Origin of the sequence: Nostoc piscinale CENA21 (assembly GCF_001298445.1) — a bacterium.
In the GTDB taxonomy this organism is placed as follows: domain Bacteria; phylum Cyanobacteriota; class Cyanobacteriia; order Cyanobacteriales; family Nostocaceae; genus Nostoc_B; species Nostoc_B piscinale_A.
This window is the reverse complement of the sequence record NZ_CP012036.1, coordinates 3,285,050-3,400,392: the sequence shown is the minus strand read 5'-3', so window position 1 is coordinate 3,400,392 and position 115,343 is coordinate 3,285,050. Positions and strand designations below refer to the sequence as shown.

General features: G+C 40.4%; 71 protein-coding genes, 1 tRNA gene and 5 pseudogenes (1 of these 77 cut by a window edge). 42 read left to right on the top strand and 35 right to left on the bottom strand.

Annotated elements, in window-relative coordinates:
- Positions 1-41: 41 nt before the first annotated feature.
- The 15 genes and pseudogenes from ACX27_RS14555 to ACX27_RS14485 form a co-directional block, all read right to left on the bottom strand.
- Positions 42-1,421 carry a cytochrome P450 gene (locus tag ACX27_RS14555; protein WP_062293699.1) on the bottom strand — a complete coding sequence of 460 codons (1,380 nt, stop codon included), beginning with the start codon at positions 1,419-1,421 and terminating at the stop codon, positions 42-44.
- Between the two features lie 9 nt (positions 1,422-1,430).
- The gene (locus ACX27_RS14550; protein ID WP_062293696.1) at positions 1,431-5,537 is read right to left on the bottom strand and encodes a non-ribosomal peptide synthetase; all 4,107 of its coding nucleotides are present in this window, start codon (positions 5,535-5,537) and stop codon (positions 1,431-1,433) included.
- Between the two features lie 243 nt (positions 5,538-5,780).
- Positions 5,781-10,344 (bottom strand): annotated as a pseudogene (locus ACX27_RS14545) (type I polyketide synthase).
- Between the two features lie 275 nt (positions 10,345-10,619).
- Positions 10,620-12,263: a pyridoxal-dependent aspartate 1-decarboxylase PanP gene (gene panP, locus ACX27_RS14540; RefSeq protein ID WP_062293693.1), complete on the bottom strand. Its 1,644-nt coding sequence runs from the start codon at positions 12,261-12,263 to the stop codon at positions 10,620-10,622.
- A gap of 261 nt (positions 12,264-12,524) precedes the next feature.
- Positions 12,525-19,076: a non-ribosomal peptide synthetase gene (locus ACX27_RS14530; protein WP_062293687.1), complete on the bottom strand. Its 6,552-nt coding sequence runs from the start codon at positions 19,074-19,076 to the stop codon at positions 12,525-12,527.
- A 16-nt stretch (positions 19,077-19,092) separates the two neighbouring features.
- Entirely contained in the window at positions 19,093-23,607 is a 4,515-nt protein-coding gene (locus ACX27_RS14525; RefSeq protein ID WP_062298344.1) for a type I polyketide synthase, read from the bottom strand.
- A gap of 149 nt (positions 23,608-23,756) precedes the next feature.
- Positions 23,757-27,005: a non-ribosomal peptide synthetase gene (locus ACX27_RS14520; protein ID WP_062293684.1), complete on the bottom strand. Its 3,249-nt coding sequence runs from the start codon at positions 27,003-27,005 to the stop codon at positions 23,757-23,759.
- A gap of 1 nt (position 27,006) precedes the next feature.
- Positions 27,007-31,398, bottom strand: a complete 4,392-nt coding sequence (locus ACX27_RS14515) for an amino acid adenylation domain-containing protein (protein WP_335337834.1) — start codon at positions 31,396-31,398, stop codon at positions 27,007-27,009.
- A 46-nt stretch (positions 31,399-31,444) separates the two neighbouring features.
- Positions 31,445-31,546, bottom strand: a complete 102-nt coding sequence (locus ACX27_RS35315; RefSeq protein ID WP_335337833.1) for a hypothetical protein — start codon at positions 31,544-31,546, stop codon at positions 31,445-31,447.
- Between the two features lie 194 nt (positions 31,547-31,740).
- Positions 31,741-32,811 carry an HAD-IIIC family phosphatase gene (locus tag ACX27_RS14510; RefSeq protein WP_062293678.1) on the bottom strand — a complete coding sequence of 357 codons (1,071 nt, stop codon included), beginning with the start codon at positions 32,809-32,811 and terminating at the stop codon, positions 31,741-31,743.
- Between the two features lie 3 nt (positions 32,812-32,814).
- Positions 32,815-34,002 carry an acyl-CoA dehydrogenase family protein gene (locus tag ACX27_RS14505; protein WP_235526639.1) on the bottom strand — a complete coding sequence of 396 codons (1,188 nt, stop codon included), beginning with the start codon at positions 34,000-34,002 and terminating at the stop codon, positions 32,815-32,817.
- Positions 34,003-34,006: 4 nt separating this feature from the next.
- Positions 34,007-34,255 carry an acyl carrier protein gene (locus ACX27_RS14500; protein ID WP_062293671.1) on the bottom strand — a complete coding sequence of 83 codons (249 nt, stop codon included), beginning with the start codon at positions 34,253-34,255 and terminating at the stop codon, positions 34,007-34,009.
- A gap of 18 nt (positions 34,256-34,273) precedes the next feature.
- Positions 34,274-35,128, bottom strand: a complete 855-nt coding sequence (locus tag ACX27_RS14495; RefSeq protein ID WP_062293668.1) for a 3-hydroxyacyl-CoA dehydrogenase family protein — start codon at positions 35,126-35,128, stop codon at positions 34,274-34,276.
- A gap of 26 nt (positions 35,129-35,154) precedes the next feature.
- Entirely contained in the window at positions 35,155-39,861 is a 4,707-nt protein-coding gene (locus ACX27_RS14490) for a type I polyketide synthase (protein WP_062293666.1), read from the bottom strand.
- Positions 39,862-40,031: 170 nt separating this feature from the next.
- The gene (locus tag ACX27_RS14485; protein WP_083468744.1) at positions 40,032-46,652 is read right to left on the bottom strand and encodes a non-ribosomal peptide synthetase; all 6,621 of its coding nucleotides are present in this window, start codon (positions 46,650-46,652) and stop codon (positions 40,032-40,034) included.
- 984 nt (positions 46,653-47,636) lie between these two features.
- On the opposite strand from ACX27_RS14485, the gene ACX27_RS14480 reads away from it, so the two are divergent.
- From ACX27_RS14480 to ACX27_RS14470, 3 genes are all read left to right on the top strand, one after another.
- A complete protein-coding gene (locus tag ACX27_RS14480) occupies positions 47,637-50,315 on the top strand; it encodes a TonB-dependent siderophore receptor (protein WP_062293663.1) in 2,679 nt (892 codons plus the stop codon).
- A gap of 283 nt (positions 50,316-50,598) precedes the next feature.
- On the top strand, positions 50,599-51,588 hold the full coding sequence (locus ACX27_RS14475; RefSeq protein ID WP_062298343.1) for an iron-siderophore ABC transporter substrate-binding protein: 990 nt from the start codon (positions 50,599-50,601) through the stop codon (positions 51,586-51,588).
- 289 nt (positions 51,589-51,877) lie between these two features.
- On the top strand, positions 51,878-52,534 hold the full coding sequence (locus ACX27_RS14470) for a DUF938 domain-containing protein (RefSeq protein ID WP_062293661.1): 657 nt from the start codon (positions 51,878-51,880) through the stop codon (positions 52,532-52,534).
- Here the strand turns inward: ACX27_RS14470 and pdxR are convergent.
- Positions 52,531-53,997, bottom strand: a complete 1,467-nt coding sequence (gene pdxR, locus ACX27_RS14465; RefSeq protein ID WP_062293658.1) for a MocR-like pyridoxine biosynthesis transcription factor PdxR — start codon at positions 53,995-53,997, stop codon at positions 52,531-52,533. The two genes, ACX27_RS14470 and pdxR, sit on opposite strands and share 4 nt — an antisense overlap.
- A gap of 103 nt (positions 53,998-54,100) precedes the next feature.
- Here pdxR and ACX27_RS14460 point away from each other — a divergent pair, with 103 nt between their 5' ends.
- On the top strand, positions 54,101-54,769 hold the full coding sequence (locus ACX27_RS14460; RefSeq protein WP_062293655.1) for a pyridoxamine 5'-phosphate oxidase family protein: 669 nt from the start codon (positions 54,101-54,103) through the stop codon (positions 54,767-54,769).
- Positions 54,770-54,780: 11 nt separating this feature from the next.
- On the opposite strand, the gene ACX27_RS14455 is transcribed toward ACX27_RS14460, so the two are convergent.
- Positions 54,781-55,983: an anion transporter gene (locus tag ACX27_RS14455; protein ID WP_062293654.1), complete on the bottom strand. Its 1,203-nt coding sequence runs from the start codon at positions 55,981-55,983 to the stop codon at positions 54,781-54,783.
- Positions 55,984-56,395: 412 nt separating this feature from the next.
- Between ACX27_RS14455 and ACX27_RS34910 the strand changes: the two genes are divergently transcribed.
- The 11 genes from ACX27_RS34910 (at position 56,396) to ACX27_RS14410 (ending at position 65,063) form a co-directional block, all read left to right on the top strand.
- Positions 56,396-56,524, top strand: coding sequence for a hypothetical protein (locus ACX27_RS34910; protein WP_256364397.1), 129 nt, complete (start codon positions 56,396-56,398; stop codon positions 56,522-56,524).
- 84 nt (positions 56,525-56,608) lie between these two features.
- Entirely contained in the window at positions 56,609-56,965 is a 357-nt protein-coding gene (locus ACX27_RS14450) for a hypothetical protein (RefSeq protein ID WP_144427460.1), read from the top strand.
- A gap of 544 nt (positions 56,966-57,509) precedes the next feature.
- Entirely contained in the window at positions 57,510-58,322 is an 813-nt protein-coding gene (locus tag ACX27_RS14445; protein ID WP_062293649.1) for a carbonic anhydrase, read from the top strand.
- A gap of 562 nt (positions 58,323-58,884) precedes the next feature.
- A complete protein-coding gene (locus ACX27_RS14440; protein ID WP_062293647.1) occupies positions 58,885-60,156 on the top strand; it encodes a glycosyltransferase family 4 protein in 1,272 nt (423 codons plus the stop codon).
- A gap of 724 nt (positions 60,157-60,880) precedes the next feature.
- Positions 60,881-61,342 carry a ribosome silencing factor gene (gene rsfS / locus ACX27_RS14435; protein ID WP_062293644.1) on the top strand — a complete coding sequence of 154 codons (462 nt, stop codon included), beginning with the start codon at positions 60,881-60,883 and terminating at the stop codon, positions 61,340-61,342.
- Positions 61,339-61,839, top strand: coding sequence for a CGLD27 family protein (locus ACX27_RS14430; protein ID WP_062293641.1), 501 nt, complete (start codon positions 61,339-61,341; stop codon positions 61,837-61,839). The genes rsfS and ACX27_RS14430 overlap by 4 nt, the downstream gene beginning before the upstream one ends.
- A 153-nt stretch (positions 61,840-61,992) precedes the next feature.
- On the top strand, positions 61,993-62,946 hold the full coding sequence (locus tag ACX27_RS14425) for an asparaginase (RefSeq protein WP_062293638.1): 954 nt from the start codon (positions 61,993-61,995) through the stop codon (positions 62,944-62,946).
- A gap of 46 nt (positions 62,947-62,992) precedes the next feature.
- Positions 62,993-63,069, top strand: a tRNA-Met gene (locus tag ACX27_RS14420).
- 69 nt (positions 63,070-63,138) lie between these two features.
- Positions 63,139-63,243, top strand: a complete 105-nt coding sequence (locus ACX27_RS33855) for a group I intron-associated PD-(D/E)XK endonuclease (RefSeq protein ID WP_235526638.1) — start codon at positions 63,139-63,141, stop codon at positions 63,241-63,243.
- 182 nt (positions 63,244-63,425) lie between these two features.
- On the top strand, positions 63,426-63,539 hold the full coding sequence (locus ACX27_RS35740; RefSeq protein ID WP_418006828.1) for a hypothetical protein: 114 nt from the start codon (positions 63,426-63,428) through the stop codon (positions 63,537-63,539).
- A gap of 60 nt (positions 63,540-63,599) precedes the next feature.
- Entirely contained in the window at positions 63,600-65,063 is a 1,464-nt protein-coding gene (locus ACX27_RS14410) for a YcjF family protein (protein ID WP_062293635.1), read from the top strand.
- Positions 65,064-65,157: 94 nt separating this feature from the next.
- On the opposite strand, the gene ACX27_RS14405 is transcribed toward ACX27_RS14410, so the two are convergent.
- A complete protein-coding gene (locus ACX27_RS14405; protein WP_062293632.1) occupies positions 65,158-65,886 on the bottom strand; it encodes a hypothetical protein in 729 nt (242 codons plus the stop codon).
- 650 nt (positions 65,887-66,536) lie between these two features.
- On the opposite strand from ACX27_RS14405, the gene ACX27_RS33850 reads away from it, so the two are divergent.
- The 5 genes from ACX27_RS33850 (at position 66,537) to surE (ending at position 72,867) form a co-directional block, all read left to right on the top strand.
- Complete coding sequence (locus ACX27_RS33850; RefSeq protein ID WP_235526637.1) at positions 66,537-68,195, top strand: HAMP domain-containing hybrid sensor histidine kinase/response regulator; 1,659 nt, start codon at positions 66,537-66,539, stop codon at positions 68,193-68,195.
- A gap of 16 nt (positions 68,196-68,211) precedes the next feature.
- Positions 68,212-69,294, top strand: a complete 1,083-nt coding sequence (locus tag ACX27_RS33845) for an ATP-binding protein (RefSeq protein WP_235526636.1) — start codon at positions 68,212-68,214, stop codon at positions 69,292-69,294.
- A 25-nt stretch (positions 69,295-69,319) separates the two neighbouring features.
- Positions 69,320-70,549: a hybrid sensor histidine kinase/response regulator gene (locus ACX27_RS14395; RefSeq protein WP_062293630.1), complete on the top strand. Its 1,230-nt coding sequence runs from the start codon at positions 69,320-69,322 to the stop codon at positions 70,547-70,549.
- 330 nt (positions 70,550-70,879) lie between these two features.
- A complete protein-coding gene (locus tag ACX27_RS14390; RefSeq protein ID WP_062293627.1) occupies positions 70,880-72,178 on the top strand; it encodes a hybrid sensor histidine kinase/response regulator in 1,299 nt (432 codons plus the stop codon).
- An 8-nt stretch (positions 72,179-72,186) separates the two neighbouring features.
- On the top strand, positions 72,187-72,867 hold the full coding sequence (surE, locus tag ACX27_RS14385; RefSeq protein WP_062293624.1) for a 5'/3'-nucleotidase SurE: 681 nt from the start codon (positions 72,187-72,189) through the stop codon (positions 72,865-72,867).
- Positions 72,868-72,990: 123 nt separating this feature from the next.
- Here surE and ACX27_RS14380 read toward each other — a convergent pair whose 3' ends face one another.
- Positions 72,991-73,311 (bottom strand): hypothetical protein, encoded by a 321-nt coding sequence (locus ACX27_RS14380; RefSeq protein WP_062293621.1) that lies wholly within the window; start codon positions 73,309-73,311, stop codon positions 72,991-72,993.
- A gap of 454 nt (positions 73,312-73,765) precedes the next feature.
- Here ACX27_RS14380 and ACX27_RS14375 point away from each other — a divergent pair, with 454 nt between their 5' ends.
- Entirely contained in the window at positions 73,766-74,440 is a 675-nt protein-coding gene (locus ACX27_RS14375) for a sugar transferase (RefSeq protein WP_062293618.1), read from the top strand.
- Between the two features lie 5 nt (positions 74,441-74,445).
- Here the strand turns inward: ACX27_RS14375 and ACX27_RS14370 are convergent, their stop codons facing one another.
- A complete protein-coding gene (locus tag ACX27_RS14370; protein WP_062293614.1) occupies positions 74,446-75,198 on the bottom strand; it encodes a HupE/UreJ family protein in 753 nt (250 codons plus the stop codon).
- A 387-nt stretch (positions 75,199-75,585) separates the two neighbouring features.
- Here ACX27_RS14370 and ACX27_RS14365 point away from each other — a divergent pair, with 387 nt between their 5' ends.
- Both ACX27_RS14365 and ACX27_RS14360 read left to right on the top strand, forming a co-directional pair.
- Positions 75,586-76,245 carry a tetratricopeptide repeat protein gene (locus tag ACX27_RS14365; protein WP_062293611.1) on the top strand — a complete coding sequence of 220 codons (660 nt, stop codon included), beginning with the start codon at positions 75,586-75,588 and terminating at the stop codon, positions 76,243-76,245.
- A gap of 175 nt (positions 76,246-76,420) precedes the next feature.
- Positions 76,421-77,533, top strand: coding sequence for a M48 family metallopeptidase (locus ACX27_RS14360; RefSeq protein WP_062293608.1), 1,113 nt, complete (start codon positions 76,421-76,423; stop codon positions 77,531-77,533).
- 92 nt (positions 77,534-77,625) lie between these two features.
- Here the strand turns inward: ACX27_RS14360 and ACX27_RS14355 are convergent, their stop codons facing one another.
- Complete coding sequence (locus ACX27_RS14355; protein ID WP_144427459.1) at positions 77,626-79,014, bottom strand: hypothetical protein; 1,389 nt, start codon at positions 79,012-79,014, stop codon at positions 77,626-77,628.
- Between the two features lie 138 nt (positions 79,015-79,152).
- Here ACX27_RS14355 and ACX27_RS14350 point away from each other — a divergent pair, with 138 nt between their 5' ends.
- The 6 genes and pseudogenes from ACX27_RS14350 (at position 79,153) to ACX27_RS30920 (ending at position 86,377) form a co-directional block, all read left to right on the top strand.
- Positions 79,153-80,340 (top strand): sigma-70 family RNA polymerase sigma factor, encoded by a 1,188-nt coding sequence (locus tag ACX27_RS14350; RefSeq protein ID WP_062293602.1) that lies wholly within the window; start codon positions 79,153-79,155, stop codon positions 80,338-80,340.
- Positions 80,341-80,425: 85 nt separating this feature from the next.
- Positions 80,426-80,587: a hypothetical protein gene (locus ACX27_RS32395; protein WP_158507382.1), complete on the top strand. Its 162-nt coding sequence runs from the start codon at positions 80,426-80,428 to the stop codon at positions 80,585-80,587.
- Positions 80,588-80,594: 7 nt separating this feature from the next.
- A complete protein-coding gene (locus tag ACX27_RS14340; protein ID WP_062293597.1) occupies positions 80,595-81,767 on the top strand; it encodes a DUF1822 family protein in 1,173 nt (390 codons plus the stop codon).
- 146 nt (positions 81,768-81,913) lie between these two features.
- Entirely contained in the window at positions 81,914-85,630 is a 3,717-nt protein-coding gene (locus ACX27_RS14335) for an nSTAND1 domain-containing NTPase (protein ID WP_062293594.1), read from the top strand.
- A gap of 157 nt (positions 85,631-85,787) precedes the next feature.
- The gene (locus ACX27_RS14330; protein WP_062293593.1) at positions 85,788-86,048 is read left to right on the top strand and encodes a ribbon-helix-helix domain-containing protein; all 261 of its coding nucleotides are present in this window, start codon (positions 85,788-85,790) and stop codon (positions 86,046-86,048) included.
- A pseudogene (locus ACX27_RS30920) lies at positions 86,045-86,377 on the top strand (type II toxin-antitoxin system RelE/ParE family toxin). The gene ACX27_RS14330 and the pseudogene ACX27_RS30920 overlap by 4 nt, the downstream one beginning before the upstream one ends.
- Positions 86,378-86,423: 46 nt before the next feature.
- Here ACX27_RS30920 and ACX27_RS14320 read toward each other — a convergent pair.
- Together ACX27_RS14320 and fraI are read right to left on the bottom strand one after the other, a co-directional pair.
- Positions 86,424-88,175: an ABC transporter ATP-binding protein gene (locus ACX27_RS14320; protein WP_062293587.1), complete on the bottom strand. Its 1,752-nt coding sequence runs from the start codon at positions 88,173-88,175 to the stop codon at positions 86,424-86,426.
- Positions 88,176-88,452: 277 nt separating this feature from the next.
- Entirely contained in the window at positions 88,453-89,130 is a 678-nt protein-coding gene (gene fraI / locus ACX27_RS14315; RefSeq protein WP_062293584.1) for a septal nanopore formation protein FraI, read from the bottom strand.
- 275 nt (positions 89,131-89,405) lie between these two features.
- Here fraI and galE point away from each other — a divergent pair, with 275 nt between their 5' ends.
- The gene (gene galE / locus ACX27_RS14310; RefSeq protein WP_062293580.1) at positions 89,406-90,404 is read left to right on the top strand and encodes a UDP-glucose 4-epimerase GalE; all 999 of its coding nucleotides are present in this window, start codon (positions 89,406-89,408) and stop codon (positions 90,402-90,404) included.
- An 88-nt stretch (positions 90,405-90,492) separates the two neighbouring features.
- On the opposite strand, the gene ACX27_RS14305 is transcribed toward galE, so the two are convergent.
- The 4 genes and pseudogenes from ACX27_RS14305 to ACX27_RS14295 form a co-directional block, all read right to left on the bottom strand.
- A complete protein-coding gene (locus tag ACX27_RS14305) occupies positions 90,493-90,705 on the bottom strand; it encodes a DUF6887 family protein (RefSeq protein WP_062293577.1) in 213 nt (70 codons plus the stop codon).
- A gap of 111 nt (positions 90,706-90,816) precedes the next feature.
- Positions 90,817-90,876, bottom strand: a pseudogene (locus tag ACX27_RS35735) (hypothetical protein); the annotation flags it as partial.
- 19 nt (positions 90,877-90,895) lie between these two features.
- Positions 90,896-91,486, bottom strand: a complete 591-nt coding sequence (locus ACX27_RS14300) for a hypothetical protein (RefSeq protein ID WP_062293575.1) — start codon at positions 91,484-91,486, stop codon at positions 90,896-90,898.
- Positions 91,487-91,752: 266 nt separating this feature from the next.
- Complete coding sequence (locus ACX27_RS14295) at positions 91,753-92,964, bottom strand: urease accessory protein UreH domain-containing protein (protein ID WP_062293572.1); 1,212 nt, start codon at positions 92,962-92,964, stop codon at positions 91,753-91,755.
- Between the two features lie 118 nt (positions 92,965-93,082).
- Between ACX27_RS14295 and ACX27_RS14290 the strand changes: the two genes are divergently transcribed.
- A complete protein-coding gene (locus ACX27_RS14290) occupies positions 93,083-94,111 on the top strand; it encodes a M20/M25/M40 family metallo-hydrolase (RefSeq protein ID WP_062293569.1) in 1,029 nt (342 codons plus the stop codon).
- A gap of 255 nt (positions 94,112-94,366) precedes the next feature.
- On the opposite strand, the gene ACX27_RS14285 is transcribed toward ACX27_RS14290, so the two are convergent.
- Together ACX27_RS14285 and ACX27_RS14280 are read right to left on the bottom strand one after the other, a co-directional pair.
- Positions 94,367-94,801, bottom strand: a complete 435-nt coding sequence (locus tag ACX27_RS14285; RefSeq protein WP_062293566.1) for a hypothetical protein — start codon at positions 94,799-94,801, stop codon at positions 94,367-94,369.
- Between the two features lie 83 nt (positions 94,802-94,884).
- Positions 94,885-95,676, bottom strand: coding sequence for a metallophosphoesterase (locus ACX27_RS14280; RefSeq protein ID WP_335337819.1), 792 nt, complete (start codon positions 95,674-95,676; stop codon positions 94,885-94,887).
- A 224-nt stretch (positions 95,677-95,900) separates the two neighbouring features.
- On the opposite strand from ACX27_RS14280, the gene der reads away from it, so the two are divergent.
- From der to ACX27_RS14240, 8 genes are all read left to right on the top strand, one after another.
- On the top strand, positions 95,901-97,262 hold the full coding sequence (gene der, locus ACX27_RS14275; protein WP_062293562.1) for a ribosome biogenesis GTPase Der: 1,362 nt from the start codon (positions 95,901-95,903) through the stop codon (positions 97,260-97,262).
- A gap of 74 nt (positions 97,263-97,336) precedes the next feature.
- A complete protein-coding gene (locus ACX27_RS14270; protein WP_062293560.1) occupies positions 97,337-98,257 on the top strand; it encodes an energy-coupling factor transporter transmembrane component T family protein in 921 nt (306 codons plus the stop codon).
- A 70-nt stretch (positions 98,258-98,327) separates the two neighbouring features.
- On the top strand, positions 98,328-99,800 hold the full coding sequence (locus ACX27_RS14265) for an anthranilate synthase component I (RefSeq protein WP_235526671.1): 1,473 nt from the start codon (positions 98,328-98,330) through the stop codon (positions 99,798-99,800).
- Between the two features lie 465 nt (positions 99,801-100,265).
- Complete coding sequence (gene pipX, locus ACX27_RS14260) at positions 100,266-100,544, top strand: transcriptional coactivator PipX (RefSeq protein WP_062293552.1); 279 nt, start codon at positions 100,266-100,268, stop codon at positions 100,542-100,544.
- Positions 100,541-101,209 (top strand): YggS family pyridoxal phosphate-dependent enzyme, encoded by a 669-nt coding sequence (locus tag ACX27_RS14255; protein WP_062293549.1) that lies wholly within the window; start codon positions 100,541-100,543, stop codon positions 101,207-101,209. The genes pipX and ACX27_RS14255 overlap by 4 nt, the downstream gene beginning before the upstream one ends.
- Positions 101,210-101,573: 364 nt before the next feature.
- Positions 101,574-102,170 (top strand): cell division protein SepF, encoded by a 597-nt coding sequence (locus ACX27_RS14250; protein ID WP_062293546.1) that lies wholly within the window; start codon positions 101,574-101,576, stop codon positions 102,168-102,170.
- A gap of 94 nt (positions 102,171-102,264) precedes the next feature.
- Complete coding sequence (gene proC, locus ACX27_RS14245; RefSeq protein WP_062293543.1) at positions 102,265-103,077, top strand: pyrroline-5-carboxylate reductase; 813 nt, start codon at positions 102,265-102,267, stop codon at positions 103,075-103,077.
- A 125-nt stretch (positions 103,078-103,202) separates the two neighbouring features.
- Positions 103,203-105,872, top strand: coding sequence for a DEAD/DEAH box helicase (locus ACX27_RS14240; RefSeq protein ID WP_062293540.1), 2,670 nt, complete (start codon positions 103,203-103,205; stop codon positions 105,870-105,872).
- A gap of 136 nt (positions 105,873-106,008) precedes the next feature.
- Here ACX27_RS14240 and dndD read toward each other — a convergent pair whose 3' ends face one another.
- The 3 genes from dndD to ACX27_RS14225 form a co-directional block, all read right to left on the bottom strand.
- Positions 106,009-107,994: a DNA sulfur modification protein DndD gene (gene dndD, locus ACX27_RS14235; RefSeq protein ID WP_062293537.1), complete on the bottom strand. Its 1,986-nt coding sequence runs from the start codon at positions 107,992-107,994 to the stop codon at positions 106,009-106,011.
- A gap of 169 nt (positions 107,995-108,163) precedes the next feature.
- Positions 108,164-108,595, bottom strand: coding sequence for an IS200/IS605 family transposase (gene tnpA, locus ACX27_RS14230; RefSeq protein ID WP_062293533.1), 432 nt, complete (start codon positions 108,593-108,595; stop codon positions 108,164-108,166).
- A 90-nt stretch (positions 108,596-108,685) separates the two neighbouring features.
- Entirely contained in the window at positions 108,686-108,925 is a 240-nt protein-coding gene (locus ACX27_RS14225; RefSeq protein WP_062293530.1) for a hypothetical protein, read from the bottom strand.
- Between the two features lie 121 nt (positions 108,926-109,046).
- Here ACX27_RS14225 and ACX27_RS14220 point away from each other — a divergent pair, with 121 nt between their 5' ends.
- Positions 109,047-109,289 (top strand): helix-turn-helix domain-containing protein, encoded by a 243-nt coding sequence (locus tag ACX27_RS14220; protein ID WP_062293527.1) that lies wholly within the window; start codon positions 109,047-109,049, stop codon positions 109,287-109,289.
- On the opposite strand, the gene dndC is transcribed toward ACX27_RS14220, so the two are convergent.
- Positions 109,286-110,953 (bottom strand): DNA phosphorothioation system sulfurtransferase DndC, encoded by a 1,668-nt coding sequence (dndC, locus tag ACX27_RS14215; RefSeq protein WP_062293524.1) that lies wholly within the window; start codon positions 110,951-110,953, stop codon positions 109,286-109,288. The two genes, ACX27_RS14220 and dndC, sit on opposite strands and share 4 nt — an antisense overlap.
- 154 nt (positions 110,954-111,107) lie before the next feature.
- Here dndC and ACX27_RS14210 point away from each other — a divergent pair.
- Together ACX27_RS14210 and ACX27_RS14205 are read left to right on the top strand one after the other, a co-directional pair.
- A pseudogene (locus tag ACX27_RS14210) lies at positions 111,108-112,707 on the top strand (DGQHR domain-containing protein).
- 252 nt (positions 112,708-112,959) lie between these two features.
- On the top strand, positions 112,960-114,006 hold the full coding sequence (locus ACX27_RS14205) for a DNA sulfur modification protein DndB (protein ID WP_144427458.1): 1,047 nt from the start codon (positions 112,960-112,962) through the stop codon (positions 114,004-114,006).
- A 32-nt stretch (positions 114,007-114,038) separates the two neighbouring features.
- On the opposite strand, the pseudogene ACX27_RS14200 reads toward ACX27_RS14205, so the two are convergent.
- A pseudogene (locus ACX27_RS14200) lies at positions 114,039-114,513 on the bottom strand (DNA phosphorothioation-associated protein 4).
- Between the two features lie 124 nt (positions 114,514-114,637).
- A protein-coding gene (gene psbA / locus ACX27_RS14195; protein ID WP_062293518.1) for a photosystem II q(b) protein crosses the window boundary here: on the bottom strand, positions 114,638-115,343 show its 3' portion. 377 nt of this gene lie beyond the right edge of the window; the window shows 706 of its 1,083 coding nt (coding positions 378-1,083); its start codon lies beyond the right edge, outside the window; its stop codon occupies positions 114,638-114,640.

Sequence of the window (115,343 nt, the reverse complement as noted above, 5' to 3'; positions counted from 1 at the left end):
TGTCTACCTTGTCCTCCTTGTCTCCATTTTCTTCATAATGTCTAAAACCTACCAGAAACAAGAGAAACCGACGATCGCTGATGTTGATTTTGAGCAGATACAACCATCTTTACGCCACTAGCAGGATAACAAAGAAGACCATCAAATTTTGGCTTTTCTGGTTGTTTACTCACTAGCTTTAATTGATAGTTGGCAAAAATTGTGGCTAATACTAATTTCATTTCAAATAAAGCAAATGTGCCGCCAATACAAACACGAGAACCACCACCAAAGGGTAAAAATTCGTAGGTAGAAAATTGTCTTTCTAGAAATCTTTCTGGTTTAAATTGTTTTGGTTGTGGGTATAAATCTTCGCGCTGATGTGTAGAATAAATGTTAGCAATTAATATAGTTTCTGGACTCAATTGATAGCCCATAATTTCTACCGGAGATTCTACAATGCGGGGAAATGCAAACAGTTGAGTCGGGTAAATGCGTAAAACTTCGTTACAAACAGCGTTGAGATAAGGTAAGGCTAAGATGCTGGTGATATCTGGGTTTTCGCCAAGGCTAGTGAGTTCTTCCAGCAGGCGATCGCACACTTCAGGTAAACGGTGAATCCAGTACAAAGCCCAAGCGATCGCTGTGGCTGAAGCACCTTGCGCCGCGCCGATAGGTGAAATTAATAAGTCTCGGATTTCTTCATCTGCGATCGGTTCACCCATCTCATCACTCGCTAATACCAAATCCGAGAGAATATCTGTGCGCGATAAATCGGCTTGTTGGCGACGCGATTTTACTTCATCCGACAACACTTGAAATAGTTCTTGTCGCAGATAAAGTAAATTTCCTTGGGGACTCCACCGCCCTAAATTCCATTCCCAAAAGGGAAGTTTTGTCAGCAGTTGTACCAATGGGGAAAGTTGATGTTTAAAAACAGAAGCAAATAAATGTTTTACTCGTTCATAACTTTCTCCGGTATACAATCCCATCACCACTTCTATACCTACCGCCAAAGTAATTTCTTCTAAGACTGAGTAAGCCAGAAAAGGTTTACCAATTGTTTGTTGATTCATGACTCTTGCTGTTAGTTCGCAGATGCGTTTCCCGCAGGCTTGCATCCGTTCACCATGAAAAGCCGACATTAACAGCTTGCGCCGATTTTTATGACGTGATCCATCTAGTTGTAAAACTCCTTGCGCTCCTGTTAAGAAGGCGAAGTTTTGGTTTAATTCTCCTCTGGCGACAACTTCCTTTGTGTGAGTAAAAATCTCCTTTATCCCTGAAGGATTACTCACATAAACTGTCGGCGTTGAACCAAACATTACAGTCACAATGTCACCATAACGTTGAGAAATAGCATCCATATAGCCAAAGAAATCAGCCTCGAATTGCAAAGCCAGCAACCAAGCAGGAGTTTTTGGCCCAGGGGGTAGTTTCATCAGCCTCTTTTACTCCTTTGACATAGTGAAATTACAAACAGCATCATCAATACAAATTTTCAATTGTTTAGCTAATTCATGAATATGAGGTTCCAATAAAATTGAGAAATGATTACCAGGAATTTCAATCACCTGAGTAGATGAACTGCCATATTTACCCCAACCTAAGAAGGGGTCATTAGTAGTCCATTCAGGATTATCAAAATCATGAATAATTTCTTCTTTAGCTCGTAAGATAGTTAAGGCATCAGGATAAATTTGCGGTACATAATTTCGCATCGCTTGGACATTAGCTTTAAAAACTTTGTAATGGCGTAGAAAATCTTGAACCTCAGCTTCAGAGAAAATGAAGTTGGCTTTTTGATTAATTAAATTAAATTGCTCCTGGAGTGATAAATCTCGCATTTCTTCAAAAGATAGCGATAAATTTATATCATTCCAAATTTTTGTTTCTTCTGCCAACCGCAGCAAAAATTTAGCATCATCATCAGGACTTGTGACAATAGTTGTTTCTGGTAAGATAGCATCAATAATTGCCACCAAGCCTACTTTTTGACCTTGCTGTTGTAGTTGCTGGGCTATTTCAAAAGCGAGAATCCCACCGTAACAATGTCCGCCTAAAAGATAGGGGCCATTTGGTTGGAATTGGCGAATTTCTTTGAGGTAGCGAGTTGCTAGTTTTTCGACGGAGATTATATCAGGTTGTTCGCTATCTGGTTTATATTCTAATCCATAAAATGGATAATCTTCGCCCAAGATTCTTGATAATTTAAAATAGGGGCTAATATTGCCACCAGCACCATGTATACAGAAGAAAGGTAGCTGATTACCAGTTGAGTTAATGGCTACTAAAGGAGAATGAGAACTTTCTCTCAATGGTTGACTGACAATTGCTGCTAGTTTTTCAATTGTCGGGTTTTCAAATAAAGTTGATAGCGGGAGATTATGACCGAATTTATCATAAACTTGCGCCATCACCCGTACAGCTAAAAATGAGTGTCCGCCTAAGTCAAAAAAGTTGTCTTGGATGCCGATAGGATGAGTGTTTAAGATATTTTCCCAAATTTTAACTAAAGCTAATTCATTAAAGTTTCGGGGAGCAATCTTTAATGTCTGGGAATTTTGCTGGATAATTTCAGTTTGGGGTAGGGCAGATTTATTGACTTTACCATTCGGTGTAAGTGGTAGAGTATCCAGGCAAATAAAAGCTGACGGCAACATATAATTAGGTAGTTTATGTTGCAAATAGGATGATAATTCGGGAGTTATATCTGGCTTATTGGTAACAATATAGGCAAGCAAACGGGGATTTTCGAGATGATTATTGCTAGTAATTACAACTGCTTCTTGGACATCTGGGTGTTGGGCGATCGCACTTGTTATTTCTCCCAATTCCACCCGAAAACCCCTGATTTTTACTTGTTCGTCACTGCGTCCTAAATATTCCAAATTCCCATCGGGTAAATATCTCACTAAATCGCCTGTTTTATAAATTTTCTCTCCCAAGATCCAAGGGTTATCAATAAATCTTTCTTGTATTAAATCTGGACGGTGTAAATATCCCTTCGCTAATCCATCACCACCAATATAAAGTTCTCCTACTACTCCTATTGGTGTCAGTTGTAAATCACCATTCAATACATAAGTTTGGGTGTTATCAATTGGACGACCGATAGGTACACTCTGAGCTTGATTTATTAATAAACTAGTATCATAATAAGTGGCATTTGCTGAAACTTCCGATGAGCCATAAAGGTTAATCAATTTTGCAGATGGCATTAATTCACGGAAACTCAGCACTAATTTAATCGATAATGCCTCTCCACTCGTGATCCAGAATTTGAGGTGTGATAATTTATGAATCAGATGACTATAATTATCTAAAATTAACCGCAGTAATGAAGGTACAAGGATAATTCGACTAACTTTGTGATTTGCTAGAGATTCGATAAATAATTGCGGGTCGAGTAAAGTTGTATTGCTGATAATGACTGTGGGGATTCCTTGTAGTAAAGGCGCGAAAATTTCCCAGACAGAATCAACAAAACTAATAGCTGTTTTTTGAGAACAAACTTCTCCTCGATTGAAAGGATAGGTTTTCCATAACCAGTGTAAGCCGTTGACTGTACCGCGATGAGTACCAAGAACACCTTTAGGTTTACCAGTGGAACCAGAAGTATAGATAATATAAGCAATATAATCCGATGAATAAATGTGCATCGGATTTTTTGTACTTTCTTGCGCCAGCTCCTCTTGATGAGTATCTAAGCAAATAATTTGAGTTGCAGATAATGATAATTTTGCTAATATTGCTTGTTTAGTAATTAACATTTCTGCTTGGGAATCAGAGAGCATAAAATTTAACCGCTCTACTGGATAACTGGGATCTAAGGGAATGTATGTACCACCAGCTTTGAGAATAGCTAAAATCCCCACTACCATATCTATATCGCGTTCCAGACATAGAGCCACCAGCGTTGCGGATGTTACACCTTGTTTTTGTAAAAAATGTCCAAGCTGATTGACTCTTTGGTTTAGTTGACGATAAGTAATTTGTTCAGATTCGCCAATTAATGCGATGGAATCTGGTGTGAGTTCAACTTGCTGCTCGAATAATTGATGTAGAGATAGAGCTTGGGGATAATCTGTATGAGTTTGATTAAACTTATATAATAATTGTTCTTGCTCAGAAGTTGTTAACAGCGACAATTCACTCAGGCGCTTTTCTGGGTTAGCGATAATATTGGTTAATAAAGTTTGAAAATGATTGATAAACTGAGTAATGGTTGACTCATCAAAAATGTCTGTATTATATTCCAAAAAGCCAGTTAATCCTGTTTCTGATTCCGACAGAGAAAGAAAGATATCTAATTGAGATGTCCTGCTATCAAACTCTAAAATTTGCAAAGTTAACCCCGCCACTTCCTGCACAGTGCTTGGTGTGTTTTGCAGCACAAACATGACCTCATAAAGAGGATTTCGGCTTAAATCTCGTTCGGGTTGCAATTGTTCTACAAGCATCTCAAATGGTAAATCTTGATGAGAGTATGCACCCAGAGTTACTTCCCTGACTCGCTGTAAAAATTCCCGAAAACTAGGATTTCCACTAAGGTTATTACGCAATACCAATGTATTGACAAATAAGCCCAGCATTCCTTCCAATTCTGGACGATTGCGGTTAGCAATTGGCGAACCAATTAAGATATCTTCTTGATTTGTATAGCGGTATAAAAGAATATTAAAAGCCGCCAGCAAACTCATAAATAAAGTCGTGTCTGTTTGCTGACTTAATTGTTTAAGGTCATTTGTGAGGGATTTTGATAATCTAAAATATTGCTTCGCCCCAGCAAAATTACTAATTTGAGGTCGTGGACGGTCTGTAGGTAATTGTAATACAGGTAACTCACCCTGGAGTTGTGCTTGCCAATATTGTAATTGATTGGCGAGTAATTCACCTTGCAGGCGATCGCGTTGCCAAATTGCAAAATCTCCATACTGTATTGGAAGTTCTGGTAAGGTTGGCGGTTGATTTGTTGAGAAAGCCGCATACAGCGCGGATAACTCCCGCAAAAATACCCCGCAAGACCATCCATCGGTAATAATGTGGTGCATAGTCACCAGCAAAATATGTGATTCTGCACTCAAGCGCAATAAATTCGCCCTAACTAACAATCCTTTCGCTAAGTTAAAAGGTTGTCTAGCTAATTCCGCCACCAATAATTTAACTTCCGATTCCCAATTTTTACGAGATAAATGTTCACAGTTAATAATCGATAATTCCCAATTTAATTGCTTGCTAATTTCTTGGACTGGTTCTCCATTGACAACCTTAAAATTTGTCCGCCAAACTTCATGACGCTTGATGATTTCGTTTAAACTTTGCTCAAGGGCGACAATATTTAAATTTCCTTGGATATGAAAAGCAAGAGGAATATTGTAGAAATCACTCCCATGATAAAGCTGATCAATAAACCATAGTCTTTGTTGCGAAAAAGATAAGGGTATATTTGAAAGATTTTGGCGCTTAGGAATAACATCAGCTTTCAGTTTTCCTACCTTCCATTTTTCTAAAAGAGCTTTTTTAGCTGGTGATAAATTAGAGTATTGTTTATCCATAAATTATAAAGTTTCCTTCATCGGCGTTTATCTGCGTGCATCGGCGGTTAATTATAGCAGTCCTAAATCATTTGTAAAATTTCTATATCTTTTTCTTCTTTCTTACCTTTGCGTCCTTGGCGTTCTTGGCGGTTCGTTTTCATATCTATGTTTTTCACGACTCATTTATGATTGTTATATTCTTGAATTAGAAGATGTTTGAAAAGTCTTTGATACATAGTTAGGGACTTTTCAAACATTCTCTTAGACATTACTTAATAAGACAGCTACCTCTTCCTCTGATAAATCAGCAATTTTTTCTAACATCAACTGCTCAATAATTTCCGCCTGCTTCATGGGAATCATCGCTTCTACTAACAAGTCACGTAAAGGTAATTCCACAGGGAACTTAGCCCGCAAGCGCGAAACTAATTGAGTTGCAATTAGCGAATCGCCGCCTAACTCATAAAAGTTGTCATAAATCCCAATTTCTTTAATTCCTAGTACCTCTTGCCAGATTTCCGTAATTTGCTTTTCTAACTCATTTGTAGGCGCAATGTAGGAATTATTCAGGCTAGGTCTAGAGTAGCGTGGTGATGAATCTAACTGATTTTTGGATTGTGTCTCTAGCGAAGAATTGCGGTTAATTATCTGAGTTTTTTTGACATTAATATCAACTGGAGAAATAATCATCTGAGTTCCTTGTTGGATAGCTAAAACTCTCTGAAATACTTCTATTATTGCTGTTGCTGTAATTGCTAGTGTTGTTCCAGAAACTTGCTCAGTGATTGTTGATTCTGGGGTTGTATGCAGTTGTATATTATCCCAGTTAATAATATACCACGGACAAGAATTGTTTTGATTATGTTGATTTCCAAAGCTATCGAGTAATTGATAAACTGCGGCATCTAAACATAAACCAAATCCCCCTAAAATAGATGTCAGTGAAGAAAAGATACAGCAAAAGTCTAGGTCATAATTTTGTAAGACTTTTTCTAAGATAGTAATTTGATGACGTTGAGATTTTAAGATATTTTCTAATTCTGCTACGGTAATTTCTGGCAAAGAACCAAATATCTGTTCGTGCTTAATTCCCGTTGCATAAATCACACCATTAATTTGCTCAACATTTTTTGCAAGAATTTGGTGCATTTGCTCATAATTAGTTTTATCAGCACGCAATAATAAAACTGCCGCACCAATTTCTTCTAAGGCGATAAAATGTTGAATTTTCTGGCTGATTGCATCATCTGGCTGATGAGTTTCTAGCCATTGTGAAAAGTTCTCTTGTTTAGGAAATTGGGAACTTTCAATAAATATCAGTTTGGCTTGGCAAGTTTTTGTTAAATATTCTGCCAGCAAAAATTCTAGATTATCTAAACCACCTGCAAATAAGTAAGTACCCCGGTTGCGAAAAGGGGTGTTTTCGTCAACAATGGCATCTAAATGAGATGGTGTAAATGTTTGTACCCAACGATGGCGATCGCGGTAAGCAATGACATTATCTAAAGATGTAGAAATTAACTCATTTGATATTTGGTCAATAATCTGATTATTGCTGCGATCGCCATTGAAAACAATATCAATACATTGACAAGTAATATTGGGGTACTCTTGGGATATTACCTGACATAAACCTAAGATTGTTGACTTTTCTGGGTTTAGTTTTTCATTCCCATTCACCTCTAGAATGTTATTGGTTATTACCTTGATTTGTAGGTGGTGTTTCAGCTTACTAATACTTTGAATCAAAGATAGTAAACTCTTACATTCTAAATATTTGTCAGGTTGAGAATTTTCAATCTGGCTTAGACTCCAAAAATAAGCAATATTTTCCGGTTGGATTCCTGATGATAGTAGTTCTTGAATTAACAGTTCATAATCTGAGTTTGAGTATGGATTAATTTGATAACTAGTTGTACTGATTTTCTGAAATTCATCGCCTTGGTGTACAGTAACAACTGTGTTACCTTGATTTTTCAACTTATCAAGGATTTGCTCACCAACTCCCAAATCATCTACAAATAATAGCCATATCGATTTTCCGACGGCTGCGGATGAATTAGTGAGTAAAGAACGCTTCCAGGAAGGAATGTAAAACCAGTCAGCAATATCTTGTTTAGCAACAGATGAAGCTTGGGGATCAATCCAGTATCTTTTACCTTCAAATGGGTAAGTCGGTAAAGGCAGACGATGACGCTGTTCATCGCTATAAAAACCTGACCAATCAATTTCTATACCCGCCAACCACAGCCGACCTAATGTTTGTAATAAAAAGCAAATATCAGATTGTTCGTCTTTAATATGGCGTAACAAACTTAATACTTGTTGCTGAGAATTTTTATTTAAATGCTGTGTAGTGAGTGTGCTTAAACTCCGTCCTGGCCCTACCTCTAAAAATACACCATCAAACTGCTGAATTAGTTGTAATATTCCCTCAGAAAATCTGACAGTTTGGCGTAAATGCTGACACCAATAATCAGGATTTGTGGCTTGTGCTGGAGTAATCCAGGTACCAGTGACATTAGAAATAAAGCTTATTTTCGGTGGATGGAGTTTAACTGTTTTGAAAGTTTCCCGAAATGCTGGCAATATTGGTTCCATCATCAGCGAATGGAAGGCGTGAGATGTGTGCAACCGCCGACATTCAACTGCTTGCACAGTTAATTGTTCTTCCAAGGCTGTAATTGCACTGCTAATTCCCGACACTACGCAAGCAGATGGACTGTTAATCACCGCAATTTGCAGAGATGCTCTATACAAATCGGATGTATCTAAAAGCGACTGCACATCTTTGGCGGGTAACTTAATTGCCAGCATACTGCCTGCTGGTAGTTGCTGCATTAACTGTCCTCTTTTTGCCACAATTGCCAGAGCATCTTCTAAAGAAAATACACCAGCGATCGCCGCCGCGACATATTCGCCTATACTATGACCAATCATCGCCTCTGGATGCACACCCCAAGACATCAATAACTGCGCCAAGGCGTATTCTGTGACAAACAAGGCGCTTTGGGTGAGGAATGTTTGTTGGAGTTGATTTGCAGTCGCTTCCGTCGCCTCTGGATGGGGGTAAAGCAGAGAACGAATATCTAAACCAAGATAGGGTTGTAAAATTTCAGCGCAGGCATCTACGTGTTTTTTATATGTTGGTTCTAGTTCATATAATTCCCTACCCATGTTTGCATACTGCGATCCTTGTCCCGAAAACATGAAGATTACCGGACAGTGGCTCGGCTGATAATAGTGATTAAAAACACGTTGTGGGTCTTGATTATCTAGTAATTTCACCGCATCAGCTTGGTCGTGACAAATCATAACGCGGCGATAATCAAAAGCCCGACGACCGACTTGCAGAGTATAAGCCACATCAGCCAGGGGAACATCAGAATTTTGTGTCAGATAATCGCGCAGTTGGGCTGTGGCGGTTGCTAAAGCTGTGCTGGTTTTCGCCGACAACAGTAATAATTGCCAAGGACGGGAAGAACTAGAAGCGGGAATGACGGGAGCTTCTTCTAAAATGACATGGGCGTTAGTCCCACCAATACCAAAAGAACTCACACCAGCCCTGCGGGGTGTGCTGTTGGTTGTCCACTCTGACAATTTGGTATTGACGTAAAAAGGGCTGTTGGCAAAATCGATTTGGGGGTTTGGCTGCTGAAAATGCAGACTTGCAGGGATTTGCTGATGTTTTAAAGCCAAAACAGTTTTGATTAATCCTGTCACCCCGGCGGCTGTATCTAAATGACCAATATTCGTTTTGACAGAACCAATGGCACAAAAACCTGTTTTATATGTACTATGGCGGAAAGCTTGGGTTAACGCTTGAATTTCAATCGGGTCGCCTAAAGCGGTTCCTGTACCGTGGGTTTCGATATAACTGACAGTTTCCGCTTCCACACCAGCCAAGGCTAAAGCTTCTAAAATCACTTCCCGTTGACCATCAACACTAGGGGCGGTATATCCTACCTTTAAAGAGCCATCATTATTAACAGCCGAACCCTTAATAATTGCATGAATAAAATCACCATCATTAATTGCATCTTCCAAGCGTTTTAAGACAACAACCCCTACACCATTACCAAAAACAGTACCGTTGGCGTTAATATCAAAAGCTCGACAATGACCATCAGGTGATTTAATTCCCCCTGGTTGATATTCGTATCCAGTTTTGGGTTTAGCTGCAATCGTCACACCGCCAGCTAAAGCTATATCACTTTCACCATTTAGTAAACTTTGACAAGCTAAATGCACAGCTACCAATGAAGTCGAACAAGCTGTTTGAACATTAATACTTGGCCCTCTTAAGTTTAATTTGTAAGAAACTAAAGTCGGTAAAAAATCCTTATCATTGCCAATTAAAACTTGATAGCTATCGGCTGATTCGATAAAAGTGTGATTGTTATATAAGTTAGAAAGTAGATAATCACTAGCAGCAACACCAGCAAATAAACCGATGCGATCGCGGTAAGTTTCACAGTTGTAACCTGCATTTTCTAAAGCTGACCAAACAGTTTCTAAAAAAAATGCGGTGTTGTGGGTCTGTAACTTCCGCTTCTCTAGGAGAAAAACCAAAAAAAGCTGCATCAAATAAATCGATATTTTCTAATATGGCACTGGCTTTCACATAGTTGGGATTGTTGAGCAATTTAGCATCTACCCCAGCCGCGATTAGCTCCTCATCCGTGAAAGTAGAAATTGACTCTACACCATTTCTCAGGTTTTGCCAAAAGCTATCAACTTTATTCGCTCCAGGAAACCGACCCGCCATTCCAATAATAGCGATCGCATCTTGATTATCTAAGCTATCAATAAAATTATTAGCCATATCCATAGGTCAAAACCTGACAGTAAATAGAAAGGTGTAAGTAGAGCAACATAAATATTTGTAGTTGGGAAAAGGCAGGAGGGTTTGAGGTTTGGTAATTTTTTTTAACGTAGACGCGAAGCGGCTTCCCGAAGGGTACCGCAAAGTACGCATAGACGCGATAGCGGCTTCCCGCAGGGTAGGACACGAAGTTATAAGAGTTTGAGAGAGTTATTACGCAAGTCATAATATTTTCTGCCTCCTGCCTTCTGCCTCATGCCTCCTGCCTTCTTCAGTCAATATGTCAGTGGCATTGCCGCAGCAATCTGAATTTGATCAAGCAAAACTGCATCAATATCGCTTTCAGTAGTTAAAGGATTCGCAATCACCGCACGCATCGCAATCACTGGGATTTCCTTATCTAAACTGATAGTTATTTTTGTAGTTCGGGAAATAAAAGTCCGCCCAATCTGACGCTGCTTTTTCTGCAAGCGTTCATTAAAATCATTGATAATTTGATTATCAGACTCAGTTAATTTTTTATGATTAACTACATCTCGAAATTGCTCAGGAATATAACGATAAATTAACAAATTTGTATCAGGTTGTGCCAACAATTCAAACTCCGGTAATTCCTCAATTCGCGCCGCCATATATTGGGTTTTGCGGATGCCTTCATCAATCAAAAACTCATAACCATTCAACCCAATTAACTGTAAACCAGCATGTAAAAATAACGCCATTCCCGGACGAGAACCTTCTAAAGCCCGTTTACCTAAATCAAATGACCCCTTACGCATTGTATAGCTGGCTTGTTTTTCAATTGCTGAAGCTAAATAAGGGTCACGGAAAAATACCATCCCGATACCCATTGGCAAATATAATTGTTTATGACCATCAATGGTGACAGAATCAGCTTGTTCAATTCCCGCTAGTTTATGTTGGTATTTGCGCGAAAATATGACAGGGCCACCCCAAGCAGCATCGACATGGAAATGTACATGATTTTCTTGGGCAATTTCAGCAATTTCTGTTAACGGATCAACACTACCAGAATCAGTAGTTCCAGCAATACCAACAATAGCGATAATATGTAAATTTTTCGCGCGACATTCTGCAACAGCTTGGCGTAATGCTGGGATATTAACGCGATTATTAGCATCAACTGGGACGCGAATCAAATTTTTAGTACTGATTCCCATTAAATCCGCAGCTTTATCAAAAGAGAAGTGCATCAATTCCGAACCAATGACCACCGCCCCTTGATAGCCATAATAATTTAACGCTGCTGTTAACCCTTCTTTTTCTATACCTAAAAAATCATGGGTTGCGCCTAAAGATTTATTACGAGCGCACCATAAAGCCGTAATATTTGCTGTTGTCCCACCAGAAACCAAAATACCCAAGGTACTTTGATTATTTTGAATATGTTGGCTGTAGAAATTATCAGATAAATTATAAATTTGGCGGTGCATCATCGCCAAAGCTTCCCGCTCACAAAAACTCAAAGCCTTAGCTGTTTCGATTTTGACAGCATTTTGATTCATCGCTGTCATCAACTTTGCCAAAGGACGCACAAACGAAGGTAACGCCGAAGTCATGTGACCGATAAATTGCGGCGCTGATGTATGTATAGAATGAGCAACGACATTCTCATTCAAAGATTGAAAATAACTATCAAAATCAGTAGGTTGTACAGGGATTTGACTATTGCTAAACTTACTACTAATCCAGTCAATATCAACATTGCTATTAGCAGTTTCAGCGATTAAAAAATCTGCCGATAAATCATCAACTATCTCATCGATTTGATTTTCTATATATTGCCCGTGAGTTGGGGAAAATATTTGTTTAACATACTCACCAATATCAGTTTGTAAGATTTTCTCAGTCGGGGCAATATTGTTTCGAGATAAAATTTCTCTTTCACTTAATGTCATGGATTTTCCTTGAATTACTAATATTGATGCTGTTGCTTCTAACCAGATTAGAACTTAAGTAGACTCTAAAATTTCTTGGCGTTCTTGGCGACTTGGCGGTTCGATAAATTAAGCTTTTCGGGAATTTTTGCGTAACTCCTAAGTTAGTAATCTCTTCTTTCTCTTTGCGTCCTTTGCGGTACCCTTCGGGAAGCCGCTTCGCGTCTACGTTAAAAAAATCACTCACCCTCAAACCCTCCTGCCTCCTGCCTTCTCCCAAGCTTACTCCCCTGTTTGATTAGTAGCAGCGCGATATTCCTTTCTGGCTTGTTTACGACGCTGAGTCGAAGCAATTCGCTGCTCCGCACGATGGGAATTTGAGATAGTAGATGTGGCAACTGTGGATTCTTGACTAAAATATCTAGCCAAGCGACTCACAGTCGGATATTGAAACATTTCCACCAAAAGAAAATCTTTCTGGAGTATTTTTTGTAATTGACTATGAACTTGAATTAACAACAGTGAATGACCACCCAGTTCAAAGAAGTTATCATGAATACCTACACGCTCAACATTCAGTACTGCTTGCCAAACATCAGCAATGGTTTGTTCTAACTCAGTTTGGGGTGGCTGATAAACGGCTGTTAATTCTGGATGGGTTGTGTCTGGTGTTGGTAGTGCTTTGCGGTCAACTTTACCATTCGGTGTTAATGGTAGTGCTTCCAAGGTCACAAAAGCTGCGGGAATCATGTAGTTCGGCAACTTTGCTTCTAAAAAGCCGCGTAACTCCGCAATGGTTGGTGGTGGTTCTGAATTTAAAACTACGTAGGCGACTATTTGTTGAGCATCCACAACCGTAACAACAGCAGCTTCTACCCCTGGATGCTGAATTATCAGTGCTTCAATTTCTCCTAATTCAATGCGGAAACCACGAATTTTTACTTGGTTGTCAATGCGCCCAATGTATTCAATTTCTCCATTCGGCAAATAGCGGGCTAAATCCCCAGTTTTATATAATCGTTCTCCTGGGATATTCCCGTAGGGATTGGGAATAAATTTCTCCGCCGTGAGTTCTACTTTATTGAGATAGCCACGGGCTAAACCTGCTCCACCCAAGTACAACATTCCTGGTACACCTACAGGAACCGGTTGTAAATTTTCATCTAATAAATAAGTTTGGGTGTTGTGAATTGGTTTACCAATTGGTGGTGTACTGTTCGCGCCCTTCTGTATCCAGGCAAAAGTAGAATAGGTGGTATCTTCAGAAGGGCCATACAAGTTAAATACCTGTTTTATTTGAGCTTGCTGGTAAAGTTTTTGAACGAGTTGATTTTGTAGTGGTTCTCCCGCAATATTCACAGTTTGCACTGAGGCGGGAATATTATCTGTTTGGAGTAACTGTGCAATCACGCTGGGGACAGTGTTAATTAAAGTGACACCACAGCTTGCGGGGAGATTGCTGATATATAGTGCATTCTCGATTAAAATTATCTTGCCACCACAGCACAGAGGCACAAACATCTCGAATACCGACAAGTCGAAGCAAATAGAGGTGGATGCTAAAACTCCCGCCCTCGCTTCTCGGCTAAAGGTTTTGTCTGCCCAATCTAACATTGCCACGGTGCTGGCGTGTTGAATCATCACTCCTTTGGGTTTGCCTGTGGAACCAGAGGTATAAATTACGTAGGCGAGGTTTTCGGTTGTGACTTCTGAGACAAGATTTTCCTGGCTGTGTTGGCTGATGTTATGCCAGTCAGTATCTAACGCAATGTGCGACTTATTCTTGAAACCCCTCTCCAAACCTCTCCCCGAAGCGGAGAGAGGCTTTGAATCTTGCCCCCCTTCCCTCGTAGGGAAGGGGTTGGGGGTTAGGTTTGAGAGAACGTTGCACACCACATTATCTAAACAGATTATCTTGGCTTGGTGTTGGAGCATTGCTGCCAAGAGTGATGTTTGGGTGAGTAAGACTGGTGCTTGTGTATCTTCCAGGATATAGGCGATGCGCTCAGAGGGATAATTGGGGTCGAGGGGGATATATGCACCACCCGCTTTGAGAATGGCGAGTAGTCCAATGATCATATCCAAAGAACGCTCTACACAAATTCCCACCAATACCTCTGGCTCAACTCCCAGCGATCGCAGATAATGGGCTAATTGGTTGGCTTTGGCGTTTAATTGTTCATAAGTTAACTGCTGATTTGCAAATTCTACGGCTACTGCATCCGGTGTTTTTGCTACCTGTTGTTCAAATAATTCATGAATACATAGATGTTGTGGATAGACAACGGCGGTATCATTCCACTCTCGCAGTAATTGATGCTGCTCTAATTTATTCAACAATGGTAATTCTGACAAACGCTGCTGTGGATTCGCTACAATTCCTGTCAACAACGTTTGCAAATGACTTGCCATCCGGCAAATTGTACTTTCTTTAAATAAATCAGTGTTGTATTCTAAACTGGCAACTAACCCTGCATCGGTTTCTGTGACATAAAGAGTTAAATCAAACTTGGCACTATCACTGCTGCTGTCTTCCGGCGTTAAAGTCAAACCAGGCAATTTTAATGCAGACATCGGCGCATTTTGCAAGACAAACATCACCTGAAACAGTGGCGTATGGCTCAAATCGCGCTGGGGTTGTAATTGCTCAACCAACAACTCAAACGGTACATCCTGATGTGCGTAAGCGCCTAATGCCATTTCCCGCACTTGTTTGAGCAGTTCTACAAAGCTGGGATTACCCACTAAGTTAGTTCGCAGGACTAAAGTATTGACAAAAAAGCCAATTAACCCTTCTATTTCTGCTCGGTTGCGGTTAGCGATGGGTGAACCAACCACAATGTCTTTCTGTCCGGTGTAACGCCATAGCAAGATTTGGAAACCTGCCAACAAGGTCATAAATAACGTACTTCCCTGCTTTTGGCTCAATTTTTGCAGGGCTGTTGATAGTTCTGTTGATAATTCAAATGAGTAGGTTGCACCCTGAAAGGTCTGGATTGCTGGTCTGGGATAATCGGTGGGTAATTCTAAGACTGTGGGGGCGTTGGCTAACTGCTTGCGCCAATAAGATATTTGGGTTTCTAGGACTTGTCCTTGTAACCATTGTCTTTGCCAAGCAGCAAAGTCTACATACTGTATTGGTAGAGCAGGTAATGGCGAGGGTTGTCCATCACAAAAGGCTGGATAAAGGGCGGCTAATTCTTGTACCAATATGCCAATTGACCAAGCGTCAGAGACAATGTGGTGCATTGTCACTAAAACAATATGTTCTTGTTCACTCAGACGTAAGAGTTTGACTCTCAGGAGATGATCGCAGCTAATGTCATAGGGTTGTTGTGCTTCTAAGTCAGCCAGTTGTTGGATTTTGGCGGCTTGCTGATTAATTTCCAAGTCGCTGAGATCGATGGTGGAGAAGTTGAGGGGCTTTTCTGGTGCGATCGCAGCTACCACTTGTCCGACGCTGGTGACGAAATTGGTTCGCAGTGCTTCATGACGGGCGACAATTTCGCTGAAACTTTGGGCTAAAGCTGCCACATTTAACTGTCCTTGTAGCCGCACCGCCGCCGGGATATTGTAGAACGGGCTATTTGGTTCTAGTTGGGATAAAAACCACAATCTTTGTTGGGCAAATGATAAAGGTAATTGTGGCGATCGCCCTATCTTTTCAATCTTGGTCGTGGCAACTGTGAAATCTGCCTGAATTGCTTTTTCAATTTCTTTCGCTAACCCGGCTATGGTGGGTTTTTCAAATAAATAACGTAAAGGTAACTCGATTTGAAAGACTTGGCGAATTTGGGAAATCACACGGGTGGCGATTAAAGAATGTCCGCCTAATTCAAAGAAATTCTGATCAATACCGACTTTCTCTATACCCAGGATTTCCGCCCAAATCCCGGCTAATAAGTTTTCTATGGGTGTAACTGGAGTCAGACTGGACACTGATCCCGGTGTCAATTCTGGTGGTTTGAGTGCTTTGCGGTCAACTTTACCGTTGGGTGTTAATGGTAGTGCCTCTAAGGTGACAAAAGCTGCTGGCATCATATAGCTAGGCAACTTAGCAGCTAACAAATCCCGCAGTTCAGCAGATGTAAAAGTTTGCCCTGTGTGGGGGACTATGTAAGCAACTATTCTTTGAGTATCGGCAGCGGAACCATGAACCGTTACAACAGTTTCTCTAACGGTTGGGTGTTGGCTGATGACAGCAGCAATTTCTCCCAATTCAATGCGGAAACCACGAATTTTGACTTGGTGATCAATCCGTCCCAAGTATTCAATGTCTCCGTTGGGTAAGTATCGCGCCAAGTCTCCGGTTTTGTACAGACGTGCGGCTGTTTCGCTAAAGGGATTGGGGATAAATTTTTCGGCTGTTAAATCTGGACGCTGGAAATAACCCCTCGCCAGTCCCAAGCCACCAATACACAATTCCCCGGCTACACCCACGGGCATTAATTGGTGATTTTGGTCGAGGATATAAAGCTGGGTGTTGGCAATGGGAGAACTAATGGGTACGGTGTTGTCAACGGTTTTCACCTGACAAGCGGCTGACCAAATTGTGGTTTCTGTGGGGCCGTACATATTCCATAAACACCGACATCTCTCTAGCAACTGATTGGCTAATTGTCCTGGTAAAGCTTCGCCACCACAGAGAATTTTTAATTGATGATTACCACCCCAACCTGCGGCTAATAGTAATTGCCATGTGGCTGGTGTGGCTTGCATAACTGTAGCTTGACACTCAGCGATTTTTGCCGCCAACTGCACACCATAAGAGATAATTTCTTGACTGGCAATTACCAAACGTGCGCCGACAATCATCGGTAAAAATAATTCTAAGGCGGCAATATCAAAGGAGTAGGTGGTAACTGCAAGTAATGTGTCGTCAGCAGTTAAGCCAGGGGCTTGCTGCATAGAGTACAAAAAGTTACTCAGGGCAAGATGGGGAATTTGTACACCTTTGGGTTTGCCTGTGGAACCAGAGGTATAAATTACGTAGGCGAGGTTTTCGGTTGTGACTTCTGAGACAAGATTTTCCTGGCTGTGTTGGCTGATGTTATGCCAGTCAGTATCTAAACAGATTACCTTGGCTTGGTGTTGGGGCATTCCTGCCAAGAGCGAAGATTGAGTGAGTAAGACTGGTGCTTGTGTGTCTTCCAGGATATAGGCGATGCGTTCCGAGGGATAATTGGGGTCGAGGGGGATATATGCACCACCCGCTTTGAGGATGGCGAGTAACCCAATGATCATATCCAAAGAACGCTCCACACAAATTCCCACCAATACCTCTGGTTTAACTCCCAGCGATCGCAAATAATCAGCTAATTGGTTGGCTTTGGCGTTTAATTGTTGATAAGTTAACTGCTGATTTTCAAATTCTACAGCTACTGCATCGGGTGTTTTTGCTACCTGTTGTTCAAATAATTCATGAATACATTTATCTAAAGCGTAATTATTTGCTGTATTATTCCATACTTTGAGTATTTGCTGATTTTCTTGTGCCGTCAGCATGGGTAGTTGCCGCAGTTTTGCTTCAGGATTGGCAACAAAACCCGCTAATAAGGTTTCTAAATGCTCTAATATGCGGCTCATACTAGAACTTTCAAATTGACGATTATTATAGGAAATATATAAATTTAATGATTCTGAATTTGGGACTACCTTCACAGTTAGCGGGTAGTTTGTCCAGTCAAATAATGATTTAGAATCGATGACTCCGATATCTTCAACAATCGATTCTTGATTGTAATCTACTAATTCATTATCAAAAACTAAAATACTATCAAATAATGGTAGACCAGGGGAAATCTGACTCCATTGTTGAATTTTAGATAATGGGCTGTATTCATACTCCCGCATCTGCACTTCTTCGGTTTGCAGTTGTTTCAGCCAAGAAGTGAGAACAGCATCATCATCTACTTTTACTCGTAATGGGAGTGTGTTGATAAATAGCCCAATCATCGACTCTGCATCAGCTAACGCCGTTGGTCTGCCGGAAGATGTTGAGCCAAAAATTACATCTGATGCTTGACTATAACGGCTCAAAAGTAAAGCCCAAGCGCCTTTGATGATAATATTTAAAGTTAGTTGATACTTGCGGGCAAAAGCTTTCAGGTCAGTTGCCATAGTTGCTGACAATACTAACTCTTGTCTTTGATAATCTGCTGCTTGGTCAGCAAAATTAGCCGCATTTTTACCAATCAAAATTTGTGTGGGTACGGTAAATCCTTGGAGTTTCTGCCGCCAAAAAGTTTCGGCTTTTTTCTGGTCTTGTTGTTGTAGCCAAGTAATATATTCTTTGTAGGGACGGGGGCGTTCTAAATATAAATCTTGCCCTTGGCAAAAGGCATAATAAAACTCATAAAATTCTTTCCACAGCCAGCTAACAGACCAGCCTTCCATTAAGATGTGATGGAAGCTAAACACAAATTGATAATTGTCTTCAGCCATCTGAATTAATGTTAGGCGGATTAAGGGGGCTTGCGCCAGTTCAAAACCGCGATCGCCATCGGCTGTTAAAAAATCTGCAAACTGCTTTTGTTGTGCTTCTAAAGATAAATGTCGCCAATCTTGAAATTCCCAAGGCAAATCTACTTGCTTGTACACCACTTGATATGGTTTATCAAGATTCTCCCAATAAAATGCTGTGCGTAAAATTGGGTGACGATCTACAACTCGCTGCCAAGCTTTCTGGAACGCCGGGATATTAATTGGCGTTTTCAAAGTAAAATAATTCTGCTCAAAATACACCACCGAATTAGGTGCAGCCAGCTTATGAAACAGCATCCCCTGTTGCATCGGAGAAAGTTCGTAAATATCTTCAATATTATTGGGTTTCATCACAAATTTCTCCTGCTTATTGACTGATTTGAGCTAACAATTTACTTAAATTTTCTTGATTGATGTTGGCAGCCGCAAAATCAGATGGGGTATAGTCTCCGGCATCGGGAGATTGACAATGGCTAATCAAAGATTTGAGGGCTTGAACAAAATTGTGCGATAATTTTTCGACCGTCTGACGCTGATGAATATTTCGGCTGTAGTTGAAATATAGTTGTAATTGGCCTTCAGTAATTGCCGCATTAATTTGGAATAAATAAGGGCGAATTGCTTTTGGACTAGCTGTGGAGCCGAGTGCTTCTTCTGTCCATTTAAATAAGGAATCTTGCGGCAAACTTCTACTCAGTTGACCAAGGTAGAGAAACATTACCTCAGCTTGGGGAAGAGACTGGAATTTTTCAATTACTATCGAGTCAGGGCTGAGGTAGCGTAACACTCCATAGTCAATACCATTACTCGAAGCATGACGCACTTGTTCTTTCACGGCTTTGAGTGCATCCCCAGGATTAACTGTTTTGTCTAAATCTAACAGTACAGGGTAAGTAGTCGTAATCCACCCCACTGTTCTGGAAATATCGACATCATCAATTCCACCTGTACTCACCTCCCGCCCATTTTCATCAAGATTGATGAGGAGTAGGTTTTGCTTTGTCCACTGTTTAAAAGCCTGTACTAGTGCAGTCAGCAAAACTTCTTGTGTATTCATTCGATACACCCCCGGAACTTCCTGAAGCAGCAGTTGAGTTTCAGTTTCATTCAACGCAACTGAGATAACTTGCGCTTCTGAAGCTACGGTGTTGATGCCGTCAGGATAGTCTAAGGGTAGAGTGGCAACTTGCTGATAACGTCCGCTTAACCAGTGTTGTTGCTGTTGTTGTAACTGTTCTGATGCGGCATATTTCTGGAGACGCAACGACCATTGCTGATAAGAAGTTGTCTTTTGGGGGAGTTGAATGGGCTGTCCTTGACTCAACTGCTGATAACCAGTCTGGAGATCCTCTAATAAAATGCGCCAAGAACCAGGATCAGTCCCCAAATGGTGAATCACAATTAATAAGCGGCTGTTTTGCTGCACACCCATATCAAATAAAGCAAACCGGACAATTGGCCCAGTGGTTAAATTCAAACTGGCTTGAATTTGGGCTGCGGCTACTTCTAAAGCTGATTGTTGGGCGGTGGATGACAAAGCTGACAAATCAATATATGTCAACGGGACATATTCTTCAGGTGCGGCGTTGACCTGTTCCCATCCAGAATCAGAACGGGTGAACCGCAGACGCAAGGCATCGTGATGTATTAATAGTTGCTTTAAAGTTTGCTCTAAAATATCTAAATTCAGAGGTTTCACCACCTCTAACAAAATTGCTTGGTTCCAATGATGGGTTTCTGGCTGATTCAAGGCAAAGAACTGGTGTTGAGCCGGGGTGAGGGGAACTGAACCTGTGATGACACCTTGTTCAGCTTGAACAACTTGGGTTTTAGTGATTACCTGGGCTAATTTAGCGATCGTTTGATGTTCAAATAATTGCTGGGGTGTGAGTCGAAACCCCGCTTTATTGGCTCTGGCGCTGACTTGAATCCCTAATACTGAATCTCCCCCCAACTCAAAAAAGCTATCTTCCACACCTACAGCAGCAATACCCAGGAGTTCTTGCCAAATATTGGCAATGATTTGTTCTACTTCCGTTCTAGGGGCGACATAATCGTTATCTAAATTTGGTCGGAGATAGGCGGTGGTGCTGGTTGTTGGCGCAGTTTGAGTTTCTTCTATTGTGTTTGTTTGTTCCCCAGGGGCGCAACGCAAAACTAAATTAGCTGTCGGCTGGGCATCAACCCAGTAACGCTGACGTTCAAATGGATAGGTTGGTAAGGGAATTCTTTGTCGTGGTGCATCGGTATAAAAACTAGACCAATCTACCGCCCCCCCAGCTTGCCACAGGCGACCTAATGTATTTAATAAATAGGCAACATCTGACTGCTGCTCGTAGGAATAACGCAAGCTGGGAAGCATCAAGGATTTATCGAGACATTGGGATGCAAAACTAATTAATGCTTGACCGGGGCCGACCTCTAACAAAATCGGATTGTCTTTTTGTGATAATTGTTGGACTCCATCGGCAAAGCGCACTGTTTGACAAAGGTGCTGCACCCAATAGGTGGGGTCTGTGGCTTGTTCGGCAGTAATCCAAGTGCCTGTGACGTTGGAAATATAGGGGATTTTGGGCGATTTGAGGCTAAATTGATTAACTAAATTGTGAAAAGTTGGTGCGATCGCTTCCATCATCACAGAATGAAAAGCATGGGAAGTTTGTAACCGCTTACCTATTAAACCGCGATCACTCAATTTTTGTTCTAATTCTCCAACGGCATCGGGGAAACCTGCCACCACACACAATGATTCGCCATTAATCGCTGACAGGGAAATCTTCTCATTCAACCAAGGCTGTATCTCAGACTCAGAAAGTGGCACAGCCAACATTGCCCCTGTTGGTAACTCGTCAATCATCTGCGCCCTTCTAGCGACCAAGGTTAAAGCATCTGTTAAAGACAAAACCCCGGCTAGAGTGGCGGCGACATATTCACCAATGCTGTAACCAATCATCGCCGTTGGGCAAATTCCCCAAGATATCCACAACTGAGCCAAGGCATATTCAATCACAAACATGGCTGGTTGCGTCAAAACAGTCTGATTGAGTTTTTGCGTGGCGACATCGGTTGATTGCCCTCCCCGTCCCAGCATTTTCCGCAAATCTAGACCTTTTTGGGTTTGCTGGTTGCCATTTTGATGATTTTTGTTGGGATATAAAACATCCCGCAAATCTAAATTCAACAGTGGCTCAAGCAGTTCACAACATTCATCTACACAGCCACGAAATGTTGACTCAGTTTGGTAAAGTTCCAAAGCCATATCAACATAATGAGTTCCCAGCCCCGAAAACATAAAAGCAACTGGACGTGGCTGAGTTTTTTGGGCGACTGGCTGGGAATTTTGCAGCGCCTTAATTGCATCGGGAATATCTCGACACACCACCGCACGCCGATAGTCAAAAGTTCTGCGTCCAAAGAGCAATGTGTAAGCCGCATCAGCCAAGTTTAAATCAGGATGTGCTTGCAAATAATCCGCTAGATTTGTAGTCGCCTTTTCTAATGCTGATGCTGTTTTGGCAGACAGAAGCAACAATTGATACTTTCTCCCCTGCTCCCTGCCCCCATCCCATGCTGGCGCTTCTTCCAGAATCACATGGGCATTAGTTCCCCCCAACCCAAAGGAACTGACTCCCGCACGCCGGGGAATATTATTGGTTTGCCATTCTGTCAGTTTGGTGTTGACGTAGAAAGGACTATTGGCAAAGTCAATTTCAGGGTTAGGGGCGGAATAATGTAAGCTTGGGGGTATTTGTTTGTGCTTCAAGGCGAGGACAGTTTTGATTAACCCCGCCACACCAGCCGCAGTATCCAAATGTCCAATGTTGGTTTTGACGGAACCAATGGCACAGAAACCTGTTTTTTGGGTGCTGCTGCGGAAAGCTTGGGTGAGGGCAGCAATTTCAATGGGGTCGCCTAAAGCGGTGGCTGTACCGTGAGTTTCAATGTAGGTGATAGTTTCTGGTTCGACTTCCGCGACGATTTGGGCGGTTTTAATTACCTTGGCTTGGGTATCGATGCGGGGTGCTGTGTAGCTGACTTTAAACGCCCCATCATTATTGATTGCTGAACCTTTGATGATGGCATGAATTGTATCGCGATCGCTCAACGCATCTTCCAATCGCTTCAACACCACAATTCCCACGCCCTCACCGCCTATAGTTCCTTGAGCATCAGCATCAAAAGCACGGCAATGTCCATCAGGAGATAATATCCCCCCCTCTGTATATAAATATCCAGTTTTTCTGTCAGCAGTGATGGCAACACCACCAGCCAAAGCCATATCACACTCACCATTGAGTAAGCTTTGACAAGCCAAGTGGACAGCTACCAATGAAGTTGAGCAAGCGGTTTGAACTGCGTAACTAGGCCCTTCTAAGTTGAGTTTGTAAGAAACACGAGTAGTTAAAAAATCTTTATTGCCAGCCAACATAAGTTGCTGCGGATCTATAGCACCAATAATATTTTGATTTAAATAAATATTTAGTAAGTAGGTGTTCATTCCAGAACCAGCATAAACACCAATCGCACCTGGATAACTTTGGGAATCATACCCGGCATTTTCTAAAGCTGACCAAGCACATTCAAGAAATACACGGTGTTGAGGATCTGTAATTGTAGCTTCTCTGGGATTAAAGCCAAAAAACTCGGCATCAAAACATTCTGCCTCATCTAGAATTGCTTGGGCTTTAACATAATTAGGGTCATTTAATAAAGATGAATTTATTCCGGCTGCCAAGAGTTCTTCATCAGTAAAAAATGCAATTGTTTCCTTACCTTGCTGAAGATTTTGCCAGAATTCATCAATATTTTTGGCTCCCGGAAATCGCCCCGATAAGCCAATAACTGCTATTTCTGAACCATTTAATGATGTACTAATACCCATGATTTTAAATACTAAAAAAAAATTAATCACACAATAACTCTCTAAAACTTTTAGGACTTATGCAAAACATCTCTCAAACTCTCATTCCTCCGTGAACTCTGCGCCTCTGCGGTTCATTTCTTAAACTTCTTCTTCATACAAAACTAGTATTAAATATTTTGAATAGATTTAAGTTTCTGTAAACGTTTTCTTTGTTGAGCCTTGCCATCAGCAACTTTCTCAATAACAATTTCCGAAATCTCAGCAGTTAGTTTTTCCGGCTCAACTTGCGTTAAATAATTAGCTAAAGAATTAATTGTGGGATATCTAAATAAATCAAGAACCGCTAAATCTTTAGTAAATTTTTCCCGTAATTTACTATGTACTTGCACCAACAGCAATGAATGACCGCCGAGTTCAAAAAAGTTGTCATGAATACCCACATTTTCTACTTGCAGGACTTGTTGCCAAATTTCGGCAATAGTTTGTTCAACTTCGGTTTGCGGTGGTTGATAAACATCAGCTAATTCGGGGCGGTTTGTATCAGGTGCAGGTAAGGCTCGGCGGTCAACTTTACCATTTGTGTTTAAGGGCAATGCCTCTAACAACACAAAAGCCACGGGAATCATGTAGCTGGGTAACTTTGATTCTAAAAAACTACGTAGTTCTGAGATGCTTAATGTTTGGGCTGCTTGCGGAACTAGATAGGCAACTATTCGTTGTGCATTAACCACAACTACAGTTTCTCGCACTCCGGGATATTGAGCGATCGCCGCTTCTATTTCTCCTAGTTCAATGCGGAAACCCCGCAGTTTCACTTGATAGTCAATCCGACTAATATATTCTATTTCTCCGTTGGGAAGATAACGGGCTAAATCACCTGTTTTGTAAAGACGGCTGGCTGTGGTGCTGAAGGGATTGGGAATAAATTTCTCGGCAGTTAATTCAGGACGGTTTAAATAACCCCGACCAACACCGACACCGCCAATATAAACTTCTCCTGGTACACCCACAGGCACAGGATGAAGATATTTATCAAGGAGATAAACTTGAATATTGGCAATTGGGCGACCAATAGGTACTGTCTTTTGGTTATTTAAATGATTTTGACATTGCCAAAAGGTGACATCAACAGCCGCTTCTGTTGGGCCATAAAGATTATGTAATTGGGCATCAAGTCGCTGAAAAAAGCGTTGTTGTAGTTCAATTGGTAATGCTTCTCCACTGGCAATTACCCGCACCAAAGACTGACATTTTTCTACTGCTGCTGCTTCGAGAAAAACTTGCAGCATTGATGGTACAAAATGCAAAGTTGTAATTTGCTGCTGGATAATTAAGTTAACTAGATAGTTGGGGTCTTTATGTCCTTCTGGTTGGGCGATGACTAACCGCGCCCCGGTAATTAAAGGCCAGAAAAATTCCCAAACTGAGACATCAAAACTAAAGGGAGTTTTCTGTAAAACTCGATCGGCGGCGGTTAGTTGATAAGCATCTTGCATCCACAATAAGCGATTGCAGATACCGCGATGGGTGTTCATTGCACCCTTTGGTTTTCCGGTGGAACCAGAAGTATAGATGACGTAGGCGAGGTGATCTTCAGTGATCTGAGTAACAGGATTTGCACTGTGGCGATCGCTAATTAATTCCCAATCACTATCCAGACAAATAACCTGCGCTGGCTGATGTGGTAGCGTTGCAACTAATTTCTGTCGGGTTAACAAAACCCTTGGTTGAGCATCTTCTAGCATATAAGCCAAGCGTTCTTGGGGATAGCTAGGGTCTAGGGGTATGTATGCGCCACCTGCTTTGAGGATGGCTAATAACCCGATGACCATCAATAGCGATCGCTCTACATAAATCCCTACTAATACCTCTGGTTTTACGCCGCAAGTTTGTAAGTAATGTGCTAGTTGATTAGCTTTGGTGTTGAGTTCGCGGTAAGTGAGTTGCTCATTTTCAAATACAACTGCTACTGCATCTGGTGTTTTCTCGACTTGCGCGGCGAATAATTCATGGATGTATTGCGGTTGGGAATACTTAACTTGAGTATTATTCCACTCTACTAGCAATTGATGTCGTTCCAATTCTGTTAACAGCGACAACTCACCCAGACTTTGCTGTGGATTTTTGACCATACTTTCTAGTAAAGTCTGCAAATGTCCTAGCATCCGGTGAATTGTGTCACAGTCGAAGCGATCGCCGCTAGTAATTTTCAGCCACAACTCGTCACCTGGAATCACTGTCAGGGCAATTGGATAGTTAGTCTTTTCAAAGCTATGCACATCTTGGATATCCAAATTGATATCCCTTTGCCGTACAGACGCATCCATAGCATAGTTTTCAAAAATTACTATACTCTCGAATAAAGATAAACCTTTAGGAACTTCACTCCATCCTTGGACTTTAACTAACGGACAATACTCGTATTCACTGGCTTCAATTAGTTGCTCTTTGATTTTTAACAGCCAAGGTACCAGCAATGTGTCGGGAGATACTTGGACTCTAATTGGTACTGTGTTGATAAACAACCCTACCATAGACTCGGCTTGCGCTAAAGTCGGAGGACGACCAGAAGTTACCGCCCCAAAAATTACGTCCTCTTGACCGCTATAACGGCTCAATAGCAAAGCCCAAGCTCCTTGTACTAGAGTATTCAGCGTGAGTTGGTATTGCTTTGCTAGAGATTTTAATGCGGCGGTTGCAGCTACAGACAGCTTTAATTCTGCCTCGTGATAACTATCTGTTGGAGTCAGTAAACCATTTCCTGGACTGACTGATAGCTGTGTGGGAGTGGTAAAACCTTGCAGCGTCTGTCGCCAAAAAGTTTCAGCCTCAGATAAATTTTGTTGCTGTAGCCAAACAATATAATCTCGATATGGGCGAATAGTTTCTAAGTATACCTGTCGCTCGTTATTGAAAGCCTTGTAACAAGCCAGGACTTCTTGAAAAACTGTCGCTACAGACCAGCCATCTAGCAACAGATGGTGATGACTCCAGGTAAAGTTATAGGCAGTCGGCGACAGTTGAATCAGTGTGAAGCGCATCAATGGTGCTTGCTTAAGATTAAAACCACAAGAGCGATCGCTTTGGAAAAACAATTCTAATTCTTGTTGTTGTGCTTCCGGGGAGAGATGCTGCCAATCATACTCTTGCCACGGTAGATTTACTTGTCGATGTACAATTTGTACTGGTTCTTTTAAGCCTTCCCAAACAAAGCAGGTTCTCAAAATTGCATGTCGTTCTACAACATATTGCCATGCACGATGGAACATGGTGACATTCAGCTTTCCTTGGAGATTCCAGCTAAATTGTTCAAAATAAACCCCAGACTTAGGAGTAGCAAGACTGTGAAACAGAATACCTTGCTGCATGGGCGAGAGGGGATAAAAATCTTCAATGTTTTTATTTTTCACACCCATATCAAATATCTCCTATAGCTGCTGTAATGGCATCAAGAGCACTTTGATCCCATTGACTTTGTTTAAACTCAGCGAAATCAGCAGGGGTAAAACCACCTGCATCAACAGACTCGCAGTGAGCAATCAGCGATCGCATTTGCTCAATCAAGTTTTCTGCTAATTTCTCAATGGTGGTTGGTCGATGCAACTTGCTACTATAAGACCAACTCATTTCCAGATGTCCCTGATAAATCCTGGCGTTAATTTCTAGTAAGTGAGTCCGTTGATTTTGCCCACTGTGAGTAGCACCAATGGATTCTGGCGCAAAACTAAATAATGATGATTCGTCTAAAATGCGATCAAACTGTCCTAAATAGTTAAAAATAACTTCAGCCTGGGAGGAGGAAAATTGTGCGGCTATTTCTTGATTTTGACTCAGATAACGCAGTAATCCATAGCCAATACCTCGATTCGGAATGGCTCTTAGTTGCTCTTTAATTGACTGCAAAGCTTTACCTAAATCTTTAGTATTTTCCAGATTTAAATGTACAGGAAAAATCGTGGTAAACCAACCCACTGTTCTCGATAAATCTACATCCTGAAAAAGTTCTTCTCGCCCATGTCCTTCCAAGTCAATTAATAGAGAATTTTCTCCCGTCCACTGATTAAAAGTTAGTATAAGTGCTGTTAATAATACATCATTAATTTGGGTCTGATAAGCTGCTGGTACTTGGTGCAGCAAACTTTGGGTTTCGTCCACAGACAGGGATACTGATACAGTCGATGTGGTTACTTCTAGATTATCTCCATCGCCAAAATCTCTTGGTATAGGCGTAACCGATTGATGTTGAGTTGTTAGCCAGAAGTCTATCTCTTCTAGTAAAACTGAAGATTGTGCATATTTTTGGAGATAGCTAGACCATTGTTGATAAGAAGTTGTTTTGGGTGGCAGATTGATTGCTTTGCCTTGACTTATTTGTTGGTAAACTGTTTGCAAATCTTCAATTAAAATTCGCCAAGACACACCATCAACGGCTAAGTGGTGAATAATCCACAGTAACCGTTGGGGTTGATGATCTCCCAAGTTAAACAAAGCAACTCGGAATAATGGCCCCTGTGACAAATTTAAACTAGCTTGTAGTTGATTGGCGGCTGATTCTATTGCTGGCGATCGCTGATGTTCTGGTAGTGCGGCAAAATCGAAGTATGTCAACGTTAGTGCCGGATCTGGACTAACAATCAGTGCTTGAGTACTAAATTCCTGCTGTCTAAAACGTAAACGTAAAACATCATGATGTTTGTCTAAAAACTGGATGGTTTTCTCTAAGATTACAGGGTCAATTTTTTGTTTGCTTTCTAAGCATACCGCTTGATTCCAGTGGTGTGGTTCTGGTTGCTTTTGCTCAAAAAACCAATGCTGAATAGGTATCAATTCTAGTGTTCCAGTTAATACGCCTTGTTCAGCTATAATTTTCTCTTTTGTCCCAATTACTGTTACTAATTGGGCAATAGTTTGGTACTGAAACATCTGTTTAGGAGTTATTTGCAGACCCCAACGGTTAGCTTTAGATACTACTTGCAGACTTAGAATCGAATCTCCACCGAGTTCAAAAAAGTTATCGTTTATGCCTATATTTTCTAAACCTAATACTTCTGACCAAAGGGCTGCTAACTGCTTTTCAATGCTTGTTTGTGGTGCAACAAAAGTTTCTGCGAGTTCTGGACGCACCATATCAGTTGCCGGAAGTGCCTTGCGGTCAATCTTACCATTGGGTGTTAATGGTAGTGCCTCTAAGATCACAAAAGCGGCTGGCACCATGTAATTGGGGAGCTTTGATTCTAAAAAGCTGCGTAGCTCAGAAATTGCCAGTGTTTGCTGTGTTTGCGGCACTAAATAGGCAATTATTTTTGATTCTTGACTAACTACAACTACAGTTTCACGCACCGTCGGGTATTGGTTGATGATGGCTTCAATTTCTCCCAATTCAATGCGGAAACCACGAATTTTTACTTGGTTGTCAATGCGCCCAATGTATTCAATTTCTCCATTCAGCAAATAGCGGGCTAAATCGCCTGTTTTATAAAAACGTTCGCCTTGCTGACTAAAAGGATTAGGGAGAAATTTTTCTGCTGTCAATTCCGGACGGTTAAAGTAACCCCTACCTACTCCAACACCACCAAGATAAACTTCACCTGTCACACCAATCGGAACAGGATTGAGATGCGGATCAAGTATATAAATTTGAATATTGGCAATTGGTTGACCGATGGGAACTGTATTTTGGCTGGTAAAACTATCTTTTTGACACTGCCAAAAAGTCACATCTATAGCTGCTTCTGTTGGGCCATAGAGATTATGCAGTTGCACATCCAGCCGATTAAAAAAGCGTTGTTGCAGTTGGGCTGGTAATGCTTCACCACTGGTAATCACTCGGACTAGAGATTGACATTTTTCTAAATCTGCTACTTCGAGAAAAACTTGCAGCATTGACGGCACAAAATGTAAAGTGGTGATTTGCTGCTGGATAATCAAGTTAACTAAGTAGTGGGGATCTCGATGTCCTTCTGGTTGAGCTACTACTAAACGCGCACCTGTAATCAATGTCCAGAAAAATTCCCATACAGACACATCAAAACTGAAGGGAGTTTTCTGTAAAACCGCGTCTGCTGATGTTAATTGATAAGTATCTTGCATCCACAGTAAACGATTGCAGATACCTCGATGGCTATTCATTGCACCCTTGGGTTTACCTGTAGAACCGGAGGTGTAGATGACGTAAGCAAGGTGATCAACTGTGATGTTGGTTACAGGATTTTCTGTGCTTTCATGAGCAATTTGTTCCCAGTCACTATCGAGGCAAATTATTTGCACTTTGTGATTGGGTAGACTTGCTAATAAGTCCTGTTGTGTGAGCAGCACGCCTGGTTTTGAGTCTTGTAACATCCCAGCCAAGCGTTCTTGAGGATAGCTAGGATCTAGGGGGATATATGCACCACCCGCTTTCAGGATGGCGAGTAGTCCAATTACCATATTCAAAGAACGCTCTACGCAAATCCCTACCAATACCTCTGGCTGAACTCCCTGTGAACGTAAATAATGAGCTAATTGGTTGGCTTTGGCGTTTAATTCTCGATAAGTTAATTGCTGATTTTCAAACTCTACTGCTACTGCATCCGGTGTTTTAGTTACCTGTTGTTCAAATAATTCATGAATACATTTATCTAAAGCGTAATTAGTTGCTGTATTATTCCATTTAACTAAAAGAGTCTGAAGCTCAATTTCTGTTAATAATGACAGTTCTGATAACCGCTTCTCTGGAAAAGTAACAACATCCTCTAGCAAATTAGTAAAATGCCCTACCATTCTTTCAATAGTTGCAGCATCAAATAAATCTGTGTTGTACTCCCACCACCCCCAAATTTCTGGCTGAGAATCTACTATATACAGCGATAAATCAAATTTTGCTGTGCCATTATGGTTCTGAAGCCATTGGAGAGTCAGTCCAGGTAATACTAAATCTTGCTTAGTATCTTCTTGAAAAGCAAAGGTTACTTGAAAAAGTGGGGTATGACTGAGATTTCGCTCAGGTTGTAGCTCTCCTACTAATTGCTCAAAAGGTAAATCTGCATGAGCATAAGCTCCTACACACACATCGCGCACTCTCTTGAGCAATTCTCCAAAGCTGGGGTTTCCAGAAATATCAGTACGCAGCACCAAGGTGTTGACAAAAAAACCGATTAATCCTTCAATATCAGCATGGTTGCGGTTAGCAATTGGAGAACCAAGGCAAATGTCTTCTTGACTTGTATATCGATATAACTGTGTTTGAAAAGCTGCTAACAAGGTCATAAATAATGTGACTCCTTGTTGCTTGCTTAAAGACCTCAACCCTTGGCTTAAATCTGATGATAGCTGGAAGTTTTTGGTTGTGCCTTTGAAACTTTGTACTGGAGGCCGCGGATGGTCTGTGGGTAAAGATAAAGTAGTAGAAGCATTTGCTAGTTGTTGCTTCCAATATAAAAGTTGGGTATTTGCGCGTTCAGCTTGTAACTGTTGAAGCTGCCAGATAGAATAATCGGCGTATTGAATTGGCAGTTGTGAAAGTGGACATGGTTGTTCTGCTGAAAAAGCTTTGTAAATGACTGCTAATTCCTGCTTCAATACTTGTATTGACAACCCATCACAAATAATGTGATGGATGGTCAATAACAGCAAATATTCCTGTTCCTTAGTCTGCAATAACATCACGCGCAGCAAGGGACAGACTGCTAAGTTGAAGGGTGCTTGAGCAATTTCATGAGTTAGGCGCTCAACTTCCGCATTCTGTAATGCTGGCGGTAAGTGGCTCAAGTTTACCACTGGTAACTTCACAGTCACAGAGGGATGAATTACTTGGACTGGTTGCTCGTCTATTGTTTCAAAAGAAGTACGCAGAGATTCATGGCGGTGAATAATTTCATTAAAACTTTTTTTCTAAAATGGCAATATCGAGATTACCTGTTAATTTTATAGATACAAATTCGTTATAAACATAACTTTGGGGTTCCAATTGTTGCAGCACCCACAATCGCTGTTGAGGTGCGGACAAAGGAATTGAACTTCGCTCGGTACGACGAGGAATAGTTGTTTTTTGATTACTAGTATGACGCTCACCTCGTAAGCGTTTTTTCTAAAATGGCTTGTTTCGCGGGTGAGAGGTGAGAACGACGTTGAATAATTTCATGATTTTTACTGTCCATAGTATTTATTAATAAATTAATCAATTACTTGAAAATTCACATACTCAGGCACATCTTGAATCCGACTTAAATCATTTTCAAAAATCACCAAATCGCCATCCTTCTCAACTTCTCGAAAGCCAGCAAATTTATAAGATATGTACATCATCCGGTTGCGATCGTTTGAGACAAACTCCGCCAACAATCGCACATGATGACTCTTAGCCAAATTCATCACATGATTTAACATAATTGTCCCGACACCCCGCGACATCACCCGACAAGACATCAGCAACAGCTTAATTGTCCATGACAAAGGTTGACATTCAATTAAAACTAAACCTATCTTGCCGTAGCTACCATATTTATCGTCTAAGCTGGCAATTAGCAATTTATGGTTTTCTGAGGTGCGAAAATGATTCAGTTCATCGTAGGAATAGGTATAACCAGTTGTATTCAATTGATTAGTTCTGAGTGTTAATTCTTCTGCACGCTGTAAATCTGCTTCTTGAGCAGTAGAGATGGTGAAATTCATCTGGAGAGTAGCTAAAAATTCATCTGCTGTGCCGACAAATTCTTTCTCCGCATTGTGTCGTTCAATGTCGCTGAGATACATCAATCTTCTCAGGCGTGAATCTTCCGTAATAAACCGGGGATTCATCGCAGGCATATCTAAAATACTGCCAATTTCTGCTGCATTGATACAGAGAATTTCGGGCAGGGAAAACTTGACTTCTTCTAACTCAAATAACTGGTCATCAATAAAGGCGATCGCATCTAACCCAATATTCAGCAACCGAGCAATTTCTTTAACTGAATCAGCCTTAGAATTCCAATTAATTTGGGGATATAAGAAATACTTTTGTAACCCAAATTCTGCTAATTTAGCTATTGCCGTATAATGCTCATTCTTACTAGCTATAGATTGTAATATACCACGTTTATCTAAAGTTTCAATCAAACTTACAATATTTTCGCGCAGAGAAACTTGATTATCTTCTAGCAAAACTCCGTGCCATAGGGTATTATCTAAATCCCAAACGACACATTTAATCACTTTTTTATCTTTTTGTTTACTATTTAAATTTAGCTCTTGAATACTAACCATATATTAAGTTCTCTCTACTAATTGCTTATCTAAACCAGTAGTTACATTTGCAAATAAATAATCTTGATAACCAGATTCAGCAATGGTAATTTCTTGAATTTGAGTACTACCTTCAATAATTTCCATAATTTTCGAGTCGCGTAAATATCTTTCTACAGGATACTCACTACTACAACCATTTCCTCCATGAAGTTGTACAGCATCATTGGCTATTTTGGTAGCGACTGTAGATGCGAAATACTTAGCAATGGCAGTCTCGATAATAGAATTAGGGTCGTTAATATCTTTGAGATAACCAGCTTGATAACATAACAATCTTGCTGCTTTGATGTTAGCTATCATCTGAGTAATCTTTTGCCGAATTAATTGATGTTCCTTCAAATAAACACCAAACTGTTTGCGTTCATTTGTATATTTGATACAAGCTTCTAAACAAGCTTGAGCAATACCAACACATCCTGCTGCCACACTATATCTACCATAATCAAGGGCAGAAGCAGCAATATAAGCAAACCCAAAACCTAATCTACCAACTAAGTTTTCTCGTGGAATTTGACAGTTATGAAAATATAATTCTGCTGACATTGAAGCCCTCACTCCTAAAATGCCAGACATGGGTTTGACTGTAAATCCTGGGCTATGTTTTTCCACTAAAAAAGCCGTCGGTTTACCTTCACATTGGGCAAAAACTAAATAGACATCTGCTATTTGTCCGTAGGTAATCCATTTTTTCTGTCCATTTAAAACATAAGCATCATCAACTAATGCTGCTGTAGTTTCTACACTTTTCGCATCACTACCAACATTTGGTTCGCTTAGTGCAAAAGCCGCGATAATTTCTCCAGATGCGAGTTTGGGTAGCCAATATTCTTTTTGAGATTTATTACCCCATTTACACAAAGCATGAGCTACCATGTTGTGAACTGTCAGCAAACTTCTAATAGAAGAACATCCCCGTCCCATTTCTTCATTGAGAATGCCATAAGTAATCATATCCATTGCCTGACCGCCATATTCTTGGGGTAAGATAGCACCGAGAAAACCGCGTTGAGCAATTTTTTTAATTAATTCTGGTGGTGTAAGTTCTTGTCTATCCCATTCACCAGCATAAGGAAATATTTCTTGGTTAACAAAAGCTTTAAATTCAGCTTGGGCTTTTTTTTGTTGGGCAGATAGTTCTATTTTCATCATAAATTTACTGTGCAAGAACAGCAGTTTTGCGTTCCACTAAATTGGCGATAGAGTTGATAGTGCGGAAATTTTCAAACTCTAAGTCTTCGTTCTCAACTGCAATCTGAAATTCTTGCTCGACAAATAAAACAAGCTGCATAGCAAACATCGAATTTACAAAACCAAGCGAGAAAATATCTTCGTCTGGTTGTAAGTCATGATTGCCGAAAAATTTTGACAAGAAGGTTTTAATTTTAGCTTGAATTGCTTGCATAATTCTTAATATCCCTATTTATTGATATACGAAAAAACCTTGACCATTTTTTCTGCCATATAACCCTGCATCAACCATTTTTTTCAGTAAAGGGCATGGTCGATACTTACTATCGTTAAAGTTTTCATACAAAACTTCGATAGAAAATAAAATGGTATCTAGTCCAATTAAATCTGCGGTTTCTAAAGGCCCCATTTTGTGACCAAAACAGCCTTTAAAGATTTTATCCACATCTTCGGCTGTTGCTACTTGGTCTTGTAACAGAAACACAGCTTCATTAATTGTTAACATCAACACGCGGTTAGAAACAAAACCCGGTGAATCGTTAACAATGACGCATTCTTTCCCCATTTGAGATAACATTTGTTTTGCTATTTCAATTGTTGTCTCAGAGGTATGATATCCCCGAATCATCTCTACCATTGGCTTCATTGGTACAGGATTCATAAAGTGAATACCAAGGACTTGATCAGGGCGTTTGGTAAGTGAAGCTAGGCGGGTAATGGGAATTGCTGATGTATTGGCAGCAAATACACAATGTTGTGGACAGATAGCATCTAATTGTGGATATATCCCTTTTTTAATATCCCATTTTTCGGTGACATTTTCAACTACAAAATCGGCATTTTCTAACAGTTTATAGCTGGTAGAAAAATCGATTTTTTCTAGAATACTATCTGGGGTTTTGCGATTGTCGCTTTTCTGGAAAAAACTTTGCAAGCGGATATTATTTCTGATTTCGTATTTAGCTTTATCAAGAATATCTTCAGAAATATCTATCAAAATCACTTGATGGTCTGTTTGTGCGAGGTTTTGTGCAACCCCGATACCCATTACACCTGCACCAATGACACCTACTGTTTGAATATTCATAATTTCACTTAGCCTCCTTCTGCTTTCTAAACATAAGTATGTGAAACTAGCTTTTCGGCTTCTTCGTCGGTCAATTCTGACAATTCTTGGATCACGATGTCCTCAATTACCACAGCTAATTCCGCCACAGTTGGCGCTTCAAAAATATGGCGCAATGATAGTTCAACTTGAAAATCTTGACGCAACTGAGAAACTATTTGTGTTGCAATTAAGGAGTGTCCACCCAAATCAAAAAAGTTATCATCAACTCCGACTTGATCAATCCCTAATAATTCTTGCCAAATCTCAGCAATCTTTTGCTCAACTGCACTACTGGGTTCAAGATAAGCAGTTTCTAAAATCGGTCTTGGGTGTGCTGTTTGAGATTGAGGAGATTGTGCAGAATTTTTTAAGAAAAGTGGTACGGCAAAAGCTTGATGTTCTGCAATGACAGTTTGGAGATTTTTTGTTGATACAATTACTTGAGGTAAATTTTGAGATAAAATCCGCTCAAAGGCATCTATACCCTCTGCAAAAGAAATACCATACTTTTGTCGTATTTGCTTAATTTCTGCTTGCATATTGGGTGCAAATGCTAACAAAGATTTTTGCCAACTATCCCATTCCCACCAATCCCAGTTGATGGAGATTGTCGGTATTTGGTGTTGATAAAAATTGTTATGGGCAAATCCATCTAGAAAGGCGTTAGCTGCACAATAATCTACTTGTCCTAAGCCGCCTGTAATTGCAGTAGTAGAAGAAAATAAGACCAGGAAGTCTAAATTGAGGTTCTGCAAAACAGTATTTAAAACTATTGTGCCTTGGAGTTTAGGTTGAAAAACTTTTGCTGCTAATTCAGGTGTTTTGAGTTGAATGATCCCTGCACCTGGAGTTCCGGCTGCATGAATTACGCCATGAATCTTACCAAAGCGATCGCATACCTGATTAATCGCACTCTGCATTTGTTCTAGGTTAGTAACATCGGCTTTCAACACTAAGACTTCTGCACCTAACTCTTCTAGCAGCTGGAGTTTTTTAATTTTGGTTTTGAGTAAATCATCTTGCTCTTGGCTGGATAGCAATTCCTCCCAGTCAACTTTTTTGGGAAATTCCGAACGTCCAATCAGGACTAATTTTGCTTGTACTGTCTTGGCTAAATGTTCGGCGATCGCTAGACCAATTCCACCTAATCCACCTGTGATTACATATACTCCTCTGTTTCTGAATTTGTTGTTAGTGCTTGTTTGGCTGGCGATGGGTAAGGGTTCAAAACACTGTATCCATCTTTGATTTCCTCGATATGCAATTACTTGCTCAGATGCAACTGTCTGAAGTTCTCGGTAAAGATTGTTTATTAACTGTTGCCGTTGCTGAGTATTAACCAGGGGAATGGTAATATCGATGCTGCGGCAGGATATGTGGGCATATTCTTGAGGAATAACTTTACATAGCCCCAGAATTGTTGCCTTTTCTGGACATAAATATTCTTCATCAAGTACCTGTTGCATGTTGTTAGAAACAATATTAATTGCTACAGGTTTGGTAAGATTTTGTTCTCCCAGTGCTTGGATGAGAAAAAGCAAGCTCCAGAAACTTATATCTTGAGTAGCTGCAAAATTTTCTAGATCCGATATTTGATTATTATATGATGTGATGTTCCACAGATGAGTAATTTTATGTGGTATTTGACCCAAATTGTGAAGCTGTTTGATTAAAGTATCATAGTCATTTCTGCTATGGGGATTAATCGTATATTCCCCATAGCTAATTTGACTAAATTCTTTGCCAATTTTGACAGTGATGACATTTTGACGCTCATTTTGCAGGAGTTCGACAATTTGATTACCAATACCGCAAGCATCAATAAATACTAACCAACAATCACTGGAGTTGATTGATTCTGCTTGTATCCTTGGGACAAGTAAAGCAGAACGTTTCCAAGAAGGAATGTTAAACCAGTCGGTAACATCCAACTTTTCTGTTGATAATGCTGGAGATTTTTCTGAATAACTTGTTGGTTTTTGTGTCTCTAACCAGTAGCGTTGACGTTCAAAAGGATAGGTTGGTAAAGGAAGACGATAACGACGCTCATCACGATAAAATCCTGACCAATCTATTTCTACTCCGGCTGACCACAACCTACCTAGTGTTCTTAACAAGAATACTAAATCTGGTTTTTGATCGTAAGAATATCTCAGGGAGGGTAAAATAATCTGACTTATTTCGGGATTGTTTTCGAGACATTGAAGGGCGAAACTATTTAAAGTCTGTCCCGGCCCTACTTCCAATAAAATGGGATTATTTTGATTCCACAGTTCTTGGATACCCGGAGCAAATAACACAGGTTGACACAGGTGTTGAACCCAATAATCGGGATTTGTGGCTGCTGCTGCTGTAATCCAAGTTCCTGTGACGTTAGATATGTAAGGAATTTTTGGGGCTTGGAGTTGAAAGCTTTTGACTAACTCACGTAATTCAGAAATCGCACCCTCCATCATAGGAGAGTGAAAGGCGTGAGAAGTTTCTAGGCGACGACAAGCTAAACCTCGTTCAGTTAACTGTTGTTCCAGAGCCTCTATAGCCTTAGTTGCACCTGCTACTACGCACATAGACGTGCCGTTGAGAGCAGATAGGGAGATTTGATCATTTAGTAGGGGAGATATTTCCGCTTGTGAAAGTGGAACAGCGAGCATTGCTCCACCTGGTAATTTTTGAATTATCCGCGCTCTTGCAGCAATTAGTTGTAAACCCTCTTCTAGAGATAAAACCCCTGCAACAGTGGCTGCTACATACTCGCCAATACTGTAACCAATCATGGTTTGTGGACGAATTCCCCAGGATATCAATAGCTGTGCTAAAGCATATTCAATGACAAAAATGGCTGGTTGGGCTAGTTCAGTTTGATGGAGTAAGGAGGGTTGTTCTTGATGTCGCCCCAACATTTTCCGCAAATCTAAACCTTGAGATTCCAGATTTAATTTTTGCTTTTCTGGAGTTTGAGGTGAATGTCTATTTGGATAAAGAATATCGCGTAAATCTTGACCTAAAAGCGGTTTTAGAAACTCGCAACAGTAATCAACTTGCTGGCGAAAGATAGATTCAACTTGATAAAGTTCCCAACCCATGTTGACATATTGAGTACCCAGACCAGGGAACATAAAAGCTATGGACTTTTGTTGTGTTGCTGGGATGCTGCTCAGTACTTTTTGAGAGTTTTCTAGGGCTGCGATCGCATCTGCAATATCTCGACACACCACAGCACGCCGATAGTCAAAAGTTCTGCGTCCAACTTGTAATGTGTAAGCAACATCCGCAAGGTTTAAATCAGGATGCTGTTTCAGGTAATTTGCCAGATTCACAGTTGCAGTGTTTAATGCTGAGTCTGTTTTGGCTGAAAGTACTAATAATTGCCAAGGACGAGAAGCACTAGACTCAAGCAGGGTTGGCGCTGCTTCTAAAATGACGTGGGCGTTGGTTCCACCGATACCCAAAGAACTCACACCAGCACGGCGAGGGGTATGAGTAGTTGTCCAATTTGTCAGCTTGTTATTGACGTAAAAAGGACTGTTGGCAAAATCAATGTTGGGATTGGGTTCGGCAAAATGTAAGCTAGGCGGTATTTGTTGATGTTTGAGCGCCAAAGCAGTTTTGATTAAACTTGTCACCCCAGCAGCTGCGTCCAAATGACCAATATTGGTTTTGACAGAACCGATCGCACAAAATTGCTTTTTATCAGTACTTTCACGGAAGACACTGGTTAATGCCGCGATTTCAATCGGATCACCCAAGACAGTTCCGCTTCCGTGGGTTTCAATATAGCTAATGGTTTCCGGCGGCACATCTGCTAAACTTAGCGCCTCAGCAATAACTTGAGCTTGTCCGTTGACGCTGGGTGCTGTGTAACTGATTTTACCTGAACCATCGTTATTGATAGCACTACCTTTAATGACAGCATAGATGTGATCACCATCGGCGATCGCTTCAGTTAACCGCTTTAAAACCACAATTCCCAGGCCATTGCCAACAATTGTACCTCTAGCTTGAGCATCAAAGGCGCGACAGTGACCATCAGGCGATAAAACACCACCTTCTTGATACAAGTACCCGGTTTTTTGGAGAATATTAATTGAAACTCCCCCAGCTAAAGCCATATCGCATTGATAATTTAATAAGCTTTGGCAAGCGAGAGAAATTGCAACTAAGGAAGTAGAACAAGCAGTTTGTACTGTGAGGCTAGGGCCTGTGAGATTTAATTTATAAGAAACACGAGTAGCGAGGAAATCTTTATCGTTACCAATTCCCCTTTGAAAAAGACTCGCTAATCCTGTGCGCTCATTATTTAAATCTAAAGATAAATAATTATTTGCACTCGAACCTGCATAAACTCCAATCCGACTTTCGCAACGTTGCGAGTCATAGCCGGCATTTTCTAATGCTTCCCAGGCACATTCTAAAAATAACCGATGCTGTGGATCTGTAATTTCTGCTTCTTTGGGGTTAAAACCAAAAAATCCCGCATCAAATAAATCTATATTTGCTAATACACCCAGACTTTTCACATAATCGGGGTGATTCACTAATTCTGGCTCAATTCCCGCCGCAATTAATTCTGCATCAGTAAAGGTAGAAATGGATTCGACACCAGAGCATAAATTTTCCCAAAATTCTGGAATATCATTAGCACCAGGGAAACGCCCCGACATCCCAATAATTGCGATCGCTTCTATTACATCTTGTAATTCTGTACTATCCATCACTCCTATCTTAACCTCATTAATTACACATTTTATTAGCGCAGGTTGCTGGCTAATACTGCTCTACTCAACCAAGAAAGTTCCCATAAAAATCCGAAAATATTGACTTGTCGTATGTAATTGTTTCAGCTTCCTGTCCGCATAGTTTTAATGAGGGTTATTTCTCTGTTTTATTTGCGTAAATTACGAGTTTGTTTTTTCCTGTTTAAAGCCGATTTCTGTTTTTCAGAACGGGTACGAATTTCTTGAAAAGACTGTTGTTCTTGCTGTTCTTGACTAAGATGTTTGGCCAACAAACTAATACTAGGATATTGAAACATTTCTACTACTGAGATATCACGTTGTAGTTTTTCTCGTAATTGGGCGTTTACCTGAGAAATCAACAAAGAATGTCCGCCCAAATCGAAAAAGTTATCGTTAATACTAACTTTTTCGATACCTAGTACTGTTTGCCATGTATCAGCAATGGTCTGCTGTAGCTCTGTTTCAGGTGCTACATAGAGGTTGTTTTGGGTAGCGTAACTTTCTGGCAATGGTAAGACGCGACGATTGACTTTGCCATTTGGGGTTAAAGGTAGTGCGTCTAAGAAGATAAAAGTACTTGGCACCATGTACTCAGGTAGTTTTTCTTTGAGAAAATCTCGGAGTTGAGGTACTCGTTCACGCGCTAAGTTTCCTTGCCAGGGAGTGTTAGCGTAATTGTGCCAAGGACGAGATGGAGGAGGTACAGCAGCAGGTAAACATAAACACTCAGCAGCATCAGGTGTAGATCGCTTAAATATCACATCATAGCGATCGCCCGCACCAGTGTTTGACCAGGTAATTTGGACTGAATAAGGGAGGTCTTTTTCTAATGCCCAGAAGTCTTCTGGCTCTACGCCTCGATCTTCAAGATATCTGAAACACTGCTTGATCTCACCTACCGTTTCTGGTTTTTCACTATTTGCCAACCACTGCACGAGCTGAACATCTGCGATCGTGCGGGCATTCGGTACACCAGTAATACCTAAAAATTGGGGTGCAGTTTCTTCTAGAATACAGCGAACGGAAGAAAGGGTTAGCTCTTGTTTGTGCCAATCTAGCCAGGATATCTCCGCCGTCGAAGTTGGTTGATCGTCCACATGAAGAATCACGTCGTAACGAAATTTAGTTAATTCATTGTGAGAACAACCACGCTCTAGCAGAATGTCAACATGACTGATTTTAGGTAAATGCTGTTTGAGGGCTGTGAAGAAAGCGGGGTCGATGACTAATTGTTTCTCTTCAAACAACTGTTTCTGCACACGCTGTTGTAAGGCCTCTTTAGAAAGATTGTCTGGAGATCGATAAAGTTGAACTGAGGCATGGAAGGCTTCTAAGAGGGGCAGACTGCGAACATCTCCCAGGAAAATGAAGCCACCTGGTTCTACAGCTTTGACTGCCTTCTCCAAAACCTGGAGCAAATAGTCAATGCTTGGGAAGTACTGAGCCACAGAGACAATTAACACGCCATCAAAGCTATTCTCTGCCACATCATCAAAATCTAAAGCACTTCTTTGACTGAGTGTGACTCCTGCTAATGGCTGCTCTAGGGTGTCTAACTGCTGTTGGAGAATTTGCAGGGCATTTTGTGAGGGGTCTGTTGCCCAGTATTGCTGACAATGGGGGGAAATGCTGAAAAGCATTAGTCCGCTACCACCACAACCGATTTCTAAAACCCGGTTGGGCTGTAAACCTAAGATGCGCCCGGTGGTTTGCTTCATCCACTCATGCACTTGTTCATCTGGAATAGATGCTCCTGTGTAGCTGCTTTCCCAACCTTTGATATAAAAACCAGAGTTTTGAGAAGTATCAAACTTTTTATAGAGACTATCAAAGACAGTTTGCCACTGCAAGGTTTGTTGAGTGTCTAAGGCTTCTACTTTTTCTGGGTGATACTGTCCGACAACATAAGCAATCAATCGCTGATGATCTGAGCGATCGCGATGAGCAACAACTACCGCTTCTCGAACACTTGGGTGTTGATTTAGTAAAGTTTCTATTTCTCCTAATTCAATGCGGAAACCTCGAATCTTAACTTGATGATCAATACGTCCGAGAAATTCTATGTTGCCATCAGGCAGGTAGCGGACTAAATCGCCTGTTTTGTAAAGACGCTCTCCAGGTTTTGAATTGTAAGGATTAGGAATAAACTTTTCTGCTGTTAAGTCTGGTCGCTTCAGGTAGCCTCTAGTGACACCGACACCTCCAATATATAATTCGCCAGGAGTTCCTACAGGCACTAGTTGTAGATTGGAGTCGAGGATGTAAGTTTGAACTTGAGGAATAGCTTTGCCAATTGGCACTTCGCCCGGTGTTGGTACTGATAAGTCACAAAGTGTTGCCACAATAGTTGTCTCTGTAGGGCCGTAGCTATTGAGAAGACGTACTTTTTGACCAATAGTCTGCTGCCAAGTTGTCAAGTGCTTTCTGTTGGCTTTTTCGCCACCAATAATCACTAATCTCAGAGAATCAGGAATTGCCAAATTTGCTGTTGCTAATTCAGCAGTAACTTGATGCCAAAAAGCGGTAGGTAAATCCAGAACAGTGACTCTGTAATCGCGGCATTGCTGTAAAAATTGCGGTATTGAACTTAACATTTCCTCTGTCCGCAATATGAGACTAGCACCGCAAACTAGACAGGGAAATATTTCTTCCGCCGCAGTATCAAAACTGATGGAGGCAAATTGCAAAATGCGATCGCTCGCCTTCAATCCAAACTCCATACATGCAGTATTGATATAACTACTTAAAGAATAGTGCTGAATCATTACCCCTTTGGGTTTTCCCGTGGAGCCGGATGTATAAATTACATAAGCGAGATTTTCCGGTTGTGTCTGATGAATTGGGTTTTCTGGGCTTTCACGCGAAATAATTTCCCAGTCTGTATCTAAGCAAATGACTTGAGCTTGATGTTCGGGGAGTTTCTCAGCTTGTGTTGACTTAGTGAGTAAAACTGAAACCTGGGCATCTTTTAACATCAAAGCGAGACGTTCTTGGGGATAAGCCGGATCGAGAGGTAAATATGCACCTCCGGCTTTGAGAATCGCCAACAGTCCAACCACCATCTCTAAAGAGCGTTCTATACAAATTCCTACTAAAACTTCTGGTCTAACTCCCAGGGTTTTGAGGTAGTTTGCTAATTGATTTGAACGCTGATTTAACTCTCTGTAAGTTAAAGACTGATTTCCAAAAATGACTGCTACTGCATCTGGTGTCTGTTCTACCTGGGCTGCAAATTGTTGGTGAATGCACGGTTGAGGTTGGTAATTGGAGATTTGCGATTGATTTGTACTAAATTCTAGTAACTCCTGACGATCTACCTCACTCAAAAGTGGTAAATTAGATAGCCGAGTTTGAGAATCAGCCGCAATTCCTGAGAGCAAATTCTCAAAGTGTCTCAGCATCTTCGCGATCGTCGCAGCATCAAATAGGTCAGTATTGTAATGGAAGGATGCCGCCACTCCTTGATGTGTAATATCAATAGAAAGACTCAAATCAAACTGTGCTGTTTTGGTGTCGATTTTGACCCAACTTACCGCCAAACCAGGCATTTCTGGTAAATTGGAGTAATCTTGGATATTAAACATGACTTGAAACAGGGGTGTGCGACTGGTATCGCGTTCTGGTTGTACTGCTTCTACTAATTGGTCAAAGGGTAAATCCTGGTGTGTGTAGGCTTCTAAAGCTACCTTTTTAACTCGCTTAAGTAACTCGTCAAAAGTTGGGTCGCCACTCAGGTCTGTACGTAGCACCAAAGTATTGACGAAAAAGCCAATTAACCCTTTAATTTCATCACGATTACGGTTAGCAATTGGTGAACCGACAGCAATATCATCTTGTCTGGTGTAGCGATAGAGGAAAGTTTGAAATGCTGCCAATAGCAACATATATAAAGTTACACCCTTTTGATGCGTGATCGCCTTGAGTCTATTGATCAGTACTTCAGACAATTCGAGTGATTGTTGAGCGCCATTTGAGGTTTGTACCGTCGGTCTTGGTCGGTCAGTGGGTAATTGTAATGCTGTTGGTATATCTTGCAGTTGTTTCTTCCAATAAGAAAGTTGAGTTTGTAGAATTTCTCCTTGCAACCATTGTCTCTGCCAATGGGCAAAATCTTTGTATTGGATAGAAATTTCTGGTAAAGATGAAGCAGTTCCAGTTAAGAATGCTTTGTACAGCGATGCTATCTCTTGTAAAAAGACTTCACTAGACCAACCATCAGAGATGATGTGGTGCATTTCCAGTAATAAAATATGCTCTTGTGGTGCAAGGCGCAAAAGTTCAGCACGTAATAATGGCCCCTTGGTTAAATCAAAAGGTTGTTGGCTTTGCTCAGTCAAGAATTGCTGGACTGGGGATGCAATATGCTTTTGATAATCGATTACTGATAAGAATAATTTGAGGGAAGGAGTGATAATTTGTACTGGCTGTCCGTTGACAACATTCAATGTGGTTCTGAGGGCTTCATGTCGTCGGACAATTTCGTTTAAACTTTGTTCTAACAAGATGATGTCAAGCTCACCTTGGAGATTTACAGCTAAGGAAATATTGTAAGCTGGGTTCCCTGGTTGTAATCGGTCGAGGAACCATAGTCTTTGCTGTGCAAAAGACAAAGGATAAACTTCGGCTTGTGGAATTGGTTTTAGAGGTACAGCAGGAATGAAAGCTGCTGCTGTTATCTGTGTGAGGATTTTAGCCGCCAGCGATCGCGGACTCATCCCTTCAAACAAGTCTGCAATGGATATTTCTACTTCTAAGTCAACCTCAACCCGGTTTTTCAACTCAAATACTTTTAAAGAATCTAGTCCAAGGGTGCTGAATGGCGCTTGGGGAGAAATATTATCTGGTGCGATCGCTAAAATATTGGCTATCTGTGCAATTAAATATTGTTCTAAAACTGTCTGACGTTCTTGTATAGCCAGTGTCAACAGTTGAGAATGCTGTAATTGAATCGACTCTTGGACAAGATCACTAGTTTTTATAATATTGCTGGCAACTATACTGAGTTCGCCATTCTCAAACTGTGCGCGAGTTGCGCGGCGTTGAATCTTACCACTGGAAGTTTTGCAAATTGTACCTGGTTTAATTAAAACAACTCCATAAACTTGTACTTCATGTTCTTCCGTCACCGCTTGACGAATCGCATTAATGACTGTTTCTAAATTTGGCTTGGCGCGAAACTCTAATTCTTGTACAACTACTAGCTTTTCTTCGTGGTTAACTAAAATTGTAAATGCGGCATTCGCACCGAGACGCAAGGATGAATGACTGCGTTCAGCCGTTAATTCTATATCTTGCGGGTAAAGGTTGCGACCACGAATAATAATTAAATCTTTCGCTCTCCCTGTAATAAATAATTCTCCATCTTGCAAAAAGCCTAAATCTCCTGTCCGCAGGAATGGCCCTTCGCCGGTATCTGCTAAATAAGCCCCGAATGTCTCTGCGGTTTCTGCTGGACGATGCCAATATCCTTGACCAACACTCAATCCAGCTACCCAAATTTCCCCAATTTCATCAGGTTGACAAGTTTTGAGTGTGTCTGGATTGGTAATTACTACCTTCTGGTCGGGAATAATTTGACCGCAACCGACAAAGTAAGATGTATCATCTCCCCCAACCGCCGGTGACTCGACAACTTGATGAGATGCTAATGCAGATTTCTGCAATGCTTTGATTTTTGGTGGCGCAGCCTTCTTTACACCAGTAACCATCAGAGTTGTTTCCGCCATACCATAACAAGGATAAAAAGCTTCTTTGCGGAAGCCACACTCTGCAAAAGCCTCTGCAAACCGCTCTAATGTATCGTGGCGAATTGGTTCTGCACCATTAAACGCTACATTCCAACTACTTAAGTCAAGAGTTGCTTTCTGTTCAGGTGTGATTTTCTGCACACATAAATCATAAGCAAAATTAGGGCCGCCACTGGTTGTCCCGCGATAGTGAGAAATTGCCTGCAACCAACGATAAGGACGTTGGAGAAAAGCCGCAGGCGGCATAATAATGCAAGGGAAACCGCCATACAAAGGTTGCAATATCCCACCAATTAGACCCATATCATGGTACATCGGTAGCCAAGTCACAAACTTACTGGCTGGCGAATGCTCCATAAATTGGCGAGTTGTTTGAGCATTGTGCAGTAAGTTTCCATGACTAATCATCACACCCTTGGGTGTTCCTGTTGAGCCAGAGGTATATTGCAGAAAGGCTAAACTATTTCTATCAATATGGGGTTGTTGCCAATTGTCTTCTATCCCTGGAGCAATATTATCCGTTGTCAGCCATTGCAACGATGTTAAGTCAGTCTTTTGACTCATTAAAGACTGCACATTCGATAATATATCTGTTGTTGTCAGTGCGATCGCGGCTTGTGCATCTTGAGCGATCGCCTGAATTCTCGGTGTGTTACGCTGATTTCTCGGAGGATAAGCAGTAACAGCTACAACTCCCGCATATAAACAACCGAAAAAAGCAATTAAAAAATCTAGTCCCGCCGGATAAAGCAGTAAAGCACGTTCCCCTGCTAAACCCATAGCTTGCAATTGTGCAGCAGTTCTTCTAGCAAGCCTATCCAACTCTTGATAAGTTAGCTGCGCTTGTTCTGTTTCCCCATCTAGTAAAAAAGTGAAAATATCTTGATTTCCTTGGGTAGAACTTCTCAAACCTAGGAGTTCAACAACTGTAGAACATTTGCTGAGACGAAATTCATCGTTGGTGTAGCTTGTCGCAGAGAAGACATCGCTTGGTTGAAAGCTATGAGAATATTGATTCATTTTTAGATGACTAGATGCACTTTAATGCACTACTTATTTTTATCTAGACTCTATAAATCTGTTCAGATAAAAATAAGCAGTTAAGAACCAGCAGTAAAACTGTATTTACTGCTCAAAATCCTAGAGCGAATATCAGAGCGATAATTTTACAACAACACACTATCAATCACGGCGATATCCGACTCTGAGCAAACTACAAGGTTTAGCCAGGGTTAGCTCATTTTCTGGAATACTCGATTCAAGTTAACTCTACCTGGGAATCTTCCCATCCAGCACCCCCTAAGAACAGCTACTAACAACGGTTTTCGTGCAGAACATACCTGAAAGCCTGAAACTCTGCAATTAACCCCCTGAATTTAACAGAGTTAGATAAAAGCACCCTGTTAGCTACAACTGCCAAGGGTTAAGCTCTTGCTTGAGTCAACCACTAACAGCACTCAAAGTATGATTTGCAAAGATTTCTTCTAAAAATAAGTCTCAATATTATTGAGATTTACTTTCACTTAACATCTATCAACTTAACGACAATTAATTGCTTTAGCAATAGGGTTATTATATTAATTAATTATCAATAAATCAGAAAAACATCATTTTTACCTATTTCATACATCCCTGTGAGTAGCAGACTAAAAGCTTGACGATTCAGCAATTAGATGCCTAGTAAAATTCATTGGCTAGTCCACTATATATATTTATCCCAAGATTTTTGGTGGTTTGACAACCAATTAATACTCTCTAAAGAAAGTAGCTGTAGCAATTGTCATGATTTAAATCTGTGTATCAAGCAAGCATACTACATCAGCATAAGTCCCGATTTGTAACCAGATAATAGACTGCTAATTGAAATAAATTCTCTACTATCTTGTGTTTTGTATTACTTCATACTATGATTAAACTCACTTAAAGTTAGTTGACAATAACTGTCACTAGTTGCTGTTCGTCTTCGGTAACGAGCAGGTGATCTTATTAGGTATGGGGACATAAATGAAAATAGACCAATTATTTCACAGCCTTCTGCTGACAAGTGCGATTGTTTGTTTGATTGGCACTGCCGTTAAAGCCGAGGACGTAGAAGAAGATGGAATAGTCCAACCCTTAGCTCTCAAGGGAGAAGAGTTGAGAGATGAAAAATTAACAAACAACATTCCCCAACTGAACGAAATCAAATTACCTGGGACTAGCGCCTGGATGTTGGTACAAACACCAACCACCCCTACAAATCCAGAACCCAGCAGTCAAACTCAAGTTGTACCAATTACAGGAGTCAAAGCAACTCCCACAGATAAAGGTGTGGAGATCATTTTAGAGACTACTGTTGGAGAACAACTACAAGTCATCAATCGTAGTAGCGGTAATAATTTTATTGCAGATATTCCTAATGCTCAGTTGCGTTTACCATCGGGAGATACTTACACATTTCGCTCTGATAAACCCCTAGCAGAAATTACTGAAATAACAGTTACAAATATTGATGCCAACACTGTGCGCGTGACTGTGGTGGGAGAGAAAGCAGCACCGACAGTTGAGTTGTTTGATGATAATACAGGTTTGATTTTTGCTGTAGCATCGACAACAACAGCAATGCAACCCAGCGAAACACAGCCACCTCCAGAACAGCCAGCCAGTGAAACACCCTCAGAAACTTCTTCCGAAACACCAACAGCACCACCGGATGAACCGATTGAGTTGGTAGTAACAGGAGAACAAGATAGATATCGTGTGCCGGAAGCGAGTACGGTGACGCGGACGGATACACCACTACGGGATGTTCCCCAATCGATTCAGATTATTCCGCAAGAAGTGTTGCGGGATCAACGGGCTGATACTTCCACTGCGCTTTTGAACGCTCCAAGTGTACGTAACTCCGCACCTTCTAACTTTGACTCATTGAGGTTGCGAGTAAGAGGATTTCTCAGCCAACCTACTCTTGATGGGATTAAAGAGACTAATGGTTTAGGCTCTAACGTTGGGCCTGATCTGACCGGAATTGAAAGAATCGAAGTTTTACAAGGCCCCAACTCGGTTTTATTTGGGTCAACATCTCCAGGAGGAACAGTCAACTTTGTCACAAAACAGCCTCTACGAGATCCTTACTATTTTGTCGAAGCAACTGTAGGTAGTTTTGACTTTTATCGTGGTGAGATCGATTTGTCTGGGCCATTGGACGAAGATAAGAAAGCTCTATATCGGCTGAACGCATCTTATCGGGATCAAGGGTTTTTCACTGACCGCAGCCAAACGAGAAACTTAGTAATTGCGCCTGTTTTAAGTCTGGCATTAACCGAAAATACGAATCTGAGCATTGAATCAACTTATAAGTATTTGCAGCAAGAAGACTACAATTTGGGCTTACCTGCATTGGGAACCATCTTTACAAATCCTAATGGTCAGATACCCCGGAGCCGGATTACAAATGAAGGCAACCTGGATGTGACAAATGCCAGGATTGGATATCGGTTAGAGCATAAATTTAATGAGAATTGGTCGATTAATAATTCCTTTCGATATGGATACCTGAACTATGATGCTTCTGGGGTCAATATCGGTACTCGACTTTTGAGTGATAATCGTACACTCCTGAGAACATCCAACGATTCTAATGATCGGTATCGTGACTATAGATTAACGACGAATGTAATTGGTAAATTTGATACAGGTTCAATCAAGCATCAATTACTATTTGGTGTTGATTTAGGCAGGCTGAACAATACCTTAAAATTTACAGGTAGATCAGGCGCACCCATTGATATTTTTAATCCTATTTACGGTCAACCGCGTGGAGACGTGACATTTGAGCTTGATACCAAGACAGTAACTGATGAGCTTGGGATTGTCTTACAAGATCAAGTGGCGATCGCAGATAATTTAAAGCTACTCGTAAGTGGCCGATTTGATGTCTTTACCCAAACTGACCAAGATTTTCTTGCTGGCACAGAAACCAGTCAAACTGTCAGTGCTTGGAGTCCGCGTGTGGGCATTGTATATCAGCCAATCCAGCCGATTTCTCTATATGCCAATTACAGTCGTTCCTTTGAGCCAGCGATTGGTAGAGCCTTTGATGGTAGTGATTTTGAGCCTACAAGGGGTACACAGTATGAGGTTGGGATCAAAGCAGATTTGAATAGTCGGCTTTCGACTACCCTAGCTTTTTATGACATTACCCAATCGAATGTTTTAACTGACGATCCCGATAACCTCGGCTTTTCGATTCAAACTGGAGAACAGCGCAGCCAAGGTCTGGAATTCAGCATTACCGGGGAAATTTTACCGGGATGGAATGTCTTTGCTAGTTATGCCTATAACGATGCTCGTGTGACAGCAGATAATAGCATTCCTGTTGGCAATCGCGTACTCCAGACAACTCCTCATGCTGCTAGTTTATGGACAACCTACGAAATTCAACGAGGCAATTTGCAGGGTTTAGGTTTTGGTTTGGGATTGTTTTATGTAGGCGATCGCGCGGGAGATACCGGGAATACATTTGAAGTCCCCAGCTATTTAACAACTAATGCTGCTGTCTTCTACAAACAAGACGGATTCCGTGCGGCAATCAATATCAGAAACCTCTTTGACGTAAACTATTTTGAAAATTCTTTCAATCGTTTTCGAGTTTCTTATGGTGAGCCATTTACAATTCAAGGCACTATTTCTTGGACGTTTTGATAATTGAATTTGTCAAAATTCAGGAGTCAGAATAAGAGCGTAGGGAAAAAAACCGCCACTAATTGGAGACCAATAAATCTTCTCCTATCGGAGACGCTACGCTAACGATTTAGTGTGGTGTTTCACCACTTATTCATCTTCCATTCGCCAAAAGGTAAATTTCTGAATTCTGGTTTCTGACTCCTGAATTCTATTTTGATAAAACCCTCAGACTGAAAGTCTGGCGCTATAAAAACAAAGACCATCTTTGCCGGCTAATTATATTGATATCCAGCACAAAGTTATGAAATTGATTTCCCGTCACTTTATTGCCCTATTTTTGTGCGGAATTTTGACATTTACGCTGGTTTGGGTTGTTAGTCAAAGTTTGACTCCAAAAGTCAGTAACTCAAACTCTCTGCAAAAAAGTGTTGCATGTCGAGTAGTTCAGCATGTCAAAGGAGAAAGTTGTATTCCCCTCAACCCAAAACGAATTGTCACCTTAGATTTCAATAGTTTTGCTGCTGTTATAGCTTTAGATATCAAACCGATCGCAACTTGGATCACTAATGAAATCGAAAGTGATTTTGAGTACTTTCAAGGAAAAGCAGATGGAGTAGAAATTATCCGCAGTTCTAGTGGTCAAATTAACTTAGAAAAACTTCTTTTGTTGCGTCCTGACTTAATTATAGTCGTGTCTCAACCATTCTTTAACAGAATTTATCAATATACATCAAAAATTGCACCTACAGTAGTTTTACCTTGGATAGAAACTAAAGGAAATTGGCAACAACACATCCAAGATATGGCAAATATTTTCCAGAAAAAGCAGACAGCTACAGAACTTATGGATAAATATAACCAACGTATTAATAACTTAAAGCAAATAGTTAATCATAATCAGCAAGAACTCCGGATATCATTTGCTTATGTGGCGGCTGGAAAATTAGTGATCACTCGGAAACAATCTTTTGCTGGCAAAATTTTGGACGATATTGGCATATTAAATCCAATTTTTGCAGAATCAGGTGACATGGATTTAGCAATTTCTGAGGAACTTTTACCCAAGATTGACAGTAATATTTTATTTATTGCACCTCTGCGAAAAGATGATAACTCTGTGATTCATAAACTGCAACAAAAACCTATATGGTCAAAACTCAAAGCTGTGCAGCAAAATCGAGTATATTTAGTAGATTTTTCTGTCTGGCGTGGACTGAATATTCTGGCAGCTTATGAGTTACTGGATGAACTTTATCAATCTCTCTTAAAAATTAGTCAATTTGCTGTGTAGGGTTTATTCTGTTAGTGAATTACAGACAATCATAATTAACCACAGAGAAATTTGTACATCAACAGACTAGAACACCAATTCATCAATGCCTTCGTGGATATTAAAAGACTGCTTGGTGTCGCTATCTGCAAAAGTTAATCAGGAATGATGAAGCGATCGCACACATCCCTATAAGATATTACAAAGAGCGATCGCTATCTGCAAAAATTCCTCAAAAAAAATACTAGGAGCAAAAATTTACAGTGTAACTGCCATCATAGCCGTGAAATCAACTCATAAAACCACAAGCATGACAACACAAGACGCACGACAATCTGCCCCAGCTACCGAGCGCAATCGCCAACCAATTCTCGAAGTCCTTTTAAAAGTATTGCCTGACAGTGGAACAGTCTTGGAAATTGCCAGTGGTACAGGTGAACACGCAGTTTATTTTGCATCACAACTCAGGAATGTGATGTGGTTGCCAACAGATGTCAGTCCCCAAGCCAGAGCTAGTATAGTTGCCTGGACTGAACACTATGAATGTCAAAACGTTTATCCACCACTGGAACTTGATGCTAAGGAACCTGTGTGGGTAGTAGAGCAAGAAACAACAACCCAGTTGCTAAATAATTCGCCCATTGTCGCCATCGTCAATATTAATATGATTCACATTTCACCTTGGTCAGCCTGTTTAGGGCTGATGGCAGGGGCGAGTCGTATTTTACCTGTGGGCGGTATTCTCTACTTATATGGGCCTTTTAAACAAGGTGGAGTACATACAGCCCCAAGTAATGCTGCTTTTGATGAATATTTACGTTCCCAAAACCCAGAATGGGGTGTGCGTAATTTAGATGATGTCATAGCCGCCGCTCAAACCGAGCATCTTGTCTTGAAACAGATTTACGAAATGCCAGCAAATAATCTCTCCGTAGTTTTTGAACGGATTGATATCATGTCCACTTAATCAATTAAAATCACCTGAGCTAATCGACGTACTCCCTCTTGGATTTTCTGATGACTGAGTTCAGCATATCCAAAGATAAATTCACTACCAGGGCTATCTTTTAAATATTGAGGAGATGCTGCCCCAATATTCACTCCAGCCAGAGCAGCACGCTGAACTATTTCATCATCACTGAGTTTGGTATTGAATTTGACCATTAAGTGCATTCCGGCGTTTTCCCCTAGTATTTTGATTGTGTCGCCAAAATGCTCAGATAAAGACTGTACCAAAGTTTGCCTACGTCCATCATAGAGCGATCGCATCCGTCTAATATGCCGTTCTAAATGTCCTTCGGTAATAAAATCAGTCAGAGCATATTGTTCTAATAAACTGCATTGCCGATCTGCTAACCATTTCCCACGGGCAAATATTGGTACTAAATCTGGGGGTAAAACTAAGTAACCCAGACGTAAAGCGGGAAATAAAACCTTAGAAAATGTACCGACATAAATGACTGAATTACCTTGGTCTAATCCTTGCAATGCCGGAATCGGTCGTTCACCATAACGATACTCGCTATCATAGTCATCTTCAATAATCATCACCCCTGATTTTTTTGCCCAAGCTAGTAACTCTAACCTGCGAGTCAGAGATAGTGTTGCACCTGTGGGAAATTGGTGTGATGGGGTGACATAAACAAGCTTAATGTTAGGAATTATACCAGCTGCTAAATGATTGATGATTAATCCTGACTGATCTACGCCTACAGGAAATAAATTAGCTCCCTGGGATAAAAAAGCTCGTCTAGCACTTAAATATCCTGGCTCTTCCACTGCTATGCAATCACCAGGGTTAATTAATATACGAGTAATTAAGTCAATCCCCTGTTGTGAACCACCCACAATTATGATTTGCTCAGAGTTGCATTTCACGGCTCTAGAACGAGATAGATAAGCTGCGATCGCTTCCCGCAAAACTTGATAACCTTGTGAATTGTAAGTATAATCAAGCACTGACTTACTAGACTGACAATGGCGAGATAAAAGCTTACGCCACAACTTAATCGGAAACTCATCAAAAGCGGGTCGTCCATAACTAAAGCTAATCTCTACATCTGTTTCGGGGATGTGTAAAAATTTACCCTGAATCAACCTTTCACCATAGCTTGACAAGGATATGGGATGCGGATTTGCTGGTAATTTTGCTTGAATAGGTGCGGTGTTAAGTAATTCATCAGGGAGTTGACGACAGACAAAAGTCCCTGAACCAACACTGGTTTCCAGATAACCTTCACTCAGAAGCATCTCATAACTTTGGGTAACGGTGGTGCGAGAAACACCAAGTAATTGAGCCAGTACACGAGTTGAAGGTAGCTTTTCGCCTGGAGTTAATCTACCTGTAAGAATTGCTTGACGAATTTCTATATAAACTTGGCGATGTAAAGGTAAGGCGGCTTGGGAATCAATACTAATCACAAAATCCATTGGAGTATTACCGAAAGTGGACTGGTAGTTTAATTGAAAAGTGGCTCTTGTATCACTCCACTTACCTGATTACTCTAACGATATAGAGTAAGAACTTTTAGTTATGCCTCAACCAAAAGCGCCCAGTCCAAGAACCACAGTTAAACGTATACCCCAAAGAGCCAATTACGAAAGTGAGACCATTTATCAAATATTAGATGAAGGATTAGTCTGTCATATCGGTTTTATTGCTGATGGACAGCCTGTTGTCATTCCAACAGCCTATGGGCGGGTTGAAGATACATTGTATATTCATGGTTCACCCGCTAGTCGAATGTTGCGATCGCTACAACAAGGTATTGATGTTTGCATCACCGTAACTTTAATTGATGGGTTGGTATTAGCGCGATCGGCATTTCACCATTCCATGAATTATCGCTCAGTAGTCATTTTTGGTAAAGCAACTTTAATCGAGGATGCAGCCCAGAAATTAGCAGCCTTGCAAGCATTTACAGAACATATCATTTTAGGAAGATGGCAGGAAGTGCGATCGCCCAATCATCAAGAATTATCTAGAACGATAGTTTTATCTTTGCCCCTGACAGAAGCCAGCGCCAAGATTCGTACTGGAGGGCCAATTGATGATGAACTTGATTATCAAATACCAGTCTGGGCTGGGGAAATTCCCTTAAAATTTACTGCGGCTGTACCCATAAACGATGCTAAATTAGCCCCCAATATTGCAGTACCGACCAATCTCAAAAACTATACCAGACCACAGAAACTTGACTAATGTAAATAAATTCACCAAACTCTGAGTTTAAAAATCCAAAAATAGGTAAGCGCCAGAGTCACAACAGTTAGCGGTAGCCCAAATCGCAGATGTTCACCAAAGGTCAGCCGATATCCCTTCTTTGCAACTGCCTCCGCTACAATCAAATTGGCAACAGAACCCAACAGCGTTAAATTTCCTGCTAGTGTGGAAGCCGCAGCTAGTAGTAGCCAAGTTTGCTTGTCAGGTTGGGGGATGAGGTGATGTAGTAGCAGTACTGCCGGGACATTAGAAACGAGATTCGACAACAACACTGTAATTCCCAAAATACTCCAGGGAGTATGAACGAAACGGGAAAACCATTCCAGCACCCCCAATTTTTGGACACCTTCAGTCAGGATAAACAACCCACAAAACATCAATAGCAAATCCCAATCAATCTTTTGCAAAATTCGCGCTGGTTTGATACGACGTGTGACGAGTAATAATCCAGCCGCAATTAGGGTAGCTTCCGCCGTGGGAATCCCCAACAAAAAAGCTATCAACAATCCCGTAGTAATTAATAAACTCTTGGCTAACAAAGGCCTGAAGGTGCGATAGCGTGGTAGTTCGACTTTTAAATAAGGACTCAGCGATCGCACCTCTGGATACAACCACCATAACCAACCTACCTGAATTACCAAACCTATTAAAGCTAGTGGTGTCAAAGCTTTGGCAAAGTCTAGATAACTAATCCCAGAAAAAGAACCAATTAAAATATTCTGCGGATTACCACTAAGGGTAGCAACAGAACCCAGATTAGTTGCACCAGCCAACGCCAACAAATAGGGAACAGGATTGAGACTGAGTAACTGAGTGATGCCGACTACCAGAGGCGTGAGGATAAGGGCGATCGTATCATTGAGAAATAATGCTGAGAGAAAGCCACTGCCGAAAGTTAAGACTATTAATAACCCTAATGGACTGTGGACATAACGGATCGTGTAATCAACAGCCAACTGGAAAAAACCAGACGCTGTCAGATTAGCACTAATGATCATCATCCCAAACAAGAAGACAAGAGTCTTGTAGTCAATAGCACTCCACGCCGCAGATAAATCCAGTAATCCCAATGCCATTAAAAAAGCCGCACCCACAAGGGCGATTGTGGCACGATTCATCCGTAGTCCAGGTAAATAGCCCAGTCCTAAACCAATGTAAGTCAGTAAAATTACTAAGTATCGTAGAACTACCATTGCCTACTTTCCCGCCCTAGCTAACAGAGATGTAGATTGAAGTTCTAGCATCCAGAACCAGGATAAAGCTAAACCAGAGGAGGCGATCGCAGTCATACTTACAAAAGCCACCTGATCTCATTAGAGATTTAACTGTCTACCAATCAAATTAAAACTGCCCTGGAGGATCACCAGAGCAGTAATGAGAGAAGGAAAGATAGATTTAAGGAAGGAAATATGAGAGTTTAGTTTTTGGCTTACATATAGTAAATTTGCTATGTATTGAGATACATCTTCAGTTATCTGCTTTCCGGGAAGACAGCAAAAAATTTTTGGCTTTGTTCTCAGCACCAGTTATTTGCTTGACGATGACTGACACAAAGCATAAGTTACTGCTTGCTTGAATGGGTTATGATGGCGGAAAAATCCAGCTATGACGCGCCGAAATCCACTGCTAATATTTATTTTGATAGCTCCATTTTTAGCGATCGCAGTCATCAACACACCTTTTATTCCCAGTTGGCAATCTTCTCAAGGTTTAATTTTTTTTGGAATTTGCTGACTCGCTGTAGTGTTAGGCATTGTATTCTTAAACCAGCCTCAGCCTGTACCTATATTTAAGACCAAGATTTTCCTAACACTTTACTTGTTATTATCAATTGGAATATTTTTACTGATACTATATATTTGGGCAGTTTCGGGAATTTTCGATTTTAATTTCAAGCAAGTAATTCAATATCCAGGCTACTCTAAAACTTTTTACCTTTATGAGCAGACTTGTTTTCCCCCTGATACTGCGACAGAATGCGGCGATTATCGTGGCAAGGTAAATACAAAAATCAGTTTTCTGCCAATTATGACTACCAAGTTTCAATGTCGCTGTTTATTTGGTGAACCAGATCATATTGATAATACAGTAGTCATTCCTTTAGAAGCAAATTTAGATAAAGATAAATCATCTGTAGTGATGAATCTGAATACTGGAGAAGTCATTCAAAAATAACTATCGCATTCACAATCATCCATAATTACTCTGCCAAAGTTAGTTTTTTAGCGAGTTATATTTTTTGCAATCACTACACACATTGATCAGTTAATATTGACAACTCTTTAATAATTAGAACTTAAACAAAAAACCTCTCAAACTCTCATTTCTCTGTGAACTCCCGAAGTTTGCTCAACGCGGGGAACCCGCGCACGCAACTTCTCTCTGCGTCTGGAGTGGTACCCTCCGGGAAGCCGCTTGCGCGTCTACGATTTTCCGTATCCTGTGCGTAAGTCCGGATAATTACAGCACCAAATTACCCTATGATATAAAAGTCGTTTATCACTGCTTCTGACTGCTCAAAGCTCAAAAGTCATTTTTAATTAGCAAGCTGCTACTGTTTTGCAAAAGTAACACTAACTCAACAACAAGGCTGACGCTCCTAATGTTGGCAAAAACCTGCTAATTCTCACGCTCATCAGTCTACATTTGAGATTATCTCACCCTCAATGAATATTGTTTGATTCAGTAACTCACCTACAAATATTTCTGGAACTTGGTAATGAAAAAATTAATTAAAGGTCTGCGTGAATTTAAATCTAGTTATTTTTCAACGCACCAAGAATTGTTTGAGCAACTCTCACATGGTCAAAAACCTAGAGTATTGTTTATCACTTGTTCCGATTCACGTCTTGACCCAAATCTCATTACACAAGCGCAAGTTGGTGAATTATTCGTTATCCGCAATGCAGGTAATATTATTCCTCCTTACGGGGCAACTAATGGTGGTGAAGGTGCAACTATTGAATATGCAGTTCAAGCTTTAGGAATTCAGCAAATTATTATCTGTGGTCACTCTCATTGCGGTGCGATGAAAGGACTCCTGAAATTACAGAGTCTGCGAGAGGATTTACCACTAGTTTATGATTGGCTTAAATATGCAGAAGCAACTCGTAGGCTAGTTTTAGACCACTACAGTCATTATCAGTCTGAAGAATTGTTAGAAATTATGATTGCGGAAAACGTTCTCACACAAATTGAGAATTTACGGACATATCCCGTCATTCACTCCAAGCTTTACCAAGGTCAACTGAAAATTTATGCGTGGATTTATCACATTGAGTCAGGAGAAGTTTTAGCATACGATCCTCATAAACACGCATACGTCTTACCTCAAAGCCAAATTGCGGAGTTAGAAACAGAAGATACCATCCTCAATCCATTTCCCAATTGTGATGTAGAAATTCGTTCTCAAGCAGATGAAGTGACACAAACTCAGGAATTTACAATAGCAGGATCTGAACGCTTCCCAATACCACGTCTTTCTCCAGAGCAAAGAGAGCGAATTTATCGAGGTTCAAACCACTCAAATTAATCTTTAATCATTCGCTCACAAGGTACTGTTTTCTACAAATCTCAGCATAAGCCTTGTGAGCTTGCTGACAATACCCCGCCACTTTCAAAACATCACTTGAGTAATTAAATTACCATTTTCCCAATAAAGTATTTATACGTAACTCAATAAATTACTTAGCCTAGGAATTATATTTGACTTGTGAAAAAAACTTATATATCTGTAAACGGGGTGTTCATGACTATATTCGGAATTTATGAAAAATTGGAATAAGAATTCCCAAACTATGTAAAGCTCAGACATGAAGTAGGACTACTACATTCATTAATTTTTGATATTTTAACTATTTACTGATTGCAAAAACAGTCTGAATTTTTTCAGTGCCTACTTACTTGTTACTGTAAATAGTCAAGTAATAAATTTATTAAGTAATATCTCCGCAATTCCCAACAAATTTTACTCAATCTTCAACGATGAACCACTGACATTAAAAGAGACTAAAGAGAAAATTAAAGTCAGGTGCAACAAAATGCAGCACAACATCATTGTTATCCAAAAAGCCAGGGACTCTGACTGATTTCTTATGCGGATATTAATTTACTCCTACAACTACTATCCAGAACCAATTGGTATTGCCCCGTTGATGACGGAATTAGCAGAAGGACTGGCCAAGCGAGGGCATGAAGTGCGCGTCGTCACCGCCATGCCAAATTATCCTGAACGCCAAATTTACGAGGGTTATCGGGGCAAATTCTACCTAAATGAGTACAAAAATGGCGTTCAAATCCAACGCAGTTATGTTTGGATTCGGCCACAACCGAATCTGTTGGATCGGATAATGCTTGATGCTAGTTTTGTTGTTACAAGTTTTTTACCTGCTTTATTCGGATGGCGACCAGATGTAATTTTATCAACGTCACCATCTCTACCTGTATGTGTACCTGCGGCTTTACTCGGATGGTTACGTGCTTGCCCAGTGGTACTAAATCTTCAAGATATCCTACCAGAAGCAGCAGTTCATGTTGGACTACTGAAAAATAAATTACTCATCAAAGTATTTGCTGCGTTAGAAAAATTTGCTTACCATTCAGCTACAAAAATTAGCGTTATTGCTGATGGGTTTGTCGAAAATTTACTATCTAAGGGTGTAGAAGCGGATAAAATCGAGCAAATTCCTAACTGGGTTGATGTCAACTTCATTCGTCCTTTACCTAAAGAAGACAATCCCTTCCGTAATACACACAATCTCAACGGTAAGTTTGTCGTTCAATATTCTGGCAACATTGCGCTCACTCAAGGTTTAGAAACAGTAATTCAGGCGGCAGCGAAATTACGAGATATTACAGATATTGCTTTTGTGATTGTGGGTGAGGCTAAAGGTTTAAAAAGATTACAACAGTATTGTTTAGAATGCGGTGCAGATAATGTGTTATTACTGCCATTTCAACCGCGTGCAGAACTACCACAAATGTTGGCAGCGGCTGATGTTGGTTTAGTTGTGCAGAAGAAGAATGTGATTTCTTTCAATATGCCATCCAAAATCCAGGTTTTGCTTGCTAGTGGCCGAGCAATAGTCGCCTCCGTTCCCGAAAATGGCACCGCAGCCAGAGCCATCAGACAAAGTGGTGGTGGGGTTATCGTTCCGCCAGAAGATGCCCAAGCTTTAGCCGCATCTATCTTAGAGCTTTATAAACATCCTGAAAAGGTAAAAACTTTGGGCTATAACAGCCGTCAGTATGCTGTGGAGCAGTATGCTTTTGATCAAGCCTTAAATCACTATGAGGCTTTGTTTGAATCAGTGACTTCTGATAGTCAAGTAATTGAAGCTAAAGTAGTTTCCAAACAAGAGGTATAATATAGTTTCCGGGAAAAGATTTATCATAAAAACCACAGGCGGCAGGGTGCAGAGTGAGAAAGAGTTTTGTCTTGCTGCACAGATATGCGTCAGTCATAACTGATTTGCCGAGCATAATTATGACTCTAGGACTTACGCAAAATTATGAAAAAACGTAGACGCGCAAGCGGCTTCCCGAAGGTACCGCAAAGACACGAAGTTATAAGAGTTTGAGAGAGTTCTTGCGTAAGTCCTAAACTCTTACAAGCTGACTATGGTTAAAAGTCAATAATGACTTACCAAAAAAATTTAGGTGCGGAATTACTGTTAATACGTCTTCAAGCTGCACATTATCTGGTTGAGACTGTCATTAGTCATTTGTCCCTTGTCCTTTTTAGATCCAACATGACCAATGACAAAGCACAAAATCTGGATGGAGGCTGTCGGCGATCAAAAACTTAGCACAATCATGACCGACTCATCCTTGAGATAGAATATGGAATATCCTAAGATTTTAATGGGGAAATAATTCGCTACAATTCTTGGTAAAAGTTTACTGCTTGATTTGGTGATCAGACTTGAGCTTTGAGCTATTTAGTCTGATTTTTAGTTGCATCCCAAACAGCTCATGTTGAACTAACAGCATTAACATATGTTTTTTTGTTAGTATTCAAAAAAACAGTTGTTGTTCAATTGTTGTTGGTGAGTAATTATAAAATAAAAGGGATCAAGCACCTGAGGTTTAATGTCTGATTATATCCAAGGAAATCTCCCATTACAGTCTGTGTCGGAGAAAGACAGTCCACTCAAAAGCCTAGATGGAGGGATGAAAGATTTGAGTGGGCAATTAGCTATAACTGTTGCTGACGCAGCATCAGATCGCAAAGCAGGAGATATTGTGGTACTGAGAGTAGCCGATGTATCTTACCTGGCAGATTATTTTGTGATGTTGACTGGTTACTCTAGGGTGCAAGTCAGGGCGATCGCTCAAGCAATAGAAGATAAAGTCGAAACTGAATGGCAACGTCGTCCTTTACGCACAGAAGGCAAAGCAGAAGGCAGTTGGGTATTGCAAGATTACGGTGATGTAATTGTTCATATCATGATGCCCAAGGAACGAGAGTTTTATAATTTAGAAGCGTTCTGGGTCAATGCCGAACGTATTGCCGTTCCAAACGCCGATGAGGGTGGGGGTAAGCCAATATGATGAGGTCTTCGGTGTCCAATTGTCCGGTTCCTACAGACCAACAACCACTAAATGAGTACGAAGAATTAAAAACTTCCTGGCTGTTTCGTGATTGCACTTTAAATTGGCGCGAATATCTCACAAACATTGCTTGGATTTGGGGTTTTTCTTGGCTGTTGTCTGGCCCTGTAGCCGCAGCCAGCTTTCCACCACAAAAATATGCTGCCCATTTTGTCTTGTGTGGAGCCGCAGGAGCAAGTCTGGGAGTAATTTTTGTTTTATTACGTATGTACTTAGGGTGGCGTTATGTCCGCGATCGCCTCTACAGCAAGACTGTATTTTATGAAGAGTCCGGCTGGTATGATGGTCAAACCTGGATCAAACCTCAAGAGGTTTTGGCTCGCGATCGCTTGATTGTCACCTACGAAATTAAGCCAATTCTGCAACGGTTACAATTTACCTTTGCTGGCTTGGCGGGAATGTACCTAATTGGTACTATAGTTTGGCATTTGTTTTAAATAGTCCACAGTCAAGAGGAGCTAGTGTGTTGGGTGGCGATGCCCACTTGCTCACTGGCGTTCAAAAGTCCATAGTCATAAAGTCTCAAATTAGCCTTTTGACCATTGATGATTGACCATTGACAAATATAATAAAGAGATAAATTTTAACCCATGACAATGGGAAAACGAACTCAAGCCACAGTACTGGAAGTCCGGTTACTCAGGGAAGGCATCATAGAATCACGCCATGTAGTCCAAGCTGTTGTATGCGATGACAGAGGCAGGGTTTTATCTGTTGCTGGTAACGCGGAAACGGCAACATTTGTCCGTTCCGCGCTTAAACCTTTTCAAGCATTAGCTGTCACCACAACCGGTACCCTAGAACGCTACGATCTGAGCGATCGCGATTTAGCAATTATTGCCAGTTCCCATAAAGGCACAATAGAGCAAGTCAGACAGGTATTTAACATCCTTTGGCGTGCTGATGTTGATCCAACTGCTCTTCAATGCCCGATTCCAGAAGGTAAACGCAGTCCCCTAGAATACAATTGCTCTGGTAAGCACGCCGGGATGTTAGCTGTTTGCCAGCAACGCCATTGGCCTGTAAATAACTATTTAGACCGCAAGCACCCCATACAGCAGTTAATTTTGACGAAAATCGCCGAGTTACTGCGAATGCCTGCGGAGGAATTTATCAGCGCCCATGATGACTGTGGCGCACCAACTTACCTTATGCAACTCGGACAAATGGCATCTTTATATGCGCTTCTGGCCGCAAGTAACAATTTGGATATGGAGCGCATTGTCCGGGCGATGATTCATCACCCGGCCTTGGTTGCTGGCGATGGCGAATTTGATACAGAACTGATGCGTTTAGCACCAGGAGAAGTAGTCAGTAAAGCTGGTGCAGAAGGCGTACAGTGTATTGGCAGACTTGGCGAAGGTATGGGACTCGCAATTAAAGTAATGGATGGGGCAAAACGCGCCAAATATGCTGTCGCTATTCACTTATTGCAACAAATGGGTTGGATCAGCCCCAGCGCCGCAGAAACCCTCGCAGAAAGGTTTATGACCTTCGGCAAATACAGGCGATTAGAAGTTGTGGGAGAATTATCGCTGTTATAGTTGTCAAACTCTGGACTTTGCGTTAAACTAGAAAAGTCAAGAGCGACGCGGGATAGAGCAGCCTGGTAGCTCGTCGGGCTCATAACCCGAAGGTCAGTGGTTCAAATCCACTTCCCGCCACCAAATTAAAAATAAAATAAAACTCTGTGGTCTGAAAGCTACAGAGTTTTATTTTATTTCAGGTGTTTGTTGATGGACATAAAGCTCAAAGGTGATATAGCAGAGCAAGCAGATGTGATTCATGCTCTCAAGCGTGGTTGGGGAGTGTTAAGACCAGTTGGCGATCGCTTACCTTAAGATTTAGTATTTGATGTAGGGAAAACTCAAGTAAGTTGAAGTGCAGAATTTAAGTCTTAAAGTTAGGTATGGAGGCTTTATATTATTCATCATACTGAATGCTGAATTCTGATTCCTAAATTCTGCTGTATTATGTCTTCACTTTAGATGTATTCATAGGATATGGTAGCGAAATCCACCTTGTGGAAGCAGAAAAAAGACAGCGTAAACCTCGTTCTGCGCCATACCTTAATGCTTGGAATTTAATTTTACAAGCAACCGTAAGTAAAGAAAATTGTGTACATTCGCTTGTCTGATTCGCAAAGCAAGGTTTTGATCTATTCTGAAATAAAACCTTCCAAAAAGCGCGGAGAATCATGGTTGTGAAGTTAGAGCGACCTATTTTAGTGGGAGGATTAGGACTTTCCTTTTCCCTGTGGATACTACAAAGCTGGCAGGATTCCATCGTACAGGTAGGTGAATTTGGTTTATTGAGTACCCTAGCAGTTGGTGGTGGCTTGTGGTTATGGCAGCAAAATCGCCCAAAAGCAAGTTTAGAATCACTAGATTGTACACCTGTAGATCGGGCAACAGCCGAAAGTGCGATCGCCGAAGCTGAAGCAGTCATTAACCAACTCGCACAAGAAGCAGAAAACCACACCTCTCTAAATACACTGCGAGAAAAATTAACTTACCTGTCGTTGGAGTTAGACAGACAAGAAATTAAAGTGGCTGTAACTGGCGGTAAAGCCGTAGGTAAAAGCAGTTTAATTCAGGTGCTGAATTCTAGTGGTTGGCAAGAAAAACAGCCAAAATTGCATTTGCAAGAAACAGCACCTTTATTTCAGGAAACAACTGACAAGCCAGACGCAGCAATTTTAGCAGAAGTGGCCAAATCTGATGTTGTGTTGTTTCTCATCAACGGTGACTTAACGGAAACAGAACACCAAACCTTACAAAAATTCAAAGCAGCAAATCAATCTACAATTCTGGTGTTTAACAAACAAGACCAGTATTTAGCTGATGAACGTGCTAGTTTGTTGCTGGCGTTACAACAAAGAATTCCCGGTAATGTGGTAGCAACTGCGGTATCTCCAGTTCCTATCAAAGTGCGGAAACATGAAGCTGATGGTTCTGTACAAGAATGGATGGAACAACCAGCACCAGATATTACCCAACTCACGCAGCAATTAAACGCAGTTTCAGCACAGCAAGGTCAAAAGTTAGTCTGGACAACGACTATGAGAAAAGCTGTGGCGCTGAAAGCTGAGGCAAAAAATTGGTTGAATCAAATTAGGTGCGATCGCGCTACCCCCATTATTGAACAATATCAATGGATAGCTGCGGCTACAGCCTTTGCTAACCCAGTACCCGCCTTAGATATACTGGCAACTGCGGCCATAAATGCCCAAATGGTCGTTGATTTAGGTAATATCTATCAGCAGAAATTATCTCTAGAACAGGCAAAAACTGTAGCTGGGACGATGGGAAGTTTGATGCTGAAGTTGGGTTTAGTAGAAATTTCGACAAAAGCTGTGAGTACCGTCCTTAAGAGTAACGCCATCACTTTTGTTGCTGGTGGTCTAGTGCAAGGTGTCAGTGCTGCTTATCTCACCAGAATTGCAGGATTGAGTCTAGTAGCGTATTTTGAGCAGCAGGAAATCGCATTAAACTCAGGAAATGCTTTAAATCTCGACACATTGCGCCAAACATTACAAAAGGTATTTCAGCAAAATCAGCAGATGGCTTTTCTGCAAGGTTTTGTTAACCAAGGTGTGAAGCGTTTATTGCCACAAACACAGCAGGTTGTACTCGCTGGTGTTGATCAGGTTATTAGTTAATTGGAACATTGATCAAAAAGGAGATAGTTAGATCATAGCTATCTCTTTTTTATGGAAAGAATTGAACTTTTGACTAAACTCAAAGTTTCCTACACTAGTTAACTGATTCCACCATAATTTTAGTTTGCTGTATTGACATTTGTTGTTTGGCAAAGTCCAAAAAAGAAATCATTGCTTCTGTATAAGCTGTAAAGATTGCCTCTACTGCAAGTAGGGCTTGCTGTCTTTGCTGATCATTCAGTTCTATTTGTTGAAAGAAACTCACAATGTTTGGGGTATTGATATGGTGATGTTCTTCTTCGTGTAAATGACACATCCCAAAATAACGATACTCCTTACCTGTGATTGCCTTTAATTCCAAAGCTACTGGCTGTGAGACATTAAAAAACACATTGGCTGTGGCTTCAGCAACTTGCATTGCTGCAAATTTAACAACAGGATCTGCCTGGAAACTATGATGATGTAGTTGATAACAGACATTGCGTGATTTCAAAGTAGCATCACCAAAGCTAAATAACATTGCATCAGTTAATTTAGAACAATGATGCAGATCAAGCTTTTCTAAATCTTCTAACAACCATTGCCAATGAAAATGTTCTTCGTATGTATGTCGGTTTAGTAAGGCTTGAACCTTGTTAGTCGTTGGTTCTTCGCGGAAAACATAGTTACATAATTCACCAAAACCCATAGCCAAAGGCACAATTAGTGGCGCAAAACAAAGCCTATCTTTGGGGTGTATGCTTTGATTTTGCATAAAAGAGAATAAAGGCAAATTAGCAAATTCTTGTTTTTTAGTTTCGATTAATGCCAAAACTTGCTGCATACTTTTGGTTACTGGTTCTGATTATAAAATGGCAATTTAACTGAATTCCAGTGAATATGGAGTCAAAAAATAGGACAAGACAGAACGAACTTTTGTACATATACCTTGCATAAAAACAAATAGGTATATAGCTAACAAAAGTTATTTTCTTAGATTTAGCATGTCTTTTCGGCTATTTTCATTACTCAAAAGATTGGTGACATTTGCAATGATTGGTCTTTTATTATGTTGATATTATCCGTTTATCAACATCTGGAAAATTGAACTCAATGACTACTTTTACGAGGTGATTAAATAAAGTAAAAGAAATATTTATCGATAACTTTGAGATTGCTTCAGTTGGTTGGTATCGGTATTCTAAACTTTTTAAAAGAAAAAAGATACACCATTTGACCTAATTAAAATAAAATCATTCTCCAGATATATATTTGATTTATCCAAAATTAATTTCATTATAATTACGGTTGTCGAACCCTGTATTTTAAGATAATTAAACATAAAAAGTTATTTATTAGTAAATTCATCAGTTGTCTGTAGAAAATTTCTTAAGTATTAGTCAGTAGATAGTAATAACTGATGATACTGAGACTGGGAGAATGGGCAACCTAATTATAGGTATGTAGTTGAAAATTCTCACTATTCAGAAGATTATGAAGCATTTTGGTATTCTGCGTTCATCTAAGTTGCCTTTGCGACTGATTTTGGTTGTACCCTTTGTACTGCAAATTTTTGCCGCAGTTAGTTTAGTAGGTTATTTATCATTTAAAAACGGTCAAAAAGCCGTTAATAACCTTGCAGATCAGCTAACTACCAAAGTGAATGGACTTGTAGAACAGCATCTAAATACATACCTAGCCACTCCACATCAGGTTAATCGAATTAATTTAGCAGCCATCAACCTAGGAATATTGAATCTCCAAGACTATCAGGTGGCAAGTCGCTATTTCTGGAAACAAATGCGAGTGTTTAACATTGGCTATATTAGCTTTGCTAATCCTAAAGGTGAATTTATCGGGGTTGAACGTTTAGATAATGGTGAACTTTTAATTAATGAAGTCTCTGAGAAAAATAGCCTAGGTAAACTTTATGTTTATACCACAGATAATCAAGGAAATCGTGATCAATTAACAGCGATCAAAGATTATGATCCGCGTGTAGAAGCTTGGTATGCTGACGCAGTCAAAATAGGTAGACCAGTGTGGAGTCAAATTTATCAATGGGAAGATAAACCAGAAATTTTTTCTATATCTTCTAGTTATCCGCTATATGATGACTCTAAGAATATTGTATGTATACTGAGTGTAGATTTATTGCTCACGCAAATTAGCAATTTTTTACAAGATTTAAAATTTGGTAAACAAGGAAAAGTCTTCCTTTTAGAAAGGTCTGGACTAATTGTTGGTTCTTCGACTAATGAAGCACCATATAATGTAATTGATGGTAAAGCACATAGACTATCAGTATTTAATAGTAATAATCATTTAATCAAAGGTATTGCTGATTATTTACAGCAAAAGTTTGGTAGTTTTCAACAAATTCATAATACGCAACAGTTTACATTAAAACTTCAAGGTGAACGGCAGTTTGTGAAGGTCACACCTTGGCAAGATAAATTAGGATTAGATTGGCTAGTAGTTGTGATTGTGCCAGAAACTGACTTTATGGCAGAAATAGACGCTAACAATAATACGACTATTTTGCTTTGTGTAGGCGCATTGGTTGTTGCTACAGTTTTGGGAATATATACGGCTCGTTGGATTACCCAACCTATTTTAGATTTAACACAAGCTAGTAGTGCGATCGCCTCTGGAAATCTTGACCAAACAGTTAAATTTTCTGGTGTAAAAGAAATCAGTATTCTAGCTCAATCATTTAATAAAATGGCAGGACAATTAAATGATTTTTTCACAGCTTTAGAAAACACCAATCAAGAGCTAGAAGAACGTGTTGAACTAAGAACCAAAGAATTAAAAACCGCCAAAGAAGCTGCTGATACTGCCAACCAAGCAAAAAGCGAATTTATTGCCAATATAAGTCATGAACTTCGCACACCTTTGAATGGGATTCTTGGCTATGCACAAATTCTCCAACGAGATAGCACAGCCAGCCCTACACAACAAAATGCCATTCAAACTATTTATCACTGTGGCTCTCATTTATTAATGTTAATCAATGATATTTTAGATATTGCCAAAATTGAATCGAAAAAACTAGAATTATACCCTCATACATTTAAGTTCCATGATTTTCTATTAGGTGTATATGATATCTGCCGAATTAAAGCAGAGCAAAAAAAACCTCCCTTTTAGCTATCACATCAGTGATTTGATTCCAAGCGTTATTAATGCAGATGAAAAAAGATTACGCCAAGTATTGCTGAACCTGTTAGGAAATGCCATCAAATTTACAGAGAATGGTGCAGTGAAGTTCAGTGTAGAAGTAATTGAAATTGATGTATTGACTACAGATTATCCATGTAGCACGATCAGATTTCAAGTTGAAGATACTGGAGTTGGCATATCCTTAGAAGAATTACAGAAAATTTTCCTACCTTTTGAACAGGTAGGAGATAGTTATCAAAAGGTAGAAGGAACAGGCTTAGGTCTGGCTATTAGCTGTCAAATTGTAGAAATGATGGGGAGCCAAATTCAAGTAGAAAGCCACTATGGTCAAGGGAGCAAATTTTGGTTTGATCTAGATTTACCAAAAGTTAAAGATTGTGTATCATCTGCGGTTCCACATCTTGACAAAGGTAGCAATCACATCATTAGATACAAAGGAAATCAAAAAACAATTTTGGTGGTAGATGATGTTGCCGATAATCGGGCTGTGATTGTAAATTTACTCAAACCCCTGGGATTTTGTGTAATTGAAGCTCTGAATGGTAAGGAAGGTATTACTCAAGCACAAGAGTATCAACCAGATTTAATTATTACTGACTTAGAAATGCCCATAATGGATGGGGTACACATGACACAAAATCTACGTAGTCAACCAGAGTTTGCAGAAATAGTGATTATTGCGTCTTCTGCGAGTGTATTTACCTTAAACCGCATCCAAAGTTTAGAAGCAGGCTGTAATGATTTTCTACCTAAGCCTGTACAAGCTGAGGAACTATTTGCTCAACTGAAATTATATTTAAATTTAGATTGGATTTATGCAAATAGCCAGCCATCTATTGAGATTACTGACAATGTGAATGAGGAAATAATTTTTCCGCCTGCAACCGAACTAATGAATTTATATCAAGCTGCTAAAGCTGGTTATGTGATGGGAATTCAAGAAGAGATAAATCGGATTCAAAACTTAGATCATAAATATGCAATTTTTACTAATAAAATTTCAAAATTAGTTGAAGATTTTGAAGATGAAGCTATTGTAGAAATGCTAAAAATTTACTTAAATTAATAAACATTTGTTTAATAAATATTCGATGAATAATATACCTAATAATTCGATTCTCGTTGTTGATGATGTTCCAATTAATATCAAAATTTTATTGGAAATATTAACTCAAGCTGGTTACAGAGTTTCTGTGGCTAAAAATGGTAAAAGTGCCTTAGAAAAAGTAGAGGAGGCAATACCAAATTTAATTTTATTAGATGTGATGATGCCGGGCATGGATGGGTTTGAAACTTGTCGGATTTTAAAAACAAACCCAAAAACGAAAGATATTCCGATTATATTTATGACTGCACTATCAGAGCCAGTTAATAAAATCAAGGGATTACAATTGGGCGCAGTAGATTATATTACTAAACCAATTGAACATGAAGAAGTATTGGCGAGAATTAATGTTCATTTAGAACTGCGGCGAACGCAGTTAAGGTTAGCGCAGGAAGAAAAAATGTCTGCTTTGGGACAATTAGTAGCTGGGATTGCTCATGAGATTAATAATCCAGTTAATTTTATTTGTGGTAATTTAATTCACGCTGAAAGATATATTGATGATTTATTGAAATTACTAGAATTGTATGAAAAGAATTTAGCAAGTGCGACTCCAGAAATTCAAACTTTCTCGAAGAAAATAGAGATAGATTTTCTCAAGCAAGACTTACCGCAACTTTTATCTTCGATGAAGAAGGGGTCGGAACGTGTGGAACAAATTGTGCGATCGCTCCGTTTATTTTCTCGATTAGATGACACAGAATATCAGGCATTTGACTTGCATGAAGGTATTGATAGCACTTTGGTAATTTTAAGCAGTCGGATGAAAGGCACAGCCACACGTCCGGCGATTGAGGTTGTGAAGAAATATGGTAATTTACCTTTAGTAGAATGCTATGCAGGCAAAATTAACCAAGTTTTGATGAATCTGTTAGCAAATGCCATTGATGCTATTGATGAGTTGATAGAAAAGCAAGAGTCAAATGCAAGTGAGCAAACTCCAACTATTTGGATCAGCACAAAAGTTACCAGTGATCAAAAATCTGTGTTGATTGAAATTGCTGATAATGGTATTGGGATGTCTGTGGATGTAAGGCAGAGAATGTTTGAGCATTTTTTTACCACCAAACCCCTAGGTAAAGGTACTGGTTTAGGGTTAGCGATCGCGCAGGAAATCATTGTGGAAAAACACGGAGGCGCTTTAGAAGTGGATGCTTCACCAGGAGCAGGCGCTAAATTTGTGATCACCATTCCCATTTACCAAGGAAGTTTCTGAAGTTCATTGGGTTGGAAAAGAAATAATATAGTCAGAATTCAGAATCGAGAAGTCAGCATTGATTGTTATAAATCCTGATTCTTCTATTGCTGTTGTAAATTTGCCATAAAGCACAGAGTTGGTGAAGAAAATTTTCACAGCAATAGTAACTGCTGCTGCTGCTTTGGGAAAAATAACTAACAGTGGATAGTAGTTACAGGCTTTCTCTCTATCTTAATTTTTCCTACGTATATTTAACCAAATATTTGCTAACCGTTCTAGAGTTTTTATACTTGCGACTGCTATCAACTTGCTGATTCCGATTTTAATATCTCAACCCAAAACATCCCAATGCTGAATTTACAAGAAAATAGTTTAATTTTAATCGTAGATGATACTATCACAAATCTAGAAATTATTTCTGACGCATTGACTAATGCGGGATTTAGTGTAACTACAGCGAGAAATGGCGAAAAAGCACTTCAGCAAATTCAAGATAAGTTACCAGATTTAATTTTACTAGATGTAATGATGCCTGGAATCGATGGATTGGAAACTTGTCGAAAATTAAAAACAGACCCCTTAACTCAAGATATCCCAGTAATTTTTATGACGGGAATTTCAGATACAGAAACTAAAGTCAAGGGTTTAAGCTTAGGAGCAGTTGATTATATTACTAAACCTTGTCAAAAAGAAGAAGTATTAGCGAGAATTAAAACCCACTTACAGCTGCGTTATTTAACTAAAACTTTAGAACAAAGAGTCGCAGAAAGAACCTCCGAACTATCCCAAGCTTTAAAAGATTTACAAGCATATCAACTGCAATTAATTCAGAAAGAAAAAATGTCGGCTTTAGGTCAGTTAGTAGCAGGTATTGCTCACGAAATTAATAATCCTGTGAGTTGTATTCATGGCAATCTGGCTCATGCTACGAATTATTTCAATAATTTGATGAATATAATTGACCTTTATCAGCAAAACTATCCTGAACCTGTAGCTGCTATTCAAGCCGAAATTGCGGAAACAGACTTAGACTATATGCGCTCTGACCTACCTAATTTAATTACTTCGATGAAAGAGGGAGTTCAGCGCATTCGCAACATCAGTACTAGTCTGCGGAATTTTTCTCGCTCTGATCAAGACCGGAAAGTTTTCTGTAATATTCATAATGGTATTGACAGTACAATTATGATTCTCAAACACCGCTTGAAAGCTTCCAAAATCCGCCCAGAAATTGAAGTTATTAAACATTATGGCAGTTTACCTTCTGTGACCTGTTTTAGCGGTCAGTTGAATCAGGTATTTATGAACATTTTAACTAATGCCATTGATGCTTTAGAAGAGTCGAATATAGGGCGGAGCTATAGTGAAATTGAGCAGCATCCGAATCGAATTTGGATTACAACTTCTCTGAGTGAAAATAAACAGAATGTTTTGATTCGGATTAAAGATAATGGCGTGGGGATGTCTGCTGAGATCCAGCAAAAAATATTTGAGCATTTATTTACGACTAAAGCAGTTGGGCAAGGTACAGGTTTAGGGTTATCAATTGCCCATCAAATTATTGTCGAAAAGCATCAAGGTAAATTGGATGTATATTCTGTACCAGAGAAGGGTTCAGAATTTACGATTACTATTCCAATTCATTAGGCTGATAAATGACGATAATCTTGACTAACGACGATGGTATTGATGCGCCTGGAATCAAAGCGTTGCTGCGGGCTGTGAACAGTGAAAATGTGATTGTTGCTGCGCCTAAAGATCATCAATCAGGTTGTGGACATCAAGTTACTACAACCCGTTCTATAAATATTCAACAGCGTTCCGAGCAGGAATATGCGATCGCCGGCACTCCGGCTGATTGTGTGAGAATAGCAATATCGCAAATTTGTCCAGATACCAAGCTGGTCTTATCTGGCATCAATGCGGGTGGAAATCTGGGTGTAGATGTTTATATTTCTGGGACTGTAGCTGCTGTGCGAGAAGCTGCTATGAATGGGATTCCGGGGATAGCTATTTCTCACTATCGCAAAGCCAAGCTAAATTTTGACTGGGAACTGGCGGCAAGATTAACATCTGAAGTGTTAGCTGATTTAATTCAACGACCTCTCGAATCTGGATGTTTTTGGAATGTGAATCTACCCCACTTACAGCCAGGAGAACTAGATCCCAAAATGGTATTTTGTCAACCCTGCAATAAAGCTTTGCCCATTAATTATCGTGTGAATGGCAATGAATTTTATTATGTAGGGGAATATGGGAAACGCGATCGCACTCCTGGTAGTGATGTGGATGTTTGCTTTTCTGGCAATATCGCCATTACTCAGTTAAGAGTATAGGCAAATCAGAAATTAAGACTGGCAAAAGCAGGAGGCTAGGGGAGTCAGAAAATTCATTTGTCTCAAAAACTGGGTGAATGTCATCAACCAATCCCAAATCCAAAATTATTCTGCCTTCTGCTATCAATATTTACTATTGACTCCTTCTCTATCTAATCTTTGTATCAAAGATGTTAACCTTTCTAAAGTCTGGGTGAGTTGGGAGAGTTTCTGCACAGTATAATCTTGAGACTGCACTAGGTTTTGCATGGTATCACACAAAGCAAAAATCTGATTGCCTTGTTGTTGTAACTGCCTGCCTTGCGCCTCGACTTGTAAACTCAGATGATCTAATCTTTCAGCAAGGCTTTCAATTGTTTCCGTAGTAGTAAGAACAGCTTCGCCAATCTGCTCGACAATCGATTCTAAGCGACTAACTTTAACTTCGACTCCACCTGAAATCATATTTTCATCATCCCATCATAAAATTATTAGTCCTGAACTTTAGCCTTAGTATCTTTTTTTACTTATGCCTTTATGGATAATCTCTGATATCTGCCCAGATATACAAGAGTGCCATCTGAAGTTAGTCTGAACAAATCTTTTGTAGGGATGTATTGTCCTTACTACTTAGTGATTTTTCATAGCTACTTCAGTTTAGCCAGAAATTTACATGAATCAATTAGTAGTTAATTTTGATATTTAGGCATTTTTTTTATACATCTTACTTATACTTAAGTACTCTTTAAAAGATATCTAAAAATTTTGTGTAAATTTTACAAAATTTCATCAATTTAGTCTTCTTGATGAAGATTAAGTAAATATACCTTAAAAAAGTCCTGTGTAGCAAAAGGTAAAGTTTATATTTTGGAGTAAATTTCCGTGAATTTCCCCTGGTTAATTACAATTGGCTAGACTAATGTACCAAACACAATTGCAAAGTCTTTGTCAAGTTCCTACTGACAGAGTTTGGAAATTAGATACACCCCACTCTTCCGTAGATTCTAAATTCAAACGTTGTTTAGATATTTTAGGGAGTTTAGTGGGTTTAATAATTTTGGGTATTGTGTTTATACCGATAGCGATCGCCATTAAACTCGATAGTCCAGGCCCAATTTTCTTTGCTCAGGAACGTTACGGACTGCAAGGACGACCTTTCAAACTCCGTAAATTCCGTTCAATGGTTAATGATGCCGAAAGACTCAAGTCTCTTGTTCACAATGAAGCTGATGGATTAATCTTTAAAAATCAGCATGACTTTCGAGTTACGAAAGTCGGGCGTTTTTTACGCAGTACCAGCTTAGATGAGTTGCCACAATTTTGGAATGTGCTGGTAGGTGAGATGAGTTTGGTGGGAACCCGTCCACCTACGGCTGATGAAGTAGCTAAGTATAATCAACGCCATTGGCAACGTTTGAATGTCAAACCGGGTTTGACTGGTGAATGGCAAGTTAATGGTCGTTCTCACGTCAAAGATTTTGAACAAATAGTTGATTTAGACTTACGTTACCAAGAAAAATGGCATCCATTATATGATTTGTTGTTGATTACCAAGACTTTCTACGTCATCTTTGGCAAAGTTGGGGCTTTTTAAATCAATTAGTTACTCCCAATAGTCAATGAAACAAAACCAAGAGCGCAGATAGCAAAGCCTAACAGACTAATTTTTCTGGACAGAATACTGGATAAATCTGCTTGACTCACCTGAGTAGCAATTTGGCTGACACTCTTTACCACTGCATACTGCGTCAAAGCTGCACCGACAATATACATAACTGAGGGCATTGTTCCTGCCCCAATAATTGATTCACTATTAAAATAACCTTGAAACAAACCTGCGATCGCCGTTAGTAACAGCAGCGTGAACAACTTAGGCTGTTTGGCTGTCACCAACACTATACCAAAAGCAACACTCACAATTGCGATCGCAACTTCTGACACTGGTAAATTGATTTGCCAGAGAGTAATTAGTGTGCCAAAAATATTGGCTGAAATCATCGCAATAGCTATCCAGCTACAACGCTGGGTTCCGGCGGCGAGTAAACCGATGGCTAAGATACTCACGAACTCAGCCAAGACTAATACTGGATCTGCCATTCCCCACAAAAATCCATCCCAGGAATTAGAGATGTCATGGGGATATGGTAATCCAGTCCATGAACTCAGCAAACTAATCATAGCTAAAGCTGCGATCGCACCAACATAACGTTGAAGTAATTTATCTTTGAACATAAGATATACCAAATTAGTTTTTCGGTATTTTATACTGCCCAACGCCCAAAACAAACTAACGCGATCGCTATCTAATTTTTGATTAATTTTTGTGCCTTTAACAGCACTTATAATTTTCATAAAATCATTACTATTTGTTACAGTAATATCTCAAAGTTTTATCCAAGATGAATCAAACTAGTTGTTTAAACATCAGACAACTGGTTTCATAAAATTATTACAATAGGACTATGATTTGATTTGGGAAAAAATACAGTAAATCCGAAAAATCCTCTTTCCCACTCTCTACCTGTACATATAACTTCAACAATCAAACCAGATTAGTATCTAAGACTCATCTACAAAGGTTGTCTGTTAAGAATGGCGTAAGAGTTTTTAACACCTACACCCTTTCATCCTTCCCCAAATCCTTGATTTTTTGTCTGCTTGCGTAATTCCTAGTGGTGCAAATGAATAAACCGTAAAATCACGCAGTAATTTTATTCAGATGAATTGAAGGCAAATTCTATGACTAGAGCATTTGCAGTTGCTCAAGCTGTGAAATTGAGCTTAATTTTGGGCGTGACAACTGGCAGTTGTTTACTAGGAAGCAACTTCAAGGTTTATGCTGAATCAGGAACCGCTACATATCGCCAACCACAAATTACAAATCTAAAGCTGGCGCAAAATTCCTCAGCCATCAGCCGCTTTCAAACCTTTGCAGAAGCCGATGAACTCTATCAAAAAGGACAACTCCAAGCAGCAGAAAATCTTTACCGCAAAGTAAAACCTGAGTTTGCAGCTAGTGATAGAAGACGTACTGCGATTTATGAAGTTGAACAGCTGCCGGGAGATGGTCAAGTATACTGGCGGAATGCCAATGAAGGTTTACAACAAAATTTAGACAGTAAGATTTTTCTACCTCTGCAACTATTACTCAGTAATTATCCAGAATTTATCAAAGGTCATTTACTGTTAGCTGAAGCTTGTCAGAATAAACCAGATGCTTGTAAAAATAGTGCCAAAGATGGACAGCCAAAAAATGCCCTAGAAGTTCTCGAAAGAGCCGTAGAATTATATCCTGATGAGCCAGAATTACTCAAAGCGAAAATTAAAGCTTTAGAAAAAGAAAAAAAAATTCTTAGAAGCTTCCATTGCAGCCAGACAATTTGCCACAATTTATGTTGATTATCCAGAAGCACCAGAGTTTGAACAACTTGCAGAAAAAAATCTCCAACGTCATCACGCCAAGCAGAATGATGATTTACGATTCCAAGGTATTTTTAGCGCAGTAGTAGGTGGTGTAAAAGCATTTAGAACAAAAGATTGGCAAGCGGGAGTTTCCAGTTTTGAAACAGTATCTATGCTTTTGCAAGGTGAATCTGCTTTTGGTAAGGAAGTTGCTGATAAATTAGTTAAACAATATCAACAAGAAGGTAAGTTATTAGAAGACCCCCAAGTTCTCAATTATGTGCGCGGAATTGGCGGTAGACTAGAACCTTTGATGGGGCGCAAGTTTGATTATGAATACTATATCATTCAAGACAGTTCAATTAATGCTTTTGCCTTACCTGGAGGTAAAGTTTTTGTAAATACAGGAGCAATTTTGGCTGCTAATTCGGAAGCAGAATTGGCAGGTTTATTAAGTCATGAACTTGCTCATGCTGTGCTGTCTCATGGTTTTCAACGTGTTGCCCAAGGTAAGTTTATTAGCAGCTTAAGTAATGTCATTCCTATGCCGGATATGTTACAAGAAATGGTGGGTAAAGAATATAGCCGAGAAAATGAACGCCAAGCAGATATTTTAGGTACGAGAGTGTTAACTAAGGCTGGCTATGCTGCGGATGGTTTGCGGAATTTAATGGCAACCTTAAATGCTAAATCTGGCAAAAAAGCAGAAACTTCTTGGCAATCTACTCACCCGGCTCCCGCAGAGCGAGTCACATATTTAGAAAATTTAATTCAAAGTAATAATTACAATCGTTATGCTTTTGAAGGAGTGAAAAAACACAAAGAAATTCAGGATTTAATTCAAGGGGTAACTCCGAGTATTGCGACGACAAGTCCTGGATCTCAGCCAGCTAAAAAACCCCCTAAAGGTAATATTAATACTGGAAGTAAACCGACACGCGGGATAGTAGCGATCGCAGCCGTTCAAACCAGAGATAATGTAGAAATTCGCATAGATGGTGGTAAAGTCGAAAGTAATCGAAACTTCACAATTAATTTTATTGTGGAAAATCGCAGCGATCGCCCCTTTGCTTTTGTGCCTTTATATGCTGAAGTAGTAACAGAAAGTGGCAAGAAATTGAAAACCAGATTTTCATCTGCTCAAGCACAGGTTCCAGCCCAGGGAACAATTAAAGGTGAAGTGCAAGTGTTAGGGCAAACTTGGAATAGTCAAGGTTCACAAAATCTAACTTTAGTAATTAAAGAAAGTACTGGTGGTGGGCGCATTTTCCGTATCCCATTCTAGAAAATCTTATCTAAATTAATGTTAAATAGTCCGCGCAGTTGGTCGTGCGGACTTTGTTTATGTAGCCCTAGATTTCAGGATGATGGGCTATTTTATTGTGGACAATAAAGTGTATATTTCCACTGAGTGGTTGATATATCTTTATTACCAACGACTTCTACCTTAACTCGTCCAGAATTACCTTTAAACTTCGCAGATACTTTATTACTACCTGAGACAAAATCTGTATCTATAAGAGTTTGCCCTTCATAGCTGACTTTTAATCTATCAGGAACATTATACATTTCATAACTGATATTAATTTGACCTTCATTAGCTGTGAGTTGAATTTCTCTGCTATCACCCTGTTGACCACCACTCACTTGTTCTTGGTCGCAGAGTTTTAAACCTCTGGCTTCAGCTTGATAAACTTGTAATTCAATGGATTCAATTTGATTATCAAAAGTTTCAATTTTATCTTCTTGATCTTCTCCATTATAGTTATATCTTTGTCCTGGTTTGAGTGTAACACCTTGGGGATTTTTAGCTGAGATTACACTGGCGATTCCCGCTATGACATCTACTTGAATTCCATTGGGTGTATTGCGGGTTTGAAACAAATTCTTCTCCGGAACTTTAGGAGCGATAATCACCTCATCTTGCTCAGAATTAATTACATGCAGCGCACAAAATTTGGCTTTTTGATTTTGAGATTCTTCCCAAAGTTTGGCTACTACATCTTTCATTGCAGAACCACTACTTTTTTCACTAAAAGATTGATTATTGGCACATTTGACAGTGGCAATTAAGTTCTCATTTCTGAGACTCCATTCATCTCTAGTAATCGCCGCACATTCTTTACCGCCACTTGTCTGACATTGTTGCATTGGTTCTTCACAAGGGTCACTGGCTGAAACCCCACTCCAGCCGCGACCATCTGCGGCAACAACACTACAATATTGCAATTTAGTACCAGAACTTTGGGCTATAAATAACTGTTTAGCAGGCTCAAAATTAGATGGACTTTTATCTATAAATTTCGTTTGAGTACGGACACCACGCTGTACACGCACGCCATACTCACAAGCACGGTTGCCACTACCTTGATTTGCCCATTCTATGAGTAAAGAATCTCCTTGTTTAGCTGTACAAGGTAAGTAATAAAGTGTTAATTGTTTATTTTTAGTACTGGCTTGGAGTTGTAATCCCATATCCTTTCCAGCCGCATTTTGAAAGCGTAATTGTGCAAAGGATTTACCATTACCTGGAAGAAATAAAGTATCATACACTTTTTGTAAAAAACTACCAACAACAGCAGGGCCATAGTTAGAACCACGACGAATTGACAGTTCATGATTGCCTAAAATTTGGTACAATTCTGCTTTTTCTGGGACATTGGCATAACTATTTGTTGTTGTTGTCACAGTATACAGAGGAATCATGAAAGTAGCGATCGCATACATCAATCTTCTGTGTTGTGGGTTTAACTTGCGGTTATTCATCGCTAACTCCAGAAAACTTCAACTATGGTCATATACTGGGGAAATTCTGAAAATATTCGTAGGTATTTCCCTCTGGTTCTTAAATATTATGTAAAGATAATTTGTAAATCATGAAAATAGAGTTAAACACGTCAATTCATGCACCCTCGTCAAGAAATTGTTGAGATTTTTTCGAGCTTTCTGCAATTTTCATCAGGCGGTTCAACAAAATGGGTCACGGATAGCAAGCTCTATCGCAATATGAGTAATTACCTCAATCAGTATCCTGCCGCAGAACGCTCCACCTCTGATTGGGCATTATACTGGCACGAGGTTTGGCAAAATCAGCCAAAAAGTCTGGCGAGGGGTCATTTGTATGCTTACTTACAAGAAGTTGGTTACAAAGCGGCGGCAAAAGTCAAACCGCGATTTACGTTGCCACAGTATACTTCAGCGGACTATTTTCAAATAGCGATCGCATATATTGATAAGGTATTCACAGGATTTGACCCCCAGCGACAGACTAATTTAGAAGCCTTTGCTTACCGGGTGTTCTGTAATCTCATTAAAGATGGACTACTCAAAGAAGGGCTAGAAGAAGCAAGTATTAGAAGCGATTGGTCGTTATTATTACACAGTAGTCAAAAATTGCTTCATAAAGCTTTAGTACAACGTGGGTTATCCGCTACAGAAATTGCGCCTTATATTTTTGCGTGGGAATGCTTCAAGGTGATTTATGCGCCCACAAAACCCAAAGGAAACCGCCAGCTTACCGCCCCTGATTTGATTGTATGGGAAGCGATCGCCCAACTTTACAATCAAGAACGAATTCAGCAACTACCACCATCAGATGCTAAAACTATCCAAAAATGCTTGGAAGCTTGTATCAGAGCTATTCGTGCTTATACGGCTCCACCCACTGCTTCTTTAGATGCGTCGGTATTTAACGAAGACAATACATTGCAAGATATCTTACCCAGTGGCGATGCTACTCCCTTGACAAAACTACTGGATGAGGAAGAAGCACAAATCCGTAAATCTCTTTGGGCAGAGATAAATTCCCTGTTAAGCAATAGCATCAATAATCTTGACGCACAAAAACAAGAGCTACTGAAAATGTACTACGGTGAAGAACTCACCCAAAAAGAAATATCTCTAAAGCTCGGAATATCTCAGCCAACTGTGGTGCGCCGACTCCAAAAATTTAAATCTGAATCACTCATCACTTTAGCGCAATGGTCGCAAACCACCCAGAATATTTCTCTGACTCCCAACGTAATCAATAACATGAATGGATTAATTGATGAATGGCTAGAGAAATACTACAGAAATCATAATGAAGGATAGCAGATTCATTATTATCAGTAATCTCCTACTCTGCGCTCTCTGCGTCTCTGTGGTTCGTAATATAAATTTCACAAGATATTGTTTTATGAGCGACCAACAAAAAGTAATTGAATTAATCAAACGTCTGCCACCAGATGTTTCAATTCACCACATAATTCAAGAGATTAAATTCCTCGCCGCTATTCATGAGGGAGTAGATGAAATTAGCAGTAGGAAAGAATATCAATTGACACAGTTCAACAGATAATCAAATCATGAACTATCTTAATTCTCTACCTATATCAACTATTGCCATCGAATCTTGTATAGAGATATCAGAAACTATACAGGATGCAGCTTGGCAGCAAAGTCAAAATTTTTCCACACTCAGCACTCGCCTACAAGCTTATTTAAATCGACTTTGCTTGTTAACTGTTTTACCTTGGCTAGAAGAAATATGGGGAATTATCGCCAAACCTGCACCAAATCTTGCTGTTTTGCATAGCTTTTGGGAAGTAGTAAATGGTACAGCGATTACTATTAATCAAACTCGGCTAATATTAATTCCGAGTTTAGCAATTGATATCAATGAAATTCGTGTCCCCCAAGAATGGGTGGATATTCCCAGTTGGGCTGGTGATTATTATTTAGCTGTGCAAGTTAATACTGAAGATGGTTTGGTAAAAGTTTGGGGATATACAACCCACTTACAACTCAAACAACAAACTAATTATAGTGCAGGCGATCGCACTTATGCTTTAGATTATGAAGACCTGATCCACGACTTAGATTTATTGTGGGTAACTCGTCAACTTTGTCCTGATATACCAACAAAAACTGAAGTGGAACCTCTACCTAATTTATCATTAGCGCAAGCAAATAATTTACTAGAAAGATTAGGCAATCCAGGTTTAATATTTCCTCGAATTGCAATTCCCTTTAGCTTATGGGGCGCATTGCTAGAACATGGCGGTTGGAGACAAAGATTATATGAATTACGCACAGGAATTCCCCAACAGTGGTCAATTATTCAATGGGTACAAACAGGAATTTCTGATTTAGCTCAACAACTGGGTTGGAACTATTTAGATTTAGAAACTAGTTTTGGTAGTAGAGGCATAGCTCAAACAAATGAGCCAGTAATTTTGACTCGCCATCTGATAATTGCTGGTCAAAATTACGAGCTACAAGTGCAATCTCCAGGTAATATTACATCAGGATTTTGGATTATAGAATTGCAGAGTTTATCATTACAAGGTTTAATTCCTAGCGGCTTTAAATTCCGTTTATTAACTGAAGATTTACAACCATTTCCCGATAATGAATGTGTTGCGGATACAGCGACAGAAAAGTTAGCAATTGAATTACAACTAGAAGCGGGTGAAGGTTTGGTATGGGAGATTGAACCAACGCCAGAAAACTATGAGCGAGAAATATTGAGATTTTAAAGTTCTATCAACTCTCAGCTTAACTCTGCGTTGAAAAATTAGTAAATCAAATTATAGATAGACAAAATTTTTAGAAGACGCATTTCGACTCCGCTCAATGCTCAATAAGCTAGTCCTTCTACTTATACTTAGAATATTTTCCAAATATGCCCCGTGCTATTATCAAAACCGATGTCAAAAAACTTTGGTGTTTAGTTATTGGGATTAATGAATATCAAGATAAAAATCTGCGTGCATTGCGTTATGCTGTTGCAGATTGTCAGGGATTTGCTCAGGCTGTAAAACAAGCAAATCACAAATTTATCTACACAGAAATCATTGAGCATCATTCACAATCAACACAAACACCATCATTAGCAGAAATTCGTGATAGTTTCCAGCACATAGTTAAATCTGCTAACCCCCAAGATACAATTTTATTCTATTTTTGTGGACATGGGATATTAGAGCCAGAGAGTCAGCAGGCTGTGTTGTGTTTACCTCATACTCAAATAGATGATTTACTCAACACTGGTTTGACAATGCAGGAACTTTTAACAGTGTTAGGTAATTGTCAAGCTACTCAACAAATAGTGATTTTAGATGCTTGTCATAGTGGCAGTTTTACTCTGAGAAATTCACCTACGCCTCAGATGTTAGAACAACTGCAAAAAGTTGCTGTTCAGAAAAAACAAACAGGATACAGTCAAGGATTTTATGCCTTACTTTCTTGTGATAAAGAGCAGTTATCGTGGGAATTTCCCGATTTAGGTCATGGCGTGTTCACCTATTTTTTAATTCGCGGTTTATTAGGTGAAGCGGCTGATTTGAGAGGGGAAATTGAAGTTAAATTACTCTATAAATATATTTATCACCAGACCCTCCAGTATATTGATAAGCTCAACCAAGGACTGCGGTTAATTAATCAACAAAAACGTAGCCGTGGTGAAACTGATGGATTAAAAAAAGAACAACCACAGCAAACACCCAAATTGGTTGTAGAAGCTGTGGGGGAATTAGTTCTTGGGTATAAAGCCACAGAAATCGAACTGCGATCGCACAGGCAAGCTTTAATAGTAAATGGGCTATCCGATGGGGAAATAACTCCTGAAATTAGTAAAATGCTGGCTGGTGCTGGTGGGTTTGATTTGAAATATTGGCATCCCCAAGCACGAGATTTGCCAGATGTCCGCCAAGCGATTCAAAATTGCTTACTCAATCAAGCATCGTCAGCCGGTTTAGAAGATGCGACATCTTTACTTTATCTGCGGGGAAGAATTGAAGAAACTCCCACTGGTGAAGCTTTTTTAGTCATTAGTGATGAAATTAAACTTAGTCGTGATTGGTTGCGCCAAAGTTTGCGTCAGTCAAATATTGCTCAACAAATTGTGGTTTTAGATTGTCTTATAGATACACAAAATACAGCATTTCTCCAGAATTGGCTGGAAGATTTGCAACAAGAATCGGAAATTAGCCAGTGTTTAATTATTGGTGCAGCTACTATTGAAAATACCGAAGAATTTGCTACAGCTTTGCTAACAACTTTGCAAACAGCCAACTTGCAAACAGGTTTATCTGTTGCTGGCTGGATTATGGGTGTACAGCGCGAACTTGCAGAAAGTCACATTTGGCGTAATTATTGGCTAGGGGGGATGCAGGGAGTAATAGAAGTTTTACCTGCAACTTTGCAGAAAAAATCCCAACGAGTTGATTTAGGGATTTGTCCTTATATGGGATTAAGAGCTTTTAGTGAGAAAGATGCAAAATATTTCTTCGGTCAAGAGGTTCTCACCCAAAGAATAATTAATGAAATTAATCATAAATCTTTTTTGGCAGTAGTTGGTGCTTCTGGGAGTGGTAAATCTTCCGTAGTCCAAGCAGGATTAATGGCACAGTTAAGATTAGGCAAACAACTTCCGGGAAGTGAAACTTGGCTAATTAAATATTTACGCCCTGGGGAAAAACCTCTGCAAGAATTAGCCAAAATTATGGCAGATGCTGAGGAAAATCCCTTACAAGCTGAAGGATTATTACATTTAGGTGGTGAGGGTTTCGTTCATTGGTTACGCACCAGAAACGAGCCGATAATAGTTTTAATAATTGACCAATTTGAAGAAATTTTTACGCTGGCAGCTACAAGCAATCGCCAAATTTTTCTAGATATCATTTTAGAAGCTTTAGAATACGCATCCGACCGCTTTAAGTTAATCATAACTCTCCGCGCCGACTTTATTTCACCCTGCCTCGAATTACCTAAACTATCGCAGAAATTACAAGCATCTCATGTTTTAGTTCCACCCCGGTTGAGTGAAGAAAATTATCGCCAGATTATCGAAAAGCCAGCCGAACAAGTAGAACTAAAAGTACAGTCTGGTTTAGTGGAACTGCTGTTAAGCGATTTACAACAATCGGCGGGAGATTTACCTTTACTGCAATTTGTTTTAGAGCAGTTGTGGGAACACCGCGACCAAAATACAGGTGAGTTAACAGTATCAGCTTACCGCGAAAAAATTGGTGGCATAAAAGTAGCTTTAGAACTCAAAGCTCAAGCGATTTATGATAGTTTATCGCCAGAAGAACAGAAAATAGCCCAATGGATTTTTCTGTCTTTAACTCGTCTGGGACAGGGGACAGAAGATACTAAAAAACAAGTTCAAAAATCACAATTATTACAAGGTAAATATTCACCATATTTAGTTGAAAAAACTCTGCAAAAGTTTATTGATGCCAAATTAATTGTTGTCAATTTAACAGAAAATGAGGCAAATATTGGGCAGAGTCGTACTGCTGATCAGATATCTCAAGAATTAGAACTGCTCAAAAGTGAAGTGACTATAGAAGTAGCTCACGAAATCTTAATTCGTCATTGGTCGAGCTTGCGTTGGTGGCTGGATGAAAACCGCGATCGCTTATATCAACAAGAGCGTTTAGAAAAGAAACGTAAAGAATGGGAGCAGAAGCAAAAACACCCAGATTTTCTCCTGCAAAAAACTCAACTCACAGAAGCAGAAGCATATTATCAAAAATACAAAGATTACCTCACACCCCAAGAAAAAGAATATATTCAAGCCAGTAAACAAGCGCGGCTAAAAAATCGTTTTTTACTAGGTAGTACCAGTACTATTACTTTATTATTAATTGCTGCTTCTGGTATAGTTGCTTGGCAACAACAACAGCAAAACCAGTTAGCGCAACTCATCCGTTATAGTTCATTTAATATTATTACGCCCGATATTGCCAAAACAACATTAAATAGTCTATCTGCATTGTTGAATAATGCGAATAAACATCAACAAGCTGGGGATATCAATCAAGCATTGGATGATTATCGGCAGATTTGGCGCATCAGTTTGAATCTACAAGACAAAATTAGTCAAGAGCCACAAAAGTTTGCAAATATTTTAAATCACAAAAATACACTACAACAAGCATCACAACAAGCTGAGAATTCCTTGGCAGACATCATTAAAAAAACTCGACTTGCAACTTTGGAATCTGAACTCCAACAAGGTAAATTTGGCAATTTAGTTGATACTGATTTTGCCAAGTTAGAAAATCAATATACAGGCGCACTCAAAACATCTTATGCAATTTTGATGCGCGAACAAGGTGCAAAAGCTGATGTCAATAATGATGGTTATCTCACCGAAGGAGAAGAAAAACTTCTACCTTGTGAAACTCTCAAAGATATTGAAACCTTATGGCGCAAATATACAGAAAATCGGTGTAATTGGACAGATGAATCCACTTGTAGAGAATTGCAAGGACACAACCTCACAATTAAATTATCATTTCCGCCCAGTGCTTATCTTTTAAAAAGGCGTTGGGAGGAGTGTCAAGTTATAGCAGAAGGCAGGAGGAGGGAGGCAGAAGGCAGGAGGTAAAAATTTTATTATGCTTGGTATTTGTGTTTTTTAAATATGCCTATACTTCTCCTTTTTTAAATAAAAATGCAGAAATAATTGCAATCCATTGAGCAAATTTTTCTTCTTCAGCAAGATGTTCAGTTAAAATAATCAGAGTAGTCATACTTCCAAGCCAATGAATATTAATATTGATATACCTGATGAAATGCGTGTTTATCTAGAGGCACAAGTGATGGCAGGTGCTTACGGTAGTATTGGTGAATATTTTCTATATTTGGTCAAGCAAGACCAAAAAAATAAAGCGCAAGCCAAGTTAGAAGCTCTTTTGCAAGTAGGGATTAATTCTCCAGGACAGGAAGTAACACCAGAATATTGGCAAAATTTGCGTTCTACTGTTTTAGAACAGAATCGTATAGGTAACTCAAGCGACACATGAACTATCGGTTAATTGTTAAAGACCGAGCAACGCAAGATTTGCGACTTCTGGCAAATTATATATTGGTCAATGGAAATAGGGATGTAGCAGTTAAATTCTTAAATGCTGCCGAAATGACGTTTGCTCAGTTGCAAAAGACTCCTGGGATGGGAAAAGTAACGCAATTAGTTGTATCGAGTTTAGGTGAAATTCGATAATGGCGCATCAAAGATTTTCAGGATTATTTGATTTTCTATCGGATTGAAGATACTACTATTGAAATTCTTCGAGTACTTCACGGAGCAAGAGACATAGCAGATGTACTTAGCGAATTAGACGAAGAGCTTTAACCCACAATCAAACTTCATCCTGACACCTGTATTCTCATTACTTTGACTAACGCAACAATTCCTCGACTTGATGCTGACTCCACAAAGTCCGATACAAACCTTCTTGCTGCACTAAGTCTACATGGTTGCCGGCTTGGACAATTTTACCTTTATCCATAACTAAAATTCGGTCTGCGGCGGCAGCTGCTGATAGTTGGTGGGTGATAAAAATTACTGTTTTGCGGCTAGTTCCACTAGAAAGATTTTTGAGAATTTTGGCAGCTGTTTGATTATCAACGCTAGATAAAGCATCGTCCAAAATTAAAACTGGCGCATCAACTAACATAGCTCTAGCTAAAGCTGTGCGTTGTCTTTGTCCACCAGATAAGGTAATACCGCGTTCACCAACTAGAGTTTCGTATTGTTGGGGGAAATTCATAATTTCGGGATGAATCTGAGACATGACAGCTACAGATTCGACATCTTGTTGTTCCCGCCTTGGGTCAGCATAGCGGATATTATTTTTGATGGTGGTGCTGAATAAAAAACTATCTTGGGGAACATAAGCGATCGCACTCCGCAAATCAGCTAATGCAATTTTGGTAATATCTACCCCATCTAAAAATAACTGTCCCGGAGCAATATCTAACAACCGGGGTAAAGCATTGGCTAAAGTCGATTTACCCGAACCAATTGCGCCAACAATTGCTACTGTTTCTCCAGGTGCAATTGTAAAATTGACCTGATCTAAAGCTGGTGTTGTTGCTTCTGGATAAGTAAAGCTGAAGTTTTTGGCGCTAATTTCTCCCTTGACTTCTGCTACGGTTAAATTTACCATATCAGCCGTGTCTTGAATTTTGGGAGTAACGCTGAGAATCGATTCTAAGCGATCAATACTAACTTCACCCCGTTGATAGGTGGTAATGGTAAAACCTAATAAAGCGGTGGGAAATACTAGCCTTTCTACATAAATTAGCAGCGCCAAAAAATCACCCACTGCTAAAGTTCCGCCGGAAATTCGGGTTGTTCCTAACCAAATAATAATTAAAGAACTAAGATTAGCTAAACCACCAATTAAAGGAAACAATACATTACGGCTTTTGGCTAATTGTAAGTTAGCTCTTAATAGCTGTTGATTTTTTTTAGCAAAAGCTTGGCGCTCGTTTTCTTCTTGAGCATAAATTTTAATTAAGGCAATGCCGCTAATGTCTTCTTGAATTAGTTCACTAATATCAGAAAGTTTTTCTTGGACTTCGGCTTGTTGTTTGCGGAGGCGATCGCTAAACAAATGCACCAACACAAACATCATCGGATACACTGCCAAAGAATATAGCGTCATATCGACACTAATCGCCAACATAACTGGCAGTGTCAAAGCATAAGCAAAAAAAGTATTGGCTAAACTCAGCACAGCAAAACCCAACAAACGCCGAATATTTTCTACATCGCTGGTAGCACGATTAATCAAATCTCCGGCGGTATTGGTAGCAAAATAAGCAGGTTCTAACTTGAGTAAATGTTCAAAAATCCGTTGTTTTAGGTCAAATTCTACCTGTCGTCCTACGCCAAACAGCCAAATTCGAGAAGCCATGCGGATTAACCACATTGCTGAACTCAACAAAACAATGATTACTACATAGTGTATGAGTTGGTTCCAACTAAATTGGGTTGATAGTCGATCAACACAACCGCGAATCAACCAAGGAATATAAACGCCCAAGCCATTGACAGACAACAACGCAAAAATGCCTAATGTTGCCTCTACCCAATGAGGACGCAGGTAAGCACCGAGTTTAGCTAGTCGTCGAGATTTTGCCATTACAGCAACTTTGCAACTCCATCATCCTAAAACAAACGGATCGTAGGTTTATATTTTATCTACAAAGAACTCAGGAGTGTGTCATCAGAATTCAGTAGAGAAAATTATCTGCTGAATTCTCATCCTAAATTGCAGTCAAAGATAGTATTAGTTTGGCGTGGGAGTAGCGATACTATTTCTGATTGCTACTTAGGTTCAATGCTGAATTCAGGTTTCTTAAATAAGGCCAGCCACTAGGGGATAGCGTTGCGGCCTTGTTAATTTTACTTTTTTAACCCTAGGACTGGCGACCACGTAAGAAAAAGTAAACTTGGTTAAGGTAACTTTCCCAAACTTGGGTAGTAAGTTGGAGTGTTTCTGCACTGGGGACAAAATCCTCTAGTCGCAAACCCCGTTCTCGGATTTGTTGGGGATTTTGTAACAGGTAAGGCGGAATTTTGATATCCGCAGCGTTAAATGCGATCGCATTTACATCACTAGTTGTTGCACCAGGAGCCAATGCAACCAGTACTTCTGAGCCAGTCGCCCTGGCTGGCAAATAATTTCTGACTAGTGCCTGATTTGTTACAGTGGAATTAACAGCTGTCGCCGCAATTGGTGATCTCACCAAAAAATAAGCGATCGCTGGTGTACTGGACAACAGCAAAATAATCAGCGATGCAGCTAGTAATGTTCCCCCTGGTTTTCCTATCCCACCATCTTTAATTTTTTGGGCGGCAAAAATCATCATTAACACTGATGCACCCAATGGTTTGAGCGGAAATGAGATCACCCTCCACAAAGAAGCCACAGCTGGTTCATTAGGATTAATGAACGACAAAGCTATGACAACCAAAATAATCACCAAGACCACCCTTCCGGCGAAAGTTCCTTGAGGATAGAACCTCTGGAACAAAGAATATACGATAGTGCCTACAAGCAGCCACAGTAGTACGCGGCTCAACAATATGAACATAGATTAACTCTCAAATTTTCTAGTGCGATCAGCCTAGGTTTGGAGCAAGATTGTGTATTTGACCGTCAAATTGTAATCGCACTTTTACTTGACTGCAAATATTACCAGCCTCACACCTAAAGACTACCGTCGTAGTGATTTTAGAGCAATTTTTTGACACTGCGTCTATTATTTATAATTTTCCAGGTGAGAAAAAATTTTTTCTGTCACCCTTACACCCTTACATCCCTACACCCATAATTAATTGAGGAATTGTCAACTCAGGGGGAAAAACTATGTCGCCGCAAAAACCCAGCATTTTAGTCACAGGGGGCGCAGGATACATCGGTTCTCATACTGTACTGGCTCTCAAGCAAGCAGGTTATGACGTGGTAATACTTGATAACCTTGTCTACGGTCATCGAGAGTTGGTAGAACAAGTTTTACAAGTAGAACTGGTAGTTGGTGATACCAATGATCGCCCTTTATTAGATGAATTATTTAAAACCCATAATTTTGCGGCTGTGATGCACTTTTCTGCCTATGCTTACGTAGGCGAGTCCGTGACTGACCCCGCGAAATATTACCGTAACAATGTGGTTGGTACACTGACTTTATTAGAAGCGATGCTGGCTGCGTCAATTAACAAGTTCGTATTTTCTTCTACCTGCGCCACCTACGGAGTCCCAGAAGTCGTCCCCATTCCCGAAACCCATCCCCAAGACCCAATCAATCCTTATGGGGCTACTAAACTGATGGTAGAGCGGATTTTGTCTGATTTTGATGTTGCTTATAATTTAAAATCAGTCCGATTCCGCTACTTTAATGCGGCTGGTGCAAATCCTGATGGTTTACTAGGTGAAGACCACAACCCAGAAACGCATTTAATTCCTTTGATATTACTGACAGCTTTGGGTAAGCGGGAATCTATCTCGATTTTCGGCACAGATTACCCCACACCTGATGGTACTTGTATTCGTGATTATATTCATGTGAACGATTTAGCCGATGCCCATGTTTTAGGGCTGGAATATTTATTACAGGGTGGCGATAGCGAAGTATTTAATTTAGGTAATGGTAATGGTTTTTCGGTGCGGGAAGTAATTGCAGCGGCTGAGTCGGTGACGGGCTTATCAATTCCCGTCAAAGAATGCGATCGCCGTCCCGGTGATCCACCTGTTTTAATTGGTAGTAGTGAAAAAGCCAGAAAAATTTTAGGCTGGCGATCGCAATATCCAGCGATCCAAGATATCGTCAGTCATGCTTGGCAATGGCATCAAAAGCGACATAAATAAAAGTGTGAAGTATGAAGTATGAAATTTTCTGTTCACACTTCATACTTTCTCTTTCATTTCTGAGAAAAATGAAATTTCAGTCAAAGATTTAGGCTTGATTCTGTCGTTTTTCTAAGTGCTGTTGATGTAATTGTGGAAAGTTTTCTAAGTCTTCTATTGTTTGCGGAGCGGGAAAAATTTCACTGCTATTAGAGCTAAACCTGTCTAAATAAATCTGAACTGCTGCTTCATCTTCTCTATGTTCAAGGATATATCGGCGGAGTTCACTACGAGTCATTGACATAAAATCATATTTACTCATAAATATCTCCATTTTCCATTGGGATAAATGATAATTTTTGTTTCTTAACCAGCTAGAAATACAACATTTTTTTGTTCGTTCATCTATACGTATCATGTATATCGGTAAATACATTTTAGTTATCCAATAGCTCAGAATGAAGCAAGTTTTTAACTGCTCAGAGGAAGGCATACTTAAACTATTTTAGTAATTAATTTCTTCTTGTTTGTTGCAAGAAAACAAGGAAAACCCCGACTAGTACCACACCGGGAATTGCGATCGCCCAGGGTGGTAAAGTTTTTGTAGTTTCCTGCGCTACAGCATCGCTGTTAGCATTTTGAATACTTTGTGTATTATTTTGAGTACCAGCCGCAACGGTGACTTCAAACTTGAGGGTAAAGGGTTTGAAATTCTCGTCTTTTGCGGGTTTACCACTGAGTTGTAATTGATAAAGTCCGGGTTTGGGGAAGGTAATATCGGCTCCGGGAATACCTTGGAAGCGTTCGGCGGATACGGGTTTGAGGGATGGTTCGAGTAGTGCTGGTTCGCTGGGGGTGTGGGGTTCGGCGTAAACTGCCAGCTGACAATTACACTGAGCTAGGGGAATGGTTTGCCCACCTTTCCGTGTGAGAGCAAACCAAGCTTGCGTCGGTTCGCCAGCGCGGGGGTTATCATTAGGTTCGAGATGAAGAGTTGCACCGACATCTGCGGCTACTTGGACTTTATGGGCGAAGACGGGGTGAATATTAGTAATTGCGATCACTACACAAAACAGCAATAATGCGGATTGTAATTTTTTCATACTTGGAAAATAATTCATACTCACCAAACAAGGCAAAAGTAAAAAGTTAAAAGGCAAAATAAGTAGAATAGTGTAAATAATTGTAGTTAGGAAAAGGCAGGAAGCAGGAGGCAGAAGGCAGAATTAAAGACGGTTTTAGCTTAATTGACCTTTCTTAACATAGTTTGGTTTTTTCCCACCGACTTACTTAAAGAAAAATAAAAATGCTCACAAGCGCCTAAGCTTAACTTATGGAGATTATTTTTTTACTTTTTACTTTTTACTTTTTACTTCGACTCACCTGCTGTTAACCAACGCAACAGCAATACCCCAAGGGTAGCTATAACGAGTAGCACTGTTGCCAACTTATTTCCCCAAGTTGATTCTAGAGAACCCAGGTAATGGGAACCTATCACCACTGCATGAAAGGTACTCAAGATTAAAGCCGGCACAGTTAAAAGATGAATTTGCCGCCAAAGTTTACCCCAAGATTTTTGCAACGATTCCCAACTAGTTAAAGCAGCAGGAGTCATTAAGATCAATGCTACAGCACCCGCAGCCATCCCCCAGCGAAATTCTCTGGGAAAAAACCAAAAAGCGGCAAAATTCCATTGCAGAGAATGTTCAATATTATGGGTGGTGTGGACGAGAGACAGTACAAAAGCACCCACGCCCAAAGCCCGCCGATAACGCATAGGTGCAGCCCACCAACTACTAATTGGGCGAGCAATTAAAGCTAACATCAAGCAAAATAAGGCAGCGTGTCCGGTGTAGTCTACCATTGTGTCACCAGTCCGCAATAAGGTAATTGCACCAATAGTTAGTGTCACCCAACCGCCTAAGCGAAATAATTGACTGCGCCGATCTTTACTAATTAACGAAGTGGAAACACCAACTCCCAGCATGGTGGGTAAAGTTCCCACACCAAAAGCTAACATTGTGGCTGCACCCATCCAGAGGTTGCTGGTTTCTGCGGCTTTAATTTGGGCTGCATACAAAAAACCACAAGGCATTAAACCCCAAGTCATTCCCAAAAATATGGGTGTCCACCATTTGGTTTGGTAGGAAAGTTTGACCATACCTGCACTCAGGCGATCGTGTAAATTACTTTTTAATAAGGGGTGTAATACAGGAATATGAGGCAACCAATTTGGTTTAATTTGTCCTAAGCCAAACCAAATCAGCATAATTCCGGTAATCATCGCCATCCAACGGCGAAATTCACTGCCAATCCCCGCTAGTTGTCCACCTTCAAACAATACCGAACCGACAGCCCCAATTCCCGCACCCACCAGGGCGTAGCTTAATAGTCTGCCGAGGTTCAGTAAAAAGTGAAATATTAATTGCTGTTGCCAAGTAGATGAAAATTCTGAGGTCGATTTCTGACCATTTTGCTTACCAGACAGCGAAAATGCCACTGTCAACGGGCCACACATCCCGAAGCAATGCCCAAAACTGCCGAGAAATCCCAGGATGGCGATTAGCGATAAATCTAACATATCCAGCTACAGCACTGCCCAAACAAGGAACAATATGTTAAATTTTTGCCTCTGTCAACAGACAAGTCGTCAAACTTTGGTTTGCGTTACTCTAGGTCTGGAAAGCAAGGTTCAATGTATGCGAAAACGGATTTGGCTGGTGCTGTTGGCGCTGGTGGTAGTTGTGATAGTTGGTAGTAGAAGCATTGCGTTTAATAGTTTTTTTCCCCAGCGTTCTGCACCAGAAATTGTTGAGCAAGTACCAGAACAACAAGCTCAACCCAAGCCGCCAGCACAGGAAAATACACTGCAAGTTTCGGTTGAGAATTTGCTTACCCACATTGAAAAGTTAAATTTTCAACGCTATACAACAGCAGAGCGATCGCGTACTCGTACATATATCACAAGTGAATTAAAAAAATACGGCTGGAAACCACAGCTAGAGAAATTTACTCAGGGTGTGAATATCTTTGCAGAACGTTTAGGGACTGAGAAAACAGCAGGTACAATTTTGGTTGGCGCACATTATGATACAGTCGCTTCCTCTCCAGGTGCTGATGATAATGGTACTGGGGTGGCAGTTGTGTTAGAAGTTGGCAGATTACTTGGTTCCCAGCCAACACCACGCACTTTACAGTTAGCTTTTTTTGATAAAGAAGAAGCCGGACTGTTGGGTAGCAAAGCTTTCGCCGCTCAAGCCAAACGGTTAAAAAATCTCAGTGGTGTCATTATTATGGATATGGTTGGTTATGCTTGCTACACTCCTGGCTGTCAACAATATCCACCGGGTTTACCTGTAACACCTCCCAGCGATAAAGGAGACTTTTTAGCAGTTGTGGGTGATACAGAACATTTACCTTTGCTGAGTGCTTTTCAAAACACACAACCAGCTAATTTACCAGCCGTTCTCACAGTACCTATTCCATTGAAGGGATTACTCACACCTGATACTCTGCGTAGTGACCATGCACCGTTTTGGTATCAAGGAGTAGGGGCAGTTTTAGTAACAGATACGGCTAATCTGCGTAGTCCTCATTATCATCAACCTAGCGATCAGCTTAGGACAATTGAGCGATCGTTTTTTGCAGGTGCAGCGCAAATTGTTGTGAATACTACCTCTGCTTTGTTAGCCAAACATGAAAATTTAGCCACTCCAATTACTCCTTAAGACTAACAAGAATTGATAAGTAGGTAGGCACAAATAAATCCAACTATAGCAGTCCTAGTTGATATGTGAACAACAAAGATAAGGGAGACAAGGTAGAAAAGGTAGACAAGGGAGAGAGATATTTATAAATGACTTAGGATTGCTATATATGTAAATAAAAGTGACCAAGCTTAAAAACCCCTTCCCTCGTGGAGACACTTGTGTGGGCGGGTTCCCCGAATTGAGCAAAGTGTCGTCCTTCTGCCTCCTGTCTTTTTACTTAACTTGTTGGTAAATTAACACCCAGTTTTGTTGATTATTAAGTTGCAAATATGAACCTTGAACAATCATCCGCAACGCAATGCGTGTCCTCAGATAATACCTAATTAAATGAGTTCCTGGTTGGGCAAATACATCATCATAGTTTTGGCTGTAACCAAATGGTTGAGAACAATAGTTACCAGCATTCAGAACAGATAACACAAAAAATGGTGCTTGTTTGTATTCATCGGGAACCATGAAAATCCCATATACATTATGTTCGCCACGCCAGGGTTGCACAACAACTTGAGAGGCTGTTATCTGAAGTTTTTGTTTGTTTGATTTTAAAAAAGCTTCTGAGTTACATTGCGAGTCATGTACAGGCCACCACAAAGTCACAATTAACATCGAAACTAGCAAAATCAAAATATAGATAATTGGGCGACGCATGGGAATTACACAACCTCTATAGACTACACTAATTGCTCAACTAACCCCAGATATTGCTGCTTCTTTAACTGGTTATGACTTCATCACCTTGGCGCAACTAAAGTAAAGACCGTAATTTCAGGACGGGCAAAGAAACGCAGATGTAAACCTGTCATTCCTAAACCTCGGTTAGTATACAAAAACATCTTACCTACCTGATATTTTCCTAAATAATACTGTCTTGCAAAAGGCGGAAGTATCGGCGGTGTGATGAACGGTAAGCGGATTTGTCCACCGTGGGAATGTCCTGAAAGTTGCAAATCAAACCGCCCTGTCGCCGCGCTGGTAATAGCAAAGTCTGGTTCGTGGGCTAACAATATTGCTGCGCCTGTTTTGGGTAATTTCTGCATGACTAAATCTAGTCGGCTTTTACCCATCTGCACATCATCTACACCCGCAATATGTAACATTGCATTCCCGCGTTGGAGTGTGTAAATATCATTGCCTAAGTAGACAATATTGCTTTTTTGTATGGCTTTAATAATTGCTTGGGTATCGTTCTCGTGGTCGTGATTTCCTAATATTGCTACAGTTTTATCTTTGGGTGTGAAGTGATTTAAAGAAACTGTTAATGAAGGGATGAATTGTGGTAAATTGCGTGTGACTAAATCACCTGTAATTGCAATTAAATCGGGTTTTTGTTGGTTAATTAGTCGGACTATTCGCTTGAGTCGTCGCGGAGTCATCCAGCGATCGCGGTGAATATCACTAATTTGGACAATGCGATAACCGTTAAATTCTGGGGCGAGATTGGGTAATGTCAGTTGTAAAGAATTAATTTCTATCCAATTCGGTTCAATTAAATGGGCATATAGTAAAGTGCAGCAGCCAAGCAATATGCACCACCTTATACATTGAAAAGCTGATCTGCTGGCTTTTATCAACCACTTACGAGTTCTCAACACACAATCTCCTTCGCTGTGATTGCCAGTTTTCTTGCCAAGCTTGTTATTTAAAGTTTCGTAGTAAATTTTCTTTTATCAGAGAAAATTAAAGAAAGACTGAAAGTCGCTAAAATAGACAGATGTGATATACTGACTGTTTCTCTACTCCTGGTTTTATGGGACTGCCAATTGTTGCAATTATCGGCCGACCGAATGTCGGCAAATCCACCCTGGTTAATCGTCTCGCTGGGGAACAAACGGCGATTGTCCACGATGAACCAGGTGTGACCCGCGATCGCACTTATCTGCCTGCTTTTTGGAATGATCGCGAGTATTTGGTGGTAGATACGGGTGGTTTAGTCTTTAACGATGACACCGAATTTCTGCCATTGATTCGTCAGCAAGCACTAGCAGCCCTCAACGAAGCAAGCGCAGCCATTTTTGTAGTGAATGGTCAAACAGGCCCCACATCAGCTGATGAAGAAATCGCCGAATGGTTACGTCAACAACCAGTACCAGTACTCCTGGCTGTGAACAAATGCGAATCTCCAGAACAAGGCTTAATACAAGCAGCCGAGTTTTGGGAATTGGGGTTAGGAGAACCATACCCGATCTCTGCAATTCATGGCAACGGTACAGGCGACTTACTCGACGAGTTAATTAAACACATTCCGCCTGTAACAGAAATACCAGAAACTAATGAAATTAAAGTAGCGATCATTGGTCGGCCAAATGTGGGGAAATCAAGTTTATTAAATGCTTTTGTGGGTGAACAAAGAGCTATTGTTAGCCCCATTTCTGGCACAACGCGAGATGCTATAGACACTTTTATCGAACGCGATGGACAACAATATCGGCTGATTGATACCGCCGGGATTCGCAAAAAGAAAAACATAGACTACGGGACGGAATTTTTCAGCATCAACCGTGCTTTTAAAGCCATTCGCCGCGCCGATGTCGTTTTATTAGTCTTAGATGCTTTAGACGGAGTTACGGAACAAGACCAAAAATTAGCAGGGCGCATCATTGAAGAAGGTCGAGCTTGCATCGTTGTTGTCAATAAATGGGATGCCGTTGAAAAGGACTCTCATACTATCTACGATTACGAAAAAAGTCTGCAAGAGCGACTACACTTTACCGACTGGGCTTCGACTATCTTTGTCAGCGCCTTGACAGGACAACGGGTAGAAAAGATTTTAGAATTAGTTGTTCAAGCAGCCGCAGAACACAAGCGACGTGTGACGACATCGGTAATTAACGAAGTTTTAGAAGAAGCGGTAAGATGGCACTCACCCCCAACTTCTCGCGGTGGTCGTCAGGGCAGAATTTATTATGGTACTCAAGTTAGCACCCAACCACCAACAATTGCTTTGTTTGTGAACGATGCTAAACGCTTCAACGACAACTACCGTCGCTATATCGAAAGACAATTCCGCCAACAATTAGGCTTTAAGGGTACACCCATTCGTCTATTCTGGCGGAGTAAAAAAGTCCGTGATGTGGAAAGTGGTAATGTCAACCGCGCAACTCGCGTGTAATGAAGTAAAAAGTAAAAAGTAAAAAGGTAAAATTTTCTCTTTTTACTTTTGCCTTTTAACTTTTACCTTATCTTATGGATTTACTGCGATCGCTCCCACTAGGGCTATATTTAGAACAACCGCAAACTTGGCTGCATAAGCTTGATCCCCGCGTCAAGATTGCTTGGTTGATGAGTTTTTTAACTAGTTACAGCTTTGCGACTAACGAATGGCGCATCTTGTTAGTCGTGCTGTTAATTCTTTTTACCTTAGTTGCCAAAATTCCCCGCCGAGTTTGGCAGCAACAACTAGGTTGGTTATTAACACTCACAATTTTAGTATTATTTATTGCCGCCGTTAGCCCCGATGGCTTGGGTGTGAGTTATCAACCCCGTCTCCCAGCTAATGAACAAATTTTAGCTCCCAAGTCTAACTCACCCGTCCCAACTCCCCAGCCAGCACTCAGCACTAAAAAATACTCCTACGTCTTGTTCCATCAAGGGCCAGTCAGAATCACCCGCCGTTCTTTGGATTTGGCGGTACGTCTGAGTACCATTTTATTTACGGTAATCTACAGTACTAACTTGTATTTGTTGACAACTGCGCCAGAAGAAATCACGGCAGCAATTGAAAGTCTTATGCAGCCCTTACGCAGACTCAAATTGCCTGTAACAGAAATTACCTTGACTTTAACTTTGTCCTTGCGATTTATTCCCCTAGTTTTAGAAGAAGTGCAGAATTTGATTCGCTCAGTCATGACAAGGGCGATTAATTGGAAAAAACTAGGGTTAAAAGGTGCGGTTAAAGTTTGGATGATTGTCGCCGAAAGACTGTTAGAAAATTTGCTGTTAAGAGCAGACCAAATGGCAAATGCGATGATGGTGCGCGGTTTTACTAGTCCTCACGAACACAAAGTGCAGTGGCATGAATTACGACTCAAAAGATGGGATTGGTTTGCGATCGCCACTTTAACTTTATTCTGGGGAGTGCGGGTAATTTCCGGTAATCAATTTTAAGCTGTTCACTCATTATGACCAACCTTGGCATTGGCGATCGCTCCCCCTAGAAAATCGTACTGGCGCGGAAATTTTCGCCGCCTTATTTCTGCCTACCACATCGTCAGGCATTGCTACCCTGCTAGAAAGTCCTTACCCAACCCCCACAAGCCAACCCCAACTCAGCCGCTATTCTATCTGTGCAGGCGCACCCCGGATAGTCGATGGTGTACCGCAGATGTGGACACCGCAATTAGGTCAGGTTTTTCCTTTTTTGGAAGAGTTGCTACAAAGTAGGGGTTTAGGGGTACAAGGGTGTAAGGGTGTAGGGGAAGAAACTTTTCTCCCATCCTCCCTGCCCCTGCCCCTGCCCCCTCATCTCCCCTTCACCGGTGGTTGGCTAGGATGGCTTGGCTATGATGTCGCTTGGGAAATTGAACAGTTACCTTTTGCTAAATCTGATACTCTACCCTTCCCCGTAGCTTTTTGGTATGAACCAGAATCATTTGCCGTTTTGGATCATGTTGAACAAATTCTTTGGTTAGCAGGTAGTGACATTAATGATGTAGATAGGTTAAAAATTCTTTTAGAAGATAAAAATTCAGGGAATTCACTCTACCCAATTACCTCCTCACCCCATACACCCATCAATTCCGTCCCTGAGTTCTTTACATCGCAGTCAGATTATGAAACATCAGTCAACCGCGCCAAAAAATATATTCAGGCTGGAGATATCTTTCAGGCGAATCTTTCTTTGCGATTTGCTGCATCTACAACGGCTTCTGGCTGGTCAATTTACCAAGCATTACAGAAAATCAATCCTTCACCCTTTGCCAGCTACTGGCAGACTCCTTGGGGTGAAGTAGTCAGCTGTTCACCAGAAAGGTTAGTGCTGTTGCAAAATCAGCAAGCCCAAACTCGACCAATTGCTGGGACGCGATCGCGCGGTACAATCCCAGAACAAGATGATCAACTGGCACAAGAACTACTCAGCAACACCAAAGAACGTGCAGAACATATCATGCTGGTAGACTTAGAACGCAATGATTTAGGGCGAGTGTGTGAATGGGGAACAGTAAAAGTTGACGAACTGCTGACAATTGAGCGATATAGCCACGTTATGCACCTTGTCAGCAACGTTAAAGGTACTTTAAAATCTGACCAAAGCGCCGTTAATTTGATTCGTGCCATGTTCCCAGGCGGCACAATCACAGGGTGTCCCAAAGTGCGGTGCATGGAAATTATCGAAGAACTAGAGCCTGTGCGACGTAGCCTGTTTTATGGTTCTTGCGGCTATCTAGACTGGCGCGGTAACTTGGATTTAAATATCTTGATTCGTACCCTACTGTTAGCACCCGCATCTCCATCTGAAGAGCAGGGGGCAGGGGGCAGGGAGCAGGGAGCAGGGGAAGAATCTCTTACTCAGCACTCAGCACTCAAAACCGTATGGGGACAAGTGGGTGCAGGGATTGTGGCAGACAGTGATCCTGAAAGAGAATGGTATGAATCTCTGCACAAAGCACAAGCACAACTAGCGGCTCTGAAAATGCTTAATTACCAATGAACCTTGCTGAACTAAATTGGTGCAACACCTAATTCCTGAATGATGAATCATCAAAAGTCGGCAATTGCAGGCAATTTTGTGCCACTAAATAATAATTATGGCAACATGGAGAGAAGCCAGCGCCAACATCAATTTGAGAGTCAGCCTTGGCTAAGGCAAACTTTAGAGGGTAAATAGGGCTTGCAACGTGGCAACCCAAACAAAAAAGCAGAGGTTTTTTGTGTTGCCAATAGCAAATAAGTACAAGTTACCCTAGTTTGATCAATCCTTGGTGATTTTACCTTTTCCTACTGTTAGCTTCATTTGTCTACTAGGCATCATCAAGAATTTCAGCACTGCCGCAATGGCAGAAGTCACTCAATTGGAGTAGTTTTAACTAAATATTCTGACGAACAGGTATGATCATCGTCTGGATGTTTGTCTAAAACTACAAATTAATATACATACTCCTACCTTGACTCTTAAATGACTCCAGAAAACTCTGAAATTTACATCAATCATCCAACTTGGGGCTTACTTTATCGGATCTGTGTGGTTGACGACAACCAAGATATGTTCACTACACTTTATGCCCAACGCTTATTTTTTCTGGTCACAAACGACGTTAAAGGTATTAAATTTCAACCTATTGGACGCACTGAAGCCAGAATGATGTTAGAAAATCGTTTGCGGACTCTACGCCGTAATGGTTCATCTCAGGAGTACGATCAGCTTCAGAGTGTTTTCCAACGCACGTTCCAATGAGTAGTTCGATTGACGAACATATTGCCCATATTCGCGCCTCACTGCCATCTTCTGTCAAGTTAATTGCTGTCAGCAAGCAAGTTCCGGCGGAGATGATTCGTTTAGCTTACAACGCCGGAATTCGTGATTTTGGCGAAAGCCGTATCCAAGAAGCTGCCAGTAAACAAGCTCAGTTACAGGACTTATCAGATATTACTTGGCATTTGATTGGACATTTGCAAAGTAACAAAGCCAAAAAAGCCCTAGAACTATTTGAGTGGATTCACTCTGTAGATAATTTGAAGCTGGCACAGAGGTTAAATCAATTAGCACAGCAGCTAGGATTTACCCCAAAGGTTTGTCTGCAAGTCAAAATCCTTCCAGACCCGCAAAAATCAGGCTGGACTGTTCCAGAATTACTTGCTGACTTAGGGGAACTCAACCAGTGCCAGTTTTTACAAATTCAAGGATTGATGACAATTCCGCCTCTGGGTTTGACTGAGGCGGAAATTTTAGATGTATTTAATAGCACACATGATTTAGCGAAACGAATTCAGTTACAAAACTTGCCGAATATTCAAATGCGGGAACTTTCGATGGGGATGTCTGGTGATTATCAACTGGCAGTCCAAGCGGGAGCAACGATGGTAAGATTGGGAACTATTTTATTTGGCGATCGCCATTAATTTCTCTGACAACAATTCTTGACTATTTGTACCAAAGCTTCTAGGTAGTAAATACAGATAATTGTCCTAGACTGCTTGTACAATAAAACACTAAAAAAAAATATTAAATAAAGTAACGAAACATCAAAAAAAGCTGCAATTAAGCTTTATATCCTAAAATCTTTGGGATATAATCTTGACTCATTATTGTATCTAGGTTAAGGTACAGGCGTTTACAAAAGCGTCCGTTCATTATCCATAGTTGTAACAGAAGCTACAAACAACGATAAGATTACTAAACTGTCCGTCCTTTGTAGTGATCTTTAGTGGCTACATCAACTATCAGCCAAATCGATAAAGGTAATTTGCATCAGGAGCGTACCAAATGAACAATATATTTTCCAAACTTCGAGATTTCGTAGGGCTAAACGAGCAGGTAGAATACGAATATTACGAGGAAGAACCAGATACAGATCACTACCAAAATTTGTATCAAGAGGAAAATCCTCAACCTGCACCAGCGGAAGCTACTACACAGAATCGACGTTGGCGGGAACCCATGTCTACAATGGGGAATGATGTAGCAACAGGATCAAAGTCTACGATGGGGAACGTAATTGGTATGCCAGGAGCAGTAAACGGGATTTCCGAAGTATTAGTGCTTGAGCCTCGTACATTTGAAGAAATGCCCCAGGCAATTCAAGCCTTGCGTGAGCGCAAATCAGTTGTACTCAACTTGACAATCATGGACCCAGATCAAGCGCAACGCGCCGTTGATTTTGTTGCTGGTGGAACTTACGCATTAGATGGACATCAAGAGCGGATTGGAGAAAGCATCTTTTTGTTTACGCCAAGCTGCGTACAAGTCAGCACCCAAGGTGGAGTTATTCATGAAGTACCACAACCGCCAGCGCGTCCTGTACGTACCGCCCCAACTGCCGCACCAAACTGGGGAAATGAACCTAACCGCATGGCGCAATAAATTGAAATTAGTCGTTAGTCCTTTGTCCTTCGTCCTTTGTCCTTCGTTCTAAGATACAAATGACTAATGACAAGTGACTAATGACCAATCATAAATGACTAGAAAATTTGGCTTAATTGGTGGTGGGATAATGGGAGAGGCGCTGTTATCCCGCCTGCTTGAACGGGGTATCTACCAACCCTCAGAAGTAATAGTTAGCGAACCCCAACCGTCGCGTCAGGCTTTTTTGCAGCAGCAATACGATGTGACTGTGACGATAGATAACAGCTTGGTATTTCAGCAAGCGCAGGAAGTCATATTTTTAGCTGTAAAACCGCAAGTATTTAGTGCGATCGCTCAAGAATTAGCAGATATTGTTTTAGCAGAACATTCCCCTCTGGTGATTTCGATTTTGGCAGGAGTGCCTTTACATCACCTAGAAGCAGCATTCCCAGGATTACCAGTAATTAGAGCTATGCCCAACACCCCAGCCACAGTCGGGGCGGGGATGACAGCTATATGTTTAGGTGCGTATACCAACGCTAAACACCAGCAAAAAGCAGCAGAGATATTTTCCGCAGTGGGAGAAGTGGTGGAAGTTTCCGAAAGCTTGATGGATGCTGTTACAGGGCTATCTGGTAGTGGCCCGGCTTACGTATCTATATTAGTAGAAGCTTTAGCGGATGGTGGAGTCGCCGCAGGTTTACCCAGAGGAATTGCCAATCAACTCGCTCTACAAACTGTCTTGGGAACCGCACAATTACTCCACGAAAGCAAAATGCACCCCGCAGAATTGAAAGACAGAGTTACCAGTCCTGGTGGTACAACCATTGCTGGCATTAGCCAATTAGAAAAAGCTGGATTTCGCTCTGCTTTAATTGAAGCAGTCAAAGCCGCCACAGCGCGATCGCAAGAATTGGGAAAATGAGGGGAGTGGGGAAACAAGAAAATATGCTTATTCCCCATTCCCTACTCCCTATTCCCTACTTCCTATGACGAAGTTGACAAAAGACCCGTTAATATAGTAAACAGTCTGGTTGCAAATGTGATTGAGTGAACTATCCCGCACCGTCTCCAGAAATCAATTTAGGGTCGATATTTCCCTTTGATCTGGATCAGTTTCAGAAAGATGCGATCGCGTCCCTTAACGCTGGACGCTCCGTAGTTGTATGTGCGCCCACGGGTTCTGGCAAAACCTTAGTCGGAGAATACGCCATCTATCGCGCCCTAGCCCGAAAAAAGCGCGTATTCTACACCACACCCCTCAAAGCCTTATCGAACCAAAAACTCCGCGATTTTCGTGAGAAGTTTGGTGCCGATTTAGTGGGACTGTTAACCGGTGATGCGTCTATTAACCGAGATGCACCAATTCTGGTCATGACCACCGAAATCTTCCGTAATATGCTCTATGGCACACCCATCGGGCAGGTTGGCATTTCCTTGGTTGATGTGGAAGCAGTGGTATTAGATGAATGCCACTATATGAATGATCGTCAACGCGGTACAGTTTGGGAAGAATCGATTATTTACTGTCCCCGTGAAGTGCAACTTGCAGCCCTCTCCGCCACAGTTGCCAACAGCGAACAACTAACAGATTGGTTAAATCAAGTCCACGGCCCCACAGACCTGATTTATTCTGATTTTCGTCCAGTTCCTTTGGAATTTCATTTCTGTAATCCCAAAGGTCTGTTTCCGTTGCTGAATGATACGCACAACAAAATTAATCCCCGACTGGTTAAGAAACATCGCAAAGGACAAGCTGACAAAGGTAAAAACGGCAGACCAGAAGCCCCAGGTATCATCTATACCTTAAGCCAACTCCAACAGCGAGATATGCTCCCGGCCATTTACTTTATCTTCAGTCGTCGGGGATGCGATAAAGCCGTGGCTGAGGTGGGTGATTTATGGTTGGTAAATGGCCAAGAGTCACAAATCTTACGAGAACAAATTGATGACTTCTTAAACCGTAACCCCGAAGCCGGACGTTCGGGACAAATTGCCCCCCTTTATCGCGGCATTGCCGCCCACCATGCCGGGATTTTACCTGCGTGGAAAGTACTTGTGGAAGAATTATTCCAACAAGGGTTGATTAAGGTGGTATTTGCGACGGAAACCTTAGCCGCAGGCATTAATATGCCTGCCCGCACCACAGTGATCTCCACCCTGTCAAAACGTACAGATACTGGACACCGCTTGTTAAATGCCTCAGAATTTCTGCAAATGGCTGGTCGGGCTGGTCGGCGCGGTATGGATAAACAAGGTCATGTGGTGACAGTCCAAACTCCCTTTGAAGGAGCGAAAGAAGCAGCGTATCTGGCAACATCAAAACCAGATCCACTGGTCAGCCAATTTACCCCAAGCTATGGTATGGTGTTGAACTTACTGCAAACTCACACCATAGAACAAGCCAGAGAACTAGTAGAACGCAGTTTTGGGCAGTATATAGCTAACTTGCACCTCAAACCAGAATACGATGAGATTGCTGAACTGCAAGCCCAATTAGCTCAACTCCAAGAACAAATCGCGGCTGTAGATGAAAATGAAATTGCTGTTTATGAGAAATTACGCCAACGTCTGAAAGTCGAACGTCAGTTATTAAAAACTCTGCAAAAACAAGCCCAAGATGATCGCCAAGAAGAATTAGTCATGATGTTGGGCTTTGCTGTTTCTGGCACACTATTAAGTCTCAAAGGCAAAAACATCACTGTGTCTGCACCTGTGATGGCAGTTTTAGTTGGTAAAAGTCCAGGGGTACAAGCGCCATATTTTGTTTGTTTGGGACAGGATAACCGTTGGTATGTAGCCACAACGGAAGATGTGATGAATTTACATGCTGAACTACCCCGCCTGGACTTACCAGCAGATATACTCCCACCGCCGGAATTAGTTTTTCAGCCAGGAAAATCTTATCGTGGCAATGAACAAACAGCGGCGATCGCCAAACTTATTCCCAACCCCGATGAAACTCTAAATTTACCACCAGAAGTCGCAGAACAACTCAGTCGCGTTACCGCCGTTGAAGAACAAATCGAAAATCATCCACTGCGCCAGTCTGGTAATGCTTCGACAATTTTTAAACGCCGAGCGCGTTATGTGGAACTCGAAGCCGAACTTGAACAACTGCAAGGACAAGTCGCCCAACAATCACAACGCCATTGGGAAGAATTTCTCAATTTAATTGAAATTTTGCAACACTTTGGCTGTTTGGATAACTTAGTCCCCACAGAATTAGGACAAATGGCCGCCGCTATTCGGGGCGAAAACGAATTATGGCTGGGTTTAGTGTTTGCGAGTGGTGAATTTAATCAATTAGACCCGCAGCACTTAGCCGCAGCTGTCGCAGCTTTGGTGACAGAAACTCCCCGCCCCGATAGTCGAGTTAACTTTGACTTAAGTGAAGAAGTTACCGAGGCTTTAGCCAAACTACGGGGTATTCGCCGTCAAATGTTCCAACTGCAACGGCGATATAACGTCGCACTACCTATCTGGTTAGAATTTGAGTTAATTGCGATCGTTGAACAATGGGCATTAGGTATGGAGTGGACAGAACTTTGTAACCACACCAGCTTAGATGAAGGCGATGTCGTGCGAATTTTACGCCGGACTCTCGATTTATTATCTCAAATTCCCCACGTTCCCCATCTTCCAGAAGTTTTGCAGCGCAATGCTTACCGGGCGATGCAATTAATTGATCGGTTCCCAGTCAATGAGGTAGTTGAGTAGTTTGACGTGGGGAGTGGGGATAGACAAGAGTGAGGAGGTGGACAAGGTATAAATCATGCCCTTGTTTCACTTTTCCCCTTTGTCCCTCTACCTATTAAGAACTGATTCGTAAAGTAAATATTAAGCAGCCAATCGCCTACCAAAAATATTGATTTTCGATCACTGTGGTTTGGCGGGTGGATGAGTCGTATTTGAGGAGATATTCACGAGCGATCGCTTCATTCTTCCGCAGGGTTTCGACTTCTTTTTTACCAATTTCCGTATCAGTAGAAAGGAGAATTACCTGATGACTGGCGGCGGGGAAGTATTTTTCTACTAGGTTTTGGCGGTGGGAGGAGTCGAGTCTGCCCAAGGGTGTGTCAATGGCTACTGGTAAGCGCAAGCCAGAGACTTTGGCTAGTCCCCAGAGAAAGGCGATCGCCAGTAACTGTTTTTCTCCAGCCGAAAGGCGATGTTTTGGGACTGGTTTACTATCGAAATCGAACAGCGATAAAGCAAAGGTTTTAGTATCAATAGCGATGCGAAATACTAAATCAGATTTATGCAGTAAATAGAGGAAACAATTCTTAACCTCTTCCTCTAATTTATTTAGCTTCCTCAGTGTTAATTTTTCTCGAAAAACCTTCAGAGTTTCTTGAACTTTAGATGCAGAAGTAATGATATGTTCTCTATTTTTATGTTTTATAATTTTGTCAGTATAATCGTTTAATTCTTTCTTAGTTATTTCAATTGCATCCGTTAACGCTGCTAATTTTTGCCTTGTGGTTTCATACTTTGCTTTAGCTTGTACAACTTCTTTTTGTGAAACTTCTACAGCATCACGCAGCTTTTTATAAGCTTCTGGTTCTGCTGCTGTCTGCACTTGTCTTTCTAAGGTAATAATTTCTTCTTCCAGACTTCTGAGATTAACTAAATGCTGTTTGGCATTATTACGCGCATTTTGCAAATGATATCTCACGTTATCTAATTGACTCAAGCTTTCCTCATCAGCTAATAACCAAGGCGCTTCCGTTTGAAGTGAACTTGCATATAAACTATCTACATCTTCAGCTAAAAAAGCTTGAATTTTATCAACTTGGTCAGCAGCAATAGTTAACTGAGTTAGCCATTCAATTAAACGTTTATCTCGTTCAATTAAAACATCTCTCGCAAGTTGCACCTGTTGATTGCGAAATTCACTTGCACCCTGCGTTTGTACTTGACTCAATAAATTAGGAATCAATGCTAAAGGCAAAATATCCGCAGCTAATTCACATAAAGATTGTCTAATTGCTTCTAATGCAGCAGTTTTTTCCTTTTGTTTCTCATCTAACTGACTGCGTTCTGCGGCAATTTTACCACCCTCAGATACAAATTTATCTAAAGCTTCTCGCTGGATAGTTTCTAATGCTTCAACTTGATTTTTTAAATTAGCTAACTCTTGTTCTGTTACTTGATAATCTTCTTGCTGTTGTAATAACCTTTTTTCAATATCTTCGAGATTAGCTAAATCTTTAGTATCAGCCATCTCTTTACGCTTGCGGGTGATTAAAACATCTAAATCAACTGCTAATTTATCTGCTAATTCTAGCCCTAACAACCCACGAATAGCTTCCACAACAATTGGTGGTGGTGTTTCTTGTTCTGCTAGTTCTTTTACTTGTTCGCCATCAAATAAAAATAAATTAGAAATTCCTAAAGGTAGTAAATTTTCTATATAGTCGTCCCAAATATTTACCAAAGACTCTGGCCAGGTATCACTATCGCCTAAAATTCCTAACGTATCTTTACCATCTTTAGGATTTTTTTCCCAATAGCGTACAATACGATATCTGATTGGTTTATCGTCTTCAATATGTTCAAAAAGTAACTCAATTCTAGTCTTTTCGGATGGGGTAGCTTTACTATTAACACATTGATTTAAAAAATCACCATAGCTTAAATTACCGCGAGTAGAACATTGGGCGCGTTGTCCATATAATGCCAGCCGAATCGCATCCATAAGAGTAGTTTTTCCGCCGCCATTCATCCCACCTAATAAAAGAATCGGGCGGGGATTTTCCTCAATTCTTGGGTCAAGATTAATTACTTGTTTGCCAGAATAAGGGCCAAAATTTTGTAATACGAGTTCCAAAAATATCATTTGTCTTTATAGATAAAATATCGGTATCTGTCGAGATAGGATTTTTAATCATTCCGGGCGAATGGAATTCGCGGCTACACAGGCGAAGTCCGCCTACGCGGACTAAGATAAGATAAAATTTATGTTTCTTAACCCGCGCAGGCGGATTTTGTTTGTATAGCCGCGATTTCTAATCGCCCTTTATATTGACAGATAAGGTTAACTCCCATGCAGAAATAATAGATTTTTGTTGATGATGAACAGCTTGATTCCTGATATAGTGAGCAACATTATCAATCGCATCATGACTAACTGTAAAAGCCGCATAACTACCCTGCCATTTGAACAATCCTCCTGGTGTAACTTCATTGTTTATAAAGTGTGAAGAACTACCTTTAATCTGCTTAATTAAATCAGACACACTGATAGTCACCGGAAAACCTGTTAATAGATGAACGTGGTCTTCAATACCGCCAACGGCAATTACAGTACATTTTAATTGTTCACATTCTTTGATAATTGCTGCATACACTAACTTTTGAATATCAGGTGTAATAAGAGGTAATCTATCCCACGTTGCCCAAACGTAATGTAAATATAACTGCGTAAAATTTGCTCTCATCTTTTTGGAAACCCGCCTGCGCGGGTTTTGTCTGTGTAGCCGCGAATTCTATTCGCCCCGTCTTTTTTAACTTAATTGGTCAGACAGAATCTACCTTGTTAAAATACTCATAACTTCGCCAGGGTTAGAACTAGGTAATAAAGGACTCCACTCGTTAACTTGGGCGAAACCCAGTTTGTATAAAGTCAAAATTGTGTTATTTACACCTTTTTTAGAACCATAAATTACAACTTTTACAGACTCTCTATCGGGTGTTGTTTGTGTAGCGTCGTTGGTGGAAGCAAGCCGTGTGGTAGTTTGACAAGTATCTGCTAGAAAGCTTTTAGTCATTGAAATTTACCTGTTTATGGGTAAGTTGCTGTGTTACTTAAACGTAACAAGATGATTTTACCTTGTTTGTTACATATACAGAACATTTACTCTGTTAGAAGCCTTTGACACAATCAAAGGCATGGGAAAAGCAGGTAAAGCACTGAAACAGGTGTTAGAAACATACAGCATCAGCCAGAACAAGTTAGCAGTCACTATGGGAACAGGACGGCCAAACGTTCACCGTTGGATTAATGAAATGACAGACCCCGTTGCTGATAAGCTGTTAGAAATTCGTGATGCACTCAGAAAAATTAATCCAGCCGCCGCAGATGAGTTTATTAGGCTGTACTTAGGAGATGCTAATGATGACCAGCAAGTTTAAGCCTTGGTCTGTTTCTTTTTAAATTTCATATTTGACCAAGTTTTTGCCTTGTCAGTAGATTTTGGAGTATTTGCGGTGTCATTTTGTGTATTGGGTGTACTTGGTTGTTCATTGGGTACAACAAAATCGGCTAAAGTTAACTGCTTGACTTTTTCTCTAACTGTTGCAACATCTCCTTGACTAACAGCCTCTCTTAAATCACGTTTTAAATGAGCATTCCTAATTGCTTCTTCAGGAGAACGAGAACTAGTATTAAAACATTTTTCGAGAGTTTCGTAGATTCCTACACGCTTTGTTTTCTTACGAAATTGCCATTCTGTGCTTAAAAGTTTTGACATAAGTTCCAAGTGCATAGTGTTATCAGCACAGATTTCTTCTAACACAGCCCATTCATCACTACCTAATAACTTATGTTCAACACCAGGGCGCGGGTCTTTGAATTCTTCTCCTGTTACTTCGTAATAAATACGGGGTAAGCTATCGTCAAACTCATGTCTTTCTTCTAGCCAGATGCGACGAATTTCGCTCAGTTCTTCTATAGAAATCAGAGTAATATCGCGCATATTTTCTGGTGCTGTTTGACGGATTTGTTTTTCGACGGTTAGTAATTTTCTTAGCCAATCTTCTCGCGCTTCTTTTACATAAGGGCCTGGAATTGGTTCAATAGATAGTTCACCTTCTAGATTGCGCTCATACAGTTGAACATCTCCATTTCTGCGGCGAAAATCTCGGCGATCGCGTGTTTCTTCTGCATCTAATTCCTTACGAAAATCAAGTAGAGGTTGCATCCACTCTTTTTCTTCATCATTTTGAATCATAGCCGCGAGAGATTTATCCTGGCTGACTAAAGTACAAACCCAACAACCAAAACGAGAGCTACCACAGCTGGGAGTAGAAGTATCCACTACTAAGGGACATTCATTATCAGCAGAAGCACCCCGATACATAGCAAATAAGTCTTTATTGCTATATCCCCAAGGATTTTCCCACTGCATTAAATAAATCCAAACTTCATCATTTTGCCAGTCTTCAATAGGGCTGTAAACTAAGGAGTTTGGCAAATTCATGTTAGGACTTAGGTGATCGCGTACCCGCATAGCTTCCAGTTTTCTCATTCTGCTGGCGCGTCTTGTGCTTTCTGCTTTACGAGTACCCAGCACAACAATTGCTTCTCCACTAGCCCGAATTACATCACGGATAAAGCGATTCGAGGGATTGATTTTCAGACGTTCTGTACACCAACGGAATTTACCTCTTGGTGCTGGATAACCTTTCCCAATCAGACCCACCCAAAATGTTTCTTTAAAATCTGGCTGTAATAAATGAGGTTCAAATGGTAATTCTTGCGCTTGAGCTTCTAACTTCATTTGCTGTAGAGAATTTCGCACCCAAGCTGCAACAATCGGGTTTTCTACCAATGTGTCTGTAGTAATGACGTAGATTGTTTTAGTCCGTTTTTCTCGTGGAAGTCCAGCGATCGCATACCAGACCAACTGTAAAGTAGCAGTGCTGTCTTTACCACCCGAATAACCGACAACCCAAGGAATCGCATCCAAACAATACAATTCTTGAATTTCAATGGTCAGAGCTTGGATATCCTCTACTAATTCTGCTACAGTACCTTTCTGCTGACCTTTATTTTCTGGTTGTTGTGCTTCAGTCATTACTTCCTACCTCTGGACATTTGGGCGTTACCGCTTGTTTACTCCAGTGTATGGAATGCGCGGCTTCCCAAAAAGTTTTTAAAAACTGATTTATTAGTATCTAACTTTTTGGACAATATAGCTAGGTTACAAGACTAAGTTTTTAAAAATTAATATGAGTGATATTGCATCTAACCTCACCACCGATATTGCTAAAGAGTACCTGGAGAGAGACAACAAGGATAAACAGGTACTAGCTTTACTTCTAGAAAAATTTTTAGAGAAAAAAGACCAAATTCTGGTACAAAAAACGGAGATGGGCGGTAGTGAAGCCTATATTGGTTCCGTGACTCTGGAATGGTTTGCTAGTCGAGTTCATTTCGCTTCTGGTTTACCTCTGCTGCAAAAAAAATATAATCCAGAGACTGATAATATCGAAATCGATGCAGATAGTATTGATGAAATTCAACAGCGTCCTGTTGACTGGTCGCGTCAAGCACCCTTAGTTCAGTATTTAGCTGCGAGAAAAAATCATAAATTTCCCCCAGTTCTGGTAGTAATTAATCAGCCTTGGGTTGATAACTCAAAAGCCTCTGAGTGGGATAGTGAAGAACGCGCTACAAAATCTACTACCGATTTTACACCTCTAGATAAAGATGGTAAGGTCGGCTTACTCAATGTTTCTGAAGAAAATGTGACAATTTATGCGTTAGATGGTCAACATCGGCTAATGGGAGTTCAGGGTTTAATTGAGTTAATGAAAACTGGCAAACTCCAGCGATATAAAAAAAGATAAAATCGCCGATGATAGTTTTATCACTATCTCAGATTTAACAGAGCAGTATCAAGTAGATTCTGCTTATTTACAAAGCCTACCTAAAGAGAAAATTGGCATTGAATTTATTTGTGCAGTAAATTCTGGGGAAACTCGTAACGAAGCCAGAAGAAGGGTAAGGTCGATTTTTGTCCATGTTAACTTGATGGCTGCACCTTTAACCAAAGGTCAGTTAGCACAGTTAAATGAAGATGACGGTTTTTCGATTGTGGCGCGAAAAATTGCAGTAACTCATCCACTTTTAGAACAGCGTCCAAATCGTAACCCCCGTGTTAATTGGAATAGTTCAACTGTAGCGTCAAACTCTACAGTTTTGACGACATTGCAAGCACTACAAGATATGTCTGAGAGATATTTAGGTCAAAAATTTCCACATTGGAAACCGTTGGAAAAAGGCTTAATTCCGATGCGTCCAGAAAATGAGGAAATTGAGCAGGGAATTGAAGAATTTAAAAAGCTATTTGATAATTTGGCTAATTTACCTAGCTATAAAATTTTGGAACATGAAGACACTCCAGTTTTACGAAGGTTCAGCTTTGAAAAAGGCGGTGGTGAAGCCAATATACTTTTCCGCCCTGTAGCGCAAGTTGCTATAGCCCAAGCTTTGGGATTTTTGGTGTTTAAAAAAGGGTTTTCTCTAACTAGTATTTTCAAGAAGTTGAAAAAGTTTGACCAACAAGGCGGGTTTACTGGGATGGAATATCCTCAGTCTCTTTGGTATGGGGTTTTATATGACCCGAATAAAAAGCGAGTGCAGGTTGCTGGCAAAGATTTAGCAGCTAAGTTATTAATTTACATCTTGGGTGGACTTCAAGATCCAATGGAAGTAGCTGATCTTCGTAAGGCTTTGGCTAATGCAAGAACTGTGGAAAATCAAACTATAAGTTTTGATGGTGAGTTTGTCGATCCAAAAGCGGTAGGGCTTCCATTGCTGATATGAATTACAGGCTCTAACAAGAAAACTTCAATAGGGATTTTACTGATTACAAACCGCTTAAAAACAGCATAGCATAATAGATACTTACCTCTAAGTATACAACTGTTTTTATGGTTAACGTAAACCAGGATAGTGCTAATACTATTTCACCAGAAGTTCAAGCGAAGTTTAATACTTTCCTTGAACCATTTTTTTTCTAAGTATCATCGTGAACGTTGTTATCCTGGTCTACTTTTTAAGCAGGGTAAGCGTACTATGCTACAAATAAATATACCGGCAAGTGATTTTTCTGGGCTTCTGCAAGCAAAACCATCAACTGGTAATGATCCGGATTCTGGAAAAAATCGCCCAGAAGTAAAAGGTCATGCAGAAGAAATTAAACAATATGTAGTTGAACGTGCGAAAAAAGACAAACCTTGGATTGTAGGAACCTTAACAGCGAATGTAAACCCAAAAGATATCACAATAATTGAATTAGGTAGAGGAATTTGTCTAGTTGTTATTCGTCGTGGAGTTAAGTTAGATATTACAGACGGACAACATCGTAAGCGTGCTATTCATGAATTAATAGAGAGTGCTGAAGGTAGCTTAATTAGCGATGATGATTTTCCAATTACTCTAGTTTTAGAAGGCGACTTTCGCCAATGTCAGACAGATTTTAAAGACATGGCACAAACTAGACAATTAGATAAATCACTTTTATTATCATTTGGTGAATTTTCTGGTCGTGTTGGCATTACTAAAGAACTAATACAAAGAGTGCCAATGTTTCAAGATAAAACAGAGAAGATTAAGTCTAGTCCAGCTACTAAACAAAAGTTGATTTATACAACTAACTTTATAGCTAGGTTTGTTAGTTGTGTTTTCACCAACGATCCCAATCATCAGTTACGAGATTATGATGTCTACACCACATCTGATGCTTTAGTTATTTGTCTCAATAAATTTTTCTCACAATGCAGCAATACAGAATATATTTTTGATACAAGTGTTGAAGATTTGACTGAAGCTGAAGTAGCTGCATTCAAAGACGACTGCATTTTAGGTGTAAGTGTTGGCTTAGAAGTTTTAGGACGTTTATTGTATTATACGTATTCTAAAACAGATAACTATTTTAACGAAGAGAAAATATTACAACTTTCGCAGATAGATTGGTCAAGAGAAAATTCATTGTGGAAAGATAACATAGTTAGGATAGATCCAAAACCAAAAAATCCTGATAAACCTTATAAACTATCCACTGCGGCAAATGCTGTCAATGATGCTGTCAAAATGGTAATAATGCAGCTAGAATGGAGATAAATTTTTATTATTAATGCGATAAATCAATTTGCTCAAGAGAGGAATTTACTTAAATCAAATTCCTCCTCTTCATTATCTTTTTGATTTCTTTCATAACTCAGAAATAATAAAATTCTTTCTGCGTAATCCACTGCTCCACGCAACTCATTGCGTAAAATTTCTAATCCCCCGTTAGCATACTCTTCAAAAATACTGTTGCGTTGAGTTGCATATTCTTCTTCATGAAGAGATAAGATGTTAATATCTTGTGTTTCCGTCATTCCTAATAATTTAATCACCACATCATTACCAACGGAAGCGAAATATTCTAACCTGATTGGTGATGGTTCTCGTTTAGAAATTTCGCCTAAAGGGACACGTTTTTTTATGCTTTGCACCCAAGGCGGCTGCAAATACAATCACATCAGCAAAGGTTTGAAAAGGCCCAGTACCACCGTCGGAAGATGTTAACGCTTTAACTAAATCTGCTTTATCTTTAGCAACCCTGATTCTGCCAGTTTCAGCCATTGATTTCGATATTTACGTTGTAGCTATGATAACCGAAAGCTAAGAGCGATCTAACCCAAACAAAAACGCCCCCCTGAAAAGGAGAGCGTTTTTTATTAATTATTTAGAGACAATCTCTAGAAAATTAACCGTTGATTGCAGGAGCAGTCAAAGCAACGGGAGTAACTTCACCAGCAGCTAAGTCTAGGGGGAAGTTGTGAGCATTACGCTCGTGCATTACTTCCATACCTAAGTTAGCGCGGTTGATGATGTCAGCCCAGGTGTTGATCACGCGACCTTGAGAGTCAATCACTGATTGGTTGAAGTTGAAACCGTTGAGGTTGAACGCCATTGTGCTGATACCTAAAGCGGTAAACCAGATACCAACTACAGGCCAAGCAGCTAAGAAGAAGTGCAAGGAACGGCTGTTGTTGAAGGACGCATATTGGAAGATTAAGCGACCGAAGTAACCGTGTGCTGCAACGATGTTGTAGGTTTCTTCTTCTTGACCAAATTTGTAACCGTAGTTTTGAGATTCGGTTTCGGTTGTTTCACGAACCAAGGAAGAAGTTACCAAAGAACCGTGCATTGCGGAGAACAAAGAACCGCCGAATACACCAGCCACGCCTAACATGTGGAAGGGGTGCATCAGGATGTTGTGTTCTGCTTGGAACACGATCATGAAGTTGAAGGTACCACTGATACCCAAGGGCATACCATCAGAGAAGGAACCTTGACCGATGGGGTAGATCAAGAATACTGCGGTAGCAGAAGCCAAAGGAGCAGAGTAAGCTACGCAGATCCAAGGACGCATACCCAAGCGGTAAGACAATTCCCACTGACGACCCATG

Excerpts from the sequence above, each read along its gene's own strand:
- ACX27_RS14555 (WP_062293699.1), bottom strand. The coding sequence starts at position 1,421 with ATGAAACTACCCCCTGGGCCAAAAACTCCTGCTTGGTTGCTGGCTTTG.
- ACX27_RS14550 (WP_062293696.1), bottom strand. The coding sequence starts at position 5,537 with ATGGATAAACAATACTCTAATTTATCACCAGCTAAAAAAGCTCTTTTA.
- panP (WP_062293693.1), bottom strand. The coding sequence starts at position 12,263 with ATGACATTAAGTGAAAGAGAAATTTTATCTCGAAACAATATTGCCCCG.
- ACX27_RS14530 (WP_062293687.1), bottom strand. The coding sequence starts at position 19,076 with ATGAAACCCAATAATATTGAAGATATTTACGAACTTTCTCCGATGCAA.
- ACX27_RS14525 (WP_062298344.1), bottom strand. The coding sequence starts at position 23,607 with ATGGGTATTAGTACATCATTAAATGGTTCAGAAATAGCAGTTATTGGC.
- ACX27_RS14520 (WP_062293684.1), bottom strand. The coding sequence starts at position 27,005 with ATGGGTGTGAAAAATAAAAACATTGAAGATTTTTATCCCCTCTCGCCC.
- ACX27_RS14510 (WP_062293678.1), bottom strand. The coding sequence starts at position 32,811 with ATGGTTAGTATTCAAGAGCTAAATTTAAATAGTAAACAAAAAGATAAA.
- ACX27_RS14505 (WP_235526639.1), bottom strand. The coding sequence starts at position 34,002 with ATGATGAAAATAGAACTATCTGCCCAACAAAAAAAAGCCCAAGCTGAA.
- ACX27_RS14500 (WP_062293671.1), bottom strand. The coding sequence starts at position 34,255 with ATGCAAGCAATTCAAGCTAAAATTAAAACCTTCTTGTCAAAATTTTTC.
- ACX27_RS14495 (WP_062293668.1), bottom strand. The coding sequence starts at position 35,128 with ATGAATATTCAAACAGTAGGTGTCATTGGTGCAGGTGTAATGGGTATC.
- ACX27_RS14490 (WP_062293666.1), bottom strand. The coding sequence starts at position 39,861 with ATGGATAGTACAGAATTACAAGATGTAATAGAAGCGATCGCAATTATT.
- ACX27_RS14485 (WP_083468744.1), bottom strand. The coding sequence starts at position 46,652 with ATGAATCAATATTCTCATAGCTTTCAACCAAGCGATGTCTTCTCTGCG.
- ACX27_RS14480 (WP_062293663.1), top strand. The coding sequence starts at position 47,637 with ATGAAAATAGACCAATTATTTCACAGCCTTCTGCTGACAAGTGCGATT.
- ACX27_RS14475 (WP_062298343.1), top strand. The coding sequence starts at position 50,599 with ATGAAATTGATTTCCCGTCACTTTATTGCCCTATTTTTGTGCGGAATT.
- ACX27_RS14470 (WP_062293661.1), top strand. The coding sequence starts at position 51,878 with ATGACAACACAAGACGCACGACAATCTGCCCCAGCTACCGAGCGCAAT.
- pdxR (WP_062293658.1), bottom strand. The coding sequence starts at position 53,997 with ATGGATTTTGTGATTAGTATTGATTCCCAAGCCGCCTTACCTTTACAT.
- ACX27_RS14460 (WP_062293655.1), top strand. The coding sequence starts at position 54,101 with ATGCCTCAACCAAAAGCGCCCAGTCCAAGAACCACAGTTAAACGTATA.
- ACX27_RS14455 (WP_062293654.1), bottom strand. The coding sequence starts at position 55,983 with ATGGTAGTTCTACGATACTTAGTAATTTTACTGACTTACATTGGTTTA.
- ACX27_RS34910 (WP_256364397.1), top strand. The coding sequence starts at position 56,396 with ATGACGCGCCGAAATCCACTGCTAATATTTATTTTGATAGCTCCATTT.
- ACX27_RS14445 (WP_062293649.1), top strand. The coding sequence starts at position 57,510 with ATGAAAAAATTAATTAAAGGTCTGCGTGAATTTAAATCTAGTTATTTT.
- ACX27_RS14440 (WP_062293647.1), top strand. The coding sequence starts at position 58,885 with ATGCGGATATTAATTTACTCCTACAACTACTATCCAGAACCAATTGGT.
- rsfS (WP_062293644.1), top strand. The coding sequence starts at position 60,881 with ATGTCTGATTATATCCAAGGAAATCTCCCATTACAGTCTGTGTCGGAG.
- ACX27_RS14430 (WP_062293641.1), top strand. The coding sequence starts at position 61,339 with ATGATGAGGTCTTCGGTGTCCAATTGTCCGGTTCCTACAGACCAACAA.
- ACX27_RS14425 (WP_062293638.1), top strand. The coding sequence starts at position 61,993 with ATGACAATGGGAAAACGAACTCAAGCCACAGTACTGGAAGTCCGGTTA.
- ACX27_RS33855 (WP_235526638.1), top strand. The coding sequence starts at position 63,139 with ATGGACATAAAGCTCAAAGGTGATATAGCAGAGCAAGCAGATGTGATT.
- ACX27_RS14410 (WP_062293635.1), top strand. The coding sequence starts at position 63,600 with ATGGTTGTGAAGTTAGAGCGACCTATTTTAGTGGGAGGATTAGGACTT.
- ACX27_RS14405 (WP_062293632.1), bottom strand. The coding sequence starts at position 65,886 with ATGCAGCAAGTTTTGGCATTAATCGAAACTAAAAAACAAGAATTTGCT.
- ACX27_RS33850 (WP_235526637.1), top strand. The coding sequence starts at position 66,537 with ATGAAGCATTTTGGTATTCTGCGTTCATCTAAGTTGCCTTTGCGACTG.
- ACX27_RS14395 (WP_062293630.1), top strand. The coding sequence starts at position 69,320 with ATGAATAATATACCTAATAATTCGATTCTCGTTGTTGATGATGTTCCA.
- ACX27_RS14390 (WP_062293627.1), top strand. The coding sequence starts at position 70,880 with ATGCTGAATTTACAAGAAAATAGTTTAATTTTAATCGTAGATGATACT.
- surE (WP_062293624.1), top strand. The coding sequence starts at position 72,187 with ATGACGATAATCTTGACTAACGACGATGGTATTGATGCGCCTGGAATC.
- ACX27_RS14380 (WP_062293621.1), bottom strand. The coding sequence starts at position 73,311 with ATGATTTCAGGTGGAGTCGAAGTTAAAGTTAGTCGCTTAGAATCGATT.
- ACX27_RS14375 (WP_062293618.1), top strand. The coding sequence starts at position 73,766 with ATGTACCAAACACAATTGCAAAGTCTTTGTCAAGTTCCTACTGACAGA.
- ACX27_RS14370 (WP_062293614.1), bottom strand. The coding sequence starts at position 75,198 with ATGAAAATTATAAGTGCTGTTAAAGGCACAAAAATTAATCAAAAATTA.
- ACX27_RS14365 (WP_062293611.1), top strand. The coding sequence starts at position 75,586 with ATGACTAGAGCATTTGCAGTTGCTCAAGCTGTGAAATTGAGCTTAATT.
- ACX27_RS14360 (WP_062293608.1), top strand. The coding sequence starts at position 76,421 with ATGCTTTTGCAAGGTGAATCTGCTTTTGGTAAGGAAGTTGCTGATAAA.
- ACX27_RS14355 (WP_144427459.1), bottom strand. The coding sequence starts at position 79,014 with ATGAATAACCGCAAGTTAAACCCACAACACAGAAGATTGATGTATGCG.
- ACX27_RS14350 (WP_062293602.1), top strand. The coding sequence starts at position 79,153 with ATGCACCCTCGTCAAGAAATTGTTGAGATTTTTTCGAGCTTTCTGCAA.
- ACX27_RS32395 (WP_158507382.1), top strand. The coding sequence starts at position 80,426 with ATGAGCGACCAACAAAAAGTAATTGAATTAATCAAACGTCTGCCACCA.
- ACX27_RS14340 (WP_062293597.1), top strand. The coding sequence starts at position 80,595 with ATGAACTATCTTAATTCTCTACCTATATCAACTATTGCCATCGAATCT.
- ACX27_RS14335 (WP_062293594.1), top strand. The coding sequence starts at position 81,914 with ATGCCCCGTGCTATTATCAAAACCGATGTCAAAAAACTTTGGTGTTTA.
- ACX27_RS14330 (WP_062293593.1), top strand. The coding sequence starts at position 85,788 with ATGAATATTAATATTGATATACCTGATGAAATGCGTGTTTATCTAGAG.
- ACX27_RS14320 (WP_062293587.1), bottom strand. The coding sequence starts at position 88,175 with ATGGCAAAATCTCGACGACTAGCTAAACTCGGTGCTTACCTGCGTCCT.
- fraI (WP_062293584.1), bottom strand. The coding sequence starts at position 89,130 with ATGTTCATATTGTTGAGCCGCGTACTACTGTGGCTGCTTGTAGGCACT.
- galE (WP_062293580.1), top strand. The coding sequence starts at position 89,406 with ATGTCGCCGCAAAAACCCAGCATTTTAGTCACAGGGGGCGCAGGATAC.
- ACX27_RS14305 (WP_062293577.1), bottom strand. The coding sequence starts at position 90,705 with ATGAGTAAATATGATTTTATGTCAATGACTCGTAGTGAACTCCGCCGA.
- ACX27_RS14300 (WP_062293575.1), bottom strand. The coding sequence starts at position 91,486 with ATGAAAAAATTACAATCCGCATTATTGCTGTTTTGTGTAGTGATCGCA.
- ACX27_RS14295 (WP_062293572.1), bottom strand. The coding sequence starts at position 92,964 with ATGTTAGATTTATCGCTAATCGCCATCCTGGGATTTCTCGGCAGTTTT.
- ACX27_RS14290 (WP_062293569.1), top strand. The coding sequence starts at position 93,083 with ATGCGAAAACGGATTTGGCTGGTGCTGTTGGCGCTGGTGGTAGTTGTG.
- ACX27_RS14285 (WP_062293566.1), bottom strand. The coding sequence starts at position 94,801 with ATGCGTCGCCCAATTATCTATATTTTGATTTTGCTAGTTTCGATGTTA.
- der (WP_062293562.1), top strand. The coding sequence starts at position 95,901 with ATGGGACTGCCAATTGTTGCAATTATCGGCCGACCGAATGTCGGCAAA.
- ACX27_RS14270 (WP_062293560.1), top strand. The coding sequence starts at position 97,337 with ATGGATTTACTGCGATCGCTCCCACTAGGGCTATATTTAGAACAACCG.
- pipX (WP_062293552.1), top strand. The coding sequence starts at position 100,266 with ATGACTCCAGAAAACTCTGAAATTTACATCAATCATCCAACTTGGGGC.
- ACX27_RS14255 (WP_062293549.1), top strand. The coding sequence starts at position 100,541 with ATGAGTAGTTCGATTGACGAACATATTGCCCATATTCGCGCCTCACTG.
- ACX27_RS14250 (WP_062293546.1), top strand. The coding sequence starts at position 101,574 with ATGAACAATATATTTTCCAAACTTCGAGATTTCGTAGGGCTAAACGAG.
- proC (WP_062293543.1), top strand. The coding sequence starts at position 102,265 with ATGACTAGAAAATTTGGCTTAATTGGTGGTGGGATAATGGGAGAGGCG.
- dndD (WP_062293537.1), bottom strand. The coding sequence starts at position 107,994 with ATGATATTTTTGGAACTCGTATTACAAAATTTTGGCCCTTATTCTGGC.
- tnpA (WP_062293533.1), bottom strand. The coding sequence starts at position 108,595 with ATGAGAGCAAATTTTACGCAGTTATATTTACATTACGTTTGGGCAACG.
- ACX27_RS14225 (WP_062293530.1), bottom strand. The coding sequence starts at position 108,925 with ATGACTAAAAGCTTTCTAGCAGATACTTGTCAAACTACCACACGGCTT.
- ACX27_RS14220 (WP_062293527.1), top strand. The coding sequence starts at position 109,047 with ATGGGAAAAGCAGGTAAAGCACTGAAACAGGTGTTAGAAACATACAGC.
- dndC (WP_062293524.1), bottom strand. The coding sequence starts at position 110,953 with ATGACTGAAGCACAACAACCAGAAAATAAAGGTCAGCAGAAAGGTACT.
- ACX27_RS14205 (WP_144427458.1), top strand. The coding sequence starts at position 112,960 with ATGCTACAAATAAATATACCGGCAAGTGATTTTTCTGGGCTTCTGCAA.